This is a genomic window from Gordonia sp. VNK1, from assembly GCF_040049135.1.
In the GTDB taxonomy this organism is placed as follows: domain Bacteria; phylum Actinomycetota; class Actinomycetes; order Mycobacteriales; family Mycobacteriaceae; genus Gordonia; species Gordonia oleivorans.
This window is the reverse complement of record NZ_JBDZDJ010000003.1, coordinates 1-115,343: the sequence shown is the minus strand read 5'-3', so window position 1 is coordinate 115,343 and position 115,343 is coordinate 1. Positions and strand designations below refer to the sequence as shown.

The window sequence follows — 115,343 nt, the reverse complement described above, 5'->3', positions numbered from 1 at the left end:
CCCGCCGGCCGCGTGGACGACGGTTGCGCAGACGCCGGGGCGGGGGATGGGGCGGACGACGTCACGGCGTCCGCCGCCGCGAGGTTCTCGGTGACGGTGTGCAGCCAGGCGGCGGCACTGTCTTCGAACTCCGGTTCGCAGTCGGTGCGGTCGGCCAGGCGCGTCGCGCCGAGTTCGGCGAGGCGCGCGTCGAGTTTGCGGCCGAAGCCGCAGAACTCGTCGTAGCTGGGATCGCCGAAGGCGAGCACCGAATAGCGCAGCGCCGACAGCGAGGGTGCGTCGGCGGCGCTGAGCCGGTCCCAGATGGCGCTCGCATTGTCGGGCGGATCGCCGTCGCCGGTGGTGCTGGTCACGAACAGTGCGGTGCCGCCGGAGGTGAGGGAGTCGAGCCCGGCCTCGTCGAGGGTTCGCAGATCTCCGGTCATCCCCGCCGAGGTCAGTGCGTCCACGACGGTGGGCGCGTAGTCCTCGACGGTGCCGGTCTGCGACGCCCAGAGGACCGCCACGGCGGGCCGATCCGGCGACGGCGCGTCACCGGTGGAGTGATCGGCCGCGGACTGCGTGGCCGTACGCGAGAACGTCCCCGCCAGAACGCCGTTCACCCATGCCCGGTCACGCTCGGACAGGGGGGCGTCGGCGGGCAGGGTCGGGACGCCGGGATGGGCCGCCGATGATGCGAGGCCGGTCAGCACACCCGCCAGATACGAGCCGGCGACCGGATCGAACGCCGGTGGCGCGACGGGGCCGATGCCCAGCGCCTCGGCGAGGGCGTTGCTCGGGGTGCCGGCCTCGTGGGGTCGGGCATCCGGCGTCCGGGAACCGAGCGCTGCCGGCGCCGGCGTGAGTGCCACCGCACAGGCCTTGAACTCCGGTTGCAGGGAGTCCGGGTCGACGGCGTCGTTGGTGACGGCGTTGATCGCGAGGTTCTCGCCGAACATGTCGCTCCAATGAAACGGTGCAAAGCAGGTGCCGGAGCGTACCCGGTCGGTGACCACGGCCGGTAGCTCCGCCTGGCCGCGGCGGGAGGACACGCGAACCGGGTCACCTTCCTGTACCGACATACCCGCGGCGTCGTCGGGGTGGATCTCGACGAACGGGGCCGGGTTCAGTTTGTTGAGTTTGGCCACCCGGCCGGTCTTGGTCATCGTGTGCCACTGATGTTGCAGTCGACCGGTGTTGAGGACGAACGGGAAAGCGTCGTCGGGCATCTCGGCCGGTGGTAGCCCGGGGCGGGCGTGGAACACGGCCCGGCCGTCAGCGGTTGGGAACGCGAGCCGAGGACGGGAACCGTCGCCGCGGGTCAGCATGCGTTGGCTGCGACCGTCGTTGAGGTAGCGGACCGGATGACGGTCGTCGGGATCGTCGGGCGGGCACGGCCACTGCACCGGGGTGCGGCGCAGGAGATCGTACGACACCCCCCGGATATCCCAGCCGGTCAACGGATTCCAGAACCGTTGGATCTCGGTGAAGACGTCCTCGGCATCGGAATGGGCGAACGACTCGGCGTATCCCATGGCGCGCGCGACGCGGGCGATGAGTTCCCAGTCCGGTGTCGCGTCACCCGGCGGTGGCACGGCAGCCTGATACAACGTCAGGTTGCGTTCCGAATTGACCATCACCCCGTCGGATTCGGTCCACATCGCGGCGGGCAGTGCGACGTCGGCGTAGGCGAGGGTCTCGTTGTTGGCGAACACATCCTGCACGATCACCAGCTCGCATCGCTGCAACGCCTCGATGACGGTGGCGCGATTGGCGACGCTGGCAACGGGATTGGTGCAGATGATCCAGCAGGCCTTGATCTCACCCGCGGCCATCTTCTCGAACATGTCGATGGTGCCCCGGCCGACCTCGGCGCGGATGGTGCCGCGGGGCAGACCCCACGCGTCCTCGGTGAAGTCGCGGTCGGCCTCGGAGAGGACCGAGCGTTGACCGGGCAGTCCCGGCCCCATGTATCCCATCTCGCGTCCACCCATCGCATTGGGCTGTCCGGTGAGGGAGAAGGGTCCGCTGCCCACCCGGCAGATCGCGCCGGTCGCCAGGTGCAGATTGCAGAGGGCATTGGTGTTCCAGGTGCCGTGGGTACTCTGATTGAGTCCCATGGTCCAGCAACTCATCCAGTCGGGGGCCTCGGCGATCCAGCGGGCGAGGGTCTCGACGTCCGCGGCGGGCACTCCGGTGACTCGCTCGACCTCGGCGGGTGGGTAGTCCGCGGCAAAGTCGGGTATGGCGTCGAAGCCGTCGGTGAACTCGGCGATGAAGTCGTGGTCGACCGCGTCGGCGGCGATGAGCAGATGCAGGAGCCCGTTGAGCAGCGTGAGGTCGGTGCCGGGGCGCACCTGGAGGAACAGATCGGCCTTCTCGGCGGTGGCGGTGCGACGCGGATCGACCACGACCAGTTTCGCGCCTGCCTTGACCCGTTCCATCATGCGCAGGAACAGGATCGGGTGGCAGTCGGCCATGTTCGACCCGATCACCAGGAACAGGTCGGCGTGGTCGAAGTCCTGGTAGGACCCGGGTGGCCCGTCGGCGCCGAGCGACTGCTTGTATCCGGTCCCCGCACTCGCCATGCACAGTCGCGAGTTCGATTCGATGTGCACCGAGCGCAGCATGCCCTTGGCGAGTTTGTTGGACAGGTACTGCGATTCGAGCGACATCTGCCCGGACACGTAGAGCGCCACCGAGTCCGGGCCGTGCTCGTCGACGATCGCGCGCAGTCGCCCGGCCGCGTGGTCGATGGCGTCGGACAGCGCCACCGCCTCCCGGTCGGCCGAGCGGTCGGTGCGCAGCGACGCCTTCTCCATCCGACCCGGTGCCGCCAGCATGTCGGCGGTCGTCGAGCCCTTGGTGCAAAGGCGACCGAAGTTCGTCGGATGATCCTTGCGTCCCACGGTTTTCGCGATCACCCGGGTGCGTGGCGCGGACGGCGAATCGTCGACCTTGAGCACCATCCCGCACCCCACACCGCAGTAGGCGCACAAGGACTGGACCTCGGACATGACCGTCACACCCGCTGCCGGTGGCCGGCCGCGACGCATGCATCCCGGTAGCGGGCGGCCATCAGGTCGGCGATCCGGGGGTCCGCGCCGAGCGGAGCGGCCACTCCCGAGGCGCCCAGGGAATGTAGTTTCTGGTGAAAGAGCCCGGGAGCCAACAGATATGACGCGATGAACACCCGACGGCGCCGACGCGACACCGCCGACACCACGTCGGCGATCCCCGGTCGTGCGGTGGCGATGTAGCCCACCGGAACCTCGACGTGGACCCGATCGGCGAGATACGCTGCGGCACGCTCGACCTCGGCGAGCGCCTGCGGGTCCGACGAGCCGGCCGCGGCCATCACCACGCGATCGCCGGGCCGCGCGCCCGCCTCACGCAGACGATCGACCATGATGTCGGCGAGGACGGGGTCGGGTCCGAGGTTGGCCGCGACCACCGCGTCGGAGTGCCCGCTGGCCAGCACGTGATCGGGAATATCCTGTCGCACATGGTATCCCGAGGAGAGGAAGGCGGGCAGGACGACGGCAGGCGCGGCCTCGTCGGAGAGGAGTTCCGACGGTGACGGGCCGAGCACGTCGACGAATGCGACGCGGGTGGCGCCGATGCGCTCGGAGGTCAGTTGCGCAAGGCGGGCGACGGTGTTGACTCCGTGGGGTGAACGCGTGCCGTGGGCCACCATGATCGGTGCCCGCGGTGCGGTCTCGTGAACGCCGTTGCGCGGAACGTGGTCAGTCATCGTCTTCTCCTTCCGATTCGTCGTATTCGAGGTCGACGGCGAGCCGATAGCCACGTTTGACCACGGTCTGGATCATCTTCGGGTTGCCCAGCGCACCGCGCAGACGCGTCACCGCCATCTCCACCGCGTGGGTGTCGGTACCGCCCCCGGGCAGATGATCGAGGAGGTCGGGGCGCGAGATCACCTGTCCCGGAATCTGTGTCAGGGCACGGAGCAACGCCAGCCCGGTGGTCGAGGGCTCGCGGGGAGTGCCGTCGATCACCACGCCGGAGGCGCGCACGGTCAGCTCGGAGCCCGCGACGTGAAACGTGCGGGCCCGCCGCGGCACCTCGTCGGCGATGAGCCGGGCCAGTGCGCCGAGACGAAAACGCTGGGGCTGCATGGTCGGCACGCTCAGCGCCTGCAGTGGACCGGCGGTCACGTTGCCGACACAGAACGCCGGTACGCGCGTGCGCATCGCGTGCAGCAACGATTCGAGCACGCCGAGCTTGTCGGCCTGTCCCAGCATGGACGCCACCGCCGGGGCTGAGGTGAAGGTGATGGCATCGAGGGCGGCACCCACGACCGCGTCGATCATCAGCGTCATCGGTTCGGGGTTGTCCGGCGGAACCCACCGATACACCGGGATCGGGATGATGGTGGCGCCGGCCTCGCGCAGCACCATCGCGAGGTCGGGCAGTGGCTCCCATTCGGTGGTCGCCCCATGCAATTGCACCGCGACCCGGAGCCCGTCGACGCCCTCGTTCAGCAGTTCCTCGATCAGCTCGGAGGAGGACTCGCTCGGCGGCGACCACTGCTCGTGCAGCCCGGCGGCGCGCACCGCACCCTTGGCCTTGGGGCCGCGGGCGAGGACCCGGGTGCGGCCCAGGCAGGTCACGAGGTCGTCGGCCAGGCCCCAGCCGTCGGCCGCCTCCACCCACCCCCGGAACCCGATGCCGGTGGTGGCGACGGTGACGTCGGGTGGGTCGGCGAGCACGGCCTCGGTGGCGTGACGCAACTCGTCGTCGTCGACGAGCGGGATGATCCGGATGGCCGGGGCGTGCATCACCCGGGCGCCGCGCCGTTCGAGGAGAGCGGCGAATTCGTCGGCCCGTCGCGCCGCGGTCACACCGATCGTGGCGCCGGCGAGCGGGAGGTCGGTGGGAGCGGTCACCGAGGGTCCACCGTCGAGGTGTCCGCGTAGCCGATCTGGACGTCACCGTCGACGACGCGCACCGCGTACACCGGGAGTGCGACGGTCGCGTCATCGAGGCATTCGCCGTCGTCGAGCGAGAAGACCTGCTTGAGCAGGGGTGATGCGACGGTCGGCACACCGTCGCGGTCGCCGACCAATCCGCGCGACATGACCGCGGCACGTCCGAACGGATCGATGTTGCCCACCGCGCGGATGTCGGGGGCTCCGGACTCGTCGGTGCCGAGGTGGAAGACCGCCACCTGCCGGTCATCGAGCAGGGCGGCGACACCGCGGCCGGGAACGAGGTCGGCGAGCGGGCAGACATGTACCCAGGTGCGCGATTCGATGATGGTCATCGTCGGGATTGCCTCTCAGATGGTGGTGGGCTGATCTCGGGCGCCGGCGCGGACTGCCGGTGCACCGAGGAGTACTGGAACCTTACGGGCGCCGGTGTCGTCGAAGGCGATCGTCGGGTCGGGTGTGTCCGGGGCGTTGACGAACGACACGAATCGGCGGAGTTTGTCCTCGTCGTCGAGGACGGCCGCCCACTCGTCTCGGTAGCCGGCGACGTGACGTTCCATGGCTGCTTCGAGGTCCCCGGCGATCTCCAGGGTGTCGTCGCAGATGATTTCCCGCAACTTGTCGAGGCCACCGTCGAAGGCCTGCTGCCACGGCGCGGTGCGCTGCAGCCGATCGGCGGTGCGGATGTAGAACATCAGATACCGGTCGATGTAGCCGATCAGGGTGTCGTCGTCGATCCCGGACGCCAGCAGCTGCGCGTGGACCGGGTTCTGGCCGCCGTTGCCGCCGACATACAGATTCCAGCCGGCCTCGGTGGCGATCACGCCGACGTCCTTGCCGCGCGCCTCCGCGCATTCGCGTGCGCAGCCCGAGACGCCGAACTTGAGCTTGTGCGGCGACCGCAGGCCCCGATAGCGGGTCTCCAGCCGGACGGCCATCGCGACCGAATCCTGCACACCGTACCGACACCAGGTGGACCCAACGCAGCTCTTCACCGTGCGCAGACTCTTGCCGTAGGCGTGACCGGATTCCATCCCGGCGTCGACGAGCCGTCGCCAGATCAGCGGGAGTTGTTCGACCCGCGCACCGAACATGTCGATCCGCTGGCCGCCGGTGAGTTTGGTGTACAGACCGAAATCGCGGGCGATCTCACCGATCACGATCAGCTGCTCGGGGGTGACCTCGCCGCCCGGCATGCGGGGCACCACCGAATAGGTGCCGTTGCGTTGCAGATTGGCCAGGAAGTGATCGTTGGTGTCCTGCAGGGCGGCCTGCTCGCCGTCGAGGATGTGATCACTGGACGTCGAGGCCAGGATCGACGCCACGGTCGGCTTGCAGATCTCACATCCACGTCCGGTGCCGAAGCGGCTCAACAACTCCGAGAAGGTGCGGATACCGGTCGCGGCGACGATCGAGAAGAGTTCGGCCCGCGACTGGGTGAAGTGTTCACACAGGGCCGTCGGCAGGTCGACGCCGGACTCGGCGAGCAACCGGGTCAGCGAGGGCACGCAGCCGCCGCAGGTGGTGCCGGCGCCGGTGCACTTCTTGAGATCGGCCACCGTGCAGGAGCCCTCGGCGATGGCGCCGCAGATGGCACCCTTGGACACCCCGTTACAAGAGCAGATCTCCGCATCGTCGGGCAGCGCCGACAGGCCGATACCCTCCGACGCGCCGCCGGCCGGCGCTATCAGCGCGGCTGGATCACCCGGAAGTGAGTGTCCCACCATCGGTTTGAGCATCGCGTAGGCATCGGCGTCGCCGACCAGGATGCCGCCGAGCAGGGTGCGGGCATCATCGGAGATGACCAGTTTCTTGTAGGTGCCCGCCACCGGATCGGAATGGACTATCTCCAGTGCGCCCGGGGTGGTGGCCATCGCGTCGCCGAAACTCGCCACGTCGACGCCGAGGAGTTTGAGTTTGGTGGACATGTCAGCGCCGGTGAACTCCTCGTCGGCGACGTCGACGATGTCGGCGGCGGCGATGGCGGCCATGGTGTAGCCGGGTGCGACGAGACCGTAGCAGCGGCCGTTGACCGCGGCCACCTCGCCGATGGCGTAGATGGCGGGATCGCCGGTGCGGCAACGGCTGTCGGTGATGATGCCGCCGCGTTCACCGACCTCGAGGCCGGCGTCGCGGGCCAGGCGGTCCTGTGGACGGACGCCCGCGGAGAAGACCACGAGCGCGGCGTCGAGCACGCTGCCGTCGGAGAGTGTGACCTCCAGCATGCCCGGCGCGGATGCGTCGGGGGCGTCGGCGATGGCCGTGGTGGACACCCCGGTGTGCACCCTCAGACCGAGGTCGGTGACCAACCCGGCCAGCAGCGCGCCGCCACCGTCGTCGACCTGCAGCGGCATCAGACGCGGCGCGAACTCGACGACATGCGGCGACATTCCCAGCAGGCGAAGCGCATTGGCCGCTTCCAGGCCGAGGAGACCACCGCCCACCACGACACCCGGCGCGCCCGGACCGGCTGCTTCGGCCGCCGCCCGGATCTCGTCGAGATCGGCGAGGGTGCGGTAGACGAAACTGCGCGGATGATCCGCTCCGGCGACCGGCGGGACGAACGGGTACGACCCGGTGGCCAGCACCAGGGTGTCGTAGCCGATGACATCGCCGCTGCTCGTCGTCACGCGGCGGGTATCCCGATCGATCGCGGTGGCCGACTCGCCGAGACGCACCTCGACCATCTCGTCACCGGGATAATCGTTGCCGCGCAGCGCCATTGCCGCCGGTTCCCAGGTGCCGACGTAGCCGGACAGGCCGACCCGGTCATAGGCCGCGACCGGTTCCTCGCTCAGGACGACGACCCGGCAGGTGTCGGCGACGTCGCGGCGGCGGAGTTCCTCGATGAAGCGGTGACCGACCATGCCGTGCCCGACCACCACGACGGTGGCCAGATCGGCGGCGATGTGGAGATCGGTGGTGCTGCGGGGATCGGATGTGGTGTGCTGCTGCGACATTGGTATCCTCGTGGGCTGGGTGGGCGTGGTTCAGACGCGGGCGTCGCTGGGTGCGGTGACCGTGATGTCGGAGGTGGCGCTCGGTCCGGTGGTCACCTCGGCGTCGTCGAGGTGGATCTCGCGTCGGGCATAGAACCACCAGGTGACCGCCGCGGCCAGGGCGTAGAAGGCGAGGAACACCCAAAATGCGGCCGTGGCAGACTGATTCGCCTTGTAGCTGGTACGCAGGACCAGGTTGATGCCCACGCCACCCATGCCGCCCAGGGCGCCGGCGATGCCGATCAGCGCGCCGGACATCTTCCGTGACCAGATCACCTTGCCCATGGCGTCGAGGGTGGTGTTGGCGCGGGCCTTGTGCTCGAAGACGGTCGGGATGATCTTGTACACGGAGCCGTTGGCGATCCCCGAGATCAGGAACAGCAGGACGAATCCGACGATGAAGGCGGCCAGTTGCGGCGTCTCGATGCGGTGGGCGGGGTGACCGTCGGCGATGGTGCCGGCGACGACGAGGATGGCGGCCGAGGCGATCATGGCGCCGAAGCAGGCCAGGGTGATGCGGCCGCCGCCGAAGCGGTCGGCGAGTTTGCCGCCGTAGGGGCGGGCGATCGATCCGAGCAGCGGACCGATCCAGGCGATCTGTGCCGCCGCCAGGGTCGGGTTCGCCGCGCCGGACGACTTGAAGCTCAGCTGCAGGACCTGGGTGAACGCGAAGCTGAATCCGATGAACGAGCCGAACGTACCGATGTAGAGCAGCGAGATGAGCCAGGTGTCGCGGTATTTCAGGCAGTCGATCATGGAGCGGTAGCTGGCGGTCTGATGATCCAGATTGTCCATGTAGACGGCGGCGCCGATGCCGGCGAACGCCAGTGCCACCAGGTAGATGGCGCAGATGATCTCGGGGCGGTCGGTGGTCAGCCAGATGACGGCGAGGCCGATGAGCTGGATGATCGGGACGCCGATGTTGCCGCCGCCGGCGTTGAGTCCCAGCGCCCAGCCCTTGAGTCGCTGCGGGTAGAAGGCGTTGATGTTGGTCATCGAGGAGGCGAAGTTGCCGCCGCCCAGACCGGTCAGCGCCGCGGCCAGCAGGAACCAGCCGAATCCGAACTCGCCGGGGTTGAGCATCAGGACCATCACCAGCGAGGTGGGGATCAGCAGCACCACCGCGGAGAAGACCGCCCAGTTGCGCCCGCCGAACTTCGCCGTCGCCTGGGTGTAGGGGATGCGCAGGCACGAACCGACGAATGCGGCGGTCGCGGTGATCGCGAATTTCTGATCCACCGAGATGCCGTAGGCGGGCGTCATGAACAGGACCATCACCGAGAACAGCGACCAGATCGAGAAGCCGATGTGCTCACAGACGATGGACCAGGTGAGGTTGCGGCGGGCGATCTGCGCGCCGCCGCTGTCCCAGGCGTCGCGGTCTTCGGGATCCCAGCCGGTGATGTGGTGTTTGCGGGTGTAGGTGTAGGCAGCCATCGGGCGTCATTCCTCGGGGTGGGCGTGTGTCGGCTGAGGCGTCCTCAGATGCGGAGTTCTCAGATGGGGGAGTTCTCGTCGACGGCGACGAGGTTGTCCATAACGGTAGGAAGCCGGGATTGCCATGACTTTTCTCAGCGTGAACCCGCGGTCACTTTCTGCTCACCGACCCGCGGCGGCGAGTGTGAGACCGATTGTGGGCCCGATGTCGGGCGAAACCGTGCCGGCGAAGTGTGCAGGAGCGTGCACACGCCGTCGTACCGTGTGATGCTGGGAGTTCTGCGTCCGGTACTCCGACCGGCACACAGTGCGACGAAAGTGGTGCGAGTGGTCTCGGCGATCGGATCGATCCTTCCCATTGCGATCGCGCTCGCCATCGCACCGTTGACCATCGTCAGCGGCATCGTCCTGCTCCTCGGCGAGCGAGGACGCCTCAAGGCGGCGTTGTTCGGTGGCGGGTGGTTCGTGGTCATCGCGGCCGTCACCGCGGTGGCCTACCTGATCACCGACGTGGCCGAGGAGGAGGACGTCGAGGTCGCCGACGACGGCGTGCACATCCTGACCGCGGTGATCGGTGTGTTCTTCCTGGTGCTCGCGGTGGTATGTGGTTTCGCCGGCCCCGACGCGACGAGCCGCACGAGGAGTCGGCGCTGATCCGTCGGGTGACGGGAATGTCGCCGCTCGGTGCGCTCGGGCTCGGTGCGGCCGAGGGCGTCGTGGTGATCAAGAACATCCCGTTGTGCCTCGGCGCGGGTGCCGTCCTGGTCCGGTCCTCCGAACTCGTAGCGCCGCAGGCGTGGGCGGTGATCGCCGTGTTCGCGCTGATCGCCAGTGCCGGGGTGGTCATCCCGGTCCTGGTCGCGGTGGTCGGGGGCCGACGGCTGGACGCCCCGTTGGCCCGCACCCGGGAATGGCTCGAACACCACATGTCGCCGATCACCATCGTGACGCTGCTGGTGGTGGGCGTGTACTTCCTCCTCAAGGCCTTCACGGTCATCTGAGGTCGGGCGCCCTACACTGGACCGCGTGACAACGGCCACCGACATCGCCGCCACCGGCGCCGCCGCGCAGATTCCCACGCCGTATGAGGACCTGCTCCGACTCGTCCTCGAGACGGGCACGCCCAAGGCCGATCGCACCGGCACCGGTACCCGGAGCCTGTTCGGCCATCAACTCCGATACGACCTGGCACAGGGCTTCCCGCTGATCACCACCAAGAAGGTGCATCTGAAGTCGATCATCTACGAACTGCTGTGGTTCCTCCGGGGTGATTCGAATGTGCGCTGGCTGCAGGAGCGCGGCGTCACCATCTGGGACGAATGGGCCGACGCGAACGGTGAGCTGGGCCCCGTCTACGGAGTGCAGTGGCGGTCCTGGCCCACGCCGTCGGGGGAGCAGGTCGATCAGATCTCGGCGGCCCTGGACATGCTCAAGACCAACCCGGATTCGCGACGCAACATCGTCTCGGCATGGAACGTCGGCGAGATCCCGCAGATGGCGCTGCCGCCGTGCCACGCGTTCTTCCAGTTCTACGTCGCCGACGGCAAACTCTCGTGCCAGCTGTACCAGCGCAGCGCCGACCTGTTCCTCGGCGTGCCGTTCAACATCGCCTCCTACGCACTGCTGACCCACATGATGGCGCAGCAGGCCGGACTCGACGTCGGAGAGTTCGTCTGGACCGGCGGCGACTGCCACATCTACGACAATCACATCGAGCAGGTCACCCGGCAGCTCTTGCGTGAGCCGTACCCGTATCCGACGTTGGCGCTGCGGCACCGGGATTCGATCTTCGACTACGAGTTCGACGACATCGAGGTGCTCGGATACCGATCGCACCCGGGGATCAAGGCGCCCGTCGCCGTCTGACGCCCACTCGACGGGGTAGGGCGCCCACTCGACGGATTTCGGCGCACACTCGACGGGGTAGGGCGCCCACTCGACGGATTTCGGCGCCCACTCGACGGTAGGCTGGACGGCATGATCACGCTGATCTGGGCGCAGGATCGGGCCGGGGCCATCGGCCGCGACAACACCATCCCGTGGCGGGTGCCCGAGGACATGGCCCGGTTCCGGGAGATCACCGGCACCCACGCGGTGGTGATGGGCCGCAAGACCTGGGAGTCGCTGCCGGCGCGGTTCCGTCCGCTGCCCGGGCGACGCAACATCGTGGTGACCCGTTCGGTGGACTATCGGGTGGACGGCGCCGACGTCGTGCACACCGTCGAGGAAGCGATCGCGACGGCCGGGGTGGATGTGGTGGTCATCGGCGGCGGGGAGATCTACTCGGCCGTCATGGACCGGGCCACTCACCTGCGCGTCACCGAGATCGACATGCTCGTCACCGGCGCCGACGCCTTTGCGCCGTCGGTCGACGAATTGCGCTGGGACACCGTCGACACGGGGGAGTGGCAACGGTCGAGCACCGGCACCCACTACCGGTTCCTCGATTACGTCCGGCATTCGTGAGCGAGGCGTCGTCGGTGGATGTCCGCTGATCTCACGCCGGCGCAGGCGCGACGTGTCGCGCTGGCCGCGCAGGGTTTCACCGATCGTCGGCCCACCGGTGCGCCGACGATGCGACTTGTCGAACGAGTTGTGCAGCGCACCAAATTATTTCAGATGGACTCGGTGAACATCGCGGTCCGTGCGCATTATCTGCCGCTGTTCAGTCGGCTCGGTGCCTATGACCGAGGCCTGCTCGACCGTGCGGCCTGGCAACCGGGCCGCGGACGTCGGCTGCTCACCGAATACTGGGCGCATGAGGCGGCGCTCATTCCCACCGACGACTGGCCCCTGTTCGGTTTCCGGATGGCGCAGTTCCGCGACGGTCGGTATCAACACACCCGAGACATGATGCGGCGCAACCGAACCCTGGCCGCCGACATTCGTGACGTGATCACCGCCACCGGGCCGATGATTCCCCGGCGCATCGAGGCAGAACTCGGGATCGAACGAGATCCGGCGCCGTCCGGCGGCTGGTGGAACCGGGGCGAGGTCAAACACCTGTGTGAGGCGATGTTCGCCGCCGGCGAGTTGGCCGCCACCCGCGACGACGCGTTCGGCCGTCACTATGACCTCGCCGAACGCGTCCTCGGCCGCGACATCTGTGCCCGGCATGTCCCGCGAGAGGACGCACATCGGGAACTGGTGGCCCGCGCCGCCGCCGCTCTGGGTGTCGCGACCGTCGCGGACCTGGCCGACTACTACCGCCTCAAAGCGGTCGATGTCCGCCCGGCCGTCGCCGATCTGGTGGAATCCGGTGACCTACAGGTGGTTTCGGTATCAGGGTGGAAGGATCCGGCCTACCTGCATGTCACCGCGGAGGCAGGGGTCCGCGCGAAACGTCCACGCGCGCCCCATGGCACCATCGTCTCCCCGTTCGATCCGTTGGTATTCTTCCGGCCGCGCGCCGAGCGGATCTTCGATTTCCGCTACCGCATCGAGATCTACGTTCCCGAGCACAAACGCGTCCACGGCTACTACGTGCACCCGTATCTGCTCGGTGACCGGATCGCCGCCCGGGTGGATCTCAAGGCCGATCGTCACCGGGGCGTTCTGATGGTGCCCGCCGCCTTCGTCGAAGACGGTCACGACCCGGGTGAGGTGGCGGAGAATCTCGGTGCGCACCTGCGTGAGCTGGCGCAATGGCTCGGCATGGGGGATGTCGAGATCGGTGGTCGTGGATCGCTCGGCGCGGTACTGCGTCGAACGTTCAACTGACTGCGTCGTCGTCGTGTAGCGCGCACGGCGTCATCATCGATAGACCGGGTGAGCGTGACGCGCGCCGACGCCCGGCAACGGTCTCGATGGGACGCGGCGGTGTCGTCGGGGTGGCGCGTGGTGCATTTTCTCCGTTTTCGTGCATTCGGCGAGACGGCACATACATCGCGGAGAGCCGTTTAGTGTGACAAAAGGACCAGACTTCCGGAGAGGAAACGCTGTGCACCTGTTGGGTCCGTGGAGCGAACAATCAGAGCTGGCCGGACGCGGGGGAGGCAAGGCCGGTGGCCTTCGTCTGTTGTCCGAAAGCGGTCTGCAGGTACCGGATTGGATCGTCCTGGGCACCGATGTCTTCGATCGGGTGGTGCTCGAAACCGGACTCTCGTCCGGTCTACACCGACTCCGGACCGCGGGCCAACTCGACGACGCCCTCGTCGCGGCCGCCGAAGTACGCGACGAGATCATCCACTCTGCCCTGTCTGCCGACGTGAGTGAGGTTATCCGACAGGCATATTCGCGGGTCGGTGGCTCTGCGGTGGCGGTGCGGTCGTCGATGGCGGGCGAGGACGGCGAGTATCGTTCGTACGCGGGCCAATTCGACACATTCCTGAACGTGCGTGGTGAGTCCGCGGTGATCGACGCCGTGCGCGGATGCTGGGCGTCGGCGTTCTCGCCACGGTCGATCGCCTATTCCCACGCTCGCGGCGGCGGTGACGCCGGTGGTGTCGCCGTCATCCTGCAACACCTCGTCGACGCCGATGCCAGCGGAGTCGTGTTCACCTGCAACCCGATCACCGGTAGCGCACAGGAGACCGTCATCAGCGCGGTGTACGGTCTCGGCGAAGGCCTGGTGTCGGGTGCGGTGGACGCCGACACCTACATCGTCGACGCCGATGGTGTGATCGGCGATACCGTCATCGGCGCCAAGGAAAGTCGTCATCGACCCGATCCGGACGGCGGAGTGCGGCAGGAGCCGGTCGGCAGCACCGAGCGGGCGCGTGTGGTACTGACCTCCGCCGAGATCGGCGAATTGACCTCGGCGGCACACCATGTCGCCGACTCCGTCGGGTCGCCTCAGGATATCGAGTGGGCGATCAGCGGTGGCACCCTCTGGTACCTGCAGGCGCGGCCGGTGACCGCGTCGGCGCCGGCGCCCACCGACGGCGGCGGACACCGTGGCGATGGCGATGTCCGCGATACTGTTGTCCGCGAGGCGGTTGTGCGCGGTGCGGTTGTGCGTGGTGCCGGAGAAGTGCTGGGGGACAATGAGAAGCGAATCTGGGACAACTCCAACATCATCGAGAGTTTCAACGGCATCACCTCACCGTTGACGTTCACCACCGCCGCCGACATCTACGGGCGGGTCTACCTCGGCTACGCCGAATCACTGCGTGTGCCGCCTGCCCAACTCGCGCAGGTCGCGCGGTGGACCCCGGTGATGCTGGGGACCTTTCACAGCCGGGTCTACTACAACCTGGTGCACTGGTACCGGATGGTGGGTATCGCGCCCGGGTACCCGCTGAACCGCAAGGTCCTCGAGGCCGCACTCGGCGTGGCCGAACCGCTGGACACCGCGTGGGCAAAGACGTTGCGACCCTACGACTTCGCCACGCCGCTGCATCGGGTGGTCGGACGTGCGGTCACCACGGTCACCTATCTGCGCCGGCTGCGCGACATCGATGCCATCGTCGCGGACTTCCTCGAGGAGTTCTATCGCGTCTACGACCGCTTCGAGGAACTGGATCTGGACTCGGTGACCGGAGCGCAGGCCTACGCCGCCTATCGGGATGTGGACGCCGATCTGGTCCGGCGGTGGGGCCCGTTGATGGTGCTCGACGCGATCCTGTTGACGCTCACCGGCTCGATGTACCTGCTGACGAAGGTGTTTCTGCCGAAGGCCCCCGAGTGGTTTCTCTATGCGGTCCTCGGCCCGGGTGCCGATGTTGAATCCGCGGAGCCGGCCCGGGCGATGACCGACCTGGCCCGGCGCGCGGCCGCCGATCCCGCGGTGCGGCACCTGGTCGAGACGACCGCACCTGCGCGGTGCCACGACGCCCTGGTCGCCGGCGGGCACTCCGCGTTCCTCGCCGCGGTCGAGGACTACCTGCGCCGCTACGGGTATCGGAGTCTGGACGAGTTGAAACTCGAGATCCCCGATCTGCGTGAGGATCCGTCGTCGGTGTTCGTGATGGTGCGCAGCGCGATGACGCAGGCGCAGGACTCGTCGGTGACCAGCGGCGCGGGGAGTTCGTCGACTCCCACAGCGCAGGAGTATCTCGATGAGCACCTGGCCGGTGTCCGGCGGCGCATCTATGATCGCTTGCGCGCCAAGGTGTCCCGATGCGCGGCGCACCGCGAGCGGCTGAGATTCGCGCGCACCAGGGCCTTCGGGATGGTCAAGAGACTGATCCGGGTGATGGCTCGTGACCTCGTGGAGCGCGGAGTGCTGGAGCACTTCGAGGACGTCTTCGACCTCACGGTGCACGAACTGCGCCGGTGTTACGAATCCGGGCCCCCCGACGATATCGCTGACATGGTGCACGCACGACGGGCGGCGCGCCTGGACGATTCGGCGCTCGTGGCGCCGGAACGCTTCGTGACCGTCGGCGCGCAGTTCGACGACGCCGAGCTCACGGAGCAGGGCTGGGTGCCGCTCGAGTCGATTCCGCCCGCACCGACCGGCTCGGTGCTGGTCGGCACCCCCTCGTGTGCCGGGGTCGCCGAGGCCACCGCCGCGGTGGTCACGCGGCCCGACGATGTTCGTGGTGGCGTCCTGGTCGCCTACCGCACCGATCCCGGTTGGGTGGCCGCGCTGCCGTCGGCGTCGGCCCTGGTGATCGAACGCGGCAGCCCCCTGACCCACGTCGCGATCGTCGCGCGGGAACTCGGCGTGCCGACCGTCGTACAGGTGCGTGACGTGACGGCCCGATTGCGCAGCGGGATGCGGGTCCGGGTGGACGGCACCGTGGGCACCGTGACGGTGCTGGAGTCGGTACCCGAGGACGCGGCCGATGACGCCGAACCACTTCGTGAGGAGCGACATGCGTGAACTCGACGACCTGAGCGCCACCGAGGTCATCCGGGGCTGGTTACGGAACCCGGCGCGCGACCGCGGCATTCATCTGGCCGGGGAGGGGCAGGAGTGGACGTTCCGCTCCTATGGCGCCATCGCCGATCATGCGGTGCGGATCGCGGTGGACGTGCGGGAGCACGGCGTCGCCGGCGGCGACGGGGTGTGCGTCATCCTGCCGACCGACCACACCTGCGCCGCGGCGTTCTATGCGGTCTGGGTGTGCGGTGGTGTGCTCACCCCCATCGCGCCGCCGACATTCGCCGATCTCGACCAGTACCGGTCCCACGTCGCCGCCATCATCGATCAGGCGCGGCCACGGCTGGTGGTGACCGAACCGGGACTCGCCGGGCTCGTGCGGGAGGCACTCGAGTTGTCACGTGTGCGCTGCCGGTTGCTGGAGGTGACCGATGACCCGGCGGCAACGGCGAGCGATGGCGCCGACCTCGACGAGGTGTGGGGCCCGGCCGGCGAGTGCGCGTTGCTCCAGTTCACCTCCGGCTCCACCGGCACACCGCGCGGAGTGCAGATCTCCTGGGAGAGCCTGGCCACCAACACCGCCATGATCAGCGAGCTGCTCCGGTGGCGCGATGGCGAACCGATGGCATCCTGGTTGCCGCTCTATCACGACATGGGGCTGGTGGGCGGATTCCTGACCACCGTGACCAATCAGGAGGATCTCCACCTGATGCGGCCGGATCACTTCGTCCGTGACCCCGTGCGGTGGCTACGTGCGATGACCGTCGCGCGTCACACGCCGTCGCCCTCGTTCGCGCTGGGCTACCTCGCGCACCGCGTCGGGGCCGAGGAGATCGCGGACCTCGACCTGTCCGGATGGCGAACGCTCGCCGTCGGTTCCGAACCCGTCGAGATCGGCGACCTGCAGTCGTTCACCGACCTCGCCGGTCCGTGCGGATTCGACGCCGACGCCGTCACACTGGCCTACGGATTGGCGGAGTCGACGTTGATGGTCTCCTCCTCGCGCCGGGACGCACCGATTACCCTGGTGCGTCCGGGCGTGGGTGGACTGCGCTTCGGGTACCCCGTCGACATCGCCGAGACCCGCGAATTCTCTTCCGGTGCAACTTACTCCGGTACCGGCTGGATCGCCGGACTCGGCTGTTCGACGGGCCGTTCACAGGTCGCGATCGTCGACGACGCCGGGGACACGCTCCCCGACGGGGTTCTCGGTGAGGTGATCGTCACCGGCAGCTCGGTTGCCTCGGGCTATTCCGACGACCGCGCGCCGGCGGCCGGGAGCACCCGCATCATCGACGGGGTCCTCCACACCGGTGATGCCGGATTCCTGCTCGACGATGAACTGTTCGTGTTGGGCCGGATGGGATCGAGCCTGAAGGTCCGCGGGCGGTCTGTGTTCATGGAGGACCTCGAATCCAAGGTATCCGCCGAATCGGGCATCACCAAGGGCAAACTCGCCGCCGTGGCCGTCACCGACTCACGGGACCGGGGCGTGGCACTGTTCGCCGAGGCGGCCCCGGGGGAGTGGATGAGTGCCGCCCGCACCATCATTCGTGCCGAACTCGGCCCCGCACACACCGTCACCATCGTCACCGGCCCGCGCGGCCTGATCCGCCGCACCTCCAGCGGCAAACCCCGCCGCCGACACATGTGGCAGTTGCACACCGCCGGTGCGCTCGACGGTGCCCTGACCCACGACGTGGACGGGACCAGCGCCCACCCGGCACCGACCCCGACCCTGGCCGCGCAGCGCGTCACCGAACTGCTGGACTCCGCACTGGAATTGGTGACGATGCCCGACGCGTGCGCGGTGGTGTTCGAGGGATCGCTCGCCGAGGGATTCGGCAATGAGGGGTCCGACGTCGATTTCCTCGTCATCGCGGCCGGCGACGACGAGATGCCCACCCTGCCCTCGGTGCTGTTCGCCGATGGTCGTCGGCTCGAGATCCGCACGCGGTCGGTGGCCCAGCTGCGGGAGCAACTCGAGACGGTGGCACGCCACGCGTCCGCCGGCACCGTCGACGAACTCGGTGAGGACCTGCTCAACCGGTGCCAGCGATTCCTGAACTCGACGCCCATCCGTGAGAGTGCCGATGTCGATCTGGGTGAACTGCGAAACATCCTGTCGCGCCAGCAATTCGCCGACACACTGACCTCGTGGTGGGCGGATCGGGCCCGGCAGGCCTTCCGGCAGGCGGTGGCATTGCGTGTTCTGGACTGCGCCGACGAGGCATCCGGATGGGCCGTCGACGCGCTGACACAGGCCGCCAAGAGCTGGTGCGCCGCCCACGGCGAAACCTACCTCGAATCCAAATGGCTGCCCCGCCAACTCGATCGGGCCGCCGAACGCGGTGACGCCGATCTGATCGCCCGGCTTGGTCGCCTCGCCGACGACGCCCGCCACAATCCCGGACTCGACGAGTCGTGGTGGGTGCGCGTCGCGGAGACCTCGACCGCACTAGGTGTCGACGCGGACGGATGGTGCGATTCCGATCGGCTGCGCCTGACGCGGATGCCGGGTGTGACGACGTGGACGGTCGCCGACCGGGTCCACGTCATCCGTTCCGCCGCCGAGGTTTTCGCGCTGACCGACACCGCCGCCCGGGTGTGGCGTCAGGTGGTGTTCCGGCAGCCACTGACGGCGGTGCTCGACCGGGCTGCGGCGGCACTGGAGGAGGTCGCCGACGGCGTCGCGTCGCCGTCGGTGCGCGCGTGCATCGCCGAGTTCGTCCGTCTCGGGCTGGTGGGCCTGGACTGGCGCGACGCGGGCGCCCTACGACCCGCGATGGCGATGTGCGAACCCTCGCCGCCGTACACGCCGCCGCCGTACGCACCGTCGCCCGTCGTGGGACAACCGCTGGTGGGGTTGACCGGTGCGGCGCGGCCCGAGGTCGGCATCGCTGTGCTCTCGCCGCTGCCGGCGCCCCGATTCGTCTCCGCCGCACTGGATCTGACGTGGTCGAATGTGGTGGCGGAGAACGCGCGGGAGGATCTGGTCGGGGCGGTCAAGAGTGGCCAGGGGGCGGTGGCGCAGGTCGCCGCGGACCGCCTGATCGCGATGGCCGCCCGGATGATGCTGTCCTCGAACGGTATTCATCCGTTGCCGCCCGATGTCGCACCCACCGCGACGCTGCGGCGTCTACTCCCCGACGGAGCCGGACACCGCGAGGTGATGACGCGGTTCGAGGTGGCGTCGGCGCTGCACTGGCGGGCCCTGGTGGACGGGGGTGATCCGCTGGCCGGCGTCGAGACTCTCGACGGGCTCCTCGGCGAGGTCCGTGCCCGGGTCGAGGGGGCCGGATTCCCGTCGTCCTTCGACTCGAAGGAGCAGTGGCGCGCCACCCTGGCGATCGCCTACGACTGGGTTCGTATCGGCACCCACCTCGGGGTCCCGCTGCCGTTGGCCGAAGCGCAGGACCTGGTCGGGACCGGCGGTGCGCAGCCACACACCGGAGCACAGCCATACAACGGAGCGCAGCCATACAACGGAGCGCAGCCATACAACGGAGCGCAGCCATACAACGGAGTGCAGCGATGAGCGGGGTGAGCGCCGGTGTCCGAGAAGTGATCGCCGCGATGGTTCCGCCGTCGGGAGCGGCGGTGGGCGCCGAGGATCTCCTGGGAACCGCACGTCTGCGCGAGGATCTGGGATTCGAGTCCATCCGGCTGATCGAACTGACCATGGTCCTCGAGCGGCGCTTCGCCCTCGCCGCGATACCGCCGGAGGAACTGGCGGGCGTGCGCACCGTCGACGATGTGATCGCCGTGATCACCCGGGCGGTCGAGGCGGGTGCGGCGTGAATGATCATGTTCTGGTGACCGGCGCCGCGGGCCTCGTCGGCGTGGAGGTCATCGCCCGCCTCCAGGCACACGGGACGCCGGTGATCGCGTTGACCCACAATGTCGGTGAGTTCGTCGCGAACGACGGTGCGCTCATCGCCCCGCGTCGCGTCGTCGCCGGCGATGTCCGGGAACGCGGTTTCGGGGCGCGGGTCCGCGAGGTCGCCGACGATCTGCGGCGCGAGGTGGGGGCGATCGTGCACTGCGCCGCGACCACCGCATTCGACGCCACCGACGAGGAGTACGCGACGCTCAACGTGGCCGGGACCGCGAACGCCATCGAACTCGCCCGCCGCTGGGATGTGCCGCTGGTGCATGTCTCCACCGCCTACGTCTGTGGGCTGCGCACCGGCCGGATCGCCGAGGACGACCTCGATGCCGGTCAACGATTCGGCACCCGATATGAGCACAGCAAGTTTCGTGCCGAGCAGCTCGTCGACGACGCCCGCGCCGACGGGCTGCGCGCGGTCACGGTGCGACCCGGCATCGTCACCGGTACCACCGCCGACGGTGCGATCCGCGACCACAAGAACCTCTACACCGTCGTCAAACTGATGGTCGAGGGCAAGCTGCGCACCCTGCCCGGGCGATACGACGCCACCATCTCCCTCGCGCCGGTCGACCACGTCGCCGACGTGGTCACCGCCGCGGCGCTGCGCGCCGACGACCTCGACGGGATGACGCTGCACGCCGTGGGTTCCCACCCGCTGACCCTGCGTGAGCTGTCCGACGTCCTCGCCGAATACCCGTCGTTCGCGGTGGCCACCTTCGTCCCCGACTCGGCCTTCGACGTCGACGCCCTCGACGCGATCGAACGTGACTACTACCTCCGCGTCGGATCGCTCTACACCAGCTACTTCGCGCGGCGCCTGTCCTTCGACACCACCCACGCCGACGCACTCCTGGGCCGCCCGTCCCCGGAATGCGACGTCGAGTACCTGCGGCTGCTTCTCGATCACTGTCTCGACATCGGATACCTCGGCGCGCCGCTGCCGGATGTCGAGGCGATCCTCGCCCGACTCGGGGGTCGACGATGAATGCTCCCGTCCCATCCCCGGCACGCGAGATGGTCGGCGCACCTCGCTCGACCGTGGACCTCCTCGTCGCACTCGGCGTGCCCACCGAACGCCACGTTGATCTGCTCGCGGACACCTACGTCCTCGAGGCGATCGAGCATCTCGACCGTGCCGGAATCGATCCGCGGTGGTTCGCCACGCGCTGCTCGTTGCTGCTGATCAAACCCGATGCGATCGTGGCGCGGGCCGTGCAACCCACTCTGGTCTGGCTCGCCGACCGCGGGTGGCGGGTGCGTCATGCCGCCCGGGTACCCGCGGATCGTCATCTCGCGCGGGCACTTTGGGCGCGGTCCTGGGCGACCGCGTCACCGGAGCGACGACGACTCGCGGACCTGCTGGTCGGCATCTGCGATGCGATGGTGCTCGTCGTCGAGGATGATGAGCCGCCCGGCGCGGGATTGACGCCGCCCGCTCGCTTCGCTCCCGGCGCGGAATCGGCGACCGAACGGCTCACCCGGGAGAAGGGTCCGACGAAACCGCCGGCACGGAAGCCGGGCCAACTGCGATACATCCTCGGACGCCACACCTACCTGCTGAACCTGGTGCACACCCCGGATGCGCCGATCGACGTGCTGCGGGAATGGGCGATCATCTCCGATGAGGCGGCGCGGCAACGATGTCTGACCGACATGCTCCGCCCGGCCGACGACTCCGATGGTGCCGACGAATCCGACGGTGCCGCAGCGGCTCTGAGCCTGGTCGAGGAACTCTACCGGCAGGTCCCCGCGTGGAGATTCGATCGGGACGCCGCACTGAGCCGCATCCGCCACGACCTCGCTGGCACCGGAATCGGCTGTGCCTCCGACGATGACGCGGCGTGTGCCGCACTCCTTCGCACCGCATGGGCGTCGGAGACGCCGATGGACCCGTGGTCGGTGATCGTGCTCGGCTCCCACGTCCTGCCGATGATCGGCGATCCGCAGGTGCGCGCAGCGGCCTCGGCGCCGATCACACCGACCACCTTCTCGACCACCCGGAGGGCACGATGAGTACCGACCCGCTGAGCTCACGAACCGAACACGCTGTGCACGAGACGATCTCGACCCACTCTCATACCATTGCCCGTGAGCTCGTGCACCGCTGCGCGGTCTCGGAGGTGTTCGTCACCTCGCTCGCCCGACCGTATCCCCGGGGTGACACCGACTTCGTCGTCGGTGCGCAACTGCCGCGCATGCACGCCTACTACGGCGATCACCTCGGAGCCCAAGCCGGACACCATGATCCGCTGATAGTGATGGAGGTGGCGCGGCAGGCGTCGATCGCACTGACCCACACCTACTTCGACGTCCCGCTCGACAGCGCATTTCTGGTGCGGACCTTCAACGGGCTCGCCGCGCCCGGATCCGCGTGGGAGATCGGTCGCGCACCGGCCGACCTGGACATCGCTGTGCGCGTGGCGAATCGGCATGTCGCCGCCGAACGTCTGCGGGGGCTCGATCTCATCCTCGACATCGGCCTGGACGGCGCACATCTCATGACCGTCGACGGGTCGTTCTCGTGGACCACCCCGAAGCAATGGCGCGCGTTGCGGTCGCAGGCCCGTGGCGGCGCCGAGATCGGGCCGATCACGATGCCCGATCCGATCTCGGCGGAGACGGTGGGTCGCAACGATCCCCGCAACGTCGTCATCGGCTCATGGGACCCGGCGGCCGGGACACCGAGCGCACCGCTGGTCGTCGACATCGACCACGGCGGACTGTTCGACCATCATCTCGACCACGTGCCCGGAAGCCTGCTGCTGGAGGCCGCGCGGCAGGTCGCGCTCACCGTGTCCGGTGCGGAGTCCGGTGTGCCGGCCGGCCGGATCACCGCCGTGCACAGCACATTCGGACAGTTCGTCGAGCTGGATCGGCCCGCGGTGTGCGTGGCGCGGCGGGTCACCTCCGCGGACGGGGTCACCACGGTGCTGGTGAGCATCGAGCAGGACGGTCGACGCTGTGCCGACATCCATGTCGCGGTGACCCCGGACGCGGCGCGGGACCGGTGAGCATCATCGACCGGGGTCGGGGCACGACGCCGCGAGGTGTCTCGGCGACTCGGCTCGTCCGGTTCACCGCGGTCATGTACAAGCCGCAGTACCTGCTGTACGGGATCCTGTGGACCCTGGCATTCGAGGGCACCGCGGCACATCTGAGCGGTCAGCAGTGGCGGCCCGGCGCGGCGACCGTGGTGCGGATCGTCGTCGTGGTCATCGTGTTGCTCTACCTGCGGATGGTCGATGAACAAAAGGACCTCGAGTACGACCGTCTGCACCATCCCGATCGTCCGCTGGTGACCGGTGCGGTGACTGCCGCCGATCTGCGCGTCGGGATGGCGGTGATCAGTGTTGTCGCGGTGGGGGTGTCGGCGCTGTTGTCGTGGGGATCGGCGGTGGCCATCGCGGTGGTCCTGGCCTACGGGCTGGGATTGTGGGCAGCGGAGTCGATGTGGCCGGCGCTGCGCGACGGCGTGCTGGTGAACCTGGCGATCACGTATCCGATACAGCTCCTGATCGCCGGCTATGTGCTGGTGTCGGGCATCGGCACCGGTCAGATCGACGCCGACGGGCGGGTCGGCTGGGCGGTGCTGATCGTCGCCGCCGCGTTTCTGCAGTTCGAGTTCGCGCGCAAGATCTCCCGTAGACCCCGGCCGGGGGAGATGTACTACTCCAACGCGGTGGGGGCGTGGCCTGCGGTCGGGGTGTCGCTCGGTCTGGTCGCCGTCGCCGTGGGTGCGAGCCTCGTCGCCTTGGCGCCGTGGCAGTTCGGCGGATGGCCCGCCGCCCTCGGGTGGTTGCCCCTGGCGACCGCGATGATCCCGGGACCGGCCGCGGTCGCATTCCGCCGTGGCGGCGACGACTATTCGCCGGTACCCGCCGTCATCTTCGTGCTCGCGTTGTATCTCGAACTGATCGTGGCCGTGTTGGTGGTGCCGGCGTCATGACGCGTTCGACGACGACGGTGATGCTGCCGTCACCGACGGTCCTCGAGTCGCACCCGCAGATGCGACGGCGACGCGACGAAGTCGGTGGTCGACGGACGAACCGGGCGCGGGTCGGCGAGCCGCGGCGTCCGGTGCGCGAACAACGCCGCCGTGGCGAGCAGGATCGTCGACATCGCGAAGTTGCTTCCCGGGCAATGACGTTCGCCGACGCCGAAGGCGAGGTTGGCCCGTTTGTCGATGTGTTCGACCCGCCCGGGCGCCCAGCGGTCCGGATCGAAGGACTCCGGATCGGCGAAGTAGCGGGGATCATGGCTCACCAGGTACGGACTGTAGATCACCATCGCGTCGGCCGGCAGGGGCAGCCGGCCGGTGGTGTCGTCGCCGAAAGTGACCGGCCCGTCGGCGTTCTGGCTGCTGATCCACGGACTCCACATCCGCAGGGTCTCCTGGACCACCCGCCGCAGGTACACCAATTCGGGCAGGTGGTCGGCACGGACCGGGCCGTCACCGACCACCCGCGTCACCTCGTCGACGACCCGCGTCGTCACCGTCGGTGCCCGCAGGATCTCGTACCAGACCCACGCGAGAATAGAAGCGGTGGAACCGACTCCGGCGGCCACCATCAACAGCAACTCGTCGACGATCTCGTCGTCGGTCAATCCGTCGGCGGGGTCGTCGGTGTGGCCGACCAATACCGACAGCACATCGTCGTGATCGCGGACCTCGGTGCGGTATGCGGCGACGACGGTGCCGATCTCGCTGCGCAGCATGGCCGCTCGTCGGGCGAAGCGACGGTTGGCCACGATGCGCAGACGTTGCACCGGCGCCGGCAGCGCACCGCGCACGATCACCTCGCCCAGCAACCAGGGCACGGTGTCGCGGACACGTTGCAGGGCGGCCGCACCGAAATCGGCGCTGAACAGGGTGGAGGTGACGGTCTCCAGGATCAGTCCGTGTGCCTCGGTGGTGAGGTCGACGGTGTCCGCGGCGGGCAGTCGGCGCGACCACGAGTCGGCCAGCGCGGCGGTGGTGATCGCGTAGCGGGCGAGCCGGCCCTGCCGCAGGGCGGGCGCCATCTGCCTGCGGCGCTTCTCATGTCGGCTGCCGTGCAGCACGTTGGAGGCCTCGCGGATGGCCTCGTGCATCGCGCGCGCGAGGTCGTCGCGATGGAACTCGCCGGCGGTGCGGAAGCCGACCTGACGGATGAGATCCGGCGTGGTGAGCAGATACGCCGGCGTGCGCCCCAGGTCCAGGCGCACCACCGGGCCCACCGAACCGAGGGTGCGGATGAAGTGCAGACCACGCCGCAACGCCACCACGCTGTGCCCGAGAACCGGCACCGCGCCGGGTGCGACGGGAACCTCGTCGGGTGTCGCGGGCAGGTGGGTGTGTCGCGCCCGGGCGTCGTCGATGAGATCGGTGTACAACGCGAGGATCTCGGTGCTCAGTTCCGATTGCCGGACGGGCGATGTGCCGGCGATGGCGGACGAACCGAGCCGCGACAGGCGATCGGCGGCCTCCCGCAGGGGACGGCGATCGTCGGCGAGCCCGGCCAGCAGCCCGGCCATCGTCGATGTGGTTGTGCCACCGAGGAATCCCGAGTCGGCGTGAATGCTCTCGGCGACGTCGGGATCGCTGTGGATCACCGGGAGCCCGGCGGCGGCCGCCTCGGTGAGGACGAGTCCCTGCGTGTCGAACCCGACCGAGGTGAACAACAGTGCGTCGTACCCACGCATCGCCGCGATCACCGCGGCGCGGTCCCTCCGACCGAGGAGACGAACCCGATCGGCGACGTCCAGTTCGGCGATGCGGTTGGCTGCCGTGGCGACCTGGTCGCCGTCGCCGATGAGATCGAGTGTGACACCGGGGGATGCGGCGACGGCCTCGATCGCCTGAAGGGGCCGCTTCTCGGCGGAGAGCCGACCACACCACAGCAGGCGCAACGGGCCGTCCGCGGGGTCGGGCCGCGATCCGGTGAGTTCGTCGATGAGGGTGTCGTCCACGCCGTTCGGGATCACCCGCACGTCACCGGCGTAGCCGTGATCGGTCAGCCGCGTGGCGAAGTGGTGGCTGGGTGTGATCACCGCGTCGGCGGCGTGGCACTGGGCGATCATGGTGTGCCACACGTGATGTGCGGCGCGCGATTCCGTGATTCGGGCACCTCGGGCACCTCGGGCACCTCGGGCACCGGGCACCGCATCGGACGGTTCCTCCCGGCCGCGCTGAGAGATGGCCGCGCGGTGCAGGATTCGCATCGCGAGGGCGGTCGGCAGGGGTGCCGGCGAGGTCAGTTCGACGAAGGCGTCGTCGCGGCTGTGCATCGTCTGGACGAGCGGCAGATGATGCCTGCGAGCGGCACGCACCCCGGCGGCGCCCACACCGTAGGTGGTGTGCACGTGCACCAGGTCGACCGGTCCGCGACGGGTGAACTGCTCGTCGACGAGACCGGCGACCGACCGGGTCGGAAAGACCGCGGGAAAACCGTTGACGGACAAGCCGAACACCGGTGGCAGGGTGACGAGCCGGTCCGCCGCGGCGGTCGGCTCGTCGCATTCGGATTCCGGTGCGAACACCGTCACCGTATGTCCACGGCGTCGCAGTTCTCGCGCCTGGTCGGCGACGGCAACCGAGATCCCACCCAGGGTGTCGGGGTAAAAATCGGTGAACATGGCGATGTGCATCACCAGCAGGGTAACCACATCCGGCCGTGCGCGGCCAGCATCGTCGGCGATCGCGCCGTCGTCTGGATGACGAATCGGAGGACAGCACAATGAAAGTGGCGATACCACTCACCGGCACCCGAGGTGATGTGCAGCCGGCCATCGCACTCGGGCTCGAACTCATCGGTCGGGGCCACGACGTCCTGGTGGGCGCACCGCCCAACCTCGTCGACTTCACCGGACGCGCCGGACTGTCCGCCGTGGCGTGCGGACCCGATGTGGCGCAACTGTATTCGTCCGACGAAGGCCAGCGGGCGTTGGCTGCCGGCAGCACCCTGGCGCTGATGCGGATGGTCGGCGATCAGATGGCCGCCTATGCCGACCAGATGAACTCGGAGGTCATCGAGGTGTGCCGGGGGGCCGACGTCGTCGTCGCGACGCTGCTCACCGAGGACCGCGCGGCGTCGGTCACCGAGGCATTCGACATTCCGCTGGTCACCATGCACGGATTCCCGGGGCGGCCGAGTCGCACCTACCCGTTTCCGGGGGCGCTTCCCGCTCATCTGCGGCCACCGGCACTGGTGAACCGGGCCACGTGGACCATTGCCGACAACCTCCGTCGAATGGTGTTCCTGCCGTACCTGAACCGTCTGCGTCGTGAACTGGGCCTGCGACGCAGCATCGCCACACCGACCCAGATGTGTGCCCGGCGTGGCGTGCCGGAGATCCAGATCTATGACCCGGCGCTGGTCCCGGGTCTCGCCGAGGAGTGGGGCGACCGCCGACCCCTCGTCGGGTTCCTGCCGCTCGAGCGTGACGCCCGCGAGGCCGTCGGAGAGATGGCCGACGGACACGGCGAGGTGATGGACTGGATCGACGCCGGAGATCCCCCGCTGTACTGCGGATTCGGGTCCATGCCGATCCGGGATGCGGCGGCCACCGTGGACATGGTGCGCGACGTCGCGTCACGCCTGGACACCCGCATCCTGGTCAGTGCCGGATGGAGTGATCTCGATGCCGATACTCCCGGCGATGATGAGCGGGTCCTGGTGACCGGCGCGCTCGCCCACGACGTGGTGTTCCCGCGGTGCGTCGCGGCCATGCATCACGGCGGTATCGGCACCACCTTCGAAAGCCTGCGCGCCGGACTGCCGACCCTGGTGTGCTCGGTGTCCTTCGACCAGCCGATGTGGGGTGCACAACTCGAGCGACTCGGTGTCGGAGCCCACCTGCCGTTCGTGAAGCTCACCACGGACTCGTTGACCGCGTCCCTGCGCACGGTGCTGGAACCCGATGTCGGGGTACGTGCGCGTGAATTCGCCGGGCGTCTGGCATGTCGCACCGATGCGACGGCACGTACCGCCGACATCGTCGAGGCGGCGGCCCGGTGACGAGTCGATGCGCGGGGGTGTCGGTGGCCATGACATCCTGATCTCCACGAAGTCCACCCGCCGCGCCCCGGTGGGGCGATCTGTTTCGAGGAGTGAGCGCACAATGTCGGTGACCTATGGCGGCCACGAGTATCGGCTGGTCATGTTCGATCTCGACGACACCCTGGCCCCGTCGAAGAGTCCACTCGACGACGCGATGGTCGAGGTGATGCGGCGTCTGCTGCAGCGCAGCCTGGTGTGCATCATCTCCGGCGGCCGCTACGAACAGTTCCGGGCCCAGGTACTCGACCGGATCGGCGACATCGACGACGTCGCCAACCTGCACCTCATGCCCACCTGCGGCACCCAGTACGTGCGATGGTCCGACGGTCAGTGGCAGACCGTCTACGCCGAGGACCTGACCGACGATCAGAAGCAGCGCACCCTCGACGCGCTGGAGACCGGCGCCAAGGAACTCGGCGTGTGGGAGTCGGAGACCTGGGGGCCGATCCTCGAGGATCGTGGCAGCCAGATCACGTTCTCCGCGCTCGGCCAATCGGCGCCCGTGGATGCCAAGAAGGCATGGGATCCGGACGGCGCGAAGAAGGAAGCGCTGCGTGCCTACGCGCAGGAGCGGCTGCCCGATCTCGAGGTGCGCAGCGGTGGTTCGACGTCGGTCGACGTGACCCGTAAGGGCATCGACAAGGCCTACGGCGCCGGCAAGCTGATGGAGATCCTCGATCTGAAGCTGTCCGACATCCTGTTCTTCGGCGACCGTCTGGATGAGGGTGGCAACGATCGTCCCGTGCAGGACATGGGTATCGAGTCGGTGGCCGTGCACGGCTGGGAAGACACCCACGCGAAACTTGTTGCACTGCTGGAGAACTGAACGGCGGTAACGCCGGGGGCGCTCAGAGGTGGTCGAGGGGTGGGCGCCGCCGGAGTTCCTCGCGACGCAGGCTCTCGATCTGCGCCGCTGCCGACAGCACCACCGGCTCACCACCGGCCGGGCCGATGACCTGCACGCTCTGCGGAAGACCGGCCCGGTCGAATCCGACCGGGACGGCAGCGGCGGGATTGCCGAGCACATTCCACATACTCGTGTACGACGAGACATCGGACGCGGCCCGTGCGAGACCGACGAACCCGTGACGGTCGATCTGGCCGATCGGAAGAGCTGTCGTCGACGTGGTGGGTGTGAGTACCACATCGACATCGGAGAACAGGGTGGCGAGAAAGCCGTGTGCGGTCGCCTCGGCGTTGCGTTCGGCGCGTCCCACGAACGGGCGCAGCACGCGGCCCAGCGTGGCCATCCGACGCGTCGGGCGTTCCAGGAGATCGGGATGCTCCACCCGGGACGCCTCCTCGGCCACTCCCGTAGCGACCTGAATCTGGAAGGGGATCACGACATTCGGGTAGTCGGGGTCATCGCGCACCACCTGATGGCCGGCGGCGGAGAGTTGGTCGGCCAGGGCGGTGAGCACCGCGAGTGATTCGGAGTCTGCTTGCCCGCCGCGCATCGGGTTGCGGGTGGAGACCAGAATCCGGAGTGGCTGCGGCGTCGACGCGGCGGCCTCGGTGAAGGTGCCGGCCAGTGGTTCCGCGCGGAAGCGGTCGGTGTCGGCGGCGCCGGCGATGACGTCGTAGATGAGCGCGCTGTCGGCGACGGTGCGGGTCAGCGGGCCGAGAGTGCCCAGGGCTCGCCACAGATCCGGGTGGGGTGCGGTCGGAACCCGGCCGCGTTGTGGTTTGAGGCCGAAGAGTCCGCACCAGGAGGCGGGCAGTCGGATGGATCCACCACCGTCGCCACCGATCCCGGCGGCCACCATTCCCGACGCCACCGCGACCGCGGTACCCCCACTCGACCCGGCCGGGGAGCGGGTCGGATCCCACGGATTACGCGTCCACCCGTGCGCGGCGGACTCGGTGAACGGCCAGATCCCGAACTCGGGCATCCGGGTCTTGCCGATGATGATGGCTCCCGCCGCGCGCAGTCGACGCACCACCTCGGCGTCGTCGCGTGCCGGTGTGAGAACGGCGCCGCCCCCGTAGGCGGTGGGGAGTCCCGCGACGTCGTTCTCGTCCTTGACGGCGATCGGGATGCCGTGGAGCGGTCCGAGCAGGGTTCCCGCGCGACGCCGGGCGTCGAGGTCATCGGCCGTCGCACGAGCCGAGTCGGTCAGGACGTGACCGAACGCGTTGAGAGTCGGATTGAGGCGCGCGATCCGGGCGAGGCTGTGCTCGACGAGGTCGCGGGCGCTGACCACGCCGTCAGCCACCCACCTGCGCTGGTCTGTGACCGTACTGAACGCCAACTCCACCACGCAGGTCATTATGACGGGTAACGATCTGAGGTGTCGAGGCCCGTGCGATGCGGCGGGATCGGTGTATGTGTGCCGGGGTGCGGATTTGCCGGCGCTGTCAACGGAAAACCGGGCGCTGTCAACGGAAACCGGGCGCTGTCGCTGGTCGCCTCACGCTGTCGCTGGTTGCCTATTACCGTCGGTCGAGCCCGACGAAGCGAAGCTGAGGAGGCGTCGAGACCTGGTGAGATGCGGCTGGGCCGTTCGACAAGCGCTGTCAACGGAGTTGCGGGCGCAGTCAGGGGGCGGTGACCGAGGCGACGGTGCTGTGGCGGTGGCCGTCGAGGAGGTTGTCAGGTGATGGGACCGGCCGCGGGCGTGACGTGCGGGGCGCCGCTGGCGACCCGGTATGACCGTGCGTGATAGCTGCCCGTGCGGGGATCGGTCTTGTCGGTGAGGAAGTACCAATCCATCTGTGTTGCAGCGGGAGTCACGGTGAGGACAGAATAGCCGTGGGCGTCGAAATCGTTCCACCGGACGTGCCGGTTGGCGGCGATGAGGCCGGTGGTGACGGCCGTGCCCGCGGTGTGCTCGGGTACGCCCAGAATGTCGTCGATGTTGCTCGACGTCACCGAGGTGACCACCAATTCGGTTGCCACCGAGCCCTTCTGCGGATAAGCCGCGGCGTCGACGGGGACGTCGCACGCCCACGACGAGTGGATGTCACCGGTGATGAAGACGACATTGTCGATACGGTTCTTCGTGATCGTGTCCAGCAGGCGATGCCGGTCGGCGGTGTAGCCGTCCCACTGATCGGGGTTGTAGGGCATGCCCTCCCGGGGAAGTCCGAGGGTCTCGGTGAGGGCCGAGGTCGTCTGGGCGTCCAGGGGTGGCAGCAGCACCGGGCTGATCATCACCGGATTGCCGACGATGCGCCACCGCGTGGAGGAGTCGACCAAACCATCTGTCAGCCAACGCATCTGGGCGGGACCGGTGATCGATCGGGCCGGGTCGTCGATACTGCTCGAGGTCACCGACGACTGTTCGTCGCGGTAGGTGCGCAGATCGAGCATCGACAGTTCCAGCAGTCGCCCGAAGCGGAGGCGGCGGTACAGGTGGCGGCCGCCGGCATCGGCGGCCGGCCGGACCGGCATCCACTCGAAGTAGGCGCGCTCCGAGGCGGCCTTGCGGGCCGCCCACGCACCCTCGTCGGCCGAGTGGTTCTCGGCGCCGCCGGACCAGGCGTCGTTGGCGGATTCGTGGTCGTCCCAGGTGCAGATCCAGGGCAGGAGACGATGCAGCGCCGCCAGATCCGCATCGGTCTTGTACTGCGCGTGCCGGATTCGGTAGTCGCGCAGGGTGATGATCTCGTTGCGGGGTTCGTGCGTGCGCACCGCGCCGGTCTTGCCGGTGTACCCGCCGTGTTCGTATTCGTAGAGGTAGTCGCCGAGATGGACGATGGCCGTCAGGTCGCGGTGGTCGCGCAGATGACGGTAGGCGCCGAAGTATCCGGCCTCCCAGTTGGAACACGACACGACGCCGAAGCGAACGCGCGCGACGTCGGCGTCGGGCGACGGCGCGGTGCGGGTGTGTCCGGTCGGTGACACCGCGCCCGCGGCCGGACCCGAGCTCACCCGGAACCGGTACACGTAGCGTGTGTCGGCCGACAATCCCGTCGCGTCGACCTTCACGGTGAAGTCGGTGTCCGGTCCGGCCACCGCCGAACCGGAGGACACCACATGGGTGAACTGCTCGTCGCGTGCGATCTCCCAGGCCACGGTTGCTGCGACTCCGCGCCCCGAACCCGGCGTCGCATCCGCCGTCGGCGTGACCCGGGTCCACAGGATCACCCGGTCGGCAAGCGGATCCCCGGAGGCGACGCCATGGGCGAAGACGGCGTGGCCCGGAGCGGCCGCCGCCGGCGACCGGGACACCAGTGGTGCTCCGACGACGGCGGCGGAGCCGGCGACCAGTCCGGACCCCAACAGCGTCCGCCGTGACGTGCCGGTTCGTCCGAGATCGGGCCGTGTCGATCCGGTGGACGCCGAATCGGTGGTCGATGCAGTGATGATGTCTCCCCGCACGCTCGCGATGATTGTGGGCGAGGCACATCATGCGGCACCGGCGGCGGTCCGCGCGAGTTCGGGCACACCGAAATCGTGTGGTCGGCGAAAGGCGCCACCGGGGCGTCGCCCACTGTTCATCCCCCGGTCGTTCATTCCCCTGTTCATTCCCCCGGTCATTCCCCCGTGACCCGGCGGTGAATCGTCGGCGTCGGCGAGGGCACGTCACCGGCGTCGACGCCGCTGGTGGACAATCGGTGGGATCGTGCGGCCGCGTGGCCCGCGACGACCAGATGAGGAGTCGACGTGTCGGAGATGGTGCCGTTGCGAGTGCAGATGGTGGCCGCCACTGCCTTCACCCCGCCCGCGGAGGTGCCATGGACCACTGATGCCGATGGGGGAGAGGCACTCGTCGAGTTCGCCGGACGGGCCTGTTACCAGAGCTGGGACAAGCCCAATCCGCGGACCGCCACCAACGCCGGATACCTGCGGCACATCCTGGAGGTCGGTCATCTCTCACTGCTCGAACACGCGACGGTGACCTTCTACATCACCGGGATCTCCCGGTCGTGTACCCACGAACTCATCCGGCACCGGCATTTCTCGTACTCGCAACTGTCGCAGCGCTTCGTGCCCGAGCACGACTCGAACGTCGTGCCGCCCCCGGCCATCCGGGGTGACGACGAACTCGAGCGGCTGTTCACCGAGGCCACCGATGCGAGTCGGGAGGCCTACACCGAACTGCTGGCCGCCCTGGAGGCGAAGTTCGCCGACGTCCCCAACGCCATCCTGCGACGCAAGCAGGCCCGTCAGGCCGCTCGGTCGGTACTGCCCAACGCCACCGAGACGAAGATCGTGGTCACCGGCAACTACCGCGCATGGCGGCACTTCGTCGGCATGCGGGCCACCGAACATGCCGACGTCGAGATCCGCCAGCTCGCCGTCGAATGCCTGCGGCAACTGATGGAGGTCGCACCGACCGTCTTCGGTGACTTCGAGATCGGCGAACTGGCCGACGGCACCGAGGTCGCGACGTCGCCGTTCGTCCTGGAGGGCTGAGCGACCCCGGTGCCGTACGCAGGTGCCAACAGCCGACACCTACGGACGGCACTGGCAGGGGACACGCCGGAACAGGCCTCACCTGCGACCCGTTCGCTCCGGCGAGGACCGCCACGGTAGCCTTGAGCACCATGAACGCAGCCGCTTCGCAGCCACAGGCGCACCCATTCGGGACCAACGTCGTGGCCATGGTGACCCCCTTCCGGCCCGACGGTTCGCTGGATCTGGACAAGGCTGCCGAACTGGCCGACCATCTCGTCGGAAAGGGCTGCGACGGCTTGGTGGTCTCCGGCACCACCGGGGAGTCGCCGACGACCACCGTCGCCGAGAAGCTGGATCTGTTGCGCGTGGTGCTCGACGCCGTCGGTGATCGTGCCCGCATCACTCAGGGTGCCGGCAGTTATGACACCGCCGAGAGCATTCGTTTCGCCCGGGCCTCGGCACAGGCCGGTGCCCATGCCCTGCTCGTCGTCACGCCCTACTACTCGAAACCGCCGCAGGCCGGGCTGCTCGCACATTTCCGTGCCGTCGCCGACTCCACCGACCTGCCGGTGCTGCTCTACGACATCCCGCCACGCTCGGTGGTGCCCATCGCCAACGAGACGATGCTGGCGCTCGCCGAGCACCCCCGGATTCTCGGGGTCAAGGACGCCAAGGGCGACCTGCATTCGGCCGCCGGACTCATCGCGTCCACCGACCTGGAGTACCTCTCCGGCGAAGACGCGCTGAACCTCCCGTGGCTGGCGATCGGCGCCAGCGGATTCGTCAGCGTGATCGGACATCTCGTCGCAGATCGCCTGCGCGACATGCAGATCGCCGTGGAGAAGGGTGACCTGCAGGCCGCGCGCGCGATCAACGTCACGATGCTCCCGCTCGTCAACGCGATGGGACGCCTGGGCGGGGTGACGATGGTGAAGGCGTCGTTGCGGATTCTGGGCCTCGAGGTCGGCGACCCCCGACTTCCCCAGGTGCCCGCCGACGGTCCGCAGATCGAGGCGTTGATCGCCGATCTGCGCGCAGCAGGGTTGCTGAGCTGATGACCCGCCCATCGCGTCGCCGCAGCGCCCGCCGCCAGGCCGGCCCGCCCGAGGTCGCTCCCGAACAGCAACCGGCCGAACAGAATCCGGCCGAACAGAATCCGACCGGGCAGACCACATCGCGCCACGCCGCCGACAATGCCGAACCGCCCGTGGTCGCGGTGTCCGAGGTGCCGGACACCACCGTTCCGGACAAGCCGGCGGCCACACGCGGGGGCAACCAGGGCTCGCGCCGATCCGGACGACACGAGCGGCGTGAGAACAGGGGATCCGAGAACAGGGGATCCGAGAACAGGGGATCCGAGAACAAGGGGCCGGGCAACAAGGGATCGGGCAACAAGGGATCGGGGCGTAACGCATCCGGTTCGTCACAGGCCGCCCCCGTGGATCGGCTCGGCACTCCGCGCCGCCTGCCGAAGGGTGCGCTGCGCGTGGTCGCGCTCGGCGGGATCGGTGAGATCGGCCGTAACATGACCGTCTTCGAATACGGCGGACGACTCCTCATCGTCGACTGCGGGGTGCTGTTCCCGGAGGACGCCCAACCCGGCGTCGATCTCATCCTGCCCGACTTCCGCTACATCGAGGACCGGATGGATGACGTCGAGGCCGTCATCCTCACCCACGGACACGAGGATCACATCGGTGCGGTGCCGTTCCTGCTCCGGTTGCGCAGCGACATCCCGGTGATCGGCTCGAAGTTCACGCTGGCGTTGGTCGAGGCCAAGTGCCGCGAGCATCGGTTGCGTCCCAAGCTGATTCAGGTGCGTGAGGGTGAACGCACCCAGCACGGACCCTTCGAGTGTGAGTACTTCGCGGTCAACCACTCGATTCCGGACGCCATCGCGGTGGCGATCCGCACCCCGGCCGGCGTCGCGCTGCACACCGGCGACATCAAACTCGATCAGTTGCCGCTCGACGGCCGGCTGACCGACCTCGCCGGTTTCAGCCGTCTCGGTGACGAGGGCGTGGACCTGTTCCTCGTCGACTCGACCAATGCGGAGGTCCCCGGTTTCGTCACGCCGGAACGTCAGATCGGCGGCGTGCTCGACCAGGTAATCGGCAAGGCCCGCGGCCGCGTGATCGTGGCCTCGTTCGCCAGTCACGTGCACCGCATCCAGCAGATCATCGACGTCGCCCGCGCCCACGATCGCCGGGTCACCTTCGTCGGCCGGTCGATGGTCCGCAACATGCAGATCGCGCAGGATCTCGGATACCTCGAGGTGCCCGCCGGTGTCGTCATCGACATGGACACCGCGGCCACCCTGCCCGATCACCGCGTCGTCCTCATCTCCACCGGCTCGCAGGGTGAACCGCTATCCGCGTTGTCGCGGATGGCCCGCGGTGAGCATCGCCAGATCAACATCCGCTCGGCCGACCTCGTCGTGCTGGCATCCTCGCTGATCCCGGGCAACGAGAACTCGGTGTTCGCGGTGGTCAACGGCCTGGCGAAACTTGGCGCGACCGTCATCACCCAGCAGAGCGCCAAGGTGCACGTGTCGGGTCACGCCTCGGCGGGTGAACTGCTGTACCTCTACAACGCCGTCCGGCCGAGCAACGCGATGCCGGTGCACGGCGAATGGCGTCACCTGCGTGCCAACGCCGCCCTCGCCGAGGCCACCGGGGTCAACCCCGACAGCATCATGCTCGCCGAGGACGGGGTGGTGGTCGACCTCGTCGACGGGCAGGCACGGATCGTCGGGCGTGTCCCGGTCGGTCATGTCTACGTCGACGGTCTGTCGGTCGGCGACGTCGGCGAGTCCACCCTGTCGGAGCGACTCGTCCTCGGTGAGGGCGGCTTCATCGCGATCACCGTGGCGATCGACGCCACCACCGGTCGCGCGGTCAGCACCCCGGAGGTCTCCGGACGCGGATTCTCCGACGATCCCGACGCCCTCAAGGCCGCGGCCGATCTGGTCGATCAGACCCTCGACGCGCTGGCCGCCGAGGGTGTGTCCGACACCCATCGCATCGCGCAGGCCATCCGGCGTGCCGTGGGCCGATGGGTCGCCGACACCTATCGCCGGCGCCCGATGATCGTCCCGACGGTGCTGGCGGTCGGCGACTGATCGCTGCGGTCGGTTCACCGCCGACCGGTTGTTGGAACACAACGGTCGGACCGTCGCTTCGTGGCGGCACGCTCTAGGGTGGAGTCGTGAGCTACGCACAGGATGAGCGCCAAGCCCTTGTCGAGACCTTTCGTGATGTCGGTCCGGATGCCCCCACGCTGTGCGAAGGGTGGACGACCCGCGACCTCGCCGCGCACCTGGTGGTCCGGGAGAGGCGACTCGACGCCGCCCCGGGCATCTTGATCAAGGCCCTCGCCGGTCACACCGCCAAGGTGCAGGACAAGGTGGCCGCCGAGGCGGGATGGTCGAAGTTGCTCGACGACATCGCCTCCGGACCACCGATCTACTCGCCGATGAAGCCGGTCGACCGCTGGGCCAACCTCGCCGAGTACTTCATCCATCACGAGGACGTGCTGCGCGGCGCGGCCGATCCCACCAGCGACTGGCAGCCCCGACGCCTTGACCCGGGACTGGAGAAGGCCCTGCTGACACCGCTCAAGACGATGGGCAAGATGTCGGTGCGGTCCCTGCCCGCCGATGTCTCGCTCTGCCTGCCGGACGGCACCGTCGCACTGCGCGGCGGGTCGGGACCCGCGGTCACCGTGACCGGACCGGTCGGTGAACTGATCCTGTTCGCCACCGGCCGCAAGCCGGTGGCGGTGACCTTCGACGGTGATCCCGCCGCGATCGAGGCCGTGAAGGCGGGTGTGCACGGGTTCTGATGTGCCCGTGACGGGCGCCGGCCTGCTCGGTGGTCACAACTTCGACACACGCCCGTGTTGCCTGTGTTGCCCGTGTGACTGAGGTGATGGTTGCCGACTAGTCTGTCGGCATGGCTTCGAAAGCGAGCACTGGTACGCGCGCGTCCGCATCCCGTGCGTCCGGGGGGAACAAGACCGGCGCCGGCTCGACCCGATCCGGGTCGACCCGATCGGCATCGGCCGGAACCGTGCGGTCGTCATCACCGAAGCGTTCCTCGGGGGCCGCGTCACGCTCGACCGGCTCCCGTGCGCGGGGTGGTTCCGCATCGACGGCGCGTGGTCGGACGTCGGGTGGTCGTACGTCGGGTGGTCAGGGCTCCCGCGGCGGCGCGGGCGCGTCCCGTTCGCGCGCGGCCGCCTCGGCCGACATCTCCCGCCGGGGCCGGGGAGCGGGTGCCGCCGGTGCCGTCGGCAAGGGTGTCGGCAAGGGCATCGGCGCGGGTTGGTCATTGCTGGCACGTGGCGTCGGTGGCGTGGCACGCGCCGGTTCCGGTTCCGGTGGCGGTCGGCGACGTGCTGATCGGGCCTTCGACGACGCCTTCGATGTCGACCAGGACGTCGAGCAGGACCTCGACTACGGCGACTACGACGATGGCGATTACGACGATGGCGGCGACGACCGGTCGCCGAACGCACCGGAACGTGGGGGAGCGGGGCACACCCATCGCCGCGACGGCACCGCGCTGGCGATCATCGCGATCGCCGTCCTGATCGCCGCCGGTGTCTGGTTCGGCGCGGCCGGCCCGGTCGGCGCGTTCATCGACGCGTTCATCCGGGCGATCGTCGGGTTCCTCGCCGTCGTCGTCCCCGTCGCGCTCGTCGTGACCGCCGTCATCCTGATGCGTCGACCACCGAACCCGCAGCGTCGCGGCCGTTACATCGGCGCCGGACTGTTGATCGTGCTGCCGTTGCTCGGTCTGATCCATCTCGTGGCGGGCTCGCCGACCGACCTGACGGGTCGCTCGGCCGCCGCAGGATTCCTGGGATTCGCGGTCGGCACGCCCCTCACCACCGGTGTGACGGCCTGGGTGTCGGTGCCGATCCTGTTGTTGTGCATGGCCTTCGGCGTTCTGATCATCAGTGGTCGCACCGTCCGCGAGGTCACCGACGGCGTGCGTCGCTGGCTGGGCCTGAGCGCACCACTCGCCGAGGACTGGGACGACGACGCACCCTGGGATGACGAGACCGAGGGCGACCCCGACGCGCACGCCGACGATGACGACCTCGACGACGATGGCGCGCGGTACTCGTCGTCGACCGCACGCAGAGGCGGATGGTCGCCCGACCCGTACGACAACTACCCGCCCGACGCCGTCGACGAGGCACCGCGACGCTCGGCGCGCCGATCACGGCGTCCGGCGCCCGGCGCCCGGGCCGGCGATGTGTTGGCGTCGGCGCCGACCGAACCACTCGGTGATGCGGTCACCGATCCGTTCGGCGCAGAAGGGTTCGGCGCTGACATGTTCGACGAGCCGACCGAACCGCTCGACGAGCCACCCGCGGCGCCGCGCGCTCCGAGCCGGTCGTCGGCGCGGGGTGCGTCATCGCGCACGCGTGACTCCGCCGCGGCCAGGGCAGCCAAGGCCAAGGCTCCGGAGCCGGCACCCACGCCGCGTCCGGCCGATGACGCCGATGACGAGGCGTTCGCCATCGCCCCCGCCGAGGGGGACTATCGCCTGCCGCCGACGAGTCTGCTCATCGAAGGGGACCCGCCCAAGCAGGGCAGCCGATCCAACGACGACATGATCGACCGGATCTCCGGCGTGCTGGAGCAGTTCAAGATCGACGCGGCGGTCACCGGCTACACCCGCGGGCCGACCGTCACCCGCTACGAGGTGGAACTCGGTCCCGGTGTGAAGGTCGAGAAGATCACCGCGCTGCAACGCAACATCGCCTACGCGGTGGCCACCGACAACGTGCGTCTGCTCGCGCCCATCCCGGGCAAGTCCGCCGTCGGTATCGAGGTCCCCAACTCCGACCGGGAGATGGTGCGGCTGGCCGACGTGCTCGAGGCGCCGGCGACCCGCAAGGACACCCACCCCCTGGTGATCGGCCTTGGCAAGGACATCGAAGGTGACTTCGTCAGTGCGAACCTCGCGAAGATGCCGCATCTGCTGGTCGCCGGATCGACCGGCTCGGGTAAGTCCAGCTTCGTCAACTCGATGCTGGTGTCGCTGCTGACCCGGGCCACCCCCGAGCAGGTACGGATGATCCTGATCGACCCCAAGATGGTGGAACTGACTCCGTACGAAGGCATTCCGCATCTGATCACCCCCATCATCACCCAGCCGAAGAAGGCCGCGGCGGCGTTGGCGTGGCTGGTCGAGGAGATGGAACAGCGCTATCAGGACATGAAGGCGTCGCGGGTCCGTCACATCGACGACTTCAACGCGAAGGTGCGATCCGGTGAGATCACCACCCCGCTCGGTTCGGAGCGCGTGTACAAGCCGTATCCCTACATCATCGCGATCGTCGACGAGCTCGCCGACCTGATGATGACCGCCCCCCGCGACGTCGAGGACGCGATCGTGCGGATCACCCAGAAGGCGCGTGCCGCCGGCATCCACCTGGTGCTGGCGACCCAGCGTCCGTCGGTCGATGTGGTCACCGGTCTGATCAAGACGAATGTGCCGTCGCGGCTGGCGTTCGCGACGTCGTCGCTGACCGACTCCCGCGTCATCCTCGATCAGCCGGGTGCGGAGAAACTGATCGGCATGGGCGACGGACTGTTCCTGCCGATGGGCGCGAACAAGCCGATCCGCATGCAGGGTGCGTTCATCACCGACGAGGAGATCGGTGCCGTCGTCGACTACGCCAAGGAACAGGCCGACCCGGAATACACCGAGGGTGTGACCACCGCGAAGGCCGGCGACAAGAAGGACATCGACTCCGACATCGGCAACGACCTCGACGACCTGCTGCAGGCCATCGAACTGGTGGTGAGCAGTCAGTTCGGGTCGACGTCGATGCTGCAGCGCAAGCTGCGCGTCGGATTCGCCAAGGCCGGTCGCCTGATGGACCTGATGGAGACCCGTGGCGTCGTCGGTCCCAGCGAGGGCTCGAAGGCCCGCGAGGTGCTGGTGAAACCCGACGACCTGGCCGGGGTGATCGCCTCGATCACCGGTGGTGGCGACGACGGGGATGGCGAGGGGACGCCGGCCGGGTAGGGGCGGGTCAGGCCGACGGGTCGTGCTCGGCCAGCCACGTCCGGGCACGGCGTGCCGACGCTCGCGACAGCCACGCGTCGGCGATGATCTCCGACAGCTCGGTCTCACTCACCTCGCCGATCCGCGACGTGCGAAGCAGCACCGAGGGGTGCCCGTCGAAATGCGCCGTGGTGAAGAACGGTGACCGACTGTCCTGGACGAGTGCCTGCTTGTCGGCCTCCGACGGCACCCAGAGGACGACGACATCGTCGAAACGTTCACCGGTGTCGGCGTCGACGGCGTCTGGACGCGGGGTGCGGAAGAAGACGAAGCTCTTCCCGCCGACCTGGTAGACGGGTCGCTCGGGAGCCCCGCCCGCGTCGGTCACGTGGGGCATCGCACGGGCGAGGCGGTGGATGTCGTCCACGGTTGCGGGCCGATCTGGGCGCCGGGGCATGGCTTGATGGTAGGCCGCACGCCGCCGCCCGCGAGCGTCGACGAGGCCCGACAAAACGGACATGGGGTAGGGTGGTCCGCAGATCGAAGAGGGGAGTATCCCCACGCGGCGTATCCGTCAATACGGTCGCGGTAGGTCAGAGATGCCGATCATTTCTGCGACCGCGGCCCGGGTACCCGGTCGTCCACCTCGGCGGGAGAGACCTCTGGCATCGCAACCAATTCTGTGCTGCGCGCTGGAGGTAGATCGTCCCCATGGAAGTAACCACAACCATCTGGATCATCACGTGTGTGGTGATCGCCGGCCTGTTCATCTTCGACTTCTTCGCCCACGTGCGGGTACCGCACGCCCCGTCGCTCAAGGAATCCGGATTCTGGTCGGCGGTCTACATCACCATCGCCGTCATCTTCGGCCTGTTCGTGTGGTGGAAGTGGGGATCGACGTACGGCGGTGAGTATTTCGCCGGCTACGTCACCGAGAAGGCGCTCTCGGTGGACAACCTGTTCGTGTTCGTGATCATCATGAGCAAGTTCGCCGTACCCAAGGAGTATCAGCAGAAGGTCCTGCTGCTCGGCATCGTGATGGCCCTGGTGTTGCGTGGTGTGTTCATCGCCGTCGGTGCGGCCGCCATCAACGCCTACAGCTGGGTCTTCTACCTGTTCGGTGCGTTCCTGATCTTCACCGCGATCAAGCTGCTGCGCGAGAGCGACGATCCCGTCGAGCACGAGGAAGACCGCGAGTCGCGGCTGGAACGCTTCCTGAAGAAGTACCTGCGGACCAGCGACGAGTACAACGGCGACAAGCTGTTCACCCGCATCTCCGGCAAGCGGATGGCCACCCCGATGCTGATGGTGCTCATCGTCATCGGCTTCACCGACATCCTCTTCGCGCTCGACTCGATCCCGGCGATCTACGGCCTCACCCAGGAGCCCTACCTGGTGTTCACCGCCAACGCGTTTGCGTTGATGGGTCTGCGGCAGCTGTACTTCCTGCTCGGCGGACTGCTGGATCGCCTCGTCTACCTGTCGTTCGGGCTGTCGTTCATCCTCGCGTTCATCGGTGTGAAGCTGGTGCTGCACGCGCTGCACGAGAACACCTTGGGGTTCATCAACGGCGGTGAGCACGTGTCGGTCCCGGAGATCTCGACGCCGCTGTCGCTGGGGGTCATCGTGGGCACACTCGTGATCACCACGGTCGCCAGCCTGCTCAGTTCCAAGCGCAACGACGTACCCGAGATCGATTCTCCCGAAACCGATGGCGTGGAACCGTCATCGGGACGCGATCACGACGCCAGGTAGGCACGCGCCGCGGCGTCGAGGATCTCGACGGTGAGGTCGCAGGAACTGCTGTAGGTCTGGTAGGCCTCGACGAGCGTCTCCGTGCGTTCGTACCGCCGGATCCGGCCTGGTTCGAACAGGGGCTCGCCGTAGGAGATGGTTCGCCGGACGACCTTGTGATCCATCCCGACGAACACAAAACCCTTGCACCCGATCTCGCCGTCGTCTCGGAGTTCGCCGCGGAATCCGCGCACCGTGATGTCGCTGATGTTCGAGACACCGGAAGCCGGCGGCATCGGTTCGTTCATCAGGATGGCATCGACGAAGACGCCGTGATCGAGGTTGTCCACCGACTCCAGGTCCATCCGGCACGATGACCACCACTGCCCGTCGCGGATCTGGAGCCGCGGATGGCGGGGGCGCAGCAGACGTGCGGCACCACACGCGTCGATGCCGATCAACCGTGACGTCACCGGGTACGGGGACTCGGCCCGCGACCGGTGGTGTCGGGCGAGGGGTACCGACGCGCGGGCGATCTCGGTCAGTGCGTCGCAGACGCCCATGGGATCGCGGCCGCTCGGATGGGAGGCGAAGAAGAACACACCGAGGTCGCGGTCGTGATTCACCGAGATCGAGCAGTCGGAACCGCGATACAGGGCGGGACCACCGTCGATCGACGCCTCCTCGACACCGTCCATCGGCAGCGGCGTGAACGTGCCGAAGCCCAGGAGGTGAAACGGCGTGGGGGAGACCCTCAGATCCGAGATCCGCGCGGTCGCCTCGTCGAAACGCAACTCACAGTCGGTGAGTTCGCTGGTGAGGCCGACATCGTAGGGTTGCGCGCCGACGATGTCGGCGACGGCGGCGACATCGACGAATGCGCACGGGTCCAGCGCCTCGAAGTCCCGGACGTCGGCCGTCACCGCCGGATCCCGAAGGTCCAGCGGGAGTTCCGGCTCGTCGGCGGCCACCGGTGAACCGCTGATCGCCACCGCGCAACCGCCGAGCGTCACGGTCATGGCGACTGCCACGACGACGACCCAGATCCGGCGCGGTGACCCCCACATCCACATGGGTGTCGATTGTCACCGCTTCGGGCGGGCCGTCGGCGGCCCGACGGCAATCTGTGGATAACTCGAACGGGTGGGATCGCGCCTGTCAGGCGTCGAACGGACCGTAGACCTGGGTCCACTCGACGATGCGGACGCCGTCGATCGCCTGATGGGCGTTGAACGGATCGTTGGCCATGAAGGCCTCGGCGGCGTCGATCCCACCGTCGGCCTTGATCATGATCAGCGCGCCGGATCCGTCGGGATAGGGGCCGGAGATCAACACGTTGCCCGCGCCGTACTCCTCGGACAGCCACTGCCGGTGTTGTGCCCGATGCTCGTCGCGGATCGCCGCCTTCGCTGCGGTGTAGGTGTAGTGGACCGCGTAGATCGCCACGGTGGAGGTCTCCTTGGGTTCGATTGTCGTGTGTGAATTGTGTTGGGATGTCAGGGGTTCGGGGTTTGTGCGTCCGGGGTGCCGTCGAGCGAGACCAGCATCCGGGTGTTGCCCAGCGTATTCGGCTTCACGTAACTGAGGTCGAGGAATTCCGCGACACCGGTGTCATACGACCGGCACATCTCCTCGAAGACCTCGCGCGTCACCGGGGTGCCCTCGATCTCGCGAAACCCGTGGCGGCCGAAGAACTCGGTCTCGAAGGTCAGCACGAACACCCGCGACAGCTGCAGTTCGCGGGCGACGTCGAGCAGCCGCGCGACCAGGCGGTGGCCGATCCCGCGTCCGCCGCAGGTCTTGTCCACCGCGACGGTACGGATCTCACCGAGATCGGCCCACAGCACATGCAATGCGCCGCAGCCGACGACCGAGTCGTCGAGTTCGCACACCCAGAACTCCTGCACCGCCTCGTACAGCGTGACGAGGTTCTTCTCCAGCAGGATCTTGCCCGCGTACTGGTCGACGAGGGCCTTGATCCGGGGAACGTCGGAGGTACGGGCACGTCGGATGGTCACCTCGCCGGTCGTGCGGCGCGTGTCATTCGATGAGGCGAACTCCACCCCGTCCTCGCTGTGCATGCGGCCATCTTGCCCCGAGGGATGTCGGCGCGTCCTACTAGGCTCGGTTCCGCTTCGTTCACACGTAGAGGAGTCGGGGAGTGCGACGATACGAGTTCACCGGGGGAAGCTCGGAGAAGTTCTGGGAGATCGAGCAGGCCGGTACCACGGTGACCGTGCGCTACGGTCGGCTCGGCACCGCCGGCCGCGCGAGTCGATGCATCGTCGTGCGGGCGTCGTCGTTTACGACGAGAACACCATCGTCGTGTACGACGAGAACACCATTGTCGTGACCGACGAGAACGCCATTGTCCTCTCGGCGAGATGGCAGAAACTCGTGCACCCGGATCGGACCCGGGACCCGCGCAGGCGGCAACGGATCAATGCCGCAGCCGCCGACCGCTGCCGCGACCTGATCACGCGCAGTGATGAATTCATCTACGGCAGCATCATCGACGGGGGAGATCCGGAGATCGTCGACGCGGCCCACACGGGCACCTCCGCGTTGGGACACGCCGCCGTCGCGTTCGCCCTCCACGAGAATTACCGCGGACCGAAGGGTATGACGGTGCGAGAACACCACGCCGCCATCGACGGATTGCCCGACCTCTGGATGCAGACCGGAGGACTCGCGTTCGCCGGCGAGGTCGCCGCGCACATGGTCGGGCTCGGCATCGACCGGGATTGGCGCACCACCGGTCTTCGGATCCGGCGCGCCGGGCCGTCGGATCGGTGGTACCGATCCACTTCGGCGGTGGAACGACTTCGCCGATTCGCCGCCGGCGCCTCCGATCGCGCGTATGGCGAACTCGTGCGCGCTCTGGGGCCGCTCAGAGACGACCATCCCGATCGGCGGCTGTTGACCGATTACCTCGCCATGGCCGAAACGGCTTGGATCGACGAGGATTTCGCGACACTCGTGAACGTGGGCAGGGATGCGGGACTGTCCGACCTCGGTCTCACCCTGGTGCGTAACACCACGGACTTCGTGCAGGCCACCTCGCCGATGGAGTCGTTTCTTGCCGTCGGTACCACCTACCTCGTCACCGCGTTGCGGGCATGTGACCCGGACATCGACGAGCACCTCATCGGATGGCTCGACGTCGACGATCGCCTGCAGTGGTTCTTCGCCCGGGACGCATTGGCATGCGTCGGCAGCGACCGGGCATACGAGGCACTCCTGGACCGCGCGGACTCGGTGGCGTTCGAGCGGGCCCTAGCCGATGCCACCCAACGATTCCCCCGTCGCGCGATGCGGCTGCGCGCGCAACGAACGGCCCGACACCACGCGCCCGAGCCCGATCGGCTTCCAGATGACGGCACCGGATCGGGCGCGGGAACCGAAACGCCTTCCGGTGGGCCCGTATCCGACGACGCCCTCATCGGCGAACTGGAATCGGCCATGGTGTGTGGACAGGTCTGGGACGCGCCGGGGTTCACACGGCGATTCCTCGGCCGTCGCGCCGGTTCCCAGATCACTCGGGTGGTATTCGCGGCGCGCGATCGATCATCTGAATCCGTTGTATCCGAACACTTTCGGATCACCGAGGACGGGACTGCGGTCGACGCGGACGGTCGAGTCGTCGACTTCGACACCGACACGGTGATCGGTGTGGCGCACCCGATGAGAATGGGTGAGCCGGTGGTGCGACGGTGGCGCCACGTCATCGACGACCTCGGACCATCGCAGCCCTTCGAACAACTCCGGCGCTCGGTCTACCACGTCCGCGCGGACACCGCCCTCGGCACTCAGATCGACGCGGTCGCCGGAATGGTCCTGCGAGCGACGACGGGCACCGGTCTCGTCTCGCGCGGCTGGTCCCCGCACCACGAGGACCCGGGTGCTGAGCGTGCCACCCAACTGCGGCGAGCGTTTCCCGGATCGACATGGTCGATCACGGTGCGAATCCGTCCCGGAGTGCCGCGCGGCGCGGGCGCCCGCGAGGACGGCATCGGCCGGCAGACGCTGGGCGCGGCCACCCTCGTCGATGCGGCGGGGGCGCGCGTCGCGCCGGCGGGCCTCGATCCGGTGTTGTTCTCGGAGATCCTCCGCGAGCTCGACTGGTTGGCGTCGTGAACCGAGAGCGGGTGGAGGCGATCGTGGGTGTACGGCCGTCCACGGGTCCGCCGACCGGATGACGGGACGGAGTCGATACTCTGTTGATCGTGCGAATGACTGACACCCGCCCGATGGCGACGTGCCTCGATCGGCGCGTGCCGGCGGTGCCCGTCATCGCTGCCGCAGGTGTGTGCCCGTGACCGATCGGATGCGACGAGCGGTCAACGAGCGGGGATTGGCCGATGTCGGACGCGGACCCGATCACATCACCGATCCGGTGGATCCGGTGCCGGTGGTCAACATCGCCAACGCGTTGACGGTCTTCCGCATCGTCCTGGTCCCGGTCTTCGTGATCGTCCTGTTCGTCGACGGTGGCCACGACACGGCCTGGCGTATCGCCGCCGCCGTCGTGTTCGGTATCGCCGCGATCACCGACCACATCGACGGCAGGCTGGCGCGGAACCGGGGACTGGTCACCGACTTCGGCAAGCTCGCCGACCCCATCGCCGACAAGGCGTTGATCGGGGCCGCGCTGATCAGCCTGTCACTGCTGGGGGAGTTGTCGTGGTGGATCACCGCGATCATCCTGGTCCGTGAACTGGGGGTGACCGCCCTGCGGTTCTGGGTGCTGCGCCACGGGGTCATCCCGGCCAGTCGCGGCGGCAAACTCAAGACCCTCCTCCAGGCCATCGGAATCGGTCTGCTGCTGTTGCCACTGTCGGGCGCATGGCATCTGGGTGCCGTCGTCATCATGTGGGTGGCCGTCGCGATCACGGTGGCCACCGGGGTCGATTACGTGTGGCAGGCGGTCCGGTTGCGCTCCCGGAGTACCGCGGGCAATCGTCGAGGGCCCTCTGCGTCGCGCAACCGGACGCCGATCACCGACTCGGGTGGCGACGCGAGCTGATCGGTCGGGTGGGGTCGGCATCTGTCCTCCGGTGATCTGTACAGGTGATCTGTACCGGTGATCTGTCCACCGGCGGTACGGCACGCGGGGCAGGTGTGCGGCAACCGGCGCGGAATTCGACTACTGTCGTCCACACACGTCGCCGGAAACGGCGGCGTGTGGCTTCGGGAACGGTATGCGCTCGGCAGACGTTGAGGTACCGGTCGGTCCGGTTCGATGTCCGGCCCGGCGAGTCCAGGCCGTGGTGCGCGAATCGACTCACATCGAGTCGGCGCGGACCGTATATGGACTCATCGCAGAGGAGGAGGGATACCCGATGGCAGTGCTCTTGCGGGAGGCGCTCGGCGACAGCCTGCGCCGTGTTCGCACTCAGCAGGGCCGGACGCTTCGTGAAGTGTCCACCGATGCGCGGGTGAGTCTCGGTTACCTCTCGGAGGTCGAGCGGGGACAGAAGGAAGCGTCGAGCGAATTGCTGGCCGCGATCTGCGACGCACTGGACGTGGAGATCGCCGATCTGCTGCTCGAGGTCGGGACGGCCATGCGGCCCGAATCCGCCAAGTCCACGTGTGCCGACCACGACGCCGCGATCACCCCGGCCGTCGTCATCCCTGCGCCCGAGGTGCATGCACGGGCCACCGCCCTGGCCGCCGCCTGACCGCGCGGGTCGACATCCGCATTGCCACCCGTGGTCGATCGGCCGCGGTCGCGCGTCAGACTGCCGGTGACTGTCATCCGCCTGACTGTCATCCGCCGAAGACCGTGTGTCCGTGCCGCACCGGTGAGTGAGGCGCTAGATTGGGTGGAACCCTCACGACGAAATCCGTTCTGAATGGAGTTGACGAGAAGCATGGCGAACCCGTTCGTGAAGATGTGGCGATACCTGATGGCGCTCGGCAACGCGAAGATCGACGAGAATGCCGATCCCAAGGTGCAGATCCAGCAGGCGATCGAGGATGCCCAACGGCAGCATCAGGCCCTGTCGCAGCAGGCCGCATCGGTCATCGGCAACCAGCGCCAGCTGGAGATGAAGCTCAATCGGCAACTCGAGGACGTCGAGCGGCTGCAGGCCAACACCCGTCAGGCCCTGACGCTGGCCGATCAGGCCAACGCCGCCGGTGACGCCCAGAAGGCGCAGGAGTACACCAACGCCGCCGAGGCCTTCGCGGCGCAGCTGGTGACCGCCGAGCAGAGCGTCGAGGATCTGAAATCGCTGCACGATCAGTCGTTGCAGGCCGCACAGCAGGCCAAGCAGGCCGTCGAGCGCAACGCGATGATCCTGCAGCAGAAGCTCGCCGAGCGGTCGAAGCTGCTCAGCCAGCTCGAGCAGGCCAAGATGCAGGAGCAGGTGAGCGCCTCGCTCAACCAGATGAGCGAACTGTCGGTGCCCGGCAACACGCCCAGCCTCGATCAGGTGCGCGAGAAGATCGAACGCCGCTACGCCAACGCCCTCGGTTCGGCCGAGTTGGCGAAGAATTCGGTGCAGGGCCGGATGGCCGAGGTGGAGCAGGCCGGGGTGCAGATGGCCGGCCACGCGCGCCTGGAGCAGATCCGGGCCAGCATGTCGGGTGGTTCGCTGCCGGCCGGCGGAGCCGCCGCCCCCGCCGCGCAGCCGGCTCCCGGGCGGCTGTCCAAGCCCGAGCCCCCGCAGGCGGGCAGCTGACATCATCGTCGTTCTCACGACACAACCCGCGGCCACCGGTCGCGGGTTGTGTGCGTCTATCCGGGGATCGTCGGTGATCCGGTGAGGGTGGCGATCGTCGCCGGCCCCGATGCCGGGCACGCCTTTCCCGCCTTCGCTCTTGCCGAAAGGCTTGTTGCGGAAGGTATTTCGACGACGGTGTGGACCGGGACGTCGTGGTTCGCGTTGGCGGAATCGCGGGGGATCGACATCGCCGAACTGCCGGGACTCGCGGCCACCGACGACGATGACGACACCGACGCCGGCAGGAAGCTCAGTGTCCGGGCGGCGCGGATGGCGGTGGCGCTGGCGCCGGTGCTGGCGGTGCGCGGCGTCGATCTGGTGATCTCCGATGTGATCACCGTGGCCGGGCTGTGGGCCGCCGAACTGTGCGGTATCCCGGCCGTCGAACTGTCCCCGCATCCGCTGTATCTGCCGTCGCGGGGACTCCCGCCGGTGGGTGCCGGTCTCGAACCGGGAACCGGGGTGCTCGGGCACCTGCGGGACACCGCGCTGCGGGCGGCGAGCAACACCTCGGTGCGTGCCGGTCGTCGCCAGCGGGGTGCCGCGCGCCGGTCGATCGGCCTGCCGGCCGACCCGCCGACGTACCGACCACGGCTGATCGCCACCCTGCCGGCCCTCGAGGTGCCGCGGCCGGACTGGCCGGCCGACGCCCATCTGGTGGGCCCGTTGGTGTGGGAGCCGACCACCGAGATCATCGAACCCCCGGCCGGCGACGCACCACTGATCGTCATCGCGCCCTCGACCGCACAGATCGGTGCCGACATGGTGGGCGCGACGATGGATGCACTACGCGACAGGGCCGCGCATTCTCCTGTGCGCGTGGTGATCTCGGCGCTGAAACCACCGCCGGAGGAGGTCCTGGCCGCGGTTCCCGGATTGTCGGTGCGGGCCGGCCTCGGGCGCCAGGATCGGCTGCTCGAGCATGCCGACGCGGTGGTGTGCGGCGGCGGGCACGGGATGCTCGCGAAGTCACTGTCGGCGGGTGTGCCGGTGGTGACGGTGCCCGGCGGCGGCGATCAGTGGGAGTTGGCCGCGCGGGTGACCCGGCAGGGTGGTGGGCTCGTGGTGCGCCCGGTCGACGCCGAGGCGATCGGGCGGGCCGTCGGTGCGGTGCTCGATGATCCCGCGCATCGGGAGGCCGCGGCGCGTGCGGGCGCCTCGGCCGTCGACGTCGTCGACCCCGTGCGGGTCGTGCGAGCCGTTCATCGCAGGCACCTCGCCTCGCGCCAACCGACCGAAAGGGCCGACGAATGCGACTGACCGAGTTCACCGAGCGGATCACCGAACAGTTCGGCGCGATGTCGGCGGATTCGATCATGACCGACCATGTGCTCACCGAACTGGGCGGCCGGACCGGCGCCCAGGCGATCGAGGACGGAGTGGACCCGCGCGACGTCTGGGTGGCGATCTGCCGGGATTTCGACGTACCCAGACACGTGTGGTGAGGGTTGTGTGGTGAGAGTGCTGTACTGAGATTCCTGTGCTGATAGTGCTGTGGCGATGGTTCTGGGGCCGCTGAGGCGGCGGTGACGTGTGCCTGCGGTGATTTCCGGCGGCGCCCGCGTGTCACACTTGCCATCGAACACATGTTCTCCGAGAGTGGAGGGGTACGGAACCGAACCGGGGTGGCGAGCGTCAGAACTTTTTGTCGGACCCCATGAGTAGCGTGCGACGCGTCAGAAGTTCCGGCGGATATCCGTCGGAGACAGCCACCACCACCCACACGACAACCACAACCGCCGGAGCACTCCGGCGCACAACCGAGGAGACAAGTCCCATGGCACCAGCGGCCCCCGATCGTGACAAGGCACTCGATCTCGCCCTCGCGCAGATCGACAAGAACTTCGGCAAGGGCTCGGTCATGCGCCTTGGCGAAGAGACCCGTCAGCCCATCGAGGTGATCCCCACCGGTTCGATCGCACTCGACGTCGCTCTCGGGATCGGCGGGCTGCCACGTGGCCGCGTCGTCGAGATCTACGGCCCGGAATCCTCCGGTAAGACCACCGTCGCGTTGCATGCGGTGGCCAATGCGCAGGCGCAGGGCGGCATCGCCGCATTCATCGACGCCGAGCACGCACTCGATCCCGACTACGCCGCCAGGCTGGGCGTCGACACCGACGCGCTGCTGGTCTCCCAGCCCGACACCGGTGAGCAGGCGCTGGAGATCGCGGACATGCTGATCCGTTCCGGTGCGCTGGACATCCTGGTGATCGACTCGGTCGCCGCCCTGGTGCCCAAGGCCGAGATCGAGGGCGAGATGGGTGATTCGCATGTGGGTCTGCAGGCCCGGCTGATGAGCCAGGCGCTGCGCAAGATGACCTCGGCGCTGAGCAACTCCAACACCACCGCGATCTTCATCAACCAGCTGCGCGAGAAGATCGGTGTGATGTTCGGTTCCCCCGAGACCACCACTGGCGGAAAGGCACTGAAGTTCTATTCGTCGGTGCGACTGGACGTGCGCCGCATCGAGACCCTCAAGGACGGCACCGACGCCGTGGGCAACCGCACCCGCGTGAAGGTCGTCAAGAACAAGGTGGCACCGCCGTTCAAGCAGGCCGAGTTCGACATCCTCTACGGCAAGGGCATCAGCAAGGAGGGCTCGCTGATCGACATGGGTGTCGCCGAGGGATTCATCCGCAAGTCGGGTTCCTGGTTCACCTACGAGGGCGATCAGCTGGGTCAGGGCAAGGAGAACGCCCGCAAGTTCCTGCTCGAGAACGACGACATCCGCGACGAGATTGAGAAGAAGATCAAGGAGAAGCTCGGCATCGGCGCGGTCGTCGACGCCGACGACGTGGCCCCGGCTCCGGTCGAGTTCTGATCGGTCGGCGTGCGCGACACCACCACCGACCCCGAGGGACGCAAGCAACCCAGCGCCTGGGACGCCGCTCTGCGGCTCCTCGGGGTCCGCGCACGGTCACGTAGTGAGATGCGGGAACGCCTGTCCCGCCGGGGTTTCGAACCCGACGTCGTCGACGACGTGATGGATCGGCTGGATCGCGGCGGCCTGCTCGACGACGAGGATTTCGCCGCCGAGTGGGTGCGGTCCCGGCACGCCAACTCCGGACGGGGCCGCGTGGCGCTGCGTCATGAGCTGGTGGCCAAGGGCGTCGACGCGGACACCATCGAATCCGCACTGGCCGACATCGACCCGGACACCGAGCGGTCCGTCGCCACCGGACTCGTCGAGCGCAAGCTGACGGCGACGGTCCGCGAACAGGTCCGCGACGACCGCTCGGCACGGGACAAGCAGTTCCGCAGGTTGGTCGGGATGCTCGTGCGGCGTGGTTATCCGCAGACGTTGGCGATCGATGTCGTGGGGGAGTGTCTCGATGCGGCCGCCGCGGATGCACACCCCTGACGCGCCGGTCGCCCCGGAGACGCACTCCTGACACGTCGATGCCCTGACGATCTGCAGATCGTCAGGGCATCGACTCTCTCGGGCATCCACTCTGCAGGGCCGCGTGCCTGAGACTGCGTGCGGTCCGGCGGTCGGTTCCGGCCGCCGGGTCAGTGCTTGCCGAAGGTCGGCATGTTCTCCATCGCGGCACGGTCGGCCTCGTCGGGGTCGGGAGCCGCGGTCTTGCGTCGACCCTGCCGCAACGACTTCTCGATGAAGGTCGCCAACGACGACAGGCCGAAGTTGATGACGATCATCACGATGGCGACCACCACCAGCGCCGGGAGGTAGTTGCCGTAATACGACGCGGACTGCAGACCCGACCGCACCACCTCGACGTAACCGATGGCGTAGCCGAGCGCGGAATCCTTGAGCGCGATGACCATCTGCGAGATGAGTGCCGGCAACATGGCGGTGACCGCCTGCGGGAGCAGGATGATGCGCATGATCTGCGACTTGCGCAATCCCAACGCCTGAGCGGCCTCGGTCTGTCCCTTGGGCAGCGAATTGATCCCCGAACGCAGGATCTCGGCCATCACCGATCCGTTGTAGAGCGTCAGACCGGTGACGACCGCCGCGAACGCGAGCTGCGACGACGGGAAGATCGCATAGTCGGCGAACAGGTAGTACGAGAAGATCATCAGGATCAGCACCGGGATGGCGCGGAAGATCTCCACGAACAATCCGCTCAGGCTGCGCACCCACCAGTGGTCCGACAGTCGGCCGATTCCGAGAACCGAGCCCAGGATCATCGCGAAGATGATCGACAGGGCCGCAGCCTTCAGCGTCCCCCACAGTCCGGGGAGTATGTAGGTCGTCCAGGTGGTCCCGATGACGAAGGGATTCCACTTGTCGCCGGTGAGCTGGCCGTTGTTCGCCAGCACCACGATCACATAGGCGAGGATCGCCACGATGATCGCGACGAAGACGACGGCGATGATCGCGTTGCGGATCCGGGCCTTCGGGCCGGGAGCGTCGTAGAGGACAGTTGCGCCGCTCATCGTTTCACCGCCAGTCGATTCGCGAGGTAGCCGAAGACGGCTCCCTCCAGGAGGGTGATGATCATGAATCCGACCGCGGTGATCGCGAAGATCGCGATGATCTGATCGGAGTAGGTCTCCAGCTCTTCCTTCATCAGCAACGCGGCCTCACTGACGCCGATCACCGAGGCGATCGTGGTGTTCTTCGTCAAGGCGATCAGCACGCTGCCCAATGGTCCGATCACCGCGCGCATGGCCTGCGGCAACACGATGATCCCGAACACCTGCAGGAACGGAAGTCCCAGCGACCGTGCCGCCTCCGCCTGCCCGATCGGCACGGTGTTGAAACCCGAGCGCAGCGTCTCGCACACGAACGTCGACGTGTAGAGGATGAACGCCAGAACCGCGAGCCAGAAGTTGTTGTTCTTGACGAAGTTCTCGTTGTCCGGGGCCAGCGCCAGACCGAGGTTCTGGTAGAGCCCGATCGAGCAGAACAGGACGATCAACGTCAACGGCGTGTTGCGCACGATGTTGACGTAGGTGGCGCCGAACCACCGCATCACCGGCACCGGTGACACCCGCATCCCGGCCAGGACCACACCCAGGATCAATGAACCGAGGGCCGACCAGAACGTCAGTTGGATCGTCACCCAGAACGCGGGCCACAACTGTGGCCCCATGCTGGACCAGAGGTCACTCATGGTTCACCCCTCTCAGCTCATGCCCGCTGGGCACGGCACCGACGGTGCGTCGATGATGGTCTGGACGGCTTCGACACTCGGATCGGGCAGGAATTTGTACTTCGCCGGTTCGCGTTCGGCACGGGTGACCATCTCGTCGACGTACTCGTTGCCGATCGCGTCACGCAATGCGAGTTCCCACGCCGATTCGGTGCCGTTCGGGCCGGGCGCGAGCATCGCGTCGAGCGCCTGGTTCACCGCGACCACCGCGTCGGGGAACTGTTGGGCCATGCCGATGCCATACCGCTCGGTGGAGAACGGGGCGCCGGCGGTCTTGAGGACCTTCTTGCCGCTGCTGGTGACGCAGGCGTCGGCCGGGTAGGTCATCCCGACGATCTTGAACTCGTCCGGGAAGAAGTTCGCGTAGCCGGCGAGGATGACCTCGTCGGTGGTCAGCGCGTCGACCTTGGAGCGGCGCAACGCCTCCACACAGGAGGAATACGAGTCGTACTCCTGCAGCTGTACCGACGGCAACTGCGCCTTGACGTTTTGTGCCGACGTCGAGCCGGTCACCGAACACAGCTTCTTGCCCTTGTTCAGATCGGTCAGCGACGTGATCGAATCGTCGTCGTCGCGTACCAGCAGACCCTGGTAATTGATCAGATACGGCCCGGCGAAGTCGACCTTCTTGGCACGTGCGCCGGTGATCGAGTAGGTGGCGGCGATCATGTCGACCTCACCGTTGTTGATCAACGTCTCACGCTGCGCCGACGGTGTCTCGCGCCAGGTGATCTCGGGATGCGGCACGCCCAGGGAGTCGGCGATGTGGTTGACCACGTACGTCGACACCGACGGATCGAATCCGGTGACGGTCTTGTCGGGGTTGCGGATGCCCAGTCCGGGCTGGTCGAACTTGGTTCCCAGCACCACCTTGCCGGCGCGGATCGAATCCAGCAGGTTGCGGGGTTCGGTGCTGCCGCATGCGGTCAGCGTCGCGGCGAGGACGGCCGCGATCGTCGCGATCACGCCGAGCGCCAGCATCCGGGGCAGTCGGGTCCGGGGTGTTCGGCTATGAGGTTGTGTCGTCTGTCGTGTCGACGAAGGTGTCATGTCAGTGGCCCAGAATCTTGCCGAGGAAGTCCTTCGCCCGGTCGGATTGGGGATTGTCGAAGAAGGAATCCGGATCGGTGTCCTCGACGACGGCACCGTCGGCCATGAAGATCACCCGATCGGCCGCCTTGCGGGCGAAGCCCATCTCGTGGGTCACCACCAGCATGGTCATGCCCTCCTTGGCCAGCGAGACCATCACGTCGAGGACCTCGTTGACCATCTCGGGATCGAGCGCCGAGGTGGGCTCGTCGAAGAGCATGATCCGCGGTTCCATCGCCAGCGAACGGGCGATGGCGACGCGCTGTTGCTGCCCGCCGGAGAGCTGCGCGGGATACTTGTCCTTCTGGCTGGCGATGCCGACGCGGTCGAGGAGTTCCAGCGCGCGTTTGGTGGCGTCGGCCTTGCTCTGCTTGCGCACCTTGATCGGTGCGAGAGTGACGTTCTGCAGAATCGTCTTGTGCGCGAACAGGTTGAACGACTGGAAGACCATCCCGACGTCGGCGCGCAGGCGCGCCAGGTCCTTGCCCTCGGCCGGGAGTCGCTCGCCGGAGATGCGGATCTCACCGTCGTCGATGGGTTCGAGCCGGTTGATGGTGCGGCACAGGGTGGATTTACCCGAACCCGAGGGCCCGAGAACCACCACCACCTGTCCACGGGGGACCTCGAGGTTGATCTCCTTGAGGACGTGGAGTTCGCCGTAGTGCTTGTTGACGGCCGTCATCGAGATCATCGGAGGCGACTCGGATGCGGTAGACGGACCGGGTGCCTGGACGGGGGATTCGGTCATACGTGCCAAGCCTAATCACGGTCGGCGGTATCGGCGCGGCAAATGGGACATGCCCGGCGCGCCGCGAGCCGGCCGGCGCCGCGCGACCAGGCGATTTGCGCTCACACCGTACTCTGGATCCAGTGAGTATCGACCTGTCCGAGCCCGTGGCACCCACCCCGACATCGACCGCTGCGCCGTGGGCGCCGGCCGTCGCGGATGCCGATGCGGTGACCGCGCCCGTCGACACGTCCGTCGACGCGCTGGCCGATTCGCCTCGATATCAGGTCCGCACCTACGGCTGCCAGATGAATGTGCATGACTCGGAACGGATTTCGGGACTGCTCGAACAGGCCGGTTACGTGCGGGGCGCCGACGACGACGAGATCGACCTCGTCGTGTTCAACACGTGTGCGATCCGGGAGAACGCCGACAACAAGCTCTACGGCAACCTGTCGCACCTGGCGCCGGTGAAGGCGTCGCGGCCCGGGATGCAGATCGCGGTCGGCGGGTGTCTGGCGCAGAAGGACAAGGACACCGTGCTGCGGCGCGCGCCGTGGGTGGACGTGGTCTTCGGCACCCACAACATCGGCTCGTTGCCGGTGTTGCTGGACCGGGCCCGGCACAACGAGCAGGCGCAGGTCGAGATCCGGGATTCGCTCGAGGCCTTCCCGTCCACGCTGCCCGCCAAGCGGGAATCGGCCTATGCGGGCTGGGTGTCGGTGTCGGTCGGCTGCAACAACACGTGCACGTTCTGCATCGTGCCGTCGCTGCGCGGCAAAGAGGTCGACCGGCGACCCGGCGACGTCCTCGCCGAGGTGCAGACCCTGGTCGACGCCGGTGTGCTCGAGGTGACACTGCTCGGGCAGAACGTCAACGCCTACGGCATGTCGTTCGCCGATCCGGATCAGCCCCGCAACCGTGGTGCCTTCGCGGAGTTGCTGCGCGCCTGCGGCGACATCGACGGACTCGAGCGCGTCCGGTTCACCTCGCCGCACCCCGCCGAATTCACCGACGACGTGATCGAGGCGATGGCGCAGACCCCCAATGTCTGTCCGCAGCTGCACATGCCGTTGCAGTCGGGTTCGGATCGGATTCTCAAGGCGATGCGGCGCAGCTATCGGCGCACCAGGTTCCTGGGCATCCTCGACAAGGTCCGCGACGCCATGCCGCACGCGGCGATCACCACCGACATCATCGTCGGATTCCCCGGCGAGACCGAGGAGGATTTCGCGCAGACCCTCGAGGTCGTCGAGCAGGCACGCTTCTCGAGCGCGTTCACCTTCCAGTACTCACCGCGGCCGGGCACCCCGGCCGCCACGATGGACGATCAGGTGCCGCCCGAGGTGGTCAAGGACCGCTACCAGCGACTGATCGACCTGCAGGAACGGATCTGTCTGTCGGAGAATCGCGCCATCGTCGGACGCGACGTGGAGTTGCTGGTCGTCGCCGACGAGGGACGAAAGAGTGCCCATGCGCACCGGATGACCGGTCGTGCCCGGGACGGGCGACTGGTGCACTTCGCTCCCGGCGATCGGGGTGCGGCGATCCGCCCCGGTGACGTGGTGACCACGGTGGTGACCGACGCGGCGCCGCATCACCTGATCGCCGACGCAGGCATCGGTTCGCACCGACGGACGCGGGCCGGAGATGCCCACGAGCAGGCCCTGACGCCGACGACACCGCCGGTGGGAGTCGGCCTCGGAATGCCGGGGGTCGGTCCGAGCGCTCCGGTCGCCTCCGGTGGTGGCTGTGAGTCCGGTGCCTGCGGGGCTCCGGCCACCCGATGAGCGGCCAACAGGACCGGGATACACCGAAGATCGAGGAAGCAGTGAACGAGCAGGACGACAACGCCGGCCCAGAGCCCGAACCGTCAGCACGCCGCAATCCGGCGAAGCGTGATCCGATCGACGACGGCTTCGCCGGGTACGAGGACGATTTGCGCAAGGCCGAGCGCAAGGTGGCCGGCGAGATCGATCCGGGTGCCCGCGCCGTCGTCGTCGCCGTCGCCGTGTTGGTCGCGATGGTGTCGCTGGTGCTTCCGCACACCGGTGCGGCGAGCGGCATCGACGTGTTGACCGTGTCGCCGGACGCGGTCACCGAACGGGTGGCCATCACCTCGAAGGTGTTCGTCTGGCTGTTGCTGGTGTTCGGCATCGGGGCGTCGATGCTCGCGCTGCTCACGCGTCGCTGGATCATCGCCTGGATCGCCCTGTGCGGGTGCGCGGTCTCGTGCGTCGCCGGCATGCTGGCCTGGTGGACCCGCAACACGCCGGGCGTCGGCGGAGTGGAACCGCCGCACGGTGTCGGTATCGGCCTGATCCTCGGCTGGATCGCCGCGTTGGTCCTGACCTTCCACTGGGCGCGGGTGGTGTGGGCCCGCAGCACGTACCACCTCGCGCTGGAAGAGGAACGCCGCCGGGAGTCCGCCGCGCGGGAGGACGCCGCGCGTCGTCTCACCGGCCGCACCATCACCCGGCCGAGTGACATCCCGCGAGAAGACGGAACGCCGGGAACCTCGTAACCCGCCGCACGCTCAACGGGAAAGCCCGCCCACTCAACGGGAAAGTGCGCCCACTCAACGGGAAAGTGCGCCCACTCGACGGGAAAGTGCGCCCACTCGACGGGAAAGTGCGCCCACTCGACGGGAAAGTGCGCCCACTCGACGGGAAAGTGCGCCCACTCGACGGGAAAGTGCGCCCACTCGACGGGGGCGGGTCAGCGATCCTCGATGGCGCTCTGGGCCGCGGTCGCCCACTCGCGCCACTGCGCCGCCTGATCGCGCAGCTTCGCGGCGTCCTTGGCCTTGCCGCGTTCCTCGGCCTTGCGGGCCTGCTCCTCGTACTGCGCGGCGCGTTCGGCGAACTGCGCGGCGCGTGCCTGCGCCTCCGGGTCGGTGCGCTGCCACTGGGCGTCCTCGGCGTCGCGAATCCGCTTCTCGAGCGCGCGTGCGCGGCTTTCCAGCGAATGCATCTGCTCGCGGGGTACCTTGCCGATCTCGTCCCACTTGTCGCGGAACGCGCGGAACTCCTTGCGTGCGCCGTCGAGGTCGGCGGCCGGGTCGATGCTCTTCTCGGCCTGCGCGAGGAGATCGAGTTTGGCCTGTCCGTTGGCGCTGAACTCGGCGTCGCGTTCGGAGGCGACCGCATTGCGTGCGGCGAAGAAGACGTCCTGGGCGGCCTTGAACCGCTGCCACAGTGCCTCGTCGGCGTCCCGGGGAGCGCGTCCGGCGGCCTTCCACTCGGTCAGCAGGTCACGGAACTTTGCCGCGGTGGTGCCCCAGTCGGTGGAGCCGGACAGTTCCTCGGCCTGCGCGATCAACTCCTCCTTGCGCACCTTGGCGCCGGCGCGAACCCGGTCGAGTTCGGCGAAATGTGCGCCGCGCCGACGGTTGAACGCGTCGCGTGCCTTTGCGTACCGCTTCCACAGCACGTCGTCGGTCTTGCGGTCGATGCCCTTGATCGACTTCCACTCGTCGAGGATGGCGCGCAGCCGATCCCCGGACGACTTCCACTGGGTGGATTCGGCGCCGATGGTCTCCGCCTCCGCGGCCAACTCCTCCTTGCGGGCGATCGCGGCCGCGCGGGTGGCCTCTCGCTCCGCCTTGAGGGAGTCGGCGACCTCGTCGGCGGCCCCGACGATCACCGACAGGCGCTTCTCGAGGGCGTCGACGTCGCCGATGACCGCGGCGTCGGGTAGCGAGTCGAGCAGGTGACGGGCCGCGGTCTGTGCCTTGCGTGGATCCCCGGATCGCGCGGCCAGGCGTTCCTCGAGGATTTCCACCTCGGTGGCCAGATCGTCGAAGCGCCGGCTGAAGTGATTGAGACCGTCCTCGACGGAACCGGCCTGCCAGGAGCCGATCTGGCGTTCCCCGGATGCGGTGGTGAGCCAGACGACGCCGTCGGCGTCGATCCGACCGAATCGGTGCGGGTCGGTGTGCGGGACGTGGGTGGGTGTCACCACCGGGGTCACCGCGGACGCGGCGGGCGGGGTCGGGCGGGGCCGCGGTCCGGGCTTGGGCCCGGGTCGGGGTCCGGGCTTCGGGACGGGCGTGGAAGCCCCGCCGATATCGGTTGCGCCGATATCGGTTCCGGGACCGGGCTCGCCGGTGTTGTCTCCGGTGCCGTCTCCGTTGCTGTCGTGTTCTCCGCTCATGTGCAGATGCCCCTTCTGCGCTTCATGGTGCCGCGCGACACGGCTGCCAGGTCACTGATCCATCCCGGACGGACCACCGGCCGCCGGGCTGTTCCCCATTCAAGCAGCTCAGGCTCCGTCGCGTGCGCGCTGCGCAACAATGATCCGCGCGCGTCGCGTCGTCGATCTCCCCGGGGCACCGGCTTGCGGACCGGGCATTCGCCGGTGATCGGGTGGCGTGGACTAGCGTCGAGCAGGTGTTTGCCTGCGCGGTCTTCGTTCCGAGTGCACCTCTTCTCGTGCCCGAACTGACCGGACCGGATGCCGACGAGGCCGATGCGGTTCGCGACGCCACCCGGCACGCGTTCGCTGCCGCCGCACCGGCGGCCACCACCTGGGTGGCGATCGGAGCGGCCGATCGGCCGGGGTCATCCGACGGCGCCGGTCGTACCTGCGTCACCGATGTGCCCACCTCGGGAACGTTCGCGCGATTCGGGGTCGACGTCGGGGTGAGCCTCGATCCGTCCCGTGGTGCGCCCGCGGGTGCGCCGGCCCCGGCCGAGCCGATGCCACTGTCTGAGCCGATGCCACTGTCGATGCTGATCGCGGCCTGGTTGCGGGAACAGGCGGGCGTTGGCGCACTCACCCCGGTCGTCATCGATCCGGAGGCGAGCACCGCCGAGTGTGCCCGCATCGGCGGTGAGATCGCCGCGGCACTGGACTCGCGTGCCGAGCCGATCGGGTTGCTGGTGGTGGGCGACGGTGCCTTCGCGTTGACGCAGAAGTCGCCCGGCGGGGGCCTCCGGGAGGAATCGGTACGCCTGCAGCACCGGATCGAAGCGGCGATCGCTGCCGGCGACCTCGACGCCCTTGCGGCACTGGACCCGGACGAGTGTGCCGCCGAGGGTGTCGGCGGGCGCGTCGCCTGGCAGACGGCGGCCGCAGCGGTGCGCGCATCGGCCCGGACCGACGATCCCGCGGGAGCACCCGCCCTGACGGCGTCGGTGGAGTACGCCGATGCGCCGTTCGGCGTCGGATATGTGGTGGCCCGATGGGAGAGGTGACGTCGTCCGGGGTGGTCCCGGTTGCCGTGGTCGGCCCGACGGCGGTCGGCAAATCCGATCTGGCCCTGGATCTCGCCGAGGAACTCGGCGGAGAGATCGTCAACATCGACGCGATGCAGCAGTACCACGGGATGGACATCGGGACGGCCAAACTGCCGCCCGAAGAACGTCGAGGTATCACCCACCATCAGATCGACGTGCTCGACGTCACCGAGGTCGCGACGGTGGCCCGCTACCAGGCCGCGGCGTCGCAGGATGTCGAGACCCTGCTGGCGGCCGGGCGTACCCCGGTCATCGTCGGCGGTTCGATGCTCTACATCCAGGGACTGCTCGACGACTGGAAGTTCCCGGCCACCGACCCGGAGGTGCGGGCCCGCTACGAGGCACTCCTCGCCGAGATCGGCGTCGGCGCGTTGCACCGCAGACTCGCCGAGGTCGACCCGGCCGCGGCGGCATCGATCCTCGACACCGACGGCCGCCGGATCGTGCGCGCACTCGAGGTGGTCGAACTCACCGGTGAACCGTTCGCCGCGTCGGCGCCGCAGATCGGCGAACCGCGCTGGGCGACCCGGATCCTCGCGCTGGACCGCGACACCGCCGATCTCGACGACCGGATCCGGGCGCGGACCGCGGCGATGTTCGCCGGTGGCCTCGTCGACGAGGTGCGCGCCCTGGCCGACTGCGGTCTGCGGGAGGGACGCACCGCTCGGCGGGCCATCGGGTACGCCCAGGTCCTCGACGCGCTCGACGGCGACGGTGACCTCGACCGCGCCGAGGAACTGACCGTCATCGGGACACGCCGCTATGTGCGTCGCCAGCGCTCCTGGTTCCGTCGTGATCACCGCATCGTGTGGCTCGATGCGGCCGCCGACGACCTCACCGCTCGGGCTCTGGCTACCCTGGACCGGTGACGATCAGCACCGCCCCGAGTGGGGACGACCTCGCCTTTGTGAAGGGGCACGGCACCCAGAACGACTTCGTCATCCTGACCGACCCGGCCGCCGAACTCGATCTCGCCGACGATCTCGTCGCCGCGCTGTGCGATCGGCAACGTGGCGTGGGTGCCGACGGCCTGCTGCGCGTGGCCCGCGCCGGCGCGCTGGTGGCTGCCGGGGTCCTGCCGGAGCTGCCCGCCGGGGTCACCCCGGATGACTGGTTCATGGACTACCGCAACGCCGACGGTTCGATCGCCGAGATGTGCGGCAACGGCGTGCGGGTGTTCGCGCACTACGTCCGCGCCACCGGACTGGCCGAACGTGACGAGTTCACGGTCGGGTCGCGGGCCGGTGCCCGCCCGGTGATCGTGCACGCCTTCGATCACGTGGACGCCGACGTGAGTGTGCAGATCGGGCCGGCGCGACTCGGGGTGGAGACCACCGCACGGATCGGCGACGACCTCTATGTCGGCACGGCGGTCGACGTCGGCAATCCGCACCTGGCGTGTGTGGTGCCCGGACTCGACGTCGCCGGTCTCGTCGCGGTCGACTTCGCCCAAGGCGTCACCTTCGACGCCGAGGTGTTCCCCGACGGCACGAATGTCGAGCTCCTGACGGTGCCCGAACCGACGGAGGCAGGTCTGCATGCCCACATGCGTGTCTTCGAACGCGGGGTGGGCGAAACGCGCAGCTGCGGGACCGGCCTGGTGGCCGCCGCCGCGTCCGGTCTGGCGCACCTGCATCACCAGACCGGTGAGATGACCATCGACGTGCCGGGCGGGCGGGTCCAGGTGCGCATCCTCGACGACGACGCATGGTTGCGAGGGCCGTCGCGGCTCGTCGCCGACGGCCGTCTCCGCGCCGGCTGGGCCCGCTGAGGGTGCACGTCGTCGGGGTGGGCGGCGAAATATTCGTGTGCACCGCGACGTTTCTCCATGCAACCATGGAAGGCGTATGAGCGAATCAACCCACATTTTCCCACCCGTCCCGGCCGATGACGTGAATCCGGAGCGTGACGTCCGCGAGAGCGACGTTCGCGACAGTGATCATCGCGAGACCGCCGCGTCCGATCCGACCCTGGGTGAACTGCAACTCTCCGATCGTGCCTCGCTGCAACGCGTGGCCGGACTGTCCACCGAACTCGCCGACGTCACCGAGGTCGAGTACCGGCAGCTGCGCCTCGAACGCGTGGTGCTCGTCGGAGTGTGGACCCACGGCACCGCGGCGCAGGCACGGGCGGCGATGACCGAGCTGGCGGCACTCGCCGAGACCGCCGGCTCGCAGGTCCTCGACGCCGTCATCCAACGCCGCAACGCCCCCGACCCCGGGACCTACATCGGCTCCGGCAAGGCCGACGAGCTGCGCGAGGTGGTGCTGGCCACCGGCGCCGACACGGTGATCTGCGACGGCGAACTGACCCCCGGTCAGCTGACCGCACTCGAGAAGGTCGTCAAGGTCAAGGTGATCGACCGGACCGCGCTGATCCTCGACATCTTCGCCCAGCACGCAACGTCGCGTGAGGGCAAGGCACAGGTGTCGCTGGCCCAGATGGAGTACATGCTCCCGCGCCTGCGTGGTTGGGGTGAGTCGATGTCCCGGCAGGCCGGTGGCCGCGCCGGCAGCAACGGCGGCGTGGGCCTGCGTGGTCCCGGTGAGACGAAGATCGAGACCGATCGGCGTCGCATCCGGGAACGAATGGCCAAGCTGCGCCGCGAGATTCGCGACATGAAGAAGGCCCGGCTGACCAAACGGGCGGCGCGGCAACGCAGTTCCGTCCCCAAGCTGACGGTCGCCGGTTACACCAATGCCGGTAAGTCCAGTCTCGTCAACGCGATGACGGGTTCGGGTGTGCTGGTGCAGGACGCACTGTTCGCGACCCTCGATCCCACCACGCGTCGCGCCACGCTCGACGACGGACGCGAGGTGGTGTTCACCGACACCGTCGGTTTCGTCCGCCATCTGCCGACGCAACTGGTGGAGGCCTTCCGCTCGACCCTCGAGGAGGTCGTCGACGCGGACCTGGTGCTGCACGTGGTCGACGGTGCCGACGAGTTCCCCGCCGAACAGATCGCCGCGGTCCGTCAGGTGATCAACGAGGTGGTGGCCGACGAGGACGTCGCCGCACCGCCGGAGTTGTTGGTGATCAACAAGATCGACTCGATCGACGCGACGCGGATGGCCGAACTCCGGGCGATGGCACCGGATGCGGTGTTCGTCTCGGCGCGCACCGGCGAGGGATTGCCGGAATTGTTCGACCGGGTCCGGGAGTTCGTCGGACGCACCGACGTCGAGCTGACCCTCGCCGTCCCGTTCACCCGTGGTGAGGTGCTCTCCCGCATCCACCGCGAGGGTGAGGTGCTCTCCACCGAACACGACGAGCACGGATCGATTGTGCGAGTACGGGTTCCGCCGGCCATGGCCGGTGAGCTCGCCGACCTGGTGTTGGCGACGGCGCACTGAGCCGCCGATCCGGCTCCACCGGGCACGACCAGACGAGACGGCCGGTCACCCGCACGGGTGACCGGCCGTCTCGTTGTCCGAGATCGTCGGGGATGGCGCCTACTCGGCGTCGAGATCCTTGGCGACGAGTTGGGCGATGTGCTCGAGTGCGCCCGCGTCGTCGGAGGACACGATGACATTCGTGCCCTTCTCGGCGCCGAGGGTCATGATCATCAGGGCCGAACCGGCGTCGACCGGTTCGCCGCCCTCGACGGCGAGGGTGATCGGGACGCCGGCATCGGCGGCGGCCTCGGCGATGATGGTCGCGGGTCGGGCGTGCAGTCCGACGGCGGAGCCGACGGTGACAGTGGTGCTGGGCATGGTGACTACTCCTTTGGAGGGTGACGGCTTCAACGGCAGGTGATGGTGAGGTGATTGTGCCCCGTGATCACCGTGGCGGGCGGGATTTCGCCGACGCCCGCCGCGGTGATCCGCCTCGTCAGGCGGCGACGGCCTCGCGCTCCACGGCGGCGACCTCGTCGTGGCCGTGGCCGCGTCCCCACTGCTTGGCGGCGATGACGCAGACCGCCGAGAGGACGGTGCCCGCGGCCAAGGCGACCAGGAAGAGCAGCCAGTGGTTCATCGTGAAGAACACGAAGATGCCGCCGTGCGGGGCGCGCTGGGTGACGCCGAAGGCCATGATCAGCGCGCCGGACAGCGCACCGCCGGCCATCATCGAGGGGATGACGCGGAACGGATCGGTGGCCGCGAACGGGATGGCGCCCTCGGAGATGAACGATGCACCGAGCAGCCAGGCGGCCTTGCCGTTCTCGCGTTCGGGTTCTGTGAACAGGCCCGGGCGCAGGACGGTGGCCAGTGCCAGGGCGAGCGGCGGGACCATTCCGGCGCACATGACCGCGGCCATGATCTCCAACTGTGCGGTTCCGGCGATGGCCAGACCGGCGGTGGCGAAGAGGTACGCCGCCTTGTTGACCGGGCCGCCGAGGTCGAAGCACATCATCAGGCCCAGGACGATGCCGAGTGCGATCTTCGAACCGCCGGACATGCTGTTGAGGCCGTTGGTCATCTCGGTGGTCACCCAGGCGAGGGGCTTGCCGAGCAACATGTAGAGCACGACGCCGATGAACAAGCTGCCCAGCAGCGGGATGATCACGACCGGCATCAGACCACGTGCCCACTGCGGCAACGGGAGTCGGGAGATCCACAGGCAGACGACGCCGGCGATCAGACCGCCGACCAGGCCGCCGATGAAGCTCGCACCGACCGCCACGGACACCAGTCCGGCCACGAATCCGGGTGCGATGCCGGGTCGGTCGGCGATGGCGAACGATATGTAACCGGCCAGGACGGGCACCAGCATGCTCATGGCGAGTCCGCCGATCGCGAACAACACCGCGCCGATGTACTGTCCGAGTCCGCCGGCGGGCAGATCCCACAGGCTGTTGTGCAACGCGATGAACTGTCCGTCGTTGAGGGCGCCGGTCTCGTCGAGGGTCTTGTTGGCGATCTGGTATCCGCCGAGGAACGGCAGGAACGCCAGGGCGATGAGCAGGCCGCCGGCGGCGACGAACGGGATCATGTAGCTGACGCCGGTCATCAGCGCCTGCTGGGTGCGCTTGCCCAGGCCGAGGGTCTCTCCGCCGGCGGCGTCGGCCGGGGCGTCGTTGCCGTCACCGTCGCGGACCACCGCGGCCTTGGGATTGCGGGCGGCGGCCATGGCCTCGGCGATCATCGTGTCGGGCTCGTTGATGGCGCGTTTGACGCCCGAGGCGATCACCGGCTTGCCGTGGAATCGGCTCTTGCCCTTGACTCCCACGTCGGTGGCGAAGATGACCGCGTCGGCGCCGGCGATGACGTCCGGGGTGAACGGTGTCGTTCCCGACGAACCCTGCGGTTCGACGTGGAAGTCGACCCCGGCGCGTTCGGCGGCGTACTTGAGGGCATCGGCGGCCATGTAGGTGTGCGCGATCCCGGTGGGGCAGGCGGTGATCGCCACGATCGAGAGCTTCTTCTCGGCGGTGGCGGGGGCGGCGACGGCCGCGGTGGTCGCTGCGGCGGCGGCGGGTGCGGCGGCCTTGGTGGTCGAGACGGTGGTCTTCTCGGTGGCGGCGGCCGTGTCGGGCTTCTTCGCCGGCGGATTGATCGCCTCGTCGACCAGGGTGACGACCTCGTCGTCGGTCTTCGCCGCCCGCAGGGAGGCCACGAAGTCGGGGCGGACCAGCGCGCGGGCGAGCGAGCTGAGCAGTTTCATGTGTTCGGCGGCGCCGCCTTCGGGCGCGGCGATGAGGAACACCAGGTCGGCGGGGCCGTCCGGCGCGCCGAAATCGACCTTCTTGGACAGCCGTGCCATGCCGAGGCTGGCCTCGGTGACCGAGGCCGCCCGGGCGTGGGGGATGGCGATGCCGCCCGGTAGGCCGGTGGCCGACTTGGCCTCGCGGGCCAGGGCGCCTCGTGCGAGGTCGGCGGCGTCGCTGGTGCGTCCGGCGGCGGCGAGGTTCTCGGCGAGGTGGTTGATCACCGCCGACGGGTCGTCGCCCGCGTCGATGTCGAGGTTCACCGTCGCTGCGGTGATGATCTGCTCGGACATGAATCTTCCTTTACTGCTAGGTGTTTCGGGAGTGTCGGATGTGGGTGGGGGAGATCGGGGAGGTCGGGGAGGTCGGGGTCATGTGGCGGGGGCGGCTCCGGCGAGGTCGGTGATCGCGACATGATCGGGGTCGAGGTGATCGGGTCGGGGTGGTTGGGTGCCGGCCAGTGCGGCGGCGGCGGCCCCGTAGGCGACGGCGCTGCGGAGACGCTCCGGTTCGCCGGCGCCGCGCGCCTCGGCGATGAGGTAGCCGGCCAGCGAGGAATCGCCGGCACCGACGGTGCTGCGCGGGACGATCGGGGGAGGCGTGGCGAACCAGCTGCCCGAGGTGGTGGTCAGCACGGCGCCCGCGGCGCCCAGGGTCGTCAGCACCGCGCCGCCGGTGTGCCCGGCGAGTTCGGCCGAGGCCGCGATGATCGGATCCAGGTCGCCGGCGGCGGCGGCCCGGCGCAGCACCGTCGGGTCGGCGCCGCAGACCTCGGCGAGTTCGGTCTCGTTGGGCTTGATCAGGTCGACGCGGCCGGTGACCGCGGCGCGCAGGGGTTCCCCGGAGGTGTCGATGGCGACCCGGCAACCACGCGCGATGAGCTGATCGGCCAGCTCCCGATACCAGGAGTCCTCGACTCCGGGGGGAAGCGATCCGCACAACGCCACCCAGCCGGCGCCGGCGGCGTGCGCCAGCACCAGATCGGTCAGGGCGGCGCGGCGGCGATCGTCGAGCGGTTGGCCGGAGGCGTTGATCTTGGTGGTGGTGCCGTCGGCCTCGGCGATGGTGATGTTGGAGCGGACCTCGCCGTCGACGGCGACGGTCTCGTGGCGCAGACCGACGGCGTCGAGTGCGCTCAGCAGTGGGTCGCCGGCGCGGGCGGGCAGGACGGCGATGGTGTCGATGCCCGCCTCGGCGACGACGCGGGAGACGTTGACGCCCTTGCCGCCCGGTTCGGCGCGCACGGCCACCGCGCGTTGCACCTCACCGCGCTCGAGCGGCGCGGCGATCTCCAACGTGCGATCCAGGCTTGGATTGGCTGTGACGGTGAGGATCATGCGATCACGACCTCGATGCCGCGGGCCGAGAGGGCGGCGGCGTAGGAGGGATCGACACCGGCGTCGGTGATGAGGACGTCGACATCGTCGAGCGAGGCGAAGGACGAGAAGTCCTCGCGGTTCATCTTGGAGGAGTCCGCCAGGACGACGACGCGCTGGGCCGAGGCCACCAGTGCCGCCTTGACGGCCGCCTCCTCGGGGTCGGGGGTCGACAAGCCCATGTCCTCGCTGATGCCGTTGGTCCCGATGAACGCCACGGAGGTGCGGAAGGTGGCAAGGCGGGCCACGGTCTCGGCGCCCACCGCGGCCTGGGTGAGGCCGCGCACACGCCCGCCGACGAGATGCAGGGTGGCGTTCGGGTGACTCGCCAGCACCGTCGCGATCGGCAGGCTGCTGGTCACCATGTGCAGGCGGCGATCTGCCGGGATGGCGACGGCCGCCTGATAGGTGGTCGTCCCGGCGTCGAGGGACACCGACCCGCCGTCGGCCGGAAGGAAGGCGATCGCGGCCCGCCCGATGGCGGCCTTCTGGATGGTGTGGCTGGTCTCGCGCTCGGAGATGTCCTGCTCGTCGATGAGCTGCACCAGTTCGGGACGGACGGCGCCGCCATGGACACGCTGCAGGTGTCCGGAGCGCTCCAGGGTTGCCAGGTCGCGACGCACTGTCTCGCTGGTGACATCGAATCGCTCGGCGAGCGAGCTGACCGATGCGCGGCCATGCGAGCGAACCAGTTCGGCGATCGCCTGCTGTCTTTCTTCGGCGTACACGTTGCTCCGATCGGAGAGGACGGATGACGGGATGTCTGTGTCCATGTGGGTTTGGGCAAAACTTGATGTGGTTTTGGGTGGAACTCAATGTTGATATATCTGTGTTTACGCCTGTTTGTGTTGACAAGTCAAGGATTTCTTGTAACTTCGATCACAAGAGATGTTCGGCGGGCAGATTTTTCACAGATCGGGCCGCCGGGAGAGCGATCTCGCGACAGCACAGACCAGATCGGCCGACGACGGCCGAAACGAACCTCGAACGAAGGGCAGCGCAGTGAACGATCAGCAGGCTCAGGAACTGCGTGGGACCCCCGTGGTCGGCGGGAAGGCCTACGGGCCGGTGGTTCGCCCCGGCGAGCGCGTCGCCCCGGTGCATGACACCGCGACGATCCCGGAGGACGCGCGGGAGGCGGAGCAGTCCCGCTTCGTCGACGCGGCCGGGCTGGTGGCCGCCCGGCTGCGCGAACGTGCCTCACATGCCTCCGGTGCGGCCGCCGAGGTTCTCATCGCCACCGCCGGCCTCGCCGAGGACCGCGGCTGGATCGGTGCGGCGGGCAAGCTGATCTCCTCCGGGTCGTCGGCCGCATCGGCCGCGACCGCGGCGACCGACCAGTTCGCCGCGCTCTTCACCAAACTCGGCGGTCTGATGGCCGAACGCGTCACCGATCTCAACGATGTCCGCGATCGGGTCGTGGCCGAGTTGCTCGGACAACCCGAACCGGGTGTGCCGGTGCCCACCGAGCCGTCGGTGCTCTGCGCCGACGATCTGGCGCCGGCCGACACCGCCGGCCTCGATCCCAAACTGGTCACCGCGCTGGTGACGCGACTCGGCGGGCCGACCAGTCACACCGCGATCATCGCCCGGCAGCTGGGCATCCCGTGCATCGTCGCGGTCGCCGACCTCGACGAGGTACCCGCCGGAACCCTGGTGCTCGTCGACGGCACCGCCGGAACCGTTGTGCTGGAACCGGATCCGGAGCAGGCGCAGGCGGCCGTCGACGAGAGCCGGCGCGAGGCGGAACTCGTCGCGGGCTGGTCGGGGCCGGGGCACACCGCCGACGGTCACGAGGCGGCCATCCTGGCCAACGTCGCCGACGGTGTCTCCGCGCGCGCCGCCACCGCCTATCCGGTCGAGGGAGTGGGCCTGTTCCGGACCGAACTGGCCTTCCTCGACAGCGCCGAGGCACCCACGGTGGCCGAGCAGACCGAGCTCTACCGCGAGGTGCTCGAGGCGTTCGGGGGCAAGAAGGTCGTCGTGCGGACGCTCGACGCGGGTTCGGACAAGCCGTTGAAATTCGTCGACCACGGCACCGAGGCCAACCCCGCTCTGGGGGTCCGGGGTAATCGGATCACCGCTCGGCATCCGGAGATCCGCGCCGGGCAACTCGACGCCATCGCGGCGGCCGCCCGGGAGACCGGCAGCACTCCATGGGTGATGGCACCGATGATCGCCTCGGCCGACGAGGCCGCGGAGTTCGCGGCACAGGTCCGCGGGCGTGGTCTGGTCGCCGGGGTGATGGTCGAGATCCCGTCCGCCGCGATCCTCGCGTCGTCGATCCTCGCCGAGGTCGACTTCGTGTCGATCGGAACCAACGATCTGACGCAGTACACGATGGCCGCCGACCGCATGTCGGCCGATCTGGCCGAACTCACCGATCCGTGGCAGCCCGCGGTGCTCGCGCTCATCTCGATGGTGGCCGAGGCCGGGAAACGTACGGGTAAACCGGTCGGCGTCTGCGGTGAGGCCGCCGCCGACCCGCTGCTGGCCTGCGTACTCGTCGGACTCGGCGTCACCTCGCTGTCGAGTGCTCCGGCGGCGTCGGCGGCGGTCGGTGCCAAACTCGGCGGCGTCACACTCGATGCGTGCCGTGCCGCGGCGAGTGCTGCCCTCGCGACCGCCTCCCCGGCGGCCGCACGTGAGGCCGCCACCGCGGCGCTCGCCGGCTGAATTTCGGCGAGCGCCGCACCGGGCGGGCCCGGAGCCGGATCAGATCCGGCGCATCACCGTGACGACCTTGCCCAGGATGGCGGCGTCGTCGCCGGGGATGGGTTCGAAATGCTCGTTGTGCGGCATCAGCCACACGTGACCGTCCTTGCGCTTGAAGGTCTTCACGGTCGCCTCGCCGTCGATCATCGCGGCGACGATGTCACCGTTGTCGGCCACGTTCTGCTGCCGGACGACGACCCAGTCGCCGTCACAGATCGCGGCGTCGATCATCGACTCGCCGACCACCTTCAGCAGGAACAGTGAACCCTCGCCGACGAGTTCACGCGGCAGCGGGAAGACGTCCTCGACGGCCTCCTCGGCGAGGATCGGTCCACCGGCCGCGATGCGCCCGAGAACCGGGACGAAGGTCGGGGCGGGCAGATTCGACGCGACCGCGGTGTCGTCCGGTGGGGTGTGCTCGCCGTCCTGCACGTTGACCGCGCGTGGGCGGTTGTGGTCGCGCTTGAGCAGTCCCTTGCGTTCCAGTGTCCGCAGCTGATGGGCGACCGACGACGTCGAGGCCAGCCCGACGGCGTCGCCGATCTCGCGGATGCTCGGCGGATAGCCGCGCTCGCGCACCGACTTGCGGATCACATCGAGCACGCCCCGCTGACGCGGCGTGAGCGAGGCCTCCGCGGCCGCCGCGTCGAACGGGACCTCCGGCTCGTCGGCGGCGGCCGATCCGCGGCCGCGCTTGGTCGACGACGTCGACGTCGTCGAACGTCGGTTCTTCTCACTCATCGGGTGTTCGATCCTTTCGGTCGGAAACTCTGTTGTGGTCGGACGGTGTTGTCGGTGGTCCGGTGCGGTCGGTTGTCCCGTGCAGTCGGTGGTCCGGTGCGGCCGGGGTTTGTCCGCGGGTCTGCGCTGCTGGTCAACGGCCAGGTTAGTCCAGGTCACCGACAACTTCAAACATTTGTTCGACGTGTTGCGAGAAATTGTCGGAGGTGCGTGATAGAACTTCGAACATCAGTTCCTCGAACGAGTGATCGAGATCGGAGACTCTCATGCAGAACACCTTGGTTCGCAGTGAAACCGCAGGTCAGGCGCGTCGGGCGACGGTTCGGCGCACCCCGTCCGGTGCCCGTTTCGGTGCCGCTCCCGATGCCCGGGGTGCGGCGCGAGACGATGTCACGCCCCGGCGCGGCGCGATCGTGCATGCCGGACGGCCGGTGCCGGCTCGCCGCGCCACCCCGGCGGCGCGGCACCGGCACCTCCACCGCCCGGCCGACAATCGTCCGGTCGACCGGCCCCGGGTCGCGATCCCCAGGCGCCCGGCCGGGACGCCGTGCGCCGCGCCCGCGTCGCAGTCCCGTCGGGCGGGCCGTCGCGGTGCCGCGGTGGCCCTGCTGACCGGGGTGGCGCTGGCGATGCTGGTGTGGCTGATCGGTGTCGCCGGCAGCGATTACCAGGAATCCACCGCCCCCACGCCGGTGGCCACGCAGGTGGTGCACGTCCGGGCGGGGGAGTCGCTGAACTCCGTCGCCGCGCGCGTCGCGCCCGAGATGCCGCGGCAGGCGGTCATCGACGAGATCGTCGAGCTCAACGACATGGGTGGCAGCGCCCTGCGTGTCGGTCAGGCGCTGCTGACGCCCGCATATCGCTGAGCGGTGAGGCGCTATTCTCGATGCATGCGCTGCCCGTTCTGCAGGAATGATGACACCAAGGTCATCGACTCCCGAGTCGCCGACGAGGGACAGGCGATCCGTCGTCGCCGTTCGTGCAGCGCCTGTGGCCGACGATTCTCCACCGTGGAGACCGCCGTGCTGGCGGTGGTTAAGCGCAACGGCGTCACCGAACCGTTCAGTCGGGAGAAGGTGATGCGCGGGGTGCGCCGCGCCTGCCAGGGACGGCACGTCCACGAGGACGATCTGGCCCAGTTGGCGCAGCAGGTCGAAGAGACGGTGCGCGCCTCGGGCGTCGCGGAGATCCCCAGCAACGAGGTCGGTCTCGCCATTCTCAAACCGTTGCGTGACCTCGACGAGGTCGCCTATCTCCGGTTCGCGTCGGTGTACCGGTCGTTCGATTCCCTCGAGGACTTCCAACGCGAGATCGACGATCTGCAGGGCAATCTCACGCGGCGCAACGGCACGGATGCGCCCGATGCCCTCTCAGCCGAGTCGATCCAGGGTTCGTAGCGCACGCTTCTCCGAGATCGGATATCGGGTGCCCAGCCGCTGGGCGAACAGACCCACCCGCAGTTCCTCGACCATCCAATGCGCCTGTTCGTTGACGAGATCGCGACGGGCCTCGGGTACCTCGGCGAGTCGCTGATTCCACCGCCCGGTGACCCGGTCGAGCGTGCCCATGGCCGCCCGGTCCCGGTCCGCCGATCCCGGAAGGTGTTCCAGCCGTTCGCGTGCGGCCGCCAGATATCTCGGGAGTTCGGCCAGGTGCTCACGCGGGGTGGCCAGCACGAAGCCGTCGAAGATCAGGTTGGCCAGTTGCTCGGCGACGTCGTCGGCGGCGACCTGACCGGAATGCTCATCGATCGCCTGACGCAGCGGCGCGACCATCCGGAGTGCGTTGACGGCCGAGGCGAGATACTCCGGTGCGGCCGAACGTACGCGCGGACCGAGTGCGGCGGCCAGCGCATCGAACTGCTGCGGTGACCGCACCCGGGCCGCCGCGTCGACGTCGACGAGGTCCCGGATGGCCCGCCTGGTGCAGTCGGCGAAGAACTCGCTGGAATCCCGGTAGGGGTTCTGGCTCAACGCGAGTCGCCCGGCGGGGTCGAGGCCCGACGATGCCTTCGACGAGAGCCCGGTGATGGTGTGGTCGAGCAGCGCGATGACACCGACGACCCGCATCCGGTTGGCCTCGTCCTCGGTGGCGGCGGTGGCCCGCGCGACGCCCACGGATCGGCCGGGATCCCCGACGGCACGCAACGTGGGATGGCGGGTGATGTGTTGGCCCGCGACGTCGGCGGTCTCGGTGGCCGCCAGGGTGCCGAGCCCGTCGGCGGTCCAGGTGGTGTACACCGCGGCCGGGGGTGTCGGTCGACGGTCCGCTCCGTCGGCGGTGAGATCTGTGAACGACTTGCTGCGCCTGCGGATCTCGCCCGAATCGTCGATGACGGCGAAGGTGATCCGCAGGTGGGCGGGCAGGCGGTCGACGGCGAAGTCCGCCGGTGTCACGGTGTGCCGGGTGATCGTCGACAACTCGCGGGCCAGCCCACGGACCAGTGGTTCGGAGCGCGGCGTCAGCCGGGACAGGGCCAGATCGGCGAAGCGCTGTGCCGGGGCCATTGTCTTGCGAAGCTGTTTGGGCAGGGTCTTGACGAGTTCGGTGGCCAGTTCCGATCGCATTCCCGGTACCAGCCAATCGAATCCGGCGTTGCGGACGTGGGGGAGCAGGGCCTGCGGAATGACGACGGTGACCCCGTCGTCGGGTGCGCCCGGCTCGAATCGGTAGCGCAGTTCCAGGCGGGTGTCGCCCTGCTGCCATGCCCCCGGATAGTCGGTGTCGGCGACGGCGACGTCGGCGGCCACATCGGCGGGGGTCAGATCCAGCAGGGTCGGGTCGGTGCGCCGCGCCGACTTCCACCACGTGTCGAAATGCCGCGCCGAGGTCACCTCGGCGGGGATGCGCTTGTCGTAGAACTCGTAGAGCTGCTCCTCGGAGATCACCACGTCGCGACGCCGGGCGCGGTGCTCGACGTCGGCGGCCTCGGTCAGCAACTGCCGATTCTGTTCGAAGAAACGATGATTCGTCCGCCAGTCGCCCTCGACGAGGGCATGGCGGATGAACAGGTCGCGCGACACCTCGGGGTCGATCGGGCCGTAGTTGACGCGTCGGCGCGCCACCAGCGTCACGCCGTAGAGGGTGACGCGCTCATAGGCCATCGCGGCGCCGCGCGTGGAGGACCAGTGCGGTTCGCTGTGGGTGCGTTTCACCAGATCGCCGGCGAGCTTCTCCGCCCACAACGGGTCGACCCCGGCCACCGTGTGCGCGAACAGCCGGGACGTCTCGATGATCTCGGCGGCCATCAGGAAGGCCGGCGGTTTCCTGGACACCGACGACCCGGGGAAGATCATCAGCGTGGTGTTGCGGGCACCGGTGTACTCGCGGCCCTCGGCGGCCCGGACCGCGATGTTGCCGAGCAGGCCGGCGAGGATGGCGCGATGGATCGCGTCGGCATTCGGTTCGGTCTCGGGGATCTGCCAGTCGAGGTCGATGACGATTCCGCGCAACTGGCGGTGCAGGTCCTGCCATTCGCGGATGCGCAGGTAGTGCAGGAACTCGCGTTCGCAGGTGCGTCGGAACTGATTGGCCGACAACTCCTTACGTTTCTCCTGCACATATCGCCACAGCTGCGTATAGCTCAGGAAGTCCGAACCGGGGACGGCGAAACGCCGATGACTGGTGTCGGCGGCCTCCCGGTGTTCGGCCGGGCGTTCCCGGACGTCGGGAATCGACAGGGCGGCCGCGATCACCAGCACGTGGTCGAGGCAGCCCTCGTCGCGGGCGGCCACCAGCATCCGGGCGATCCGCGGATCGACCGGGATGCGGGCCATCGTGGCGCCGACCTTCGTCAGGCGCACCTCGCCCTTGTCGCGGCCGCCGGCGTCCGGTCCGCTGCCGCGTCCGGAGCCCTTGCCCGGCACCGTGATCGCTCCCAGTTCCGACAGCACGCCGACGCCGTCGCGGACCGCCCGGGAATCCGGCGGCTGCACGAAGGGGAAGTCCTCGATGTCGCCGAGACGCAGGGACGTCATCTGCAGGATGACCGACGCGAGATTGGTGCGCAGGATCTCCGGGTCGGTGAAGGCGGGCCGCGCATCGAAGTCGGATTCGGAGTACAGCCGGATGCAGATACCCGGGGCCACACGTCCACATCGACCGGCGCGCTGGCGGGCACTGGCCTGCGACACCGGTTCCACCGGCAGCCGCAGGACCTTGGTGCGGGTGGAGTAGCGGGAGATCCGCGCGGTGCCCGAGTCGATCACGTACCGGATTCCGGGAACGGTCAGCGACGTCTCGGCGACGTTGGTGGACAACACGATTCGTCGTCCGTCCGACGGCGTGAACACGCGCTGCTGATCGGCGATGGACAGCCGGGCGAACAGCGGGACGACCTCGGCGCCCGCGGCGATGCGGCGCGACAACGACGCCGCCGCCTCCCGGATGTCGCGTTCGGTGGGCAGGAACACCAGGATGTCGCCGCGACCGGCGGTGCCCCACAGTTCGTCGATGGCGGCGTCGACGCCCTGGAACAGATCGAGGTCGGCGTGCTCGCCGCCACCGCGTTCGTCGCCGGCATCCGGGTCCTCACGCAGGGTCAGTGGCCGGTAACGCACCTCGACGGGATAGGTCCGACCCGACACCTCGATCACCGGCACCGGTGTGCCGGAGTCGGTGGTGAAATGCCGGGCGAATCGGCCCGGTTCGATGGTGGCCGAGGTGATGATCACCTTCAGATCGGGACGGCGCGGCAGCAGCCGTCGCAGGTACCCGAGGATGAAGTCGATGTTCAGCGACCGCTCGTGGGCCTCGTCGACGATGATCGTGTCGTAGTGGCGCAGCATCGGGTCGGTGGAGATCTCCCGGAGCAGGATGCCGTCGGTCATCACCTTGACGAGCGTGTCGGCGCCGGAGCGATCGGAGAAGCGCACCGAGTAGCCGATGGCCTCACCGATCCGTGTTCCGGTCTCCTCGGCGATCCGCCGGGCCACCGAACTCGCCGCGATGCGGCGGGGCTGGGTGTGGCCGATCGCGCCACGCACACCGCGGCCGAGTTCGAGGCAGATCTTCGGTAGCTGGGTGGTCTTGCCCGACCCGGTCTCACCGGCGATCACCACCACCTGATGCTCGGAGATTGCCGCAGCGATCTCGTCGCGGGCCGCCGAGACCGGCAGATCCTCGGGGAATTCCAGGACGGGGACGGCGGCGCGGCGGGCGGCGACCCGTCGTTCGGCACCGGCGAGGGATTTCTCCAGTCCGGCGAGTCGGTCCGCGGAGGGTTGCGGCCCGAGCTTGTCGAGGCGCCGCCGAAGCGCATGGGCATCGGCGATGCCGACGGCACGAATCCGCTCGAGGAGATCGCGGCGATCCGGTGGTGTCATGATCCCTCCAGGATATGGGCTGCCGCCGGGGTGCGATCCGGCCCCCGATCACCGGGTCGGCACACCCGCCCGGCATCATGGAGGTCATGGCTGGTTCGTTGTGGCATGGGTTCGCCGACATGGGTGCGGTGACCGCGAAGGGTCCGTTCGTCGTCGCCCGAGGTGAGGGCGCCCGCATCTGGGACGTCGACGGCAACGAGTACCTCGATGCCACCGCCGGGCTGTGGTTCACCAACGTCGGCCACGGACGCACCGAGATCGCCGACGCGGTGGCCGCACAGCTCGGGCGGCTCGCGCATTACTCCGGCTTCGGTGATCTGACCGCCGACGTCACCGATGCCCTCGCCGACCGGCTGGCGCAGATCGCGCCGGTGCCCGGTAGCAAGATCTTTTTCACCTCCGGTGGTAGTGACTCGGTGGACACCGCGGCCAAACTGGCACGCCGGTACTGGAACGAGGTCGGTAAGCCGGAGAAGACCCTGCTCGTCGGGCGCACCAAGGCCTACCACGGCATGCACGTCGCCGGAACGTCGTTGGCCGGCATCCCGGTCAATCACGACGGCTACGGTCAGCTCATGCCCGACGCCGAGTCGGTGGACTGGGATGACGCGAAAAGCCTTCTGGGACTGATCGAACGGGTCGGTGCCGACAAGGTGGCCGCCTTCTTCTGCGAACCGATCATCGGGGCCGGCGGCGTGTACCTGCCGCCGGCGGGATACCTCACCGAGGTCCGTCAGATCTGCCGGGACCACGACATCCTGTTCGTGGCCGACGAGGTGGTCACCGGCTTCGGCCGCATCGGCGGCGGCAGTTGGTTCGCCTCATCGCGTTTCGACCTTCAACCCGACATGATGACCACCGCGAAGGGACTCACCTCCGGGTATGTGCCGATGGGTGCGGTGTTCATCGCACCGCGCGTCGCCGAGCCGTTCTTCGCCGGCGGTGTCTGGTGGCGGCACGGCTACACCTACGGCGGTCACGCCGGTGCGGCGGCCGCGGCCATGGCCAACCTCGACATCATCGAGCGCGAGGGTCTGATCGGCGAGGCGGCACGCCTCGAAGGTGATCTGGCCACTCATTTCGCCCCGCTTGCCGAACTCGACGCGGTCACCGAGGTGCGCACCGGGCTCGGCGCGGTGACGGCGGTGCAGCTCACCGACGCACCGACCGCGATGGCCGCGGTCGGTACGCTGCGCCGGCACGGCGTCAGTGGCCGGGCCGCAGGCCAAGGGGCACTGCAGATCTCGCCGTCGTTCGTGATGACCACCGAGCAGGTGGCCGACATGGCCGAACGGTTCCGGGCCGCACTGACCGACTGAGCGCGCCCGTCACCCGATTCCCGCCGGCACGACGACAACCGGCACGGCGACAACCGGCACGACGACAACCGGCACGACGACAACCGGCACGACGACGACGGCCCGGTCACCTCACGGTGACCGGGCCGTTCGTCATGACCGGATGATCAGGCGTTCGCCAGCACCTCGGTGGTCGAGATGGCCTGGGCCACACCGGAGACGGTGGCGGCAACCTTGACGGCCTCCCAGACCTGCTCCTTGGTCAGTCCGGCGTCGCGGACGACCTTGGCGTGGGCCGCGGTGCAGTCGTGGCAGCCGTTGATGGTCGAGACGGCCAGGCTCCACAGCTCGAAGTCGGCTTTGTCGACCCCCGGGTTGCCGATGATGTTCATCCGCAGACCCATCCGCACCTGGGCGTAGTCGTCGCCGAGGAAGCTCTTGGCCCGGTAGGCGACGTTGTTCATGCCCATGATCGAGGCGGCGCCGAGGGCGGCGTTGTAGGCCTCGGCCGACAGTGTGTCACCGGCCTCCTCGGCGATCTCGGTGAGCACCTTGGCATTTCGGCTCGCGGCGGCGGCGGCGAGGAAGGTTCCCCACAACTGCTGCTCGTTCAGCTCGGTGGTGCGCGCCAGTGACGACAGGTTGAGCTTGAGGTCCTTGGCGTACTCGGGAAGGGCTTCCTTCAGATTGTCGATGCTCATCTCAGTCCTTCTCAGACGCTCGCGGTCAGCAGTTCGCCGGCGTCGATCGTCGGATCGCCCTTGCGCCAGTTGCAGGCGCACAGTTCGTCGGACTGCAGGGCGTCGAGGACACGCAGCACCTCGTCGACGTTGCGGCCGACCGAGCCCGCGGTGACCGACACGAACTGGATCTCGTTGTTCGGGTCGACGATGAAGGTGGCGCGATCGGCCACCCCGTCGGCGTTGAGAACGCCTGCGGCCGAGACGAGTTCGCGCTTGAGGTCGCTGAGCATCGGGAAGGGGAGGGTCTTGAGGTCCTCGTGCTGGGCACGCCACTGGAAGTGGACGAACTCGTTGTCCACCGAGGCGCCGAGAACCTGGGCGTCGCGATCGGCGAACTCCTCGTTCAGCTTTCCGAACGCGGCGATCTCGGTCGGGCACACGAAGGTGAAGTCCTTGGGCCAGAAGAAGATGATCCGCCACTTGCCGGGATGGTCATCGCTGGAGATCTGGGTGAAGTAGTCGTCGGGTTGCTGGGCGTCGACCTTCGACAGGTCGCCTCCGATGACAGCGGTCAGGTTGTAGGCGGGGAACTGGTCCCCGATTGTCAGCAGAGCCATGGCGTGTGACGCTCCCTTTCGTCTCGCGTGACAGCGTCGTCGGCGCATGCGACGACGACGTGTCGTAGTGGTTACCCCTCAATTCTGCGCCGAAACCGCCGAAAGTGAAACGTGATGATTAGCACTATACTGATAGGTATGGCTGATAAAACTTATCAACCCTCGCTGGCCGGCCTGAGGGCCTTCGTGGCGTTGGCACGGACACATCACTTCGGTTCTGCCGCAGCAGAACTCGGAGTCAGTCAGCCATCGCTGTCGCAGGCGCTGGCGGGTCTGGAGAACGGGTTGGGGCGCAAACTCATCGAACGCACCACGCGGCGTGTCTTCTTGACACCGGAGGGGCGCACGTTGCTCGACCGGGCGATCGCGGTGACCGATGCGGCAGACGAGTTCCTGGCCGCCGCGGCGGGTGCCGACGACCCGTTGGTGGGCACCCTTCGGCTCGGGCTGATTCCGACCGTCGCCCCCTACATCCTGCCCACCGTGCTGCGCGGATTGCCGGAACAACTGCCGGACCTCGGGCTGCGGGTGGTGGAGGATCAGACCGCGCGGCTGCTCGCCGCGCTGCGCGACGGCTCACTGGACGTGGCGATCCTCGCGTTGCCCGCCGACGCGCCCGGCATCGCCGAGATCCCGATGTACGACGAGGATTTCGTCCTCGCCCTGCCGTCCGGGCACCCGCTGGCCGGCCGCAAGCGCGTCGACCCGAGCACCCTGGCCGAACTCCCGCTGCTGCTGCTCGACGAGGGGCATTGCCTGCGTGATCAGGCCCTCGAGGTGTGCCGGCTCGCCGGGGTATCGCCCGACCTCGGACAGACCCGTGCGGCATCGCTTGCGACCGCGGTGCAGTGTGTCGAGGGCGGGCTCGGCGTCACTCTGATCCCGGACACGGCGGTCGAATCCGAAACCGCCGGAGGAGAATTGGCGACCGCACGATTCAGCGTGCCGCGACCGGGGCGGCGCGTCGGGCTGGTCTACCGCGAGTCCTCGGGGCGCGACGAGGCCTATCGTCGGCTCGCCGGGGTCATTGCCGACCTGATCGGTGCGGGTGGCTCGGTGCGCGTCGTCGCGAGCGGCGTCCCGGTCTGAGCGAGGTGCGCGTAAACGACCGTGCCGCGTCTCATCGCCCGGTGACCGCGGCGAGTTCCTCCCACTCGTCGAGCAGGCTGGAATCGACCTCGCGGACCATGGCACCCACCCGATCGGTGATGTCCTCGATCTCGTCGGTGGCAACCGCCAACGGAAGGCCTTGTCGCAGAACGCGATAGCAGTCGGAGAGATACCGCAGCACGATGCCCTCGCTGCGGGCGAGTCCGTAGGCCGAGATCAACTCGGTGAAGGTCATCGCCCGTTCGAGCATCTCCCGCAGCACGGATTTGGGTTTCGGCGGAAACCCGGACACCCACGGATGCCCGCGACGGTAGACGTCGAAGGCATAGGCGATCTCCTCGGCCAGCGGACGGGGCCAGGTGATCTCCTCGAGGCGCGCCATCCGTTCCTCGTACTCGACGCCGTCGGCCTTCATCTCCGCGATCGCCGCATCCCGCGCCACCTTGCGCTGCGCCAGCAGCACCGGGCGCGGATCCTCCAGCGTGCATTCGAGAACGGAGACCACATCGAGGGCATACGTCGACGATTGCGGGTCGAGGAGTTCGAAGGCGGCGAGCGCGAACGCCGACAGGGGATTGGTGAGGGCGAAGTTCTCCGGCATGTCGACGCTGAGCGAGACATGTCGGCCCTCGTCGTCGGGTTCGTCGAGTTGCACCACGATGCCGGCGTTGCGCAGGTCCCGGTACAGCGCGATGGTGTGCCGGATGTGACGCAACTGCCGATCCCGCGGCTCGTGATTGCCCTCCAACAGATGTCGCGTCGCGGCGAAGCAGTCACCCGGCCGGCCGAGCACCTCGAGCAGCATCGCGGTGGTCATCTGGAAATGCGAGCGCAGCGGCTCGTCGGGCGCCTGCGCCAACTGCAGGAAGGTCTTCTCACCCCACGACACGAACCCCTCGGGCGGTTTCTTGCGGACGATCTTGCGCAGCTTCTTCGGATCGTCGCCCGCCTTGGCGACCGCGCGTGCGTTGTCGACGTCGTGTTCGGGTGCCTGGGCGACGACGTAGCCGATGGTGTCGAAGCCCGCGCGCCCGGCGCGCCCGGCGATCTGATGGAACTCGCGGGCCCGCAGCCGTCGCACCCGGGTGCCGTCGTACTTGCTCAGCCCGGCGAACAGCACGGTGCGGATGGGCACGTTGATCCCCACGCCGAGGGTGTCGGTGCCGGCGACCACCTTGAGCAGACCACGCTGGGCGAGACGTTCCACCAGCCGGCGGTACCGCGGCAGCATCCCGGCGTGATGCACGCCGATCCCGGCGCGCAGCAGTTTCGAGAGGGTGTTGCCGAATCCGGTGGCGAACCGGAAGTCGCCGATCGCCTCGGCGATCACCGCCTTCTCGGCCTTGTCGCAGATCCGGGCCGACAAGAGCGCCTGAGCCCGCTCCACGGCGGCGGCCTGGGTGAAGTGCACGACGTAGATCGGGGCCCGGCCGCGGTCGATGAGATCCTCGATCGTCTCGTGGATCGGGGTCATCGCGTAGTCGTACTCCAGCGGGACCGGCCGCTGCGTGCCGGTGATCGCGGCGGTGTCACGGCCGGTGCGCTCACGCAGGTCGTCGACGAAGAAGCCGACGTCGCCCAGCGTGGCCGACATCAGCAGGAACTGGGTGTGCGGCAACTCGATCAGCGGCACCTGCCAGGCCCAGCCGCGGTCACGCTCACCGTAGAAGTGGAACTCGTCGGCGACGAGCACGCCGATGTCGCTGTCGGCGCCGTCCCGCAACGCCAGATTGGCGACGATCTCGGCCGTCGCGCAGATGATCGGGGCGTCGGCGTTCACGGCGGCGTCGCCGGTGAGCAAACCCACCGACTCGGCGCCGAACTGCTCGCACAGATCGAAGAACTTCTCGCTGACCAGCGCCTTGATCGGCGCCGTGTAGAACGCCCGGCGTCCCTGACAGCGGGCGAAATACACCGCGCCGGAGGCGACCAACGACTTGCCCGAGCCGGTCGGCGTGGCCAGGATGACGTTGCTGCCGGCGAGCAACTCCAGCAGCGATTCCTCCTGGTGGGGATAGAACTCGATCCCACGGTCGGACCACCACCGGGTGAAGTGTTCGAGGGCGGCGTCCTCGTCGGCGGTCGGGGTGAGTGGGATGGTCGCCGAGCTCAGATCGGGAATGATCGACCGCCCGGGTCGCCGTCGGAGTCCTCACCGGCGTCATCGGTGCCGGCGCCGAACCCCGGCTGCTCGTCGGAGCCGTCCGGCGCGTGCAGATCGGCCAGGAACCGCTCGAGCTCTGCACCCAGCTCATCACCGCTGGGCAGGGATTCCTCGGTGGCCAACAGCGAGGCGCGTTCGGTCTGTGCCTGCGCGAACGCGTCGTACTGCTGCTCGAGCGCGGTCACGACGGACTCGATCTCGGTGTTCCCCGAGACCTCGTTGTCGACCTGCTCGCGTACCTTCTCGGCGGCCGAATCCAGTGCTGCGACCGGCAATTCGAGCCCGGTGAGCGACGACACCGTCTGCAGCAACCGGGCCGCGGCGGCGGGATAGTCGGTCTGCGACAGGTAGTGCGGCACGTGCACCGACAGCCCCGTCGCGCGTCGGCCGGCCTGGCCGAGGCGCAGTTCCAGCAACATCGAGGCGCTCGCCGGAAGTTTCATCGCCGAACCCCACCGGGGCAGATCGCCGAGCAGGTCGGGATCGCTGCCATGCGCGGTGAGCGACGGCGGCCGGGTGTGCGGCACGGCCATCGGAATGGCGTTGAGACCGATCACATCGGTCACACCGAAATGGTCGGCGAGCCTGCGCACCGCCTCGACGAACTTCTCCCAGCGCAGATCGGGCTCGGATCCCGACAGCAGCAGGAACGGGCGGTCCTCGGCGTCGCGGATCGCGTGCAACGTCAGCGTCGGCATGGCCACATCGGTGAAGGTCTCACCGCTGAAGTCGATGGTGGGGCGACGCGAGCGATAGTCGATCAGCTCGTCGGTGTCGAAGGTGGCGACCAGATCGGAGCCGAACGCATCGCGCAGATGCGTCGCGGCCAGCGCGACGGCGTGGCCGGCGTCGGCGAAACCGTCCAGCGCGTGGATCAGGACCGGGCCGGTCTCGGCGCCGTCCCGTTGGACGGCGGGCGTGGGGAAGGCGAGCTCGTACAGGGGCCGGTCGTCGGCGGAGTGCTCGTCCATGTCGTCCCTCCTGTCGTTCTCGTGCCGGTCGTTGTTGTGCCGGTCGTTGTCGGTGCCGGTGGTTCTCGTGCGTGAGACTCTCGTGTCGCCGCGATCAATTCTCGTGCACCGAATGTCCATTGTCGCGTATCGGCGCTGTTCGGGGCGAATCCCGTGGTCATTCCGCGGTGGCGGTGCGCGTGCCACCGAGGGTCGTCGCCGCCGGTGAACTCTCCATCCGGTGACCCCTCCAGAAGTACAACCGCGACGCGTCGCGGTAATTCCCGGTTCGGGGCTCGGTGACCGGTTGTCCCCCGGCCGAGGGACCCCGGAGTGTCGGTGGGCCCCGTGGCCCACGAAGGTGGCACAGTGGGGCGTTGTGCGGCTGAGCAGAAGGATCGGCACGACGCGTCGGCGTCGGCCAACGGGTGACGTCGGTCGCTCGATGTCTCTGCGCACACTCACCCTGGTGGCGTGCATGGTGATGCTTCCCGTGGCCGCCGGCTGCACGGTGACCGGGCATTCGGTGGCCGACTCGGGTGACCTGTCGTCGTCATCGGTGCAGGCCGACGACTTCCCGGTTCCGGGGGCGACCCGCGTACCCACTCCGGCGGTGCCGTTCGCCGTGGCGGGCCTCGCCGGAACGGACCCGGCGATCGCGAGTCCATCCGACTGCATTCCGCCGCGCGTCGACGCCACCGGCGCGGTGGTGTGGCAGGTGATCGTCGACGGCGGTGCCTCCTCCTACACGAGTGCGGTGACCCATGCCGACGAGTCGGTCGCCGCGGACGTGGCCCGGGCCGAGCGCTGCCCCCAGACATTCTCCGGTGACGCCGCAGCCGGCACCCGGATCACGACGACCGTGCTGCCCGCACCGCCCGGCCCGACCGGCGTCGACACCGCGGCGATCCGACGCATCACCGGAAGCGGCGACGACGAGCATCGGGTGGTCACCAGCAGTCTCACGCTGATCGGTCAGCGCGACGGGGTGCGGGTGTACGCGCAGTACCGCAACCCGGGCGAGGACGCCATCCCCGCCGACGCCGCGGCCGGCCTCGACTCGTTGTTCACCAAGGCACTGGCCGCCGCATTCGGGTGACCACCCGCGGCACGGCGACGGGTACCGCGTCGGCCTGTGGATGGCGGGACATCGGGGGATAACCCGTCGTCCCGGCGGTCGCCCCGGCCGGAAGTGGCCGCCACCCGGCGAACCATGTGGCGCATGACATGCACACACCCCCGCCGTCTCAAGGCCCGCTCGCTTCTCAGTGCCGTTCCCGCGCTCCTCGGCTTCATCCCCGAATCCTCGGTGATCCTCGTCGTGCTGCGCCCTCCCAACCACGTGGGAGTGGCGATGCGCTACGACCTCTCCCTGACCGAGTCCGGTGCTCCCGACGACGATCTGCTCGATGTTCTCGACCGGCTCGGCACCATCATCGAACGGCAGGGCGGCGGCGGTCCGGTCGTCGGGGTGATCGCCGATCGCCGATTCCACCCCGATGATCGGCGCTACCGTCAGGTGATGGCGGTCGCCAACCGCTTCCTGGCCGCGGTCGGCGGCATCGCCCAGGGATTCGTCGTCACCGACTTCGAGGAACACGCGCCCTGGCATCTCATCTGGGATCCGCGAGGCGACGGGCCGACCGGCGCGACCCTGAGAACCGCGTCGGCGACCGGCACCCTGACCGACCCACGCACGTCGCCGACCGCGATCGCGTCGGCGGTCGAGACAGGTCGCCGGATCCTGGCGCGCCGTTCGGACATGGCCGCGATGCTCACGCCGCTGCCGCATTGCACGTCTGCGTCATGTGAGCGCAGCGAATCCCCGGCGACCGCGCCGATGGCCGTGGTGCCGCCCGGCGTCGCCGACCCCGACGAATGTGCGGCACTGCTCACGGATCTGCTGACCGCGATGGCCGAACCACCCGACCTCGGTTGTGCCGGCGTGGCCCGACTGGAACGGGCGATCCTGACGCTCGACGTCCGGGACGCCGCACTGGCATGCGCGGTGACCGATCTGCGGGCCGGCGCCGAGTACCTCTGGCGCGAGCTGGCGCGGCGGCTGATCGGCACGGGCCGGGCGAGCGCGGCCACGCTGCTCGCCCATCTGCATTACGTCGCCGGTGAGGGTGGATACGCCGGGGTGGCATTGGACTGTGCTCTCACCGCCGACCCGGACTGGGCGTTGGCCCGACTGCTCGATCGCGCGCTCCGCGGTGGCCTGGAGCCTGCCGTACTGCGGGAAACGATCGATGACAGCTACGCGCAGGCAGCCGAGTGGGGGATGGACCTGCCGCGCATGACGTTGCGTCAGGTCGGTTGACGTCGGTGGGTGTGGCCCTGCAGCCCTACACCTTCTCGACGAAGATTGAATGGGCCATCTCGGCCGACAGCACCATACCGTCGTGTCCCGGGGTGTCGATCTCCACCTTGTGTGGTGTGCAGGTGACCGTCACGCGGGCGTTGGGGACCACGCCCGCCTCGCGGAGGTCGGAGATCAGTTCCCGGTCGGACTGGGCGTGTTCGGCGACGCGTCGCACGATGACGGCGACGGCGTCGCCCTGCGGCAGGTCCGACAGACGGGTGGCCGCATCCTTGACCGGCGGGGCCTCGGCGCCGAGTGCCTCGAGGCCGGGGATCGGGTTGCCGTAGGGGGAGGTCGTCGGATTGTCGAGCACGGTGAGCAGGTGGCGTTCCACGTTCTCGCTCATCACATGCTCCCAGCGGCAGGCCTCGTCGTGCACCTGATCCCAGGGCATCCCGATCACGTCGACGAGCAGACGCTCGGCGAGCCGATGCTTGCGCATCACGGCGACGGCGAGTCCTCGTCCCTTGTCGGTGAGTTCCAGATGGCGGTCGCCGGCCACCCGCAGCAGCCCGTCGCGTTCCATCCGTGCGACGGTCTGGGACACCGTGGGTCCGCTCTGATCCAAGCGTTCGGCGATGCGTGCGCGCAGCGGCACGATGCCTTCTTCCTCGAGGTCGTAGATCGTCCGCAAGTACATCTCAGTGGTGTCAACCAGATCGTTCACTCTGCGTAGTCCCTTCGTCCCCTCAAGGGTACCTTGACCAGCACCGGAATCGAGGCTGCCGGCCGCGCCCGGTCAACGTGCCCCTCGGCCACGCCGTCGGACGCCCGTTGTCACTACCTCACAGTGGAAGTGGGGGATATGGCCTAGCCTGAGTGGCGTGGCAAGACAGTGGAGTCCGCGATGACCGCCGCGGTGATCTGGAGTGAGGACTTTCTGTCCTACCGATGGGCGCACACGCATCCGATGAATCCGGTCCGGCTCGCGTTGACGATGACGTTGGCCAACAGTTTCGGAGTCCTCGACGACGTCGACCTCGCGCCGCCCCTGCAGATCGACGACGACCAGCTCGCCGTGGTGCACACCCGCGACTACATCGACGCGGTGCGAGCGGTCGGGTCCGGCACGGCATCGCTGTCGGGGCCGTTACTGGAGCGTCTCTTCGGCCTCGGGGACGCCGACAATCCGGTGTTCGACGGCATGCACGAGGCGGCTCGTCTCCTCGTCGGCGGCACCCTCGCCGCCGCCCAGGCGGTGGCCTCGGGATCGGTACGGCGCGCGGTCAACATCGGCGGCGGCATGCACCACGCGATGAAGTCGCGGGCCGCCGGGTTCTGCATCTACAACGACTGCGCCGTCGCGATCCGGTGGCTGCTCGACAACGGCTTCGACCGCATCGCCTACATCGACATCGACGCCCATCACGGCGACGGTGTCCAGGCCGAGTTCGTCGCCGATCCGCGGGTGATGACGATCTCCCTGCATCAGCATCCGGCGACGCTGTGGCCGGGTACCGGCTGGCCCACCGAGATCGGCGACGACGACGCGCACGGCACCGCGGTCAACCTCCCGTTCATGCCCGGAACGCAGGATCGCTTGTGGCTGCGTGGTTTTCACGCGGTGGTGCCGTCGATGATCGCGGAGTTCCGGCCGCAGATCCTGATCAGTCAGTGTGGCGCCGACAGCCATCGCGCCGATCCCCTCACCGACCTCGCCCTCACCGTCGACGGACAGCGGGCGGCGATGATCGCGATGCGGGAACTCGCCGAACGGTACTGCGAGGGACGGTGGATCGCCGTCGGCGGCGGCGGATACGGCGTGGTCAACGTCGTGCCGCGCAGCTGGACACATCTGCTCGGCGTGGTCCTCGACCGCGACATCGCCGTCGACCGGGTGATCGACGAGTCGTGGCGGTCCTCGGCCGAGCAGATCGCCGGACGCATCTACGAGGAGTACGCGGCACAACCGGTCGGCGTGATGGGTGACGACGGTGATGTCGCCTATGTGCCGTGGGACGGCGACACCGGACAGTCGCCGCCACCGGGAATCGACGAGTCGGCACTGCGCCAGACCGACCGAGCCATCATGGCGACCCGCAAGGCCGTCTTCCCGCTGCACGGACTCGATCCGGAGGACCCGCGTGACTGATCAGCGACCCGACACCGCGACCACCGACACCGCGAACTCGGATCCGGCCCCGGCCGACCAGCACACGTCCGACCAGCACACGTCCGGCGGCTGGGACTACCCACGGCACTGGATCGCCGACGTGCTCGCCTCCGACGGTGGCGTCGTGCATCTGCGCCCGATCGTTCCCGGTGACGCCGACCGCGTGGTCCGCTTCCACGCCGGGTTGAGTGAACGCACGCGGTACATGCGGTACTTCGGTCCGACGCCGACCCTGCCACCGCGCGAGGTGGTCCGGATGACCACCGTCGACCACAAGACGCGCGTGGCGATCGTCGCGGTCCTCGGCGGCGAGATCATCGCGATCGGCATCTACGAGGGCCTCGCCGCCGACGGGAAACCGGAGTCGGCCGAGGTCGCATTCGTCGTCGCCGACGAACACCAGGGCCGCGGACTGGGCCCGATCCTGCTCGAGCACCTCGCCGGGGCGGCCGCCGAGAACGGATTCACCCGGTTCGAGGCCGAGGTGCTCAGCGAGAACCCGAACATGGTGGCGGTGTTCCGCGACGCCGGATACCAGATCACCCGGGCCTTCGACGGTGCCACCGTCCATGTGGAGTTCCTCATCGATCCCACCGAGGCCCTGATGTCGGTGCGCAACGCGCGGGAACGGGCGTCGGAGGCCCGCAGCGTCGCCAACCTCCTGCGGCCGGCGTCGGTCGCCGTGATCGGCGCGTCGGCCGACCCGAAAAAGGTGGGTAATGCGTTGCTCGACAACATCATCGCCGGTGGCTTCACCGGTCCGGTGTTCCCGGTCAACGGCCCCGCTCATCGCGGCGGGGACGCCGACGCCGAATCCCAGCCCGGCGCCGCCGCACACGGGGCCGGTCCCGGACACCACGGTCCCGGACATCCCGGTCTCGGCCATCACGGCCACGGCAATCCCCGACGGCCGGTCCGTGAACGTCCACCGTCGGTGCGCGGCATCCGCGCCTACGAGTCGGTGCGCGACATCCCGGATCCGGTGGATCTGGCCGTGGTCGCCGTGCCGGCCGCGGTGGTCGACACCGTCCTCGACGACTGCCTGGTGAAGGGTGTGCGCACCCTGGTCATCGTGTCGTCCGGATTCGGCGAGAGCGGGGAGGCCGGGCTGGAGAGTGAACGACGACTCGTCGAGCAGGTCCGCGAACACGGCATGCGCCTGGTCGGTCCCAACGCGCTCGGCGTCGCCAACAACGACCCGGAGATCGCGCTGAATGCGACTCTGGCGCCCCGCATCCCGGCCGCCGGGCGGGTCGGGTTCTTCTGCCAGTCCGGTGCCCTGGGCATCGCGATCCTCGACACCGCCGCGCGTCGGCAGATCGGACTGTCGACCTTCGTCTCGGCCGGCAACCGCGCCGACGTCTCCGGTAACGATCTGCTGCAGTACTGGGATTCCGACACCGCCACCGACGTGGTGCTGTTGTACCTGGAGAGCTTCGGCAACCCGCGGAAGTTCTCCCGGATCGCGCAACGGGTGTCGCGGACCAAGCCGATCGTCGCGGTGAAGTCGGGCAAGGGCGCGATGACCGCGGTCCGCGCCGCACGCTCGGCCGGGGCCCGGCTCGACGACCGCATCGCGCAGATGGTCCTCGAACAGGCGGGGGTCATCCAGGTCGACACCATCCCCGAACTCTTCGACTGCGCAACGATATTCGCCTACCAGCCGCTGCCCCGAGGTCCGCGCACCCAGGTCATCGGCAATTCGTCGGTCATCGCGAGTCTGGCCGCCGACACCGCCCGCACCGGCGGACTCGAGGTCATCGGCACCGTGGACCTGGGGGCCGGCGCGTCGGAGGAGGAATTCGAGTCGGCGGTCGCGGCGGCGATGGTCGACGACGGGGTCGACGCCGTCATCGTGGTGTTCGTACCGCCGGTGGCCGTCGACGCCGATTGGCATGCACGTGCGCTCATGGCCGCGGCGAACACGCCGGGCGGCGTTCCGAAACCGATCGTCACGACCTTCCTCGCGGTCGAGGGCATCCCGCCCGGACTGATGCGACCGGGGCCGCACGGGTTGCCGGAGCGTGGATCCATCCCGTCCTACGGCAGCCCCGAGCGGGCCGCGGCGGCGCTGGCGAACGCGTGGCAGTACGCGCGCTGGCGCAGCGCCCCCGAACCCACCTTCGCGCGACCGGCGGGTACCGATGCCGAGGCCGCCCGGATGTTCGTCCGTGAGCACATGGACGGGCTCACCGACGGACAGTCCGGCGAAGGGGGCCGCGACCTCACCGAGGTCGAGGCGGCCACCCTGCTCGGCTGGTACGGCATCGACGTGGTGGAGTTCCGCGAGGTCCGCACCATGCACGAGGCCAGTGCCGCGGCCCGTGAACTCGGCTTCCCGGTCGCGGTCAAGGCCACGTCACCGGGATGGCGCGGCCGGCTCGACCGGGAGGGCGCACGCCTGGACCTGCCCGACCCGACATCGGTGGTGACCGCGTTCGCCGAATTGATCGCGCTCACCGGCGATCCGGTGCTGCACGTCCAGAAGATGGCCCCGAAGGGGGTCGGGACCGTCGTCACCATGCGCGACGACCCGTCGTTCGGGCCGCTCATCTCGTTCGGGCTGTCCGGCAGCACCTTCGACCTCCTCGGCGACCGCGCCTACCGGGCGGTGCCGCTGTCGGATCGCGATGCCGCCGACCTCGTGGCGGCACCACGATCGGCACCCCTGCTCGACGGCTACCGCGGAGAACAGCCGATCGACAAGGAAGCACTCATCGACCTGCTGCTGCGCATCTCCACCCTCGTCGACGACATTCCGGAGATCCGTGAGGTGGTGTGCGACCCGATCCTGGTCTCACCCGACGCCGTCGCGGCACTGAGCGCCCGGATCCGGATCGGCCCGGTGCCCTCCAGGAAGGACGCCGGGCCGAGACGGTTGAGTTAGTCGATCAGCTGGCGTAGGCGCGCAGACGCTCGGCGCGGTCGCCCTGACGCAGCTTGCCCATCACCTCGCGTTCGATCTGACGCACCCGCTCGCGGGAGAGTCCGAACATCCGGCCGATCTGATCGAGCGTGCGGGGCTGCCCGTCGTCGAGTCCGTAGCGCATCCGGATCACCTGCTGCTCGCGCTCGTCGAGTGTCGCGAGCACGGCCCGCACGTCGGAGTGCAGCAGTCCGGCGATGACGGCGTTCTCGGCCGAGGTCGCCTCGGCGTCCTCGATGAAGTCGCCGAGCGGTGCCTCCTCGTCACTGCCGACCGGCATGTCCAGGCTCACCGGGTCACGGCTGTGATCGAGCAGGTCGGCGATCTTCTCCGCCGGGATGCCCGACTCGGTGGCCAACTCGTCGTCGGTGGCCTCGCGTCCGAGCTGCTGATGCAGTTCACGCTTGATCCGGGCGATCTTGTTGACCTGCTCCACGAGGTGGACGGGCAGCCGGATGGTGCGGCTCTGATCGGCCATGCCGCGGGTGATGGCCTGCCGGATCCACCAGGTGGCGTAGGTCGAGAACTTGAAGCCCTTGGCGTAGTCGAACTTCTCCATCGCACGGATCAGCCCGAGGTTGCCCTCCTGGATGAGGTCGAGCAACGGCATACCGCGTCCGGTGTAGCGCTTGGCCAGCGACACCACCAGGCGCAGGTTGGCCTCGAGCAGATGCGAGCGGGCCATCTCACCCTCACGGATGATCGTGTTCAGATCGCGCTTCTTCGCGGCCGACAACCGCTTCTTGGTCGCCAACACGTGCTTGGCGTACAGGCCGGCCTCGATCTGCTTGGCGAGTTCGACCTCCTGCTCGGCGTTGAGCAGTGCGGTGCGACCGATCCCGTTCAGATAGACACGAACGAGATCGGCGGCGGGTGACTGAGCGTCGAGATCCTGCTCGGTCATGGCGGGTCGTGTGGAGGTGCTGGGCGCGTCGGTGAGATCAGTGGACGACGTGGTGGAGCGAGCAACGGTGGAGCGTGACATTCCGGCCTCCTGACTTAGGTGCATACAACGGGTCCAACGCGGATGGGTGGACGAAAGTTCCCCGGACGCGCTGGGGCCCCCGCCGTCACGAGTACGGTGAGCTGCGCAAACGCGACAGTGGCCGCCGGAGCTGCTGAGAAGTTGCTGAGATGGTGAAGTCCCGGAACACGATCACGCACCCCGCGCGAGCGTTCCGGTGACGTGCTCGGGACGACGAGGCCCGGCTTTCGTACGGGCCCGTCAGTTCTCGTGCGGCCCGTCAGGTGTCGTGCGGCCCGTCGACGGTCGTCGAGTCGATGCTGCGGCCCGAGGGGCCCAGCGCCGGTGGTCCCACCACGTGATGATCGGGTCCGTACTTGTACTGCGGAACCTCGCCGCGTTTGCGGGGCGGCCGATCGTTGGCGATCAGCACCGCGACCCAGGGCAGCGGAATCGACGCCGCGATGATCGCCAGGGCCCACCAGCCCGAACCCGTCGACGAGTACACGATGCCCGCGATGATCAGCGCCGGGACGCGGAAGGCCATCAGCGTGAGATATTTGCGCACCCGGGCACGATGTTGCTCGTCGTACGGCGTGGGTGCGCCGGTGATCAGGAAGGCGTCGGCGTTCCGGCGATCTCCCGTGGATCGCTGTGCCGCGTCGTTCTGATCACCCATGAATCCACTGTCCCACTTTCGTCGACCGCGCGCACCGTCGGGTTCGGCGGAAATGTCGGGATCGGGTCGCTGCCCGCGCGCTGGTGACCCGGGCCGGTCGTGGCGCACAGTCCTCGGGCCGCTCGCTGGTGGCGCGGCCCAAACGTGGCGCACAATGGAGCCCATGCCCACCGAAACCATTGAGCGTCCCGATCTCGACGAGCGGATCGACACCGACACCCGCACTGACGAGCGGCCCGACGCCGACGCCACCGACCACGGCGACGACGATCGCCCCAAGTTCTTCCACTACGTCAAGAAGGACAAGATCGCCGAGAGTGCCGTCATGGGCAATCATGTCGTCGCGTTGTGCGGGGAGACCTTCCCGGTGACGCGTTCGGCCAAGCCCGGCTCACCGGTCTGCCCGAAGTGCAAGAAGATCTACAACCGGATGCGGAAGAGCTGAGTGCCGGCGCCGCCAGGCGGCGTCACCCGTCGTCGGACCGATTGCGCCGGATCGGTCCGCTCGACAGCCGGTCCGGCAACGTCCTGAGTTGCTCGGTGACCTCCGCGGTCTGACTGTGCACCCACTTGCGGACGTGCGTGGTGACGGCCGGTTTGGCTGGCCACAGCGACTGCACCGCCGCATTGAACTCGGCACCGATCACGATGGCGAACCCCAGGAAGAACGTGAACAGCAGAAAAGCGATCGGGGTCGCGAGCGCGCCGTAGCTGTAACCGGCGCGGGTGATGGCGGCGAGGTAGAGACGCAGGAAGTAGCTCGCCACCCAGAACGCGATGCCCGCGACGACGGCGCCGCCGACCAGTCGATGCCACGGCAGCGGGTTCGGAAGCGCCAGGTGATACAGCGTGGTCAGCACCAGCAACAGCAGCAGCGCGACGAACGGGAAGTAGCCGATGTTGATCGCCGAGGTCACCAGCGGATCCCAGGACTCGGGAACGATGTCGCGCAGGTAGTTGGGGCCCAACGCCACCAACGGCAGCAGCGGCACCGCGACGGTCAGGAACGCCAGGTAGAGCAGCAGTGCGAAGATGCGTTGCCACACCGGGTTCCGGACCTCGTGCTGGTCGTGGGCACGCACGATGGAGGCGACGAAACACGACACCGCCGACGACCCGGCCCACAGTGACAGCACGAAACCGATCGACACCACGCCCACCCGGCCGCGGCCCAGGACGTTGTCGACGGTCGGCTTGATCAGGTCGTCGACGACATTCGGGGAGAAGGTGCGTTCGGCGAAGGACAGGATGCGTTCGTAGATGACGTCGACGGTGTCCGGGCCGAACCACCCGGCCACGTAGCCGACGCTGCCGAGCAGCCCGAGCAGCAGCGGAGGCAACGAGAGCGCCTGCCAGAACGCCGCCTGCGCCGCCCAACCGACGATGCCGTCATCCCAGGCCTTGACGATGGTGCGCCAGACGAGTGTCGGGATGTTGCGGAGCACGGGCGTGCGGGGCTGCGGTGGAGTGTCGGCCGGGTCGTCCTGACCGGTGCGCGGATCCGATCCGGCGGTGTCACGTTCCTGCGACAGCGTCCGATGGTGTGCGTCCGGCGCGTCGAGTTCCACCGACACCGGCGCCGGGTTGCGTCGCGCAGCGGACAACGGTGTCGTCGGGGTCTCACCGCGCGGTGGATGCGGCGTCACGAGCCGGGCGGGACCGATCACATCGGTGTCGGCCGCCGCGCCCGCGGGTGCCGGGCGTGGCGCCGGACCGCCGGCCGTGACATCGGGCCGCCGTCGCCGGGGTGCCCCCGGCGACGCGGTGTCGTCGGGGGTCATCGGTGCGGGATTGCGGCGTCGGGTGCTGATGTGTCCAGCATCCCCGATCGGGCCCGGCGATGGGGGACCACCCCGCGCGCGACACGCGGGGCGAGGTGTGGCCGACACGCCGCACCGGCGGAAGGGCCGCGGATCTCACAGGAGTGTCGGCGGGTGCAGGGCCCGAGGGGCTCGGTAGAGTTGTCGCGTCCGCGCGGTGCGTCACCGCTTGCGCCCCATCGCGATCCCTGTCCCCAGCCCGTGTTTCCCCGTCCAACCCGTGTTTCCCTGTCCTGCACTGCCGACCTTCGGAGCCAGCACCCTTGACCTCTGCCGAAAACGTTGTCGTCCCCACGGTTTCGGGGCCGCCGCTGCGGGCCTGGCAGCGCCGGGCCCTGACGCGGTACCTGGCGCAGGGCCCGAAGGATTTTCTGGCCGTGGCCACGCCCGGCGCGGGCAAGACCACATTCGGTCTGCGTGTCGCCCGCGAGTTGCTCGACGATCGGACCATCGAGCAGATCACCGTGGTGACACCGACCGAACACCTCAAGCACCAGTGGGCGCAGGCGGCTGCGCGGGTGGGGATCGCGCTCGATTCCCGGTTCAGCAACTCGGCCGGTCAGACGAGCACCGACTTCGACGGTGTGGCGGTGACCTACGCGCAGGTGGCCGCACACCCGACCCGGCACCGGGTGCGGACCGAGAACCGCCGCACGCTGGTCATCCTCGACGAGATCCATCACGGTGGTGACGCGAAGTCGTGGGGTGAGGCCATCCGGGAGGCCTTCGACGATGCCGAACGCCGGCTCGCGCTCACCGGAACCCCGTTCCGGTCGGATGACTCACCGATCCCGTTCGTCACCTACGAACCCGAACCGGGTGGCGGCCAGCGGTCACGTGCCGACCACAGCTATGGCTACTCCGATGCCCTCGCCGACGGCGTCGTCCGGCCGGTGGTGTTCCTGGCGTACTCGGGTCAGGCGAGTTGGCGCACCAACGCCGGTGAGGAGTTCACCGCGCGTCTCGGGGAGCCGCTGTCGGCCGAACACACCGCGCGGGCCTGGCGAACCGCACTCGATCCACACGGCGACTGGATTCCCGCGGTGCTGCAGGCCGCGCATACGCGCCTCGGGCAGATCCGAGCCGCCGGGATGCCCGACGCCGGCGGCCTGGTGATCGCGACGGATCAGACCGTGGCCCGCGACTACGCCGAACTGATCGAGTCGATCACCGGGCGGGCACCCACGCTGGTGCTCTCCGATGACCCGAAGGCATCGTCGCGGATCGCGGAGTTCGCCGCGTCCGACGACCAGTGGATGGTCGCGGTCCGGATGGTGTCCGAGGGCGTGGACGTGCCGCGGCTCGCGGTCGGCGTGTACGCGACGAGTTCGTCGACGCCGCTGTTCTTCGCCCAGGCGATCGGACGGTTCGTGCGGTCGCGTCGGCCGGGGGAGACCGCGAGTGTCTTCCTGCCGTCGGTGCCGGTCCTGCTCACCCTGGCCAGCGAGATGGAGGCGCAGCGGGACCACGTCCTGGGCAAGCCGCATCGCGAGAGCGACGGCCTCGACGACGCGCTGCTCATCGATGCCAACAAGCAGAAGGACGAGCCGGGGGAGGACGAGCGCGGATTCCAGTCGCTGCACGCCGACGCCGAACTCGATCAGGTGATCTTCGACGGTTCGTCGTTCGGTACCGCGACCTTCTCGGGAAGCGAGGAGGAATCCGACTATCTCGGGTTGCCGGGTCTGCTCGACGCCGATCAGGTGCGTGCGCTGCTGCGCAAACGCCAGGAGACCCAGGTGGAGCAGCGCACCGCGGCGGCGTCGGCGCCGGCCGCCGAGGCACCACAGCGGGCGACGGGTGAGAATCTGGCGGCACTGCGCAAGGAACTCAACACGCTGGTCGCCATGCATCACCATCGGACGGGCAAACCGCACGGCGTCGTGCACAGTGAACTGCGTGCCAAGCTCGGCGGACCGCCCACGGCGATGGCGTCGGGCGATCAGCTGCGTGAACGTATTCAGGCGCTGCGGGAGTGGCGCTGACGCGCTGCGGGAGTGGCGCTGACCTTCGGCCGGTGGCTTCCGGGCCGTGGTGACGAAACGACCCGGTGACGAAACGACCCGGTGACGAAACGACCCGGTGACGAAACGACCCGGCTCCGGTGGCGTCTGCCACCGGACCCGGGTCGTGGGTCCCTCGGTGAGGAGATCGGGGCCGATCGATCGGTTGTGATCGGATCGGTTGGTCCGGCCGGTTCGGCCGGACACGGGTTCAGACGAGTTCGCCGGCCGATTCGTCGACGGTCGCCTGTAGTTCCACGAGACGTGCCTCGTGCTCATTGAAGTGATGCCGGCAGAAGAGGAGTTCGCCGCCCTTCGGGAGAACGGCACGCACCTTCGCTGCGGCGCCGCAGCGGTCACAACGGTCCGACGCGGTCAACGGCAGGGAGATCGGGGGTGTGGTCGCGATGTCTGGCATTGTTTCCTCCGTCCCGGTCCGGCACTCGCAGGTGCCATTCCTTCTTGAGCCGACACATCCGGGCGATGCATCAACCTCACTGTGTCAGACGTTGTGGGGTTGCGTATTGTTCCGCGCACCCGTCGGCGTGTGTCGTCACTCACCCGTAACACGCGTGCGCCGCCCGCAACACGAGATCAAGTCCCTGTTACCGGCGGCGCGACGTGGATCACATTCACCACGAGCGAAATGTGAAGGGAGGTCGGCGATCTCAGCTCGCCGCGACGGCCGGGGACGGCGTCTTGGTGGCCCGTTCGCGTTCCTCCCGCAGAGCGCTGATGGCGTCGGAGGACTCCAGGTCGCGGTCACGCAGGTATTCGCGCAGCGAGTAGGCGAACGCGGCGGCCCACGCCACGACGATGAAGGTATAGATGACCGTCTGCGCCGGACGCGGGACGTCGACGAGATCGGCGCGCAGCAGGGTGCGCGTATTGGTCAGGATGATCAGTCCACCGACCGACGCACCCAGCAGTCGCGGCGGCACATGCCGCACCAGCCACGCGGCCAGGGGTGCGGCCAGCACACCACCGACCAGGATGGCGCCCACCCAGGCGAAGTTGATGCCCTGTGATCCGAGGCTCACGAGGAATCCGAGGCTGGCCGCGACCGCGATGATGAACTCGCTGGTGTCGATCGATCCGATGACCTTGCGGGGTTCGAGACGCCCGCTGGCCAGGATCGCCGGGGTGCCGACCGGTCCCCAGCCGCCGCCACCAGTGGCGTCGACGAAACCGGCGACCAGGCCGAGTGGTGACAGGAATCGTTTGCGCAGCGGCTTGCCGAGGTGTTCGCGGGGAATGCCGGAGAAGGTGAAGCGCACCAGGATGTAGAGGCCCAACGCCAGCAGGATGGCGGCCATCACCGGCGCGGCCGCCTCGGTGGACAGGTGCGAGAGGACCGTGGCGCCGGCGAATGCGCCGATTGCGCCGGGGAGCGCGATTCGGCGGACGACCTTCCAGTCGACGTTGCCGAACCGCCAGTGGGAGACGCCGGAGACCAGGGTGGTGCCGATCTCGGCGAGGTGGACGGTGGCCGACGCCGCCGCGGGGTTGGTGCCGATCGCCAGCAGCAGGGTGGTCGTCGTGACGCCGTAGGCCATGCCGAGGCTGCCGTCGACGAGTTGGGCGGCGAAGCCCACGAGGCCGATGAGGACAAGAGTGCGCATCAGTGGATGTCTTTCGGTGGTGACGGTGAGGGTGAGAGCCAATCAGCGGTGGCGACGACAGATCGCGACCGACGGCGCAGGTGTGCGGGGGCGGCGGGTCGTGCCCGCGCTCAGGTCACCGACACAGCATGGATGCGACCCGTAACAGGTCGACGACGCGACTGCTGACCAGCACGGGGAGCCCTCGGACGTCGGAAAGCGGCATGCCGGACATCCTATGAGTGACCGGGTCGCGGTACCGCATCGGCGGCGGGGTCGCGATCAGCACGGGCGCAACCCTTGACACGGGTGCCGACAGGGGCCGTGAACGACCGACGCCCCGGCCATGCGGCCGGGGCGTCGATCTGATGATGCGGCGTTGTCAGTCCAGGTAGTCGCGCAGGACCTGCGACCGCGACGGGTGGCGCAGCTTCGACATCGTCTTCGACTCGATCTGCCGGATGCGTTCGCGCGTCACGCCATAGACCTGTCCGATCTCGTCGAGGGTGCGCGGCTGACCGTCGGTCAGACCGAAACGGAGTCGGACGACGCCGGCCTCACGTTCGGAGAGGGTTTCCAGCACGGACTGCAGCTGATCCTGCAGCAGCGTGAAGCTCACCGCGTCGACCGCGACGACCGCCTCGGAATCCTCGATGAAGTCACCGAGCTGCGAATCGCCCTCGTCGCCGATGGTCTGATCCAGCGAGATCGGTTCACGCGCGTACTGCTGGATCTCCAGCACCTTCTCCGGCGTGATGTCCATCTCCTTGGCGAGTTCCTCGGGGGTCGGCTCGCGGCCGAGGTCCTGGAGGAGTTCGCGCTGGATACGGCCGAGCTTGTTGATGACCTCGACCATGTGGACCGGGATGCGGATGGTGCGGGCCTGATCGGCCATGGCGCGGGTGATGGCCTGGCGGATCCACCAGGTGGCGTACGTCGAGAACTTGTAGCCCTTGGTGTAGTCGAACTTCTCGACCGCACGGATCAGGCCCAGGTTGCCCTCCTGGATGAGGTCCAGGAACGCCATGCCGCGGCCGGTGTAACGCTTGGCCAGCGAGACGACGAGACGCAGGTTCGCCTCGAGGAGGTGATTCTTCGCCCGGTTGCCGTCGCGCGAGATCCAGTTGAGGTCACGCTTGGCGGCGGTGGACACCTTCTCGCCGGATGCCAGCATGCGCCGCAACCGCTCGGTGGCGAACAGGCCGGCCTCGATGCGCTTGGCGAGTTCGACCTCCTCCTCGGCGTTGAGCAGTGCGACCTTGCCGATCTGCTTGAGGTAGGCACGCACCGAGTCGGCCGATGCGGTCAGTTCCGCGTCCTTGCGGGCCTGTCGCAGGGCCTCGGATTCCTCTTCGTCCCAGACGAAGTCGCCGGACTTGGCCTCCTTGGCCTCCTCCTTGGGCTTGGCCGCGGTGGCCTTGGCGGTACCGGTACCGGTACCGGTGGCGGCGGCCGGTGCCGGTGCGTCGGTCTTGGCCGCGTCGTCGTCGGACTCGGCATCGTCCTCGTCGTCGTCCGAGTCGTCCTCGGACTCGTCGTCGGCGTCCTCGTCGATCTCGACGTCATCGATCTCGACGTCGTCGAGTTCGGTGTCGGGGACGTCGATGTCGTCGATCGAGGTGGGCTCGTCGTCGGAATCCTCGGCGGCATCGGCGGTGCCCGTGGCCACGGCCTTGGCGGCGGTCTTCTTCGCAGCCTTGCGGGCCGGGGCCTTCTTTGCTGCGGTCTTGCGGGCGGTTGCTTTCTTGGCCGCCTTCTTGGCGACCTTCTTCGCGGGTGCCTTGTCAGCCGCGGGGGCGGTTGACGTCGGATCCTCGACCTCGGCGTCGTTCTGGCGGGTCTGGGTGGCTGCCACGTACAACCTTTCGGATACGAATCGTGTCTATCGTTTGCGGCAGCGGTGAGCCGTCGCTGATCAGGGCTTGATCCGGCGTGAGATCGCCGGTGCGGACCATTGTAACGACACCCCCCGGCCGAATGTGACAAAGGCCTGGTCAGGATGGCTGTGTCAAGGTCACGGTCAGGCGCGGAGACCTTGGTTGACGGCCATCGCGGCCCCGACGATGCCCGCGGTGTTGAGCAGGGTGGCCGGCACCACCGGGGTGGAGTTGGTCAGCAACGGAATCCACTTGTCGGACTTGCGGCTGATCCCGCCGCCGGCGATGAAGAGTTTGGGCCAGAACAGTGCCTCGTACTCCTTGAGGACGATCGACACCTTCTCGGTCCACTTCTCATACGACCAGCCCTTCTCCTCCTTGATGCGCGAGGATGCCTGGTGCTCGGCCTCCTTCTTGCCGACGATGAGGTGCCCGAGTTCGGTGTTGGGCACCAGGGTTCCGTTGATGAGGATGGCCGAACCGATCCCGGTACCGAAGGTCAAGAGCATCACCACGCCGCTGACACCCTTCCCGGCGCCGCAGGCGTCCTCGGCCATCCCGGCGGCGTCGGCGTCGTTGAGCACCGACACCTGCCGTCCGCCCATCATCTCGCTGAAGAGTGCGTACACGTCGGTCCCGATCCAGGCGGGATCGATGTTGGCGGCGGTCCGCATCACCCCGTCGGTGATCACGCCCGGCAGGGTGATGCCGACCGGTCCGGCCCAGTCGAAGTGGGCCACCACCTCGGCGACGCCCCCGGCGACCGCATTGGGCGTCGCGGGCTTGGGGGTGAGGACCTTGAACCGCTCACCGACCAGCGCACCCGTGTCGAGGTCGACGATCCCGCCCTTGATGCCCGACCCGCCGACATCGACGCCGAAGCCCAGATTCGTTGCGGTGGTGGGGGAGTCGGGCACTGCGGAGTCGGTCATGGCGAGTCCTCTCAGGCGATGGTCGGGTGCCGGCCGACGATCGGTCTCGCCGCGGCGTCTTCAGGCTATCGACACCGCGCGCAGGTCGCAGGGGTGTGCGGAGAACTCTCGTCGACGGCGCGGGGACCGACTTGCCCGATCGCACCGTCGGCCGGCGGGTGTGCTCACATGGAACGGTGGAGCACGCAGACAGGCAGGGTGTCGTCGACCATCGGTCCGGGAGTTCGGACGTGTCCGAGGCGGGTGGGGGTGCGGCCGATATCGACCCGGCGTCGTTGGGTGCGGTGGCGGTTGAGGTGGCGCACGAGGCCGCCGCACACGTGCGCACCCGGCGGCCGGAACTGTTCGGCGGCCCGGGACCCGGCGCGGCCGAGGACGGCGTCGACGATGCGGTGTCGACCAAATCGACGCCCACCGATCCGGTCACCGTGGCCGACACCGAGACCGAGGCACTGATCCGCGCGATGCTGCATCGGCTGCGGCCCGGTGACCACGTCCTCGGGGAGGAGGCCGGCGGCAGCGTCGCCGTGCCGACCGGGGTGCGCTGGGTCGTCGACCCGATCGACGGGACGGTCAACTTCATGTACGGCATCCCGGCGTATGCGGTGTCGGTGGCCGCGCAGATCGACGGGCGCTCGGTGGCGGGTGCGGTGGTCGACGTCGCACGGCGGGTCACCTACTCGGCGACGCTGGGCGGCGGTGCCGTCATGACCGTCGACGGAGTGCGAACCCCGTTGCGATGCAACGCCATCGACGAGGTGGGCCTGGCGTTGGTGGCCACCGGTTTCGGGTACGACGCCCGCCGGCGGCGCGCGCAGGGGGCGCTGGTGGCGCAGTTGCTGCCCAAGGTGCGGGACCTGCGCCGGATCGGGGCCGCCGCACTCGATCTGTGCATGGTCGCCAGCGGTGCCGTCGACGCGCACATCGAACACGGCCTGAGTCCCTGGGATTGGGCGGCGGGTGGGCTCATCGCCGCCGAGGCGGGCGCGAGAGTGCTGTTGCCGCCACCGGATTCACGCTCGGACGACGGTCATCCCACGATCGCGGTGGCACCGGGGATCGCCGAGAGCTTCATCGCACTCCTCGACTCGGTCGATGCCCGGCGGGCGCTGCCCGCCCAGGCATGACCTGAGGCCGGACCCGGCGCCGGTCGTCTGGAGGCCGCTCAGCAGCGCTGGGAGTGCACGGCGCTGACCAGACCCGGGTCGACGCCGCTCTGCGGGTTCTTCGGATCCGCCGACCGCAGCGCCTCCAGTGCCGCCTGCGCATCCTGGGACTGCTCCTGGGCCTCGTAGTACTCGCCGAGCGCGACATCGACGTCGGTGCCGCGACGTCCGTCGTTGACGAGTTGGGCGCACGGGATCGCGAGCCACACCGCCGCCGCGGCCGCCTGTCCGGCCGGGCCGAAGCGGATCTGCGCGACACAGTTGAGATCGTGGTTGGGGTAGAGCGGATCGTCGCCGTAGGCGGAGTCGCTGGCCGGGGTGAAACCCTGAGCCGTCAGATCGCCCGACGCCGAGCGCGCCGCGCCGCGCTGCGTGGACGCGTTGAGCACCCGCACCTGGAACGTCGACAGCGCCGCCGGAGTGACCTTGAGCATGTCGTCGCGATCGACGACGGTGGAGGTCGGCTGTGCGGCGGAGGTCGGCGCCGGGGCCGCGTCGGCCGGTGCGGAGTCGGACGCGGAGGCACTCGCCGGGGTCGGAACGTTGCAGTCGGTGGGCGTCGCGTCGGCCTCCGAGCCCGCCAGCGCCACCGACCAGGCGATGACTCCCAGGACGGCGAGCACGGCCAACACGATGAGAATGGGCCAGCTTCGGCGTCGGCGATACGGTCGCCCGTTGTGATCGGTGGGGTAACCGGTCGTAATCTGCGAGACCACCGTGGACTGCGCTCCTTCATCGCCAGCGGATTTGGGCCCACTGTAGAGGGTCGGTCCGTCGCCGGATCGGAGGCGGCGCCGACCAGAGATGGCGCGTGACATTTTTCGGGCCCACCGGGTGGCGGAGGGGAGCGGGCGGCGTCAAGCGGCGATCGAGCCCGAGGAGAGCCGCGGTGACCGGCGTGATTGACTCTGTGCGGTGTCTCCACTATGCTTCGGGCGCCCGCTCTCCCGAGCCCGAGGCGAGCAGGCATCAAAACGTGAGCAACTTCACAACGATCCGGTGGTCGATGGGTAACGAATCGCCCCGGTCATGACGTTGTAGGTACGCCGGCAAGACAATCCCGGCATGTACGGCACCCAGGGTTCATGACGGTCACAAGCCGAGGACTGCGTGGTGCGCTCCTCCAACCAGGTAAGGCACACAATGGCTACTGATTATGACGCGCCACGACGCACGGAGAGCGAAGACCTGAACGAGGATTCGCTCGAGGAACTCAAGGCGCGGCGCAGCGAGGCACAGGCCGCGGCCGTCGACGTCGACGAGACAGACACCGCGGAGTCGTTCGAACTCCCCGGGGCGGACCTGTCCGGTGAGGAACTGTCGGTGCGGGTCATCCCGAAGCAGGCCGACGAGTTCACTTGTAGCAGCTGTTTTCTCGTTTATCACCGCAGTCGACTCGCCCGTGAGAACGGCTCGTCGATGATCTGCGTCGACTGCGCCTGAGGTCGTCGGGCCGCTGCCCGGCGAACGGCGGGCCGGGTCGCCGGTGACCTCTACGAGGTCGCTGCGGCGTCCGGCACTCCGAGCGCTTCCAGCAACTCGCCGGGCCGACGGGTCGACACCAGCCAGTACGGGGTCGGGTCGTCAGGGTCGTCGAGAACCAACAGCACCATCGTCTTGACCCAGGCGTGGTGCACCAGGAATGCGGCCGGGTCGAGCTGGCGTCCCAGGGCCGCACTCTTGGCCGAGGCGCTGATCGTCGCGCCTCGAGCGATCACCGAACGCGGCAGGCGCGCCTTGCCCGCCTGCAGTTCGCCATCGGCCGTCACCCGGATGCGTGTGCGACCCATCGACCAGAGCGCCAACGCGCACACGATCGCGGTACCCACGTATCCGAGATATCCCCATCCCGAACGGTGTGCCGAGAGCTCGATCTCGTGCCCGACCACGCCGGTCACCACAGCCGCGGCCAGCCACCACCACCACGGGACCCTCAGTCGTTCGTCGAAACGTGTGTCGCCCCCGGTGGCCCGATCGCCTGCGGAGCCACCGGCCGACCCGACGGCATTGCCTGCGGTCTGGGCGTCGGGATGGGACTCGCTGGGTTCGGGATCACTCACAGGGCCAGCGTAGTCTGCCAGCGTGACATCAGATCTCACCCCTGGTCCGAGCGACTCGCTGCCACCGGTACGGGTCCGCCGCCTCGATCCCGATCTTCCGCTGCCGGCCCGGGCCCACCCGGGCGACGCCGGCGTCGACCTCTGTTCCACCATCGACCTCGAACTTCCCGCCGGCCGTCGCCAACTCGTCGGCACAGGGATCGCCATCGCACTGCCGGTGGGCACGGTGGGCCTGATCCATCCCCGATCCGGGTTGGCGGCGCGCGCCGGGCTGTCGATCGTGAACACGCCCGGCACCATCGACGCCGGCTACCGCGGTGAGATCAAGGTCTGCCTGATCAACCTCGATCCGAGCGAGCCGATCCACATCGCACGCGGTGACCGCATCGCCCAACTCGTCATCCAGCGTGTCGAGCTCCCGTCGTTCGTGGAGGTCGACGAACTCGACGAGACCAGCCGCGGCGCCGGTGGATACGGGTCCAGCGGTGGCCACGCCGCACTGTCCGGCCCCGAGTCCTGACGAAGCGCACCGCGCGACATCTCCGACCGGCGTCGACCGTTCCCGCTGACCTCCGACGTCGCGGTCGGCCCGTCGATTACCCTGCACACGGGAAGGTCGGCACACCGTGGTTCGCGGTGAGGGCAGGAGATGAGACAGAAGATGGCAGCGGACGACGAACTGCGGGTCGGGCAGGCGCGTGGACCCTACGACATCGACGAATTGGCCACGCCGGCCGAGGAATTGGCGAACTCTCATCTGGATCTGGGCTCGGTGCTGGTCCCCGTGGTCGAGGGGGGACAGGTGACCGTGGAGATGTCCCCGGATCATCAGCCGGAGGCGGTGTACCTCGTCACCCCGCACGGCCGGATCAGCGTGACGGCCTTCGCGGCACCACGATCACCGGGCCTGTGGCGTGAGGTCGTGCGCGAACTCGCGGCGTCCCTGCGCGACGAAGGTGCCACCGTGAGCGTCGAGGACGCGCACTGGGGTCGTGAGGTCCTCGCGGAGGTCCCCGGTGGCGCCCACCGCTTCATCGGTGTCGACGGTCCCCGATGGATGGTCCGGTGCGTGGCCAGCGGTCCGGACGAGTCACGGGACCAGCTGAGCCAATTGGCCCGGGCGGTGCTGGCCGAGTCCGTGGTCCGGCGCGGCAAGGACCCGCACCCGCCCCGGGAGATGCTCCCGATCGTGTTGCCGCCTGTCCTCGCCGAGCAGGTCGCCGCCGCACAGCAACAGATGGTGCAGCAGCAGATGGGCGGTGCCGTGCCGCCCGGAGCGCCCGGCACCGAGGCGTCAGCGGTACCCGCCCCGGCTCAACCCGAGGAGGTCGCCGAGACCCGCGTCGACGACGACGTGGATGGCGATCTCGATGAGCACATCGACGTCGAACGCATCCCGGGCGGTGCGCTCGAACAGATCGAACAGGCCACCCTCGTGCGTGAGGCCGACGCGGCCGCCGAGGTGATCGAGGAGGAGCCCGAGGAGATCCCGCCGTCGTCGGGTTCGGCGATGCAGCGTTTCCGGCGTCGCCGTTCCAAGAGCTGAGCCGTTGGTCGAGCTGAGCCGGTCCGGGAGCTGAGCCGTTCGGTGAGCTGAACCGGGCCCGGGCGGCGTTCACCGCACGAGTTCACCCCACGCCCGCGCGCAGGAGCGCCCCAGAACGGACGGATCCTGTCCCCACTCGTGCAGACCCACGTGCACGAGGTGCGCCTCGGGTGCCGCGGCACACCACTGTTCAGCGACCTCGAGCGGATGCAGCGGGTCATCGGCTGCCGCGGTGATCGCCAGGGGCACGGCGAGGTGTGCGATGTCGTCGACCGTCGGGGCCCGATACCGCGCGGCCTGCTCCAACTGGCCGACCAGACCCGGGTACAGCGCTCGCCAGCTGCGGGTGAGTTCGGCACCCAGCCACGCGGGACTGCTGCGGCGCATCGCGGCGATCGTCGCCTCCAGCCCATCGACGCGCAGCGCCCGTGCGGTCGCCGCGGCGCTCTGTACGGCGAGCGTGGAGTCGCCGACCCCGCTCCACGCCGGCAGGGCGGCCCACACCCCGGCGCACCGCTGCGCGCCGTCGGCCCCCAATGCCCAGTCGATCGCGATGGCGGCTCCGATCGAGATGCCGCCCACCAGAATCCGGCCGTACCTATCCGCCGATTCGTCCAGGCGCCGGCGGTGGCCCGCGACAAGATCCTCCTCGGGTTGCAGGGCGATCAGTTCCACACCCATCCGCGCGGCGGCCGCACCGAATGCCCGCCGGACGAAGTCGGCGTCCGAACCCGTTCCGGGCATCACGACGAGCGCCGACACCGCGGTGTGAGACCGGCCATTCGTGCTGGTCACGGCGTGTATGTCATTCGCGGGCATGCCACGATCATGCCGTGCGTTGTACGTGTCGTGAGCTTGGGTCTACGCTGAGGCCAAGCACCCACGTCGGGGCGTCGAGTACTACTCAAGGCCCGGCCCACAAGGCACCACGACCCCGACTGGGCGAAGGCACATCGTCTTGGAGGTTGCGATGCCGACAGCCGGATATCTCAAGCGGCTGACGAAGCGGTTGACCGAGGATCTCGGCAACGCCGATGCGCAGCAGATCGCTGCCGAATCCGAAGCGACCGGCGCTCAGCGCGCCGTCGAGTGTTGCCGCGGTGACGAGGTCACCATGCACGGTGAACTTCGATCGGTGGAGACGTGTTCGCGCACCGCCAAGAGCGGGGTCAAGGCGGAGTTCTTCGATGGATCCGACGTCGTGATGCTGAAATGGCTGGGACGCAACCGGATCCCGGGAATCGAACCGGGCCGGAAGTTGACCGTACGGGGTCGCCTGGGCGAGCACGACGGCACCAAGGTGATCTACAACCCGTACTACGAGCTCTACGGCGACGAGGACTGACGGAGCGCACCATTAAGGCGGCCCACTGCGGCCGCCTTTCTGCTGCCCGACGAGCAGTGCCCGGCTCGACGTGCGGGCGCCACCGTGGCCGCCGAGCGGCAGTGTGCCCCCCGGATCTGGCGGCTACTCGATCCGCATCGCGGCGTGCAGCGCGGGTTCGGCCTCGGCCGGTGCGATGAACACCAGTTCGTCGCCGCCCTCGAGCGGGTCGTCGCGTTCGGGCACGATCACCCGGCCGCCGCGCAGGATCGCCACGAGCGCAGCATCTCTGGGCAACTGGAGCTTGTGAACGGGGCGGCCGGCGAGCGGCGTGTTCGCCGGCAGCGTGAGTTCGACCAGGTTGGCCTGTCCCTGGCGGAATGTCATCAGGCGCACCAGATCTCCGACGGAGACCGCCTCCTCGACGAGCGAGGCGAGCAGCCGCGGCGTCGACACCGCGACATCGACGCCCCACTCCTCGCCGAAAAGCCACTCATTGCGGGGGTCGTTGACCCGGGCGACCACCCGATTGACGGCGAATTCCGTCTTCGCGAGCAGACTCACCACCAGGTTGGCCTTGTCGTCGCCGGTCGCGGCGATCATCACGTCGAAGGACTGCAGATTCGCCGACTCGAGATTCGACAGCTCACAGGCGTCGGCGAGTAGCCATTGCGCGCCGGGGACGGCGTCGGTGTCGATGTGATCGGACTTGCGCTCGAACAAGGTGACCTCGTGCGAGTTGACGAGCAGCTCGCGGGCAATCGATCGCCCGACGGCGCCGGCACCGGCGATGGCGACTCTCATGACGTTCTCCTGTCGAAGACGGTGGTGACGGCGGCGGATGGGCCGCCCATCAAGATCAATGGCCGTTGTTGGTGGTCAGTCGTCGGCCAGCGGAGCCGCCACCAGGGCGCGTGTCTCCGGCAACCGGTCGAGCAGCACCGCGGCGAACACCACATCGCTTTGCTGCAGAACGGTCTTCGCCTCCGGCAGCACCGGCGTACCGACGCGGTTGAGGAAGGCGATCCGGGCGCCGGTGCGCTCCTGGAACTTGATCGAACTCGTCCCGATCCACGACTCGTGGATGTCGAGTTGCGCGATCGCCAACGTCCCCGACGGGTCACGCCACTCGGTGGTGGTCGAGGTCTCACCGAGCGCCGAGACGAAACGTTCGGTGGTCCACGGCACCGTCGCCACCGTCGGGATACCGAGGCGTTCGTAGACCGCCGCGCGTTTGGCGTCGTAGATGCGGGCCACCACGCGTTCGATGTCGAAGGTCTCGCGTGCCACGCGCGCGGAGATGATGTTGGAGTTGTCGCCGGAGGAGACGGCGGCGAAGGCGTCGGCTTTCTCGATCCCGGCGCGGATCAGCACGTCCCGATCGAATCCGACACCGACGATGCGGTCGCCGGTGAAGGCATCGCCGAGGCGGGCGAAGGCCGATGCGTCACGATCGATCACCGCGACCTCGTGCCCACGCTTCTGCATGGCCATCGCCAGCGCCGATCCGACTCGTCCGCAGCCCATGATGACTACTCGCACAGCGGTCCTTTCACGGTGCACCCTTTCCGGCGATCACATGCCTGTGGGGTTCGCCCACGACTCGGCGGCGCAGGGATTCATCGACGCCACCAACGACCGCGTCGTCCCATGCAGAGATGAACCTACCCGTACTGCCCGGCCGATGATGCGGGTCCTGGTGGCCTTCGGGTATCGCAGGTTCTAGTGTTGCCTGGTGTCCACCGTGTCAAAGGTGTCCGTCGCGACGAAACGCCTGCTTCTGGGACGTCCATTTCGCAGCGACAGTCTCGGCCACACCCTGCTGCCCAAGCGCATAGCGCTACCGGTGTTCGCGTCGGACGCGATGTCATCGGTCGCCTACGCGCCGCAGGAGATCTTCCTGGTCCTCTCGGTCGCCGGATTGTCGGCCCTGGCGTACACACCGTGGGTGGCGATCGCGGTCGCGATCGTGATGGCGGTCGTCGTTGCCAGCTATCGCCAGAACGTGCACGCCTATCCCTCCGGTGGCGGTGACTACGAGGTGGCCACCGTCAATCTCGGTCCCACCGCGGGCCTGACGGTCGGCAGCGCGCTGCTGGTCGACTACGTCCTCACCGTCGCGGTGTCGATCTCGTCGGCGGCGGAGAACATCGGTGCGGCGATACCCTTCGTGCACGAGCACCGAGTCTGGTTCTGTGTCGCGGCGATCATCGTGCTGGCGGCGGTGAATCTGCGCGGCCTCAAGGAGTCCGGGTCGGTGCTGGCCATCCCGACCTACGCCTTCATCTTCGGTGTGCTGGGCATGCTCATCTGGGGATTCCTGGAGATCTTCGTCCTGGGACGCGACGTGCAGGCCGAGACCGCGCACTTCGAGATCAGGGCCGAGAACAATCACCTGATGGGTATCGCGTTCGTGTTCCTGATCGCGCGTGCGTTTTCGTCCGGATGCGCGGCGCTGACCGGTGTGGAGGCGATCAGCAACGGCGTTCCGGCCTTCCAGAAACCCAAGTCGCGCAACGCCGCGACGACACTGCTCCTTCTCGGCAGCATCGCGATCGTGCTGCTGCTGGGCATCGTCTTCCTGGCCGAGCGGATCGGCGCGAAATACGTGATGAATCCGGACACCGACCTGATCGGTGCGCCCCCCGGCTACCAGCAGGAAGCCATGATCGCCCAGTTGGCGCACGCTGTCTTCGAGGGTTTCCCGATCGGGTTCTATTTCGTCGCGACCGTGACCGCCCTGATCCTGATGCTGGCGGCCAACACCGCATTCAACGGTTTTCCGGTGCTCGGGTCGGTGCTCGCCCAGGATCGTTATCTGCCGCGTCAGATGCACACCCGCGGCGACCGGCTGGCCTTCAGCAACGGCATCGTGTTCCTCGCCGTCGCGGCGATGGCCTTCGTGATCGCCTTCGGTGGTGAGGTGACCGCGCTCATCCAGCTCTACATCGTCGGCGTGTTCGTGTCGTTCACCCTGAGCCAGACGGGCATGGTGCGGCACTGGACGCGGTTGTTGCGTACCGAAACCGACCCGAGTGCGCGTCGGCGGATGATGCAATCCCGGGTGATCAACGCCGTGGGTCTGATCATGACGGCGACGGTGCTGGTGGTCGTGCTGATCACCAAGTTCACCGCCGGCGCCTGGATCGCGATCCTGGCGATGGTCATCCTGTTCGTCATCATGAAACTGATCCACCACCACTACGCCTCGGTCCAGCGCGAGCTCGAACGTGCCGTCGACGAGGACGAGCAGGTGTTGCCGAGCCGGACCCACTCGGTGGTGTTGGTCTCCACGCTGCACCTGGCCACCAAGCGGGCCCTGCTGTACGCCCGCGCCACCCGCCCCGACGTGCTCGAGGCGATCACCGTCAACGTCGACGATCGCGACACTCGCCGGTTGGTGTCGGAGTGGGAGGCCAGCGACATCCGGGTGCCGCTCAAGGTGATTGCGTCGCCCTATCGTGAGATCACCCGCCCGGTGATCGAGTACGTCCGTCGCGTCCGACGAGAGTCGCCCCGCGATGTCATCACCGTGTTCATCCCGGAGTATGTGGTGGGGCATTGGTGGGAGCAGATCCTGCACAACCAGTCGGCGCTGCGGTTGAAGACACGCCTGCTGTTCGAGCCCGGGGTGATGGTGACGTCGGTGCCCTGGCAGCTCAGTTCGTCCGATCGTCGCAAGGCGGATCTGTCCTACAACGCCCCCGGTGACACCCGGCGTGCCCTGGGTGGCCCCGACTCGTGAGTGCGCCCGAGCTGCTGACGTTGGCTGTGCAGCGGCCCGCGAACGGCGGCACCGCCATCGCCCACGCACCCGACGGCCGGGTCGTGTTCGTCCGGGGCGCGATTCCCGGTGAGACCGTGACCGCGTCGATCATCGGAGAGAAGCCCGGGTTTCTCTCCGCGGAGGTCTGCGACGTTCTCGATCCGTCGCCCTATCGCATCGAAAATCGTTGTCCGGCAGCGGTTCACGGAGCAGGTTGTTGCGACTTCGCGTTTGTCGCGGCGGCCCACGCGCGAACTCTGAAGTCGCAGGTGCTGCGTGACGTCCTGATCCGGGTGGGCGGCTTCACGCCGGATGCCCTCGACGTTCTCGAGGATGCGGCTGCGGCGGTTCGCGCACTCGACGACGCCGAGGTGGGTTGGCGGATTCGCACCCGACTGACCGTCGACGCCGACGGCCGGGCGGGGGTGCACGAACGAGGGGCCGCGGGAATCGTCGTCGGACACCCATGCGCGCAACCCGATCCGACGATGATCGTCGGCGTCGACGCCGGATACACACCGGGCGCCGAGCTCGCCATCGTGCTCGACGACGACGGTCACCGTCACATCACCGAACTGGCACCACCGAGTCCCGGAGGCGGTTCGGGTTCGAGTGGTCGGCGTCGGGCAACGCAGCGTCGGGGCACGGACCGGCGGGGTGCGCACCGCCGGTCGGCGCAACGACGTCGACGTGGGCGTGAGGGTGCTCGTGCACTGACCGTGCTCGAGGGGGAGGCGACCGCGGTACACCGGGTGGGGGACCGCGCCTGGCAGATCCCGGTGACCGGATTCTGGCAGGGGCACCGCGCAGCACCCTCGGTGTATGCCGCGACGGTCACCGAGTTCGTCCGGCGGTATCTCGAGTATGTCGGCGTCGGGTCGGGGGAGCCGGTGACGTGCTGGGATCTGTACGGCGGTGCGGGTGTGTTCGCGGCTGCTCTCCTCGACGACGTCGGTGCCGGTCGGGTGGACATCGTCGACTCCGACGGCGGCGCACTCGCGGCCGCCGGGGTGACCTTCGGTGACGATCCGCGGGTGCGGAGCCATCGTGGCGAGGTGGCGGAGATCATCGGCGACCTTCCCGCACCGGATGTGGTGGTTCTCGACCCGCCGCGGACGGGCGCCGGGGCACGGGTGATCGACGGCATCGTCGCCGCGGGTCCACGGGTGGTGCACGTCGGTTGCGACGTCGGCCGGTTCGCGCGGGATCTGCGCCTGTGGACCGACCGGGGATATCGGGTGCGAGGCATTGCGGGGTTCGACGCATTCCCTCTCACGCACCATCTGGAGGCCATCGCAGTACTGGTGCGGTCGACCTCACCCGTCTGAGGGTTTGTCGCCGTCGGGTTGACGCCGGGACATCCGTAGACTGACACAGATGACTCTCGTCGCCTCCCGGCGTCGAGGGACGAATCCCCGGGGCGAACCGGTGGGTTCGTGGTCGGGGGCCTGGAGCCCTGGGGTATCCACCGGTGAAGCCCGCCGGTGTCGCGCCGACCCGCCGACCGTGGACGACGACATGATGGAGGAATGATGGGCCAACTCGAGCACATCAATTCACCGGCGGATCTGCGTGCGCTCTCACCCGAGGACGTCACCGCGTTGGCGAGTGAGATCCGCGATTTCCTCGTCGAGAAGGTGTCGGCCGTCGGCGGGCACCTCGGACCGAATCTGGGTGTCGTCGAGCTGACCCTGGCGCTGCATCGTGTCTTCCATTCGCCGATCGATCCGGTGATCTTCGACACAGGCCATCAGTGCTATGTGCACAAGATCGTGACCGGCCGGCGTGACGGGTTCGATTCGTTGCGGCAGAAGGGCGGACTCACCGGGTATCAGGATCGTGCCGAGAGCCCGCACGACTGGGTCGAATCCTCACACGCCTCGGCGGCGTTGTCGTACGCCGACGGCCTCGCGAAGTCGTTCGCGCTCACCGGGCAGGACGAGCGGACCGTGGTCGCCGTCGTCGGTGACGGTGCGCTCACCGGCGGTATGTGCTGGGAGGCCATCAACAACATCGCCGGTGCCGATCGGCCGGTGGTGATCGTGGTGAACGACAACGGGCGGTCGTATGCACCGACGATCGGCGGACTCGCCAAACACCTGTCCGGACTGCGGCTGCAGCCGGGGTACGAGCGCGTGCTCGACGAGGGACGCAAGGTGGTGCAGAAGTTGCCGGTCGTCGGCGACCCGGCGTACGCGTTGCTGCACGGGATGAAGAGCGGCTTGAAGGATCTGCTTGCGCCACAGGCGATGTTCACCGACCTCGGCCTCAAGTACGTGGGACCGGTGAACGGTCACGACGTGGAGGCACTCGAGTCGGCGTTCCGCCAGGCGAAGGCATTCGGCGGGCCGGTGATCGTACACACGGTGACCCGCAAGGGCATGGGGTATGCGCACGCGGAGAATCACGTCGCCGATCAGATGCACTCCACCGGAGTCATCGATCCCGCCACCGGCCGTGCCAAGACCGTGTCGCCGCAGGATTGGACGTCGGTGTTCTCGGCTGCGCTGATCGAGGCCGGCGCCGCACGGGACGATGTGGTGGCGATCACCGCCGCTATGCCCGGCCCGACCGGACTCGCACCCTTCGGCGAGCGGTACCCGGATCGGATGTTCGACGTGGGGATCGCGGAACAGCATGCGGTGACCTCGGCGGCCGGGTTGGCGCTGGGCGGTCTGCACCCGGTGGTCGCGATCTATTCGACTTTCCTCAATCGTGCCTTCGATCAGTTGTTGATGGATGTCGCGCTGCTGAAACTCCCGGTGACGCTGGTACTCGACCGGGCCGGGATCACCGGCCCCGACGGTCCGAGCCATCACGGAATGTGGGATCTGTCGCTGCTGGGTCTGGTGCCGGGCATCCGCGTTGCCGCGCCCCGTGATGCGGTGCGGCTGCGGGAGGAGTTCGCCGAGGCATTGGACGTCGGTGACGGACCCAGTGCGCTGCGATTCTCCAAGGGCGCTGTGCCGGAGGACATTCGGGCGATCGAGCGTCTGGATGACGGGGTTGACGTGCTGCGACGTGGCACCTCGCCGACCGAGCCGATCGGCGGTGACGTTCTCATCGTGGCGGTCGGCGCCTTCTGCGCGTTGGCTCTGGATACCGCGGAGCGACTGCGGAGTCAGGGCATCGAGGCCACCGTCGTCGATCCTCGATGGGTGTTGCCGGTCCCGCCATCGGTGGTCGATCTCGCCGGACGTCACCGACTCGTGGTCACACTGGAGGACAGCGGTGTGCACGGAGGCGTCGGGTCGGCGGTGGCCGCCGCACTGTCGAATGCGGATGTGACTGCGCCGGTTCAGATCCGGGGGATTCCTCAGCAATTCATCACTCACGCTTCCCGCGGTGAGATCTTGTCGGAGCTCGGTCTGACCGCGCAGGATCTGGCGCGGTCCATCACCGCCACGGTCTCCGGAATGCAGGTGACCCCCGGACTCGACCGTGCTGCGCTCGACGACCCCGAACTCGATGTGGCGCATGACGACTCGACGTCGGGCGAGTTGGAGTCCCCCGAGCCCGACTGACGCGTCCGAGCTTGTCCGCCGGGCCGAGCTTGTCGAGGTCCAGTCCCGGTGGTCGAGCCGGGCGGAGCGCTAGCCGCCGCGTTGAGCTCCGTCGAAACGAAGCCCGTGTCGAGGCCTCGTAAGACGAGGCTGGAACTCCCCACGGCCACAATGTTTCTGCGGCGGTGCGGCCCGGCCAGTACCGGCGGACGGGCTGCTTCAGGAGGTGTCGAGCCGGTAGTGGAGCCGGGCGGCCAGAACACGCTCGATTCGGCTGTTGCGTGGGTTCATGCCGATGGCGGCGAGTTCCTCGAGCTCACGTTCCCGGTCGGCGCCGCTGGTACGGATGCCGCCATCACGGATGCGGCGCTCGCGGGGCTGTCCTTCGGTGGTCGTGTCGCGGACGCGGATTCGGGTGCGTGAGGCACGATCGAGCCCGGCAGCGGTGGCTGGGTCGTCGGGATCGTCGGTGATCGGAACACCGTCTCCGTCGAAGACGACCAGGTCGATCTCCCTGGTGTCGGTGACACCAGGTTCGTCGGGGTGCTCGTCGCCTGCGGCGTCGGGCTTGTCTCGCTGGTCGGGTGGTCGGGGTTCGACGGGATCGGGTTGGGCTGCGCCTGAATCGTATTCGTCGATGGCTGGGTCGGGTTGGTCAGGGACGCCCGACCCGTGGTCGTAGTTCTGGTCGACGCTGTCTGCGAGGTCGAGGCTGTCGTCGATGCTCGAGGAGTCGGCAGCCGGAGCCTGATGGTCACTCGGAACACTACGGTCGGACGGGGTTTCGGCCTCGACGGTTGCCGGGGCTTCGGCCTCGTGGTCCTTGTTGCTGTCAGCGTGGGGATCGGTCGGTTCGTCGATCTGGGTATCGACCGGCTCGGCGTCACCCTCCGCGTCAGCGGCGGCGGCTTCGATGTCATCAGTTTCGGCATCGACCGCTTCGGCGTCAACCACGTCGGTGTCTGCGGGTTCGGTTGCGCCGGAACCACTACCGGTATC

General features: G+C 68.5%; 93 protein-coding genes and 2 pseudogenes (1 of these 95 running past the window's edge). 53 read left to right on the top strand and 42 right to left on the bottom strand.

Annotation, left to right across the window (positions count from 1 at the left end):
• The 6 genes in view from ABLE94_RS04430 to ABLE94_RS04405 are tightly spaced (at most 30 nt apart) and all read right to left on the bottom strand, a layout consistent with a single transcriptional unit that may run on beyond the window.
• Positions 1-2,996 carry the 5' portion of a bifunctional nitrate reductase/sulfite reductase flavoprotein subunit alpha gene (locus ABLE94_RS04430; RefSeq protein ID WP_348803507.1) on the bottom strand. 1,111 nt of this gene lie to the left of the window's left edge, so the window shows 2,996 of its 4,107 coding nt (coding positions 1-2,996); its start codon is at positions 2,994-2,996; its stop codon lies off the left edge, out of view.
• A 5-nt stretch (positions 2,997-3,001) separates the two neighbouring features.
• Positions 3,002-3,733, bottom strand: coding sequence for a sirohydrochlorin chelatase (locus tag ABLE94_RS04425; protein WP_348803509.1), 732 nt, complete (start codon positions 3,731-3,733; stop codon positions 3,002-3,004).
• Positions 3,726-4,886 carry a uroporphyrinogen-III synthase gene (locus ABLE94_RS04420; RefSeq protein WP_348803510.1) on the bottom strand — a complete coding sequence of 387 codons (1,161 nt, stop codon included), beginning with the start codon at positions 4,884-4,886 and terminating at the stop codon, positions 3,726-3,728. Before ABLE94_RS04420 ends, ABLE94_RS04425 begins: the two co-directional genes overlap by 8 nt.
• The gene (gene nirD / locus ABLE94_RS04415) at positions 4,883-5,263 is read right to left on the bottom strand and encodes a nitrite reductase small subunit NirD (protein ID WP_348803511.1); all 381 of its coding nucleotides are present in this window, start codon (positions 5,261-5,263) and stop codon (positions 4,883-4,885) included. Before nirD ends, ABLE94_RS04420 begins: the two co-directional genes overlap by 4 nt.
• 15 nt (positions 5,264-5,278) lie before the next feature.
• A complete protein-coding gene (gene nirB / locus ABLE94_RS04410; protein WP_348803512.1) occupies positions 5,279-7,888 on the bottom strand; it encodes a nitrite reductase large subunit NirB in 2,610 nt (869 codons plus the stop codon).
• 30 nt (positions 7,889-7,918) lie between these two features.
• Entirely contained in the window at positions 7,919-9,364 is a 1,446-nt protein-coding gene (locus ABLE94_RS04405) for a nitrate/nitrite transporter (RefSeq protein WP_348803513.1), read from the bottom strand.
• A 48-nt stretch (positions 9,365-9,412) separates the two neighbouring features.
• Here ABLE94_RS04405 and ABLE94_RS04400 point away from each other — a divergent pair.
• The 11 genes and pseudogenes from ABLE94_RS04400 to ABLE94_RS04350 all read left to right on the top strand — a co-directional run bounded on the left by ABLE94_RS04400 (position 9,413) and on the right by ABLE94_RS04350 (position 23,971).
• Positions 9,413-10,365 (top strand): annotated as a pseudogene (locus ABLE94_RS04400) (GAP family protein).
• 25 nt (positions 10,366-10,390) lie between these two features.
• The gene (locus tag ABLE94_RS04395; RefSeq protein ID WP_348803514.1) at positions 10,391-11,230 is read left to right on the top strand and encodes a thymidylate synthase; all 840 of its coding nucleotides are present in this window, start codon (positions 10,391-10,393) and stop codon (positions 11,228-11,230) included.
• 111 nt (positions 11,231-11,341) lie between these two features.
• Complete coding sequence (locus ABLE94_RS04390) at positions 11,342-11,830, top strand: dihydrofolate reductase (protein WP_348803515.1); 489 nt, start codon at positions 11,342-11,344, stop codon at positions 11,828-11,830.
• 18 nt (positions 11,831-11,848) lie between these two features.
• A complete protein-coding gene (locus ABLE94_RS04385) occupies positions 11,849-13,084 on the top strand; it encodes a winged helix-turn-helix domain-containing protein (RefSeq protein ID WP_348803516.1) in 1,236 nt (411 codons plus the stop codon).
• A 184-nt stretch (positions 13,085-13,268) separates the two neighbouring features.
• Positions 13,269-16,133: a PEP/pyruvate-binding domain-containing protein gene (locus ABLE94_RS04380; RefSeq protein ID WP_348808122.1), complete on the top strand. Its 2,865-nt coding sequence runs from the start codon at positions 13,269-13,271 to the stop codon at positions 16,131-16,133.
• Positions 16,126-19,671: an AMP-binding protein gene (locus ABLE94_RS04375; protein WP_348808121.1), complete on the top strand. Its 3,546-nt coding sequence runs from the start codon at positions 16,126-16,128 to the stop codon at positions 19,669-19,671. Before ABLE94_RS04380 ends, ABLE94_RS04375 begins: the two co-directional genes overlap by 8 nt.
• Positions 19,668-19,934, top strand: coding sequence for an acyl carrier protein (locus ABLE94_RS04370; protein WP_348803519.1), 267 nt, complete (start codon positions 19,668-19,670; stop codon positions 19,932-19,934). The genes ABLE94_RS04375 and ABLE94_RS04370 overlap by 4 nt, the downstream gene beginning before the upstream one ends.
• Positions 19,931-21,010, top strand: a complete 1,080-nt coding sequence (locus ABLE94_RS04365; protein WP_348803520.1) for an SDR family oxidoreductase — start codon at positions 19,931-19,933, stop codon at positions 21,008-21,010. The genes ABLE94_RS04370 and ABLE94_RS04365 overlap by 4 nt, the downstream gene beginning before the upstream one ends.
• Positions 21,007-22,038, top strand: coding sequence for a hypothetical protein (locus ABLE94_RS04360; RefSeq protein WP_348803521.1), 1,032 nt, complete (start codon positions 21,007-21,009; stop codon positions 22,036-22,038). The genes ABLE94_RS04365 and ABLE94_RS04360 overlap by 4 nt, the downstream gene beginning before the upstream one ends.
• On the top strand, positions 22,035-23,036 hold the full coding sequence (locus ABLE94_RS04355; protein ID WP_348803522.1) for a ScbA/BarX family gamma-butyrolactone biosynthesis protein: 1,002 nt from the start codon (positions 22,035-22,037) through the stop codon (positions 23,034-23,036). The genes ABLE94_RS04360 and ABLE94_RS04355 overlap by 4 nt, the downstream gene beginning before the upstream one ends.
• The gene (locus ABLE94_RS04350; protein WP_348803523.1) at positions 23,033-23,971 is read left to right on the top strand and encodes a UbiA prenyltransferase family protein; all 939 of its coding nucleotides are present in this window, start codon (positions 23,033-23,035) and stop codon (positions 23,969-23,971) included. The genes ABLE94_RS04355 and ABLE94_RS04350 overlap by 4 nt, the downstream gene beginning before the upstream one ends.
• A 29-nt stretch (positions 23,972-24,000) precedes the next feature.
• Here the strand turns inward: ABLE94_RS04350 and ABLE94_RS04345 are convergent, their stop codons facing one another.
• Entirely contained in the window at positions 24,001-26,652 is a 2,652-nt protein-coding gene (locus tag ABLE94_RS04345; RefSeq protein ID WP_348808120.1) for a cytochrome P450, read from the bottom strand.
• 89 nt (positions 26,653-26,741) lie between these two features.
• Between ABLE94_RS04345 and ABLE94_RS04340 the strand changes: the two genes are divergently transcribed.
• Positions 26,742-28,022 carry a glycosyltransferase gene (locus ABLE94_RS04340; protein WP_348803525.1) on the top strand — a complete coding sequence of 427 codons (1,281 nt, stop codon included), beginning with the start codon at positions 26,742-26,744 and terminating at the stop codon, positions 28,020-28,022.
• Positions 28,023-28,125: 103 nt separating this feature from the next.
• Positions 28,126-28,890, top strand: a complete 765-nt coding sequence (locus ABLE94_RS04335; protein WP_348803526.1) for an HAD-IIB family hydrolase — start codon at positions 28,126-28,128, stop codon at positions 28,888-28,890.
• A gap of 22 nt (positions 28,891-28,912) precedes the next feature.
• On the opposite strand, the gene ABLE94_RS04330 is transcribed toward ABLE94_RS04335, so the two are convergent.
• Positions 28,913-30,334, bottom strand: coding sequence for an amidase (locus tag ABLE94_RS04330; protein ID WP_348803527.1), 1,422 nt, complete (start codon positions 30,332-30,334; stop codon positions 28,913-28,915).
• A gap of 323 nt (positions 30,335-30,657) precedes the next feature.
• Positions 30,658-32,388 (bottom strand): alkaline phosphatase D family protein, encoded by a 1,731-nt coding sequence (locus tag ABLE94_RS04325; RefSeq protein WP_425476141.1) that lies wholly within the window; start codon positions 32,386-32,388, stop codon positions 30,658-30,660.
• Positions 32,389-32,673: 285 nt separating this feature from the next.
• On the opposite strand from ABLE94_RS04325, the gene thyX reads away from it, so the two are divergent.
• From thyX to ABLE94_RS04300, 5 genes are all read left to right on the top strand, one after another.
• Positions 32,674-33,426 (top strand): FAD-dependent thymidylate synthase, encoded by a 753-nt coding sequence (thyX, locus tag ABLE94_RS04320; RefSeq protein ID WP_348803529.1) that lies wholly within the window; start codon positions 32,674-32,676, stop codon positions 33,424-33,426.
• Between the two features lie 131 nt (positions 33,427-33,557).
• Positions 33,558-34,463 (top strand): 4-hydroxy-tetrahydrodipicolinate synthase, encoded by a 906-nt coding sequence (gene dapA, locus ABLE94_RS04315; protein ID WP_348803530.1) that lies wholly within the window; start codon positions 33,558-33,560, stop codon positions 34,461-34,463.
• Complete coding sequence (locus ABLE94_RS04310; protein WP_348808119.1) at positions 34,463-36,529, top strand: ribonuclease J; 2,067 nt, start codon at positions 34,463-34,465, stop codon at positions 36,527-36,529. The genes dapA and ABLE94_RS04310 overlap by 1 nt, the downstream gene beginning before the upstream one ends.
• An 86-nt stretch (positions 36,530-36,615) precedes the next feature.
• Positions 36,616-37,251 carry a TIGR03085 family metal-binding protein gene (locus tag ABLE94_RS04305; RefSeq protein ID WP_348803533.1) on the top strand — a complete coding sequence of 212 codons (636 nt, stop codon included), beginning with the start codon at positions 36,616-36,618 and terminating at the stop codon, positions 37,249-37,251.
• Positions 37,252-37,361: 110 nt separating this feature from the next.
• A complete protein-coding gene (locus ABLE94_RS04300) occupies positions 37,362-40,457 on the top strand; it encodes a DNA translocase FtsK (RefSeq protein WP_348808118.1) in 3,096 nt (1,031 codons plus the stop codon).
• A 7-nt stretch (positions 40,458-40,464) separates the two neighbouring features.
• Here the strand turns inward: ABLE94_RS04300 and ABLE94_RS04295 are convergent, their stop codons facing one another.
• On the bottom strand, positions 40,465-40,893 hold the full coding sequence (locus tag ABLE94_RS04295; protein WP_348803536.1) for an MmcQ/YjbR family DNA-binding protein: 429 nt from the start codon (positions 40,891-40,893) through the stop codon (positions 40,465-40,467).
• Between the two features lie 254 nt (positions 40,894-41,147).
• On the opposite strand from ABLE94_RS04295, the gene ABLE94_RS04290 reads away from it, so the two are divergent.
• On the top strand, positions 41,148-42,191 hold the full coding sequence (locus ABLE94_RS04290; protein WP_348803537.1) for a TerC family protein: 1,044 nt from the start codon (positions 41,148-41,150) through the stop codon (positions 42,189-42,191).
• On the opposite strand, the gene ABLE94_RS04285 is transcribed toward ABLE94_RS04290, so the two are convergent.
• From ABLE94_RS04285 to ABLE94_RS04275, 3 genes are all read right to left on the bottom strand, one after another.
• Entirely contained in the window at positions 42,176-43,201 is a 1,026-nt protein-coding gene (locus ABLE94_RS04285; protein WP_348803538.1) for a DUF3558 domain-containing protein, read from the bottom strand. The two genes, ABLE94_RS04290 and ABLE94_RS04285, sit on opposite strands and share 16 nt — an antisense overlap.
• A 127-nt stretch (positions 43,202-43,328) precedes the next feature.
• Positions 43,329-43,616, bottom strand: a complete 288-nt coding sequence (locus ABLE94_RS04280; RefSeq protein ID WP_348803539.1) for a YciI family protein — start codon at positions 43,614-43,616, stop codon at positions 43,329-43,331.
• Positions 43,617-43,666: 50 nt separating this feature from the next.
• Entirely contained in the window at positions 43,667-44,251 is a 585-nt protein-coding gene (locus tag ABLE94_RS04275; RefSeq protein ID WP_348803540.1) for an amino-acid N-acetyltransferase, read from the bottom strand.
• A gap of 80 nt (positions 44,252-44,331) precedes the next feature.
• Between ABLE94_RS04275 and ABLE94_RS26395 the strand changes: the two genes are divergently transcribed.
• The 9 genes from ABLE94_RS26395 (at position 44,332) to ABLE94_RS04235 (ending at position 52,259) form a co-directional block, all read left to right on the top strand.
• Positions 44,332-44,523 carry a WGR domain-containing protein gene (locus ABLE94_RS26395; protein WP_425476140.1) on the top strand — a complete coding sequence of 64 codons (192 nt, stop codon included), beginning with the start codon at positions 44,332-44,334 and terminating at the stop codon, positions 44,521-44,523.
• Positions 44,448-46,307 carry a DUF4132 domain-containing protein gene (locus ABLE94_RS04270; protein WP_348803541.1) on the top strand — a complete coding sequence of 620 codons (1,860 nt, stop codon included), beginning with the start codon at positions 44,448-44,450 and terminating at the stop codon, positions 46,305-46,307. Before ABLE94_RS26395 ends, ABLE94_RS04270 begins: the two co-directional genes overlap by 76 nt.
• Positions 46,308-46,485: 178 nt before the next feature.
• Positions 46,486-47,196, top strand: a complete 711-nt coding sequence (gene pgsA, locus ABLE94_RS04265; protein ID WP_348808117.1) for a CDP-diacylglycerol--glycerol-3-phosphate 3-phosphatidyltransferase — start codon at positions 46,486-46,488, stop codon at positions 47,194-47,196.
• 316 nt (positions 47,197-47,512) lie between these two features.
• Complete coding sequence (locus ABLE94_RS04260) at positions 47,513-47,851, top strand: helix-turn-helix domain-containing protein (RefSeq protein WP_348808116.1); 339 nt, start codon at positions 47,513-47,515, stop codon at positions 47,849-47,851.
• Positions 47,852-48,043: 192 nt separating this feature from the next.
• Positions 48,044-48,856, top strand: a complete 813-nt coding sequence (locus tag ABLE94_RS04255) for a PspA/IM30 family protein (protein ID WP_348803544.1) — start codon at positions 48,044-48,046, stop codon at positions 48,854-48,856.
• Positions 48,857-48,937: 81 nt separating this feature from the next.
• Positions 48,938-50,158, top strand: a complete 1,221-nt coding sequence (locus tag ABLE94_RS04250; RefSeq protein ID WP_348803545.1) for a glycosyltransferase — start codon at positions 48,938-48,940, stop codon at positions 50,156-50,158.
• Positions 50,149-50,343, top strand: a complete 195-nt coding sequence (locus tag ABLE94_RS04245; protein WP_348803546.1) for a DUF3046 domain-containing protein — start codon at positions 50,149-50,151, stop codon at positions 50,341-50,343. The genes ABLE94_RS04250 and ABLE94_RS04245 overlap by 10 nt, the downstream gene beginning before the upstream one ends.
• 332 nt (positions 50,344-50,675) lie before the next feature.
• Positions 50,676-51,719, top strand: a complete 1,044-nt coding sequence (gene recA / locus ABLE94_RS04240) for a recombinase RecA (protein ID WP_348803547.1) — start codon at positions 50,676-50,678, stop codon at positions 51,717-51,719.
• A 108-nt stretch (positions 51,720-51,827) separates the two neighbouring features.
• Positions 51,828-52,259: a regulatory protein RecX gene (locus ABLE94_RS04235; RefSeq protein ID WP_348803912.1), complete on the top strand. Its 432-nt coding sequence runs from the start codon at positions 51,828-51,830 to the stop codon at positions 52,257-52,259.
• Between the two features lie 149 nt (positions 52,260-52,408).
• On the opposite strand, the gene ABLE94_RS04230 is transcribed toward ABLE94_RS04235, so the two are convergent.
• The 4 genes from ABLE94_RS04230 to ABLE94_RS04215 form a co-directional block, all read right to left on the bottom strand.
• A complete protein-coding gene (locus ABLE94_RS04230) occupies positions 52,409-53,299 on the bottom strand; it encodes an amino acid ABC transporter permease (protein WP_348803548.1) in 891 nt (296 codons plus the stop codon).
• Entirely contained in the window at positions 53,296-53,979 is a 684-nt protein-coding gene (locus tag ABLE94_RS04225; protein WP_348803550.1) for an amino acid ABC transporter permease, read from the bottom strand. The genes ABLE94_RS04230 and ABLE94_RS04225 overlap by 4 nt, the downstream gene beginning before the upstream one ends.
• Positions 53,980-53,991: 12 nt before the next feature.
• Positions 53,992-54,999 (bottom strand): glutamate ABC transporter substrate-binding protein, encoded by a 1,008-nt coding sequence (locus tag ABLE94_RS04220; protein ID WP_348803552.1) that lies wholly within the window; start codon positions 54,997-54,999, stop codon positions 53,992-53,994.
• A gap of 70 nt (positions 55,000-55,069) precedes the next feature.
• The gene (locus ABLE94_RS04215; protein ID WP_348808260.1) at positions 55,070-55,798 is read right to left on the bottom strand and encodes an amino acid ABC transporter ATP-binding protein; all 729 of its coding nucleotides are present in this window, start codon (positions 55,796-55,798) and stop codon (positions 55,070-55,072) included.
• Between the two features lie 266 nt (positions 55,799-56,064).
• Here ABLE94_RS04215 and miaB point away from each other — a divergent pair, with 266 nt between their 5' ends.
• Positions 56,065-57,624, top strand: a complete 1,560-nt coding sequence (gene miaB, locus ABLE94_RS04210) for a tRNA (N6-isopentenyl adenosine(37)-C2)-methylthiotransferase MiaB (RefSeq protein WP_348803914.1) — start codon at positions 56,065-56,067, stop codon at positions 57,622-57,624.
• On the top strand, positions 57,621-58,358 hold the full coding sequence (locus ABLE94_RS04205) for an Rv2732c family membrane protein (RefSeq protein ID WP_348808115.1): 738 nt from the start codon (positions 57,621-57,623) through the stop codon (positions 58,356-58,358). The genes miaB and ABLE94_RS04205 overlap by 4 nt, the downstream gene beginning before the upstream one ends.
• A 194-nt stretch (positions 58,359-58,552) precedes the next feature.
• Here the strand turns inward: ABLE94_RS04205 and ABLE94_RS04200 are convergent, their stop codons facing one another.
• Entirely contained in the window at positions 58,553-59,989 is a 1,437-nt protein-coding gene (locus ABLE94_RS04200) for a DUF349 domain-containing protein (protein ID WP_348803553.1), read from the bottom strand.
• Between the two features lie 212 nt (positions 59,990-60,201).
• Between ABLE94_RS04200 and ABLE94_RS04195 the strand changes: the two genes are divergently transcribed.
• The 4 genes from ABLE94_RS04195 to hflX all read left to right on the top strand — a co-directional run bounded on the left by ABLE94_RS04195 (position 60,202) and on the right by hflX (position 64,427).
• The gene (locus ABLE94_RS04195; RefSeq protein WP_348808114.1) at positions 60,202-61,032 is read left to right on the top strand and encodes a class III extradiol ring-cleavage dioxygenase family protein; all 831 of its coding nucleotides are present in this window, start codon (positions 60,202-60,204) and stop codon (positions 61,030-61,032) included.
• Entirely contained in the window at positions 61,020-61,943 is a 924-nt protein-coding gene (miaA, locus tag ABLE94_RS04190; RefSeq protein WP_348803555.1) for a tRNA (adenosine(37)-N6)-dimethylallyltransferase MiaA, read from the top strand. The genes ABLE94_RS04195 and miaA overlap by 13 nt, the downstream gene beginning before the upstream one ends.
• On the top strand, positions 61,940-62,845 hold the full coding sequence (gene dapF, locus ABLE94_RS04185) for a diaminopimelate epimerase (protein ID WP_348808113.1): 906 nt from the start codon (positions 61,940-61,942) through the stop codon (positions 62,843-62,845). The genes miaA and dapF overlap by 4 nt, the downstream gene beginning before the upstream one ends.
• Before the next feature lie 76 nt (positions 62,846-62,921).
• Positions 62,922-64,427: a GTPase HflX gene (hflX, locus tag ABLE94_RS04180; RefSeq protein ID WP_348808112.1), complete on the top strand. Its 1,506-nt coding sequence runs from the start codon at positions 62,922-62,924 to the stop codon at positions 64,425-64,427.
• Positions 64,428-64,526: 99 nt separating this feature from the next.
• Here hflX and ABLE94_RS04175 read toward each other — a convergent pair whose 3' ends face one another.
• The 4 genes from ABLE94_RS04175 to ABLE94_RS04160 form a co-directional block, all read right to left on the bottom strand.
• Entirely contained in the window at positions 64,527-64,787 is a 261-nt protein-coding gene (locus ABLE94_RS04175; RefSeq protein WP_348803558.1) for an HPr family phosphocarrier protein, read from the bottom strand.
• 118 nt (positions 64,788-64,905) lie between these two features.
• Positions 64,906-67,014, bottom strand: coding sequence for a PTS fructose transporter subunit IIABC (locus ABLE94_RS04170; protein WP_348803559.1), 2,109 nt, complete (start codon positions 67,012-67,014; stop codon positions 64,906-64,908).
• Positions 67,015-67,092: 78 nt separating this feature from the next.
• A complete protein-coding gene (locus ABLE94_RS04165) occupies positions 67,093-68,058 on the bottom strand; it encodes a 1-phosphofructokinase family hexose kinase (protein ID WP_348803560.1) in 966 nt (321 codons plus the stop codon).
• Positions 68,055-68,825 carry a DeoR/GlpR family DNA-binding transcription regulator gene (locus ABLE94_RS04160; protein WP_348803917.1) on the bottom strand — a complete coding sequence of 257 codons (771 nt, stop codon included), beginning with the start codon at positions 68,823-68,825 and terminating at the stop codon, positions 68,055-68,057. The genes ABLE94_RS04165 and ABLE94_RS04160 overlap by 4 nt, the downstream gene beginning before the upstream one ends.
• Before the next feature lie 160 nt (positions 68,826-68,985).
• Here ABLE94_RS04160 and ptsP point away from each other — a divergent pair, with 160 nt between their 5' ends.
• Positions 68,986-70,773 (top strand): phosphoenolpyruvate--protein phosphotransferase, encoded by a 1,788-nt coding sequence (gene ptsP / locus ABLE94_RS04155; protein ID WP_425476139.1) that lies wholly within the window; start codon positions 68,986-68,988, stop codon positions 70,771-70,773.
• Between the two features lie 39 nt (positions 70,774-70,812).
• On the opposite strand, the gene lexA is transcribed toward ptsP, so the two are convergent.
• A complete protein-coding gene (gene lexA, locus ABLE94_RS04150) occupies positions 70,813-71,553 on the bottom strand; it encodes a transcriptional repressor LexA (protein ID WP_348803563.1) in 741 nt (246 codons plus the stop codon).
• A 266-nt stretch (positions 71,554-71,819) separates the two neighbouring features.
• On the opposite strand from lexA, the gene ABLE94_RS04145 reads away from it, so the two are divergent.
• A complete protein-coding gene (locus tag ABLE94_RS04145) occupies positions 71,820-72,419 on the top strand; it encodes a LysM peptidoglycan-binding domain-containing protein (protein ID WP_348803564.1) in 600 nt (199 codons plus the stop codon).
• A gap of 24 nt (positions 72,420-72,443) precedes the next feature.
• Positions 72,444-72,950, top strand: a complete 507-nt coding sequence (gene nrdR, locus ABLE94_RS04140; protein ID WP_348803565.1) for a transcriptional regulator NrdR — start codon at positions 72,444-72,446, stop codon at positions 72,948-72,950.
• Here the strand turns inward: nrdR and hrpA are convergent.
• Positions 72,924-76,877: an ATP-dependent RNA helicase HrpA gene (gene hrpA / locus ABLE94_RS04135; RefSeq protein WP_348803566.1), complete on the bottom strand. Its 3,954-nt coding sequence runs from the start codon at positions 76,875-76,877 to the stop codon at positions 72,924-72,926. The two genes, nrdR and hrpA, sit on opposite strands and share 27 nt — an antisense overlap.
• Before the next feature lie 86 nt (positions 76,878-76,963).
• On the opposite strand from hrpA, the gene ABLE94_RS04130 reads away from it, so the two are divergent.
• Positions 76,964-78,196 carry an aminotransferase family protein gene (locus tag ABLE94_RS04130; RefSeq protein ID WP_348803567.1) on the top strand — a complete coding sequence of 411 codons (1,233 nt, stop codon included), beginning with the start codon at positions 76,964-76,966 and terminating at the stop codon, positions 78,194-78,196.
• Positions 78,197-78,342: 146 nt separating this feature from the next.
• On the opposite strand, the gene ahpD is transcribed toward ABLE94_RS04130, so the two are convergent.
• Both ahpD and ABLE94_RS04120 read right to left on the bottom strand, forming a co-directional pair.
• Entirely contained in the window at positions 78,343-78,876 is a 534-nt protein-coding gene (gene ahpD / locus ABLE94_RS04125) for an alkylhydroperoxidase, AhpD family (RefSeq protein ID WP_348803568.1), read from the bottom strand.
• Positions 78,877-78,887: 11 nt separating this feature from the next.
• On the bottom strand, positions 78,888-79,475 hold the full coding sequence (locus ABLE94_RS04120; RefSeq protein WP_348803569.1) for a peroxiredoxin: 588 nt from the start codon (positions 79,473-79,475) through the stop codon (positions 78,888-78,890).
• 138 nt (positions 79,476-79,613) lie between these two features.
• Here ABLE94_RS04120 and ABLE94_RS04115 point away from each other — a divergent pair, with 138 nt between their 5' ends.
• Complete coding sequence (locus ABLE94_RS04115; protein ID WP_348803570.1) at positions 79,614-80,564, top strand: hydrogen peroxide-inducible genes activator; 951 nt, start codon at positions 79,614-79,616, stop codon at positions 80,562-80,564.
• A 31-nt stretch (positions 80,565-80,595) separates the two neighbouring features.
• On the opposite strand, the gene ABLE94_RS04110 is transcribed toward ABLE94_RS04115, so the two are convergent.
• Together ABLE94_RS04110 and ABLE94_RS04105 are read right to left on the bottom strand one after the other, a co-directional pair.
• Positions 80,596-82,698: a DEAD/DEAH box helicase gene (locus ABLE94_RS04110; RefSeq protein WP_348803918.1), complete on the bottom strand. Its 2,103-nt coding sequence runs from the start codon at positions 82,696-82,698 to the stop codon at positions 80,596-80,598.
• Positions 82,695-83,720 carry a proteasome assembly chaperone family protein gene (locus tag ABLE94_RS04105; protein ID WP_348803571.1) on the bottom strand — a complete coding sequence of 342 codons (1,026 nt, stop codon included), beginning with the start codon at positions 83,718-83,720 and terminating at the stop codon, positions 82,695-82,697. Before ABLE94_RS04105 ends, ABLE94_RS04110 begins: the two co-directional genes overlap by 4 nt.
• Before the next feature lie 424 nt (positions 83,721-84,144).
• On the opposite strand from ABLE94_RS04105, the gene ABLE94_RS04100 reads away from it, so the two are divergent.
• Positions 84,145-84,798, top strand: a complete 654-nt coding sequence (locus tag ABLE94_RS04100) for a hypothetical protein (protein ID WP_348808111.1) — start codon at positions 84,145-84,147, stop codon at positions 84,796-84,798.
• Between the two features lie 123 nt (positions 84,799-84,921).
• Positions 84,922-86,022, top strand: a complete 1,101-nt coding sequence (locus ABLE94_RS04095; protein WP_348808110.1) for a DUF4192 domain-containing protein — start codon at positions 84,922-84,924, stop codon at positions 86,020-86,022.
• Between the two features lie 25 nt (positions 86,023-86,047).
• Here ABLE94_RS04095 and ABLE94_RS04090 read toward each other — a convergent pair whose 3' ends face one another.
• Entirely contained in the window at positions 86,048-86,731 is a 684-nt protein-coding gene (locus ABLE94_RS04090; protein WP_348808109.1) for an iron-dependent transcriptional repressor DtxR, read from the bottom strand.
• 180 nt (positions 86,732-86,911) lie between these two features.
• Between ABLE94_RS04090 and ABLE94_RS04085 the strand changes: the two genes are divergently transcribed.
• Positions 86,912-88,156 carry an acetoin utilization protein AcuC gene (locus ABLE94_RS04085; protein ID WP_348803575.1) on the top strand — a complete coding sequence of 415 codons (1,245 nt, stop codon included), beginning with the start codon at positions 86,912-86,914 and terminating at the stop codon, positions 88,154-88,156.
• Positions 88,149-91,064: a bifunctional acetate--CoA ligase family protein/GNAT family N-acetyltransferase gene (locus tag ABLE94_RS04080; protein ID WP_425476138.1), complete on the top strand. Its 2,916-nt coding sequence runs from the start codon at positions 88,149-88,151 to the stop codon at positions 91,062-91,064. Before ABLE94_RS04085 ends, ABLE94_RS04080 begins: the two co-directional genes overlap by 8 nt.
• Before the next feature lie 4 nt (positions 91,065-91,068).
• Here ABLE94_RS04080 and ABLE94_RS04075 read toward each other — a convergent pair whose 3' ends face one another.
• A complete protein-coding gene (locus ABLE94_RS04075; RefSeq protein WP_348803577.1) occupies positions 91,069-92,088 on the bottom strand; it encodes a sigma-70 family RNA polymerase sigma factor in 1,020 nt (339 codons plus the stop codon).
• A 259-nt stretch (positions 92,089-92,347) separates the two neighbouring features.
• Complete coding sequence (locus ABLE94_RS04070; RefSeq protein WP_348803579.1) at positions 92,348-92,746, bottom strand: DUF3099 domain-containing protein; 399 nt, start codon at positions 92,744-92,746, stop codon at positions 92,348-92,350.
• Between the two features lie 163 nt (positions 92,747-92,909).
• Here ABLE94_RS04070 and ABLE94_RS04065 point away from each other — a divergent pair, with 163 nt between their 5' ends.
• A complete protein-coding gene (locus ABLE94_RS04065) occupies positions 92,910-93,191 on the top strand; it encodes a DUF3039 domain-containing protein (RefSeq protein WP_348803581.1) in 282 nt (93 codons plus the stop codon).
• 22 nt (positions 93,192-93,213) lie between these two features.
• Here ABLE94_RS04065 and ABLE94_RS04060 read toward each other — a convergent pair whose 3' ends face one another.
• The gene (locus ABLE94_RS04060) at positions 93,214-94,527 is read right to left on the bottom strand and encodes a YihY/virulence factor BrkB family protein (RefSeq protein WP_348803582.1); all 1,314 of its coding nucleotides are present in this window, start codon (positions 94,525-94,527) and stop codon (positions 93,214-93,216) included.
• A gap of 302 nt (positions 94,528-94,829) precedes the next feature.
• Between ABLE94_RS04060 and ABLE94_RS04055 the strand changes: the two genes are divergently transcribed.
• A complete protein-coding gene (locus ABLE94_RS04055; protein WP_348803583.1) occupies positions 94,830-96,551 on the top strand; it encodes a DEAD/DEAH box helicase in 1,722 nt (573 codons plus the stop codon).
• Positions 96,552-96,780: 229 nt separating this feature from the next.
• Here the strand turns inward: ABLE94_RS04055 and ABLE94_RS04050 are convergent, their stop codons facing one another.
• The 4 genes from ABLE94_RS04050 to ppgK all read right to left on the bottom strand — a co-directional run bounded on the left by ABLE94_RS04050 (position 96,781) and on the right by ppgK (position 100,979).
• A complete protein-coding gene (locus ABLE94_RS04050; protein ID WP_348803585.1) occupies positions 96,781-96,987 on the bottom strand; it encodes a DUF7455 domain-containing protein in 207 nt (68 codons plus the stop codon).
• 250 nt (positions 96,988-97,237) lie between these two features.
• Positions 97,238-98,191: a sulfite exporter TauE/SafE family protein gene (locus ABLE94_RS04045; RefSeq protein WP_348808108.1), complete on the bottom strand. Its 954-nt coding sequence runs from the start codon at positions 98,189-98,191 to the stop codon at positions 97,238-97,240.
• Between the two features lie 361 nt (positions 98,192-98,552).
• Positions 98,553-100,025: an RNA polymerase sigma factor gene (locus ABLE94_RS04040; protein ID WP_348803588.1), complete on the bottom strand. Its 1,473-nt coding sequence runs from the start codon at positions 100,023-100,025 to the stop codon at positions 98,553-98,555.
• A 165-nt stretch (positions 100,026-100,190) separates the two neighbouring features.
• Positions 100,191-100,979: a polyphosphate--glucose phosphotransferase gene (gene ppgK, locus ABLE94_RS04035; RefSeq protein ID WP_348808107.1), complete on the bottom strand. Its 789-nt coding sequence runs from the start codon at positions 100,977-100,979 to the stop codon at positions 100,191-100,193.
• A 230-nt stretch (positions 100,980-101,209) separates the two neighbouring features.
• On the opposite strand from ppgK, the gene ABLE94_RS04030 reads away from it, so the two are divergent.
• Complete coding sequence (locus ABLE94_RS04030; protein WP_348803590.1) at positions 101,210-102,106, top strand: inositol monophosphatase family protein; 897 nt, start codon at positions 101,210-101,212, stop codon at positions 102,104-102,106.
• 38 nt (positions 102,107-102,144) lie between these two features.
• Here the strand turns inward: ABLE94_RS04030 and cei are convergent, their stop codons facing one another.
• Positions 102,145-102,861, bottom strand: coding sequence for an envelope integrity protein Cei (cei, locus tag ABLE94_RS04025; protein WP_348808106.1), 717 nt, complete (start codon positions 102,859-102,861; stop codon positions 102,145-102,147).
• A 427-nt stretch (positions 102,862-103,288) separates the two neighbouring features.
• Here cei and ABLE94_RS04020 point away from each other — a divergent pair, with 427 nt between their 5' ends.
• Positions 103,289-103,588 carry a DUF4193 domain-containing protein gene (locus tag ABLE94_RS04020; protein WP_348803593.1) on the top strand — a complete coding sequence of 100 codons (300 nt, stop codon included), beginning with the start codon at positions 103,289-103,291 and terminating at the stop codon, positions 103,586-103,588.
• 50 nt (positions 103,589-103,638) lie between these two features.
• On the opposite strand, the gene ABLE94_RS04015 is transcribed toward ABLE94_RS04020, so the two are convergent.
• Complete coding sequence (locus ABLE94_RS04015) at positions 103,639-104,205, bottom strand: DUF3093 domain-containing protein (protein WP_348803594.1); 567 nt, start codon at positions 104,203-104,205, stop codon at positions 103,639-103,641.
• A 22-nt stretch (positions 104,206-104,227) separates the two neighbouring features.
• Between ABLE94_RS04015 and dut the strand changes: the two genes are divergently transcribed.
• The gene (gene dut, locus ABLE94_RS04010; RefSeq protein WP_348803595.1) at positions 104,228-104,725 is read left to right on the top strand and encodes a dUTP diphosphatase; all 498 of its coding nucleotides are present in this window, start codon (positions 104,228-104,230) and stop codon (positions 104,723-104,725) included.
• Positions 104,726-104,866: 141 nt separating this feature from the next.
• Positions 104,867-105,751: a DUF3710 domain-containing protein gene (locus ABLE94_RS04005; protein ID WP_348808105.1), complete on the top strand. Its 885-nt coding sequence runs from the start codon at positions 104,867-104,869 to the stop codon at positions 105,749-105,751.
• Positions 105,752-105,820: 69 nt separating this feature from the next.
• Here the strand turns inward: ABLE94_RS04005 and ABLE94_RS04000 are convergent, their stop codons facing one another.
• The gene (locus tag ABLE94_RS04000) at positions 105,821-106,495 is read right to left on the bottom strand and encodes an alpha/beta hydrolase (RefSeq protein ID WP_348803920.1); all 675 of its coding nucleotides are present in this window, start codon (positions 106,493-106,495) and stop codon (positions 105,821-105,823) included.
• 226 nt (positions 106,496-106,721) lie between these two features.
• On the opposite strand from ABLE94_RS04000, the gene ABLE94_RS03995 reads away from it, so the two are divergent.
• A complete protein-coding gene (locus ABLE94_RS03995; protein WP_348803598.1) occupies positions 106,722-107,096 on the top strand; it encodes an OB-fold nucleic acid binding domain-containing protein in 375 nt (124 codons plus the stop codon).
• 123 nt (positions 107,097-107,219) lie between these two features.
• Here the strand turns inward: ABLE94_RS03995 and ABLE94_RS03990 are convergent, their stop codons facing one another.
• Positions 107,220-107,879 (bottom strand): potassium channel family protein, encoded by a 660-nt coding sequence (locus ABLE94_RS03990; RefSeq protein ID WP_348803599.1) that lies wholly within the window; start codon positions 107,877-107,879, stop codon positions 107,220-107,222.
• A gap of 75 nt (positions 107,880-107,954) precedes the next feature.
• On the bottom strand, positions 107,955-108,617 hold the full coding sequence (locus ABLE94_RS03985; RefSeq protein WP_348803600.1) for a potassium channel family protein: 663 nt from the start codon (positions 108,615-108,617) through the stop codon (positions 107,955-107,957).
• A 193-nt stretch (positions 108,618-108,810) separates the two neighbouring features.
• Between ABLE94_RS03985 and ABLE94_RS03980 the strand changes: the two genes are divergently transcribed.
• From ABLE94_RS03980 to dxs, 3 genes are all read left to right on the top strand, one after another.
• Positions 108,811-110,820 (top strand): APC family permease, encoded by a 2,010-nt coding sequence (locus ABLE94_RS03980; RefSeq protein ID WP_348803601.1) that lies wholly within the window; start codon positions 108,811-108,813, stop codon positions 110,818-110,820.
• A complete protein-coding gene (locus ABLE94_RS03975; RefSeq protein ID WP_348808104.1) occupies positions 110,817-112,169 on the top strand; it encodes a class I SAM-dependent RNA methyltransferase in 1,353 nt (450 codons plus the stop codon). Before ABLE94_RS03980 ends, ABLE94_RS03975 begins: the two co-directional genes overlap by 4 nt.
• A gap of 204 nt (positions 112,170-112,373) precedes the next feature.
• Positions 112,374-114,365 carry a 1-deoxy-D-xylulose-5-phosphate synthase gene (gene dxs, locus ABLE94_RS03970; RefSeq protein ID WP_348803921.1) on the top strand — a complete coding sequence of 664 codons (1,992 nt, stop codon included), beginning with the start codon at positions 112,374-112,376 and terminating at the stop codon, positions 114,363-114,365.
• A gap of 198 nt (positions 114,366-114,563) precedes the next feature.
• Here dxs and ABLE94_RS03965 read toward each other — a convergent pair.
• A pseudogene (locus ABLE94_RS03965) lies at positions 114,564-115,343 on the bottom strand (hypothetical protein); the annotation flags it as partial.

Excerpts from the sequence above, each read along its gene's own strand:
- ABLE94_RS04165 (WP_348803560.1), bottom strand. The coding sequence starts at position 68,058 with ATGATCCTCACCGTCACAGCCAATCCAAGCCTGGATCGCACGTTGGAG.
- ABLE94_RS04105 (WP_348803571.1), bottom strand. The coding sequence starts at position 83,720 with ATGGACGAGCACTCCGCCGACGACCGGCCCCTGTACGAGCTCGCCTTC.
- ABLE94_RS04405 (WP_348803513.1), bottom strand. The coding sequence starts at position 9,364 with ATGGCTGCCTACACCTACACCCGCAAACACCACATCACCGGCTGGGAT.
- ABLE94_RS04385 (WP_348803516.1), top strand. The coding sequence starts at position 11,849 with ATGTCCGCTGATCTCACGCCGGCGCAGGCGCGACGTGTCGCGCTGGCC.
- ABLE94_RS04275 (WP_348803540.1), bottom strand. The coding sequence starts at position 44,251 with ATGCACAGCGAGGACGGGGTGGAGTTCGCCTCATCGAATGACACGCGC.
- dxs (WP_348803921.1), top strand. The coding sequence starts at position 112,374 with ATGGGCCAACTCGAGCACATCAATTCACCGGCGGATCTGCGTGCGCTC.
- ABLE94_RS04145 (WP_348803564.1), top strand. The coding sequence starts at position 71,820 with ATGCAGAACACCTTGGTTCGCAGTGAAACCGCAGGTCAGGCGCGTCGG.
- nrdR (WP_348803565.1), top strand. The coding sequence starts at position 72,444 with ATGCGCTGCCCGTTCTGCAGGAATGATGACACCAAGGTCATCGACTCC.
- ABLE94_RS04360 (WP_348803521.1), top strand. The coding sequence starts at position 21,007 with ATGAATGCTCCCGTCCCATCCCCGGCACGCGAGATGGTCGGCGCACCT.
- nirB (WP_348803512.1), bottom strand. The coding sequence starts at position 7,888 with ATGTCGCAGCAGCACACCACATCCGATCCCCGCAGCACCACCGATCTC.
- ABLE94_RS04330 (WP_348803527.1), bottom strand. The coding sequence starts at position 30,334 with ATGACCTGCGTGGTGGAGTTGGCGTTCAGTACGGTCACAGACCAGCGC.
- ABLE94_RS04070 (WP_348803579.1), bottom strand. The coding sequence starts at position 92,746 with ATGGGTGATCAGAACGACGCGGCACAGCGATCCACGGGAGATCGCCGG.
- ABLE94_RS04050 (WP_348803585.1), bottom strand. The coding sequence starts at position 96,987 with ATGCCAGACATCGCGACCACACCCCCGATCTCCCTGCCGTTGACCGCG.
- ABLE94_RS04020 (WP_348803593.1), top strand. The coding sequence starts at position 103,289 with ATGGCTACTGATTATGACGCGCCACGACGCACGGAGAGCGAAGACCTG.
- ABLE94_RS04170 (WP_348803559.1), bottom strand. The coding sequence starts at position 67,014 with ATGTCCGAGCAGATCATCACCGCAGCGACGGTGAACCTCGACATCGAC.
- hflX (WP_348808112.1), top strand. The coding sequence starts at position 62,922 with ATGAGCGAATCAACCCACATTTTCCCACCCGTCCCGGCCGATGACGTG.
- dapA (WP_348803530.1), top strand. The coding sequence starts at position 33,558 with ATGAACGCAGCCGCTTCGCAGCCACAGGCGCACCCATTCGGGACCAAC.
- ABLE94_RS04200 (WP_348803553.1), bottom strand. The coding sequence starts at position 59,989 with ATGAGCGGAGAACACGACAGCAACGGAGACGGCACCGGAGACAACACC.
- ABLE94_RS04215 (WP_348808260.1), bottom strand. The coding sequence starts at position 55,798 with ATGATCTCGATGACGGCCGTCAACAAGCACTACGGCGAACTCCACGTC.
- ABLE94_RS04345 (WP_348808120.1), bottom strand. The coding sequence starts at position 26,652 with ATGCACATCGCCATGTTCACCGATTTTTACCCCGACACCCTGGGTGGG.
- ABLE94_RS04290 (WP_348803537.1), top strand. The coding sequence starts at position 41,148 with ATGGAAGTAACCACAACCATCTGGATCATCACGTGTGTGGTGATCGCC.
- ABLE94_RS04045 (WP_348808108.1), bottom strand. The coding sequence starts at position 98,191 with ATGCGCACTCTTGTCCTCATCGGCCTCGTGGGCTTCGCCGCCCAACTC.
- ABLE94_RS04000 (WP_348803920.1), bottom strand. The coding sequence starts at position 106,495 with ATGCCCGGAACGGGTTCGGACGCCGACTTCGTCCGGCGGGCATTCGGT.
- ABLE94_RS04075 (WP_348803577.1), bottom strand. The coding sequence starts at position 92,088 with ATGTCACGCTCCACCGTTGCTCGCTCCACCACGTCGTCCACTGATCTC.
- recA (WP_348803547.1), top strand. The coding sequence starts at position 50,676 with ATGGCACCAGCGGCCCCCGATCGTGACAAGGCACTCGATCTCGCCCTC.
- ABLE94_RS04390 (WP_348803515.1), top strand. The coding sequence starts at position 11,342 with ATGATCACGCTGATCTGGGCGCAGGATCGGGCCGGGGCCATCGGCCGC.
- nirD (WP_348803511.1), bottom strand. The coding sequence starts at position 5,263 with ATGACCATCATCGAATCGCGCACCTGGGTACATGTCTGCCCGCTCGCC.
- miaA (WP_348803555.1), top strand. The coding sequence starts at position 61,020 with ATGGGAGAGGTGACGTCGTCCGGGGTGGTCCCGGTTGCCGTGGTCGGC.
- ABLE94_RS04370 (WP_348803519.1), top strand. The coding sequence starts at position 19,668 with ATGAGCGGGGTGAGCGCCGGTGTCCGAGAAGTGATCGCCGCGATGGTT.
- ABLE94_RS04245 (WP_348803546.1), top strand. The coding sequence starts at position 50,149 with ATGCGACTGACCGAGTTCACCGAGCGGATCACCGAACAGTTCGGCGCG.
- ABLE94_RS04130 (WP_348803567.1), top strand. The coding sequence starts at position 76,964 with ATGGCTGGTTCGTTGTGGCATGGGTTCGCCGACATGGGTGCGGTGACC.
- ptsP (WP_425476139.1), top strand. The coding sequence starts at position 68,986 with ATGTTCGGCGGGCAGATTTTTCACAGATCGGGCCGCCGGGAGAGCGAT.
- ABLE94_RS04340 (WP_348803525.1), top strand. The coding sequence starts at position 26,742 with ATGAAAGTGGCGATACCACTCACCGGCACCCGAGGTGATGTGCAGCCG.
- ABLE94_RS04310 (WP_348808119.1), top strand. The coding sequence starts at position 34,463 with ATGACCCGCCCATCGCGTCGCCGCAGCGCCCGCCGCCAGGCCGGCCCG.
- ABLE94_RS04225 (WP_348803550.1), bottom strand. The coding sequence starts at position 53,979 with ATGAGTGACCTCTGGTCCAGCATGGGGCCACAGTTGTGGCCCGCGTTC.
- ahpD (WP_348803568.1), bottom strand. The coding sequence starts at position 78,876 with ATGAGCATCGACAATCTGAAGGAAGCCCTTCCCGAGTACGCCAAGGAC.
- ABLE94_RS04355 (WP_348803522.1), top strand. The coding sequence starts at position 22,035 with ATGAGTACCGACCCGCTGAGCTCACGAACCGAACACGCTGTGCACGAG.
- ABLE94_RS04270 (WP_348803541.1), top strand. The coding sequence starts at position 44,448 with ATGCATCGTCGTGCGGGCGTCGTCGTTTACGACGAGAACACCATCGTC.
- lexA (WP_348803563.1), bottom strand. The coding sequence starts at position 71,553 with ATGAGTGAGAAGAACCGACGTTCGACGACGTCGACGTCGTCGACCAAG.
- ABLE94_RS04230 (WP_348803548.1), bottom strand. The coding sequence starts at position 53,299 with ATGAGCGGCGCAACTGTCCTCTACGACGCTCCCGGCCCGAAGGCCCGG.
- ppgK (WP_348808107.1), bottom strand. The coding sequence starts at position 100,979 with ATGACCGACTCCGCAGTGCCCGACTCCCCCACCACCGCAACGAATCTG.
- ABLE94_RS04255 (WP_348803544.1), top strand. The coding sequence starts at position 48,044 with ATGGCGAACCCGTTCGTGAAGATGTGGCGATACCTGATGGCGCTCGGC.
- ABLE94_RS04175 (WP_348803558.1), bottom strand. The coding sequence starts at position 64,787 with ATGCCCAGCACCACTGTCACCGTCGGCTCCGCCGTCGGACTGCACGCC.
- ABLE94_RS04300 (WP_348808118.1), top strand. The coding sequence starts at position 37,362 with ATGGCTTCGAAAGCGAGCACTGGTACGCGCGCGTCCGCATCCCGTGCG.
- ABLE94_RS04295 (WP_348803536.1), bottom strand. The coding sequence starts at position 40,893 with ATGCCCCGGCGCCCAGATCGGCCCGCAACCGTGGACGACATCCACCGC.
- ABLE94_RS03995 (WP_348803598.1), top strand. The coding sequence starts at position 106,722 with ATGCCGACAGCCGGATATCTCAAGCGGCTGACGAAGCGGTTGACCGAG.
- ABLE94_RS04005 (WP_348808105.1), top strand. The coding sequence starts at position 104,867 with ATGGCAGCGGACGACGAACTGCGGGTCGGGCAGGCGCGTGGACCCTAC.
- ABLE94_RS04335 (WP_348803526.1), top strand. The coding sequence starts at position 28,126 with ATGTCGGTGACCTATGGCGGCCACGAGTATCGGCTGGTCATGTTCGAT.
- ABLE94_RS04120 (WP_348803569.1), bottom strand. The coding sequence starts at position 79,475 with ATGGCTCTGCTGACAATCGGGGACCAGTTCCCCGCCTACAACCTGACC.
- ABLE94_RS04060 (WP_348803582.1), bottom strand. The coding sequence starts at position 94,527 with ATGACCCCCGACGACACCGCGTCGCCGGGGGCACCCCGGCGACGGCGG.
- ABLE94_RS03990 (WP_348803599.1), bottom strand. The coding sequence starts at position 107,879 with ATGAGAGTCGCCATCGCCGGTGCCGGCGCCGTCGGGCGATCGATTGCC.
- ABLE94_RS04205 (WP_348808115.1), top strand. The coding sequence starts at position 57,621 with ATGAGCGGCCAACAGGACCGGGATACACCGAAGATCGAGGAAGCAGTG.
- hrpA (WP_348803566.1), bottom strand. The coding sequence starts at position 76,877 with ATGACACCACCGGATCGCCGCGATCTCCTCGAGCGGATTCGTGCCGTC.
- ABLE94_RS04235 (WP_348803912.1), top strand. The coding sequence starts at position 51,828 with ATGCGGGAACGCCTGTCCCGCCGGGGTTTCGAACCCGACGTCGTCGAC.
- ABLE94_RS04095 (WP_348808110.1), top strand. The coding sequence starts at position 84,922 with ATGACATGCACACACCCCCGCCGTCTCAAGGCCCGCTCGCTTCTCAGT.
- ABLE94_RS04100 (WP_348808111.1), top strand. The coding sequence starts at position 84,145 with ATGTCTCTGCGCACACTCACCCTGGTGGCGTGCATGGTGATGCTTCCC.
- ABLE94_RS04425 (WP_348803509.1), bottom strand. The coding sequence starts at position 3,733 with ATGACTGACCACGTTCCGCGCAACGGCGTTCACGAGACCGCACCGCGG.
- ABLE94_RS04085 (WP_348803575.1), top strand. The coding sequence starts at position 86,912 with ATGACCGCCGCGGTGATCTGGAGTGAGGACTTTCTGTCCTACCGATGG.
- ABLE94_RS04260 (WP_348808116.1), top strand. The coding sequence starts at position 47,513 with ATGGCAGTGCTCTTGCGGGAGGCGCTCGGCGACAGCCTGCGCCGTGTT.
- ABLE94_RS04220 (WP_348803552.1), bottom strand. The coding sequence starts at position 54,999 with ATGCTGGCGCTCGGCGTGATCGCGACGATCGCGGCCGTCCTCGCCGCG.
- ABLE94_RS04375 (WP_348808121.1), top strand. The coding sequence starts at position 16,126 with ATGCGTGAACTCGACGACCTGAGCGCCACCGAGGTCATCCGGGGCTGG.
- ABLE94_RS04065 (WP_348803581.1), top strand. The coding sequence starts at position 92,910 with ATGCCCACCGAAACCATTGAGCGTCCCGATCTCGACGAGCGGATCGAC.
- ABLE94_RS04115 (WP_348803570.1), top strand. The coding sequence starts at position 79,614 with ATGGCTGATAAAACTTATCAACCCTCGCTGGCCGGCCTGAGGGCCTTC.